The organism is Bifidobacterium catenulatum PV20-2, from assembly GCF_000800455.1.
Lineage (GTDB): Bacteria > Actinomycetota > Actinomycetes > Actinomycetales > Bifidobacteriaceae > Bifidobacterium > Bifidobacterium kashiwanohense_A.
Window position 1 is genome coordinate 690,527 of sequence record NZ_CP007456.1, and the last position, 115,343, is coordinate 805,869.

Below are 115,343 nucleotides of genomic sequence, written 5' to 3' on the forward strand. Positions count from 1 at the left end.
GGGCTGTACGCACCCATGCCACCGGTGTTCGGACCCTTATCGTCATCATATGCGCGCTTATGATCCTGCGAAATCGGCATCGGCCAGAAATCAGTGCCGTTCACAAAGCTCATCAGCGAGAACTCCTGACCCTCCAGGAAGTCCTCGATAACAACCTTTGCACCGGCGTTGCCGAAACGATGATCGACGAAAATGTCTTCAAGAGCGGCGATGGCGGTTTCCTCGTCCATAGCAACGGTCACGCCCTTGCCGGCGGCCAAACCGTCAGCCTTGATCACAATCGGAGCGCCATGCTCACGAACATAAGTCGTGGAACGCTCCAAATCGCCGAACGTCTGATACTTTGCGGTCGGAATGCCGTGACGCTCCATCAGCTGTTTGGCAAAATCCTTGGACCCCTCGATCTGTGCGGCGGCCTTGCTCGGACCGAATGCCTTGATGCCAGCCTGAGCGAAATCGTCAACGATACCCTCGATAAGCGGCACTTCCGGACCGACGAACACCCAGTCATAGCCGTTGTTCTTTACGAAATCAATCAGTGCGGCATGATTGGACGGGTTGATCTGCGTGATGCGGATGCCGTCAAGCTCCATACCTGGATTGCCCGGAGCCACTGTGACTTCGCTGACGCTGCCGCCACGCATAAGCGCATGAGCGATGGCATGCTCGCGTGCACCGGAACCAATGACCAGAACCTTCATGTTTCCTCCTGTTATGTCCCCTCTGGGAAAATCCTATGTTCAGGAAAGTCTTTGGAAATAAAAGAGGGTGGCCGTTATGGCTCACCCCCGTATATGTATTTACTGCAGTTCGACGTCGCTATCGGTCTTCTTGACGATATTGCCGAGCACATAACCGGCTTCGCCATTGGACTTGAGCAATTCCATGGTCTTATCAGCATCTTCGGCGTTGACTGCCAGCACCATGCCAATACCCATATTGAAGATGTTGAACATTTCCATATGATCGATTTCGCCGGCCTTTTCGAGCACGTCGAAAATCGGCAGCACCGGCCAAGAGCCGAGATTGATGTGTGCAGCCAAGCCGTCCGGAATCATACGCGGAATGTTTTCGATGAAGCCGCCGCCGGTGATATGGGCGACGCCCTTGACCACGCCGGCCTTGAACAGCGGGGACAGAGCCTTCACATAGATCTTCGTCGGGGTAAGGAGCACATCGCCGAGCTTTTCGCCATCGAGTTCGTCAAGCACGGTGTCGACCGTGTAGCCGGCCTTCTCGAACAGGGCCTTGCGCACCAGAGAGAAGCCATTGGAATGCACGCCGGTGGACGGCAGACCAATGAGCACATCACCTTCAGCGATGGTGGAGCCGTCCACGATTGCGGACTTCTCGGCAACACCGACCGCGAAACCAGCCAGATCATACTCGTCTTCGTCATACATGCCCGGCATTTCAGCGGTTTCGCCACCGATCAGACCGGAACCAGCCTGTACACAGCCGTCGGCAACGCCAGCCACAACCTGCTCGAGCAGTGCTGGATCGTTCTTGCCGCAGGCGATGTAATCCAGGAAGAACAACGGTTCCGCACCCTGAGCGGCAATATCGTTGACGCACATGGCCACGCAGTCAATGCCGATGGTGTTGTGCTCGTTGGCCATCTTGGCGACGACCAGCTTGGTGCCGACGCCATCGGTGCCGGAAATCAGCACCGGCTCCTTGTATCCGAGGGAAGCCAGATCGAACAGGCCGCCGAAGCCGCCGATACCGCCGACTACGCCCGGACGGTTGGTGCGCGCCACATGGGACTTGATGCGCTTGACGACTTCGTAACCGGCCTCAACGCTCACGCCGGCTTCTTCATATGCTTTTGGCATATCAAACCTTTCTAGGGTTCAGTGTTCTTCTTGGGGTGAAGTAGTGGTGTATTCGTTGCCTTCGTACTTGCTCTTGTACAGGGCGAATTCAGGCAGTCGGACGCGGTCCTCCGGAGTCAACGACTTCAGGAAATCAGCTTCATAGTCATCCAAAGCGGTCGGATAATCGCCATTGAAATAGGCCACGCACAGACCGCCGTACGGTGCGTCCGCACCCAGGCCAATGGATTCGACCAATCCGTCGAGTGACAGGAACGCCAAGGAATCGGCACCGATGTATTCGCGGATTTCCTCCACGGACTTCTTCGCAGCGATGAGCTCCTTGGTGGTGGAGATGTCGATGCCGTAGAAGCACGGATACTTCAGCGGCGGCGAGCTGATGCGCATATGCACTTCGGCGGCACCGGCTTCCTTAAGCAGCTGCACGATGCGCTTGGACGTGGTGCCGCGCACGATGGAATCGTCAATGACGATCACGCGCTTGCCTTTGACCACGCCGCGCACGGCGGACAGCTTCATGCGCACGCCCTGCTCACGCAGTTCCTGTGTCGGCTGGATGAAGGTTCGGGCCACATACTGGTTCTTGATCAGGCCCATCTCGTTCGGCAGGCCTGCCGCTTCCGCATAGCCCGAAGCCGCGGACAGCGAGGAGTTCGGAACGCCAATGACCATATCGGCCTCGACCGGCGATTCCTGAGCCAGACGTGCACCCATACGCTTACGGGCGGAATGTACATTCACGCCGTAAATATCGGAATCCGGGCGTGCGAAGTAGATGAATTCCATCGAGCAGATGGCTAGTTGGGTCTGGTTCGTGTACTGCACGATCTTGTATCCGTGATCATCCACGACCACGATTTCGCCCGGGCGGATGTTGCGCACCAGTTCGGCGCCGACAATGTCGAGCGCGCAGGTTTCGGAAGCGAGCACATATGCGCCGTTCTTCATCTTGCCAAGGGAGAGCGGACGGAAGCCGTTCGGATCGAGCGCGCCGATCATGGCATCTTCGGTCATGATCAGATAGGCGAAACCGCCATGAACGGTATTGAGCGCTTCCTTGAGCTTGTCCATGAAAGTGCGCTTCGAGGAACGACGGATGAGGTGCATAAGCACTTCAGTATCGGAATTGGAGTGGAAGATCGCGCCTTCGTCCTCCAGCTTGCGGCGCAGGGACGGGCAGTTGGTGAGGTTGCCGTTGTGGCACAGGGCCATATCTCCATCATGGAAACGGAAGATGAACGGCTGAATGTTGTCGGTGCCGCCAGAGCCGGCAGTGGCGTAGCGCACATGGCCAATCGCCCTGCCTCCCTTCAGACGTTCGATTTCTCGCTCGTCGCTGAACACCTGGGTCAACAGACCCGTTCCGCGATGACCGATGAGATGACCATTATCGTTAGAGACAATGCCGGCACCCTCCTGACCGCGATGCTGCAACGCGTGCAAGCCGAAGTAGGTGAGTCGGGCGGCGTCCGGGTGGCCCCAAACGCCGAAAATACCGCATTCCTCGTGGATGTCTTCGAGTTCAGCTGACAAGCCAAAGCTCCTTCCAAAACCATGGAGACAAGGGGTTCGCTACCGTTCAACCCTACCAACCGGAGGCTACAATCGGTGGTTTTCGGGGAGTCTTTAGGTGGCACTTGGCATGTCGGATATGTCGAACAATTGTTCGAACTCTCTGATATGCTGAATGCAGGAAAATACAGTGCGGTGCATCGGCGATGCTTTGTCGGTGCTTTGCGAGGCGAAGTGCTCGTTGACGTTTCAAGATGGAGCCAAATCATGGAAGGAGTCTGAAGATGGCCGAACGTACCTATATCGCTATCGATCTGAAATCCTTCTATGCGTCTTCGGAATGTGCGGAACTTGGATTCGACCCACTTTCCACGAATCTGGTGGTGGCTGATCAATCTCGTACCGACAAAACCATCTGTCTTGCGGTGTCGCCATCGCTCAAAGCGTATGGATTGCCTGGCAGGGCAAGGCTTTTTGAGGTCAAGGCGAAGCTTAAAGAAGTCAATGCGGCACGGCGGGCGGCAGCGCCGGGCGGTACGCTGAGAGGTGAATCGTATGATGCGAATGAGCTCGCAGCAGATCCGAATCTGGCTGCTGGCGTGTATATAGCCAAGCCGCGAATGTCGCATTATCTCAACGTCAGTGCGAAGATCTACGGCATATACCTAAGGTATGTGTCCGAAGCTGATATTCATGTCTATTCGGTGGACGAAGTGTTCATGGATGTTACCGGCTATCTTCGTGCCTATGGCAAAAGCGCGCATGATATGGCCCGTGAAATGATTCAGCAGATTCTCCGGGAGACGGGTATCACCGCAACGGCCGGCATCGGTACGAATATGTATTTGACGAAAGTGGCTATGGACGTGGTCGCCAAGCATATTCCCGCGGATAAGGATGGCGTGCGTATCGCGCAATTGGATGAGATGTCGTATCGCCGGCTGTTATGGGCGCACAGGCCGTTGACTGATTTCTGGCGTGTGGGACGAGGGTATGCGAAGAAGCTCGAAGCCCAAGGTCTAATGACAATGGGCGATGTGGCTAGGTGTTCCATTGGTCGTGCCGACGAATATTACAACGAGGGTCTGCTGTACAAGATGTTCGGTGTGAACGCCGAACTGCTTATCGACCATGCGTGGGGTTGGGAGCCATGCACTATCGCCGACATCAAAGCGTATAAGCCAGCTGGTCATAGTATGAGTTCGGGGCAGGTGCTTACGGGCGCGGTCGGTTTTGACTCGGCGCGGCTGATTGTGAGAGAAATGGCGGACACCTTGTCTTTGGACTTGGTTGCCAAAGGTGTGAAGGCCGGTCATATGGGGTTGATGGTCGGTTACGATACCGCCAGTCTTGATCCAAAGCGGCTAGGGGAGTGTGGCACTCCGGAATTGAAGGCGATAGCTGAGCGAGCCATTGCCGAATATAGCGGTCCCGTAACTCTTGATAGGTATGGTCGGCGTGTACCCAAGCCGGCGATAGGGTCGATTGGTCTGGGCAACCATACGTCATCCACCACGCGCATCTGTGATGCGGTTGACGAATTGTTCTGCAGAATCGTCGATCATCGGCTGTTGGTACGTCGATTGAATGTGGTTGCTTCTGATTTGCAAACGGTCGAACAGCTGGCTGAGCGGGATGCTGCGGCGAATTACGTTCAGCCCGATCTGTTTTCGGATATGCAGGAAGTCTCAAATGGAAGCGATAGCAACGATTGCAGTGATAACGTCGATAACAACGCGCGGTCTTCCTACACTGACGATATGCAGGTTGCCGATGAGATTTCCGAACAGCATGTGCAGCAGACGATTCTTGACATCAAACGCAAGTTCGGCAAAAACGCCGTCATCAAAGGGATGGACATGTTCGCTGATGCCACAGGTCAACAGCGCAACCGACAGATTGGAGGTCATGCAGCATGAGTTTGCAGCAAACCGATCGTTACGATGACATCATCAACTTGCCTCATCATCGCTCGCGCACGCGCCCGCACATGAGCATGCACAACCGTGCCGCGCAATTCATGCCTTTCGCCGCTCTCACCGGCTACGATGACATCATCAAACAAACCGCCACCCATTCCAACGAAGCAGTAGAACGCGCCAACACCCCCGTCAATCTCGCCGAAGGCTACCTCTCTGCCTAGCAGACCACCAGTTGCTGTGATTCGTCGGTTGGCTGGCAAAAAATATCAGTCGGAAAGCCCGAACTGTATAGACAATCAAGTATCGTAACATCTCTTTCCCAGTCAGGGGAAGAATTACCCCACTAATGGTCGGCTTAGAGTCTTGATTCCTGCGTTTGCTTTCCGTTCCGACTTACGCTGATACCGGAATGCTGACAACAACACGAAGCCCACCATCTTTTCTGGCATGAAGCTGTATCCGCCCATCATGCAGTGATACGATTTCCTTGGCGATAGATAATCCCAGACCGTGGTTTTCGATTGTTTGCGCCGTTCCCACCGAAAAGCCGTGCTCCATGATTCTGCTATTTCTGCCTTTGTTGAACGGTGTGAACAGGTCATCAAGATTCATGTTTTGCAGACTCTCTCCAGTGTTTTCAATCTCAAGCGTCATCATATGACCATCTGATTCAAGGGTTTTCCTGACTGACACCCATATCGTCCCGCCATCCACATTATGCTGTATGGCATTGAGCATCAGATTCTTCACAAGTTGGGTAAACAGCAGTGGATCACCATGTATTCGAGCAGCTTCCAACTGTTTATGCACAGTTATATCCTCTGGAATTCCTCCGTCAAGATTCTTTTCAAGGACTCCCTCAACAACGGTGTCTACGGCAATTTCGGATGTCCCTTCTTGTTCCAACTGTTGCACTTTAGCCAGATTTAAAAGACTACCGACCAAGGCGATACACGATTTGTTGGACGCTAGAGCCTTCTCGACGAAGGGAAGAGTCTTTGCGTCCAACAATCCGTTATGCATAGGTATCTCCAGTGCGGCGGAGGTCGCTGCCAGTGGATTTTTGAGTTCATGCGATGCGTTAGCTATGAAGCGTTTTTCTCTCGCGATGGCCGCATTGACATCATCGATCGCGTCATTGTATGCGCTGGCTATTACAGATGCGGCATCGTTTTCTTCGGAAATATGTATGGGATGCCGAGACAAGTCAGAATCTGAAGTTCGTATCTGTTGCGCGACCGTATCAATCCTGCGTTGCGAACGAGTGCATATGCTCCAAGCAACTATGGCCGATAGGGCTCCGAATATCAGAATCGGCACCACGCTGGTGAGAAGCAGCAGATTACGAGCTGTGTCGTTGCCGCGGGAAGCTGTGACAGCGAATCCATTCGCGTGAGAGTCTTTCCCAGTCAAGACATACGCCTCACCTGAAGGTGGTCCGGCGGAATCCTGCTGTTGGTACTGTTCATCAGCGACATGCTCTGGTGTGAAGCGCCCTATGGTTATCGTATCGATTTGCTGGTCGACAATAATGAACGTTGCCACGGAAACGACTACCGTCAATGCAACGAATACGGACATGATGATTACGATGAGTCTTCTCCGCGTAGACCATCGGAAACGTACATTTCCTTTCATCTTCTTCATGGAATCCGATACCCCTGCCCTGGAATAGTCTCAATGAAATCAGGAATCCCGATTTTCGTTCTCAACGCATAAATGGTGGTCTTAACGATTCCCCGAGTATGAGCATGGTCATCATGCCATATTCCCGTGTACAGACTTTCCGTGCTCACTACACCCCCATTCGCTTCTATCAATACTTTCAGCACAGCAAGCTCCCTAGCACCGAACCTCAGGCGGCGTCCATCGACCGTGACGATACCCGTATGAAGATCCGCCTTGAATGCTCCGCGATGGAATACCGAATCGCTACTTAGACTTCTTCTGCGTCGTACCGCATTGACTCTTGCCAACAAAACGGCATAGTCAAAAGGCTTTGTCAGGTAATCATCGGCACCGAGGTTCAAGCCCTGAACAATATCCTCTATCTGTGAGGATGCAGTAAGCATCAAAACATATGTGGAATCGTGTCTCTCGCTAAGCATTCGAGCTATATCATCACCATGTATTCCCGGAAGATCTCGGTCCAGAATGACCATATCGTATCCGCCATTATTTAATTCTTCGACGGCATCGCGTCCGTCATACACAGCTTTGGTCTGTAAGCCTTCCATGCTTAATCCCATGTTGATGACATCAGCTAGATTCGCGTTGTCTTCCACAATCAGAATGCGCACAGCTACCACCCTTCTTACTGTGACTCACACCTTAGCAGTCATAGCCAGCAAAGTCAGGAATAGGTCAGATTCCGTCAGCTTCAAGGCAAAAACACATTGCGACACAAGCAACTCCCTATATTGCTGAAAAGGTGGAGCATTCCTCCGCCAAAAATAGAAAAGGAAAAAGAATGAATATCAACAGAAAAATCGCAACAGGCGCGCTCAGCATCATAGTCGCATGCACCGGAGTGGCTGGGCTCACGGCTTCTGCTATGGCTACCGTAGGCAATGGATCATATGCTCGCGCAGCTAGAAATCTCACATGGGCCGATGCATATAACACCGCAGGCAATGGGGGTTATGCTCGTGCCGAAGTCGGACGTGTTATCAACGGAAAACGGGTGGTTTACTACAACGGGTGGAAACACGGATACGCCTACGCATCTGCCTCAAATGGTTCCAGCTGGTATGCACGTGGACTGCTGAAGTAATGGCAGTTTCATAAGTTTTTTGAGAGGAGGCACTTTCACGAATCAACTCGTTGCACAAGTGCCCCTATATCAAAGGAAAGAACACGTATTATGCCTAACTCACCACGAATCATTCTGGCGTCTGTAGTCATTTGTTTTTTGCTGCCATTGAGTGCTTGCTCAACAAATGCAGCAAACCATGATGCATCTTCGTCTTCTTCTGAAAACTCTGAAACAGCCACATCGTACGAATCGCAGTTGAAGCAGGCATTGCAATCAGCTACCAGTGACTTCGAAAAACAGGTACTCAAGAAAGCAATCAAAACAGGGAAAATCAGCGATTCAGATTACCGTGAAGCCAACGAAAAATATCAGCAATGCATGATTTCCAAAGGAGATCCGATAACGTTCAGCACGGATCAGTCCACCGGTCTGATGCAGGAAAGCATGAATGTTGATGATCAGAATTACGATTCCGACAAGGTGAATTCGGATAGTATCGCCTGCGCCGAGGGAACGAATCTGTTGATTCGCGATCTTTACGAACGAATGGCCACCAATCCCTCGAATTCCGATGAAATCGAGCTGATCGTAAGCTGCTTGAAACGTAAGAAACTAGTACCAGAATCGTTTACCAAACAGGATTATTTGACGGAATCCGCCAAGCCAGACGGCAGTTCGAAGCTAGATACCAGTTCGGAATTATTCTCTCAATGCTTGGCAAACCCGAATAAGTGAGATAATGCGTACTTCCATATTTTCTACGTTCATCAAAGCGTGCAAAACCCGCAGTGTGGGATTCATAGTCATGTGCATGGTCGCATGTCTCTGCGCCGGTGCCGGACTTGCCTTTGGCCTTACTCATTCCAGCACGCCAACGTCACTTAAGCCATCGTCAAATACTGGCAATCTCCCTCTAAGCACCGAGCATTTTGATGATGAACGCACCATAACGGTAAAGGTTTCCTCATCACAGGCGCAAAACATATCGTTCGGGAAAACCGGACAGATCACACAGGTCGTATGTCCAACAGACGGCATAATCACTTCAGGATCGCGGGAATACGATATGGATGGAACTCCATTGGTGACTCTGTATACGGAAACGCCGCTATATCGGGATCTTTCCTTCGGGGATAAAGGCTCCGATGTCGAAGCTCTGCAAAATGAATTGATACGGCTTGGGTATGGAACGTCACAAACAGGAATCTTCGATTGGAACACATGGGACGCCTGGCGTCGACTCTATGCTGAATATGGTGGAGTCGTTCAGGAGAAGACATTCGATAGAACACTTGTGATTTGGATTCCCGCTGAAAGCTTGGCCACCACAGGCTGCATCGCCAAGTTAGGGTCGACCGTATCCGACGATTCCGTCACGGCAGCATTCACAACCGTTGAAGGAATTCTGTCTATTAAGGCGACAGCCCTGCCGACAGATCGCCTGGCTGGTGAACGTGTTGTCGAAATCAAGGGTCGGGAATATCCCATAGATGATGATGGCAATATAACCGATCAGGAAGCTCTCCAAGCAATGAACTATTGGGACGGATATACGGGAAACCGCAAGGATGGTGAACAAACCACTGATGTCTCCGTGAGCTATCGTCTCAAACAGGCGATTGACGTGTACTCAGTTCCCGCAGAATCGCTTGTCGGACTTACACAGTCAGACGGTTGCGTTGTCATCGGCAAGGGAACTGTCAGGAAAATTCACGTCGTCGGCAGTTCCTTGGGGCGTACGTTGATTACATTGACCGGCAAGCCTCCGTCTAGCATCCAAGCGAATCCAAGAAAGACAAGCTGTGATGCGCATTGAACTAGACCATATCGGACACCGTTACAGCGATGGGCCATGGCTGTTTCATGATTTGAATGCGACTCTTATTCCCGGTCATGTCTATGCGCTTACCGGCCCTAGCGGATCGGGAAAATCGACATTGCTGGGCATCCTCGCAGGCTGGATACGACCAGCAAACGGTAACGTTATCGCACAGAACGTGATATCGATGCGATGGGTGTTTCAAAATCCATATGGCACGCCGCAACGTACTGTATTGGATCACGTTGTACTTCCTCTGCTCGCCAGAGGACTCACCCGCGCGCAGGCCGAGCGCGAAGCAATCCCCCTACTGCGCCGTTTTGGATTGGAAGGCTTGCGCAATCATCGGTTTTCTGAACTCTCCGGTGGTGAGGCTCAGCGTCTTATGCTTGCCCGTGCTGTTATATCACATCCCTCATTGATGCTGGTTGATGAGCCTACTGCGCAACTTGATATCCGCACCGCCGCAACAGTTAGCGACGCATTAGCCCGTATCGCGCAATTCGACACCATTGTCGTCGTTGCCACTCATGATTCCCGAACTCGTGATGCATGCACCGACATCATCAATCTGGAGTTTTTCCAATGAAACTATCTTCCATTTGTTCCGAAGCGTGGCGCAATATACTCAATGGTTCCTCACATTGCGTTCTTGCGATTCTAGTGCTTACCTTTCTTACGGTCGGATCTTCGTCTTTCGAAATCCTGACATCGGCGAATATTCTCCGCCAAGCCAGCCAATACAAGGCCTCAGGTGGGAATATCATGGTTCTCAGTGCCGAAGGAGGCGTGGACGGTCAGGCCTGCGAGCGTCTGTCCGAACTCAATGACGTGCAGGCGTCCGGAGCAATCAGGGAAAGCGATCAGCTGATCGCATCAGCGCTTCCCGACACCAAGATTCCTGGTTATACTGTCACGGCTGGTTTCGCACAAGTACTTCATGCGAGGGAACATACCGAATCACAGGGCGTTCTTATTTCAGACGAACTTGCGAAGACGTTGGGGCTTCAAGCGGGCAATGAACTTGCTTTGAAGGATGGCAGGCACGCTCGTATTCGAGGAACTTATGCGTATCCTGATGACGGTCGCACTCCAGGGTATTCGTATGCGATTCTCTCACCTACTGCTTCCGCTGGAACATTTGATTCATGCTGGGTCAGTGTTTGGCCGCAAACGGACTCTACACAGAGTGCAATTTGGTCGGTTCTCACACCATCGGCAAAATCCGACAAGAATAGTTCAATAACATTGGGACAACTTAATTCATCTTTGGGAACAATATTTGACGGGCAATCCCTATATCGCGCTCGCACATCTAAAATGCTCCCAGCAATGGCGGTATGTGTGGGATTCGCTTTGGGCTACGCGATAATACGTATACGGCGTCTGGGAATTGCGTCTGCCTTACATTGTGGGGTATCCAAAGTCGCCCTATTGCTGCAGATATGTATCGAATCTCTTCTTATCATCTTGATAGCTGCTGTGATTACCATTTCCCTGGCTGATATGGCAGTCATACAGTACATCGATGCAATAGATAGACAGCAGGTGTTGCTTGCCGCCTTATGCCCATCCATCACCGGATTCGCGTCATACTTTTTGGGGACGTTAGCGTGCACACTTGTGATCAAAGAACGTCACCTGTTCATTTTCTTCAAGGAAAGATAGACAATAGATAAATCAGAGCAAGAAACGGCATAACGTGCTCATAAATAACGAACCTTGCTTCTCTGAAAGAGCGGGATGGTCGTCTTAGAGTCTGGAAAACTCCAGTCACTGGAAAAATCAGTACGTCAGAAGATGGCTTAACGTCTGGATTCTTCCACACGTTGGGAGATATGGTTCTCCGGCGGGTCTTTTAGCGTACCGGTTCCTCCAGTGAGTGGAGGGATATTCCCGCTGATGAGCGGTTTAGAGTCTGGAAAACTCCAGTCACTGGAAGATATAGCCCTCTGACATGCCTTTTAAAGTCCTGATTTCTCCAGTGACTGGAGGGATCATCCCGCTGGCAGGTCTTTTAGAGTCTAGAAAACTCCAGTCAATGGAAGGATTGCCCCGCTGGCGGGTCTTTCGGAGTACCGATTCCTCCAGTGGGTGGAAGGATTGTTTCCGTTGATGTATGGAAAGGGGATGTCTGGCTCATTCGGAAGAAAATCCGAACAAGCCAAACATCCCCTTTACGTCAGAACGCTTTTATGGATGCGGTCGCGAATCAGGCGGTGAAGTATTCCACGCCGGCTGCGAACAGCGGCTGATCCTTTTCGCCCGGAACGTTCTTGAACGTGCCGTTGCTGTAGCGTTCCGAATGGCCCATCTTGCCGAACACGCGACCGTCCGGGCTGGTGATGCCTTCAATGGCCAGTAGCGAACCGTTCGGGTTCACGTCCAGATCCATGCCAGGCACGCCGGCTTCGTCTACATACTGCGTGGCGATCTGGCCGTTGGCCTTGAGCTGCGCAAGCACGTCATCGGAAGCCACGAAACGGCCTTCACCATGGGAAATGGCGATGGTGTGCATGTCTCCAACGGAAGTCTTGGAAAGCCACGGAGACAGGTTCGAAGCAACACGGGTACGCACTAAGCGGCTCTGGTGGCGGCCGATGGTGTTGAATGTCAGCGTCGGGCATTCCGCGGTCATCGGCACAATATCGCCGTACGGCACCAAGCCAAGCTTGATCAGGGCCTGGAAACCATTGCAGATGCCGAGCATCAGGCCATCACGGTTGTTCAACAGGTCACGTACCGCTTCGGTAACGGCAGGAGCGCGGAAGAACGCGGTGATGAACTTGGCGGAACCATCAGGCTCGTCGCCACCGGAGAAGCCGCCCGGAATCATGATGATCTGACTCTTCTTGATCTCCTCAACCAACGCTTGGGTGGATTCGGCAACGGCAGCCGGAGTGAGATTGTTCACGATCAACGTGCTTACGTCGGCGCCTGCACGCTCGAATGCGGCTGCGGAATCATATTCGCAGTTGTTGCCTGGGAATACAGGAATGATCACATGAGGCTTGGCGACGCCGGTACCGGTGTAGACGGTCTTCTTCGGAGCTTCGAAGGAAACCGCTTCAACGGTCTTGCCCTTCTCGTCACCCTTGGAACGGTATGGGAACACCGATTCGATGCCACCCTCCCAAGCGTCCTGCAATTCAGTCAAATCCAGCGTCTCGCCAGCAGCAACGAAATTGTAAGCTTCGGTGGTCTTACCAATCTCACCGATCTCAACCAGATTCGACACTGACGGAAGCTTGGCACCATCAGCCAATTCCACAATGAAGGAGCCGTAAGCAGGAGCAAACAGATCATTCACGGAAATCGTAGAATCAAGAGCCACGCCAATCTGGTTGCCGACAGTCATCTTGAAAATAGCCTCGGCGGTAGCGCCATAACCCGGAGTGGACACAGCCAGAGCATCACCGAAATCAGTCAGCTCCTCAACCACAGAGAACGTCTCAAGCAGCGCATCCTTGTCAGGAGTCAAACCGTCAGCGAGATAACGCGGAGCGATACGAACCACGCGATGGCCGGCACCCTTGAATTCCGGCGAAGTGGCACGCTTCATATTGCCCACGGCCACGGCGAAGGAAATCAGCGTCGGCGGCACATCAAGCTGCTCGAACGTGCCGGACATGGAATCCTTACCGCCGATCGCGCCGGCGCCCAGATCCACTTGGGCCATCAGAGCGCCCAACACTGCGGCCATCGGCTTGCCCCAACGGGTCGGCTCATCGCGAAGCTTCTCGAAATATTCCTGGAAGCTCAGATATGCCTTTTCATGCTCGAAGCCCGCGGCAACCAGCTTCGACAGCGATTCAACCACAGACAGGTAAGCGCCCGTGAACTGGTTCTTCTCCATAATGAACGGGTTGAAGCCCCAAGCCATCGCGGAAGCGGTAGTGGTTTCGCCGAACACAGGCAGCTTGGCGACCATGGCCATGTTCGGAGTCAGCTGCTTACGCCCTCCGAACGGCATGAGCACAGTGCCTGCGCCGATAGTGGAATCGAAACGCTCGGAAAGACCCTTGTTGGAAGCCACATTCAGATCGGTGAGCATGGCATGCATGCGGTCAGACAAGGAACCGGAAGCCCACGGGGTGATGTAGGCCTGCTGAGCTTCGACGTGAGCAACTTGATGCTTCGGAGCACCGTTGGAAGCGAGGAATTCACGAGACAGATCAACGATCACGTCGCCGTTCCACACCATAGTCATGCGCGGATCTTCGGTTACGGTCGCGATGACTTCAGCCTCGAGATTCTCTTCCTTGGCATAGCCGAGGAACTCGTCGACGTCTTCGGCTGTAACGTCCACGGCCATACGTTCCTGCGATTCGGAAATCGCCAGTTCCGTGCCGTCCAAGCCCTCGTACTTTTTCGAAACCTTGTTGAGATCGACATACAGGCCGTCAGCCAGCTCGCCGACCGCCACGGACACGCCGCCAGCACCGAAATCGTTGCAACGCTTGATCAGACGGCATGCGTCACCGCGACGGAACAGACGCTGCAACTTACGCTCGACAGGAGCGTTACCCTTCTGCACCTCGGCACCGTCAAGCTCCAGAGATTCAACATTGTGAGCCTTGGACGAGCCGGTGGCACCACCAATGCCGTCACGGCCGGTACGGCCGCCGAGCAGAATGATCTTGTCGCCCGGAGCGGGGGTTTCGCGGCGCACATGATCTGCCGGAGTTGCGGCCACAACCGCACCGACCTCCATACGCTTGGCCACATAGCCCGGGTGATAGATCTCGTCGACCTGACCGGTGGCAAGACCAATCTGGTTGCCGTATGAAGAATAGCCGGCGGCTGCGGTAGTGACCAGCTTGCGCTGGGGGAGTTTGCCCTCGAGGGTTTCGGAAACAGGAACGGTCGGATCGGCGGCACCGGTCACACGCATGGCCTGATACACGTAGGAACGGCCGGAAAGCGGGTCGCGGATGCAGCCACCGATGCAGGTTGCCGCACCGCCGAACGGTTCGATTTCCGTCGGATGGTTGTGGGTTTCGTTCTTGAACAGGAACAGCCAATCCTCATCATGGCCATTCACATCAACCTTTACCTTGACGGTGCAGGCGTTGATTTCTTCGGATTCATCAAGATTCTTCAGAATGCCGTTCTTCTTGAGCCACTTCGCGCCGATGGTGCCCATATCCATAAGGCATACAGGCTTTTCGTCGCGGCCAAGCTCGTGACGCATCTCAAGATACTTATCGAACGCGGCCTGCACGGTCGCGTCATCGATCTGCACATCATCAAGTTGCGTGCCGAACGTGGTGTGACGGCAATGATCGGACCAATATGTGTCGATCACCTTGATTTCCGTGATCGTCGGATCACGCTGTTCCTCGGTGAAGTAAGCACGGCAGAACTGCAGATCAGCCAAATCCATGGCTAGGCCACGATCGACGATGAACTGCTCGAGATCGGCGTCGCTCATGGTGCGGAAACCTTCGATGACTTCCACCTTGCCCGGTACCGGCACCTGCGTCTTCAACGTGGTCTTGGTTTCCAACGAAGCTTCGCGCGCCTCGACCGGGTTGATCACATAATGCTTGATGGCGGCGGTATCGGCGTCGTTCAGCTCGCCTTCAAGTGCATACACCTTGGCGGAACGAACAGTCGGGCGCTCTCCCTGGGAGATCAGCTGAATGCATTCGCTGGCGGAATCCGCACGCTGGTCGAACTGGCCGGGCAGATACTCAACGGCGAACACTGCATCGGAACCGAAATCAGGCAGGTCGGCGTAAACGTTGTCCACCTGCGGTTCGCTGAATACGGTCGGCGTGGCCTGAGCGAACAGCTCTTCGCTGATGCCTTCCACGTCGTATCGGTTGACGAGACGGACGTTCTTCAGAGCCTTGATACCGAGAATGGTCCTGAGCTCGTTGGCGAGCTGCTGGGCCTCGACGTCAAAACCCGACTTTTTTTCCACGTATACGCGAAAAACCATGGTCAACTCCTTGAAAGAGGGGTTTGATAATCGTATTTGAAAATCAAAAAAGTTGGATCTGAATATAAGAAAATATGAAGATTTGAAACAATGAAGCCCGCATCCGGTTTCCACCTCAGATGCGGGCTCGCGAATGCATTACTCTGCGACTTCAATGCCTTCGGACTTGGCGAGTTCGGCCAAACGGCTTTCGATTTCTTCGTAGGCCGGGATGATGTCGCCCAGGTTGCGGCGGAACAGATCCTTGTCGAGATGCTCCACCTTGCCGGAATGATCACGCTGATCCCACAGACGGCAGGAATCCGGGGTGATTTCGTCGGCGAGCAGCAGAGTGCCGTCGGAAGTACGACCCATTTCGATCTTGAAGTCCACAAGCTTGACATCGATCTTGGCGAAGATCTCGATCAGGGCCTCATTGATACGGCGGGCGAGCGGAGCAATCTCAGCCAGATCCTCACGTGTGCACACGCCCAACGCAACCAGATCGTCATCGTTCACGAACGGATCGTGCAGATCGTCGTTCTTCAGGAAGTACTCCAGCACCGGCTCCTTGAGCTCGATGCCCTCTTCCACGCCCAGACGGGAGCAGAAGTGGCCGGCGGCGGTGTTACGCAGCACGATCTCGAGCGGGAACATGGTGACCTTCTTGACCAGCTGGGAGGTTTCGCCTACGCGAGCCACCAGATGGCTGTCGATACCGCGCTTCTTGAGCAGATCGAAGATCAGCGTGGTGATGAGGTTATTCAGCCTGCCCTTGCCGGCGAAGTCTTCCTTCTTCTCGCCGTCACCTGCGGTAGCGGAGTTCTTGTATTCGACCCAGAGCACCTCCGGATCGTCAGTTGCGTACAGTTGCTTGGCTTTGCCCTCGTAGAGCTTTTCCAACTTCTCCATTACTCGCCTTTCCTGGTGTTTGGGAGGTAGATAATTTGGTGAACTTGACGGTTAACAAGATACCAACGGGAGGCTACATTCGGCGCGTTTTCGGCCGAGTTGCGAAAGCCTCCCGTGCAACTTCCGCACAAAGATTCGATTGTGAAATCACATTGAGATCGAAATAGGATCAGATGACTGCAATATCAAGTGATTGTGCGACCTGCGCGGCTTTGTTGCGTGCGTCGCCTGCGTCGCTTCCAACAGCCAAGGCGACTGCCATGCGTCGATGGCCGTGCACTTCCGGCTTGGCGAAGATACGTAGGTCGGTGCCCGGTTCAGCCAATGCCGCACCGACATTGCGGAACTCAGCTTCGCCGTCGCCTTCCACCACAATCGCATGGCTGGCTGCAACCGAACCTTCCGGAATCGACAGCGCAACATGATCTTGCGTGATCGGAAGTCCAAGAATCGCACGCGCATGCAGGGCGAACTCGCTTAACCGTTGCGACGCCATCGTGACCATGCCAGTGTCATGCGGACGTGGGGAGACCTCATTGAACAGCACGGAACCGTCGGTCAGTACGAACAGCTCCACGCCGAACACGCCCCAACCCTTCTCGCCGGAAGCCTTGGCCTTCGCCACCAGACCTTCCACTGCGTTGCGCGCGATGCGTTGCGCCTGCACAAGCACATCCTGTGTGAAGGAAGCAGGCTGCCAGGATTCGCGATAGTCGCCGCTTTCCTGACGCTGTCCGATTGGAGCGCAGGTCACGATACCGGCGCTGGAGCTGATGGTCAGCACCGTCAGCTCGTAGTCAAGCGGAGCCAACGCTTCTACAATCACTCGGGAAACGTCACCTTCGTCGTGCGCGCGACGACCTTCCTGTGCCTCAACCCAAGCTGCGTCAATCGCTTCGGCGGAACGAACCACGGACTGGCCATGACCGGAAGAACTCATAATCGGCTTGACCACGCACGGGTAGCCAACCGTTTCTGCCCCAGCGCGAAGCTCTTCCAGCGAGCCTGCGAAGCGGTACGGGGTGGTAGGCAGTCCCAATTCCTCATGCGCAAGCACGCGCAAACGTTCACGATCCATGCAAATGGATGCGATTTCGGCGCTGGGTACCACTTGGGCGCCACGTTCGGCCGCGGCGGCCAGTTCGCTGGTGGCGATCGCTTCGACTTCCGGCACAATGATGTCTGGCTTAATTTCGTCGAACAATGCTCGCAACTGTTCGGCATTGGCCATGTCGAGCACACGGTATTCGTGTGCCACCTGTTGTGCCGGAGCGCCCTCATAGGAATCGGCCGCACATACCCATGCGCCAAGCCTCATGAGTTCAATAGCGACTTCCTTGCCTAGCTCGCCGGAGCCAAGGAATAGAACACGAGTCGGATGCTTACCAAGCGGAGTGCCTAAGGCATGATTCTTTGCAGTCATGTCTTCCATTGTGCCATTGGCGTAGGATGGAGTGCATGTCTGAGACGGAACAGGAAGAAACGCAACGCCCCCTGACCATCGCCATGGTGGTCGACACGTCGGGAAATCGAGGCAATGGCACTTCGAATTCGGCATTGCAATGGGCGGAGGAATTGAAACGGCAAGGCCATACGGTCAGGCTCGTAGGCGTTGGTGCGCCTGAATACCCGGCGCGAGTCAACCATGTGCCTCTGGTCAGTTGGGTGGCGAAGAAGCAGCAGATGCAGTTCGCCGAACCGAGCGACACGCTGTTCAGAACCGCGTTTCAAGGAGTGGACGTGGTGCATATCTACACTCCGTTCCGTTTTGGCCAGCATGCTTGCAAAGTCGCCAAACAGATGGGAATCGCGGTTACTGCGGGCTATCATGTGCAGCCGGAGAACATCACATATTCGGCGGGTCCTCTGAAATATATTCCGGGTATCGACTCGTTTATCTACTGGCTGTTCAATCTGTGGCTGTATCGCAAAATTGACCATGTGCATGTGCCCACCGAACTTGGCGCAAGTCTGCTGCGTTCCCACGGATACAAAGCGAAACTGCACGTGATTTCCAACGGATACGAAGCGCGATTCACTCCGAAAACGCAGCATGATGCAGGGAAATCCGCGCCGATTCCGTTCCATATCGTCTCTTCCGGACGATTGACGAACGAAAAGAATCATGTCGCGTTGATTCAGGCAATCGCACGTTGCAGGCATGCGCAAGATATCGAATTGACGATTGCCGGCACTGGTCCTCTGAAAAAGAAATTGCAGCGACTTGCGTCACGCTTGCTTTCCAGACCGGCGTCGATTGGATTTCATAAGAACGCAGAAATGCCGGCTTTGCTGCGTTCTGGCGATCTGCTGGTGCATCCTTCGATTGCCGATCTTGAGTCGGTGAGTGTGATCGAGGGTATGGCTGCCGGCTTGGTTCCGGTGATCGCCTCATCGCCGTTGAGTGCGGCAGGCCAGTTTGCGTTGCGGGATGAGTCGCTGTTCCCCGTTGACGATGTGGAAGCGTTGGTGAGACGCATCGATTGGTGGATCGACCACCCCGACGAATTGTCGAAATGGGGCGAAATCTATGCCGAACACACCAAGGAACATTATTCAGTGGAGGCGTCCGTGCATAAGTTCATTGCGATGGAACGCGAGGCGATCTCCGACAATATCGGCAAATAAAGCAATGCGTAATATGCGGCGTAAATAAAACCACGAACGTGATTAATGGCTGTTATGTAAACAAAAAAAGGCGTGGGATGCAAATCCTGCGCCTTTTATTGTTCGTTTTTTAATAATTATTCTATGCCTATTCCCATCGGCGATGCGCTATAGCAGTGCGATCAGCTGCTCAACCTGCTCGTCGGTGGTGGCCCAACTGGTGCAGATGCGCATCACCGTGTGCGTGTCATCGGCCTTTTCCATGAAGCCGAGGCGCACGCTGCGCTGCAAACGTTCGGAAGTTTCGTTGTCGAGCGTGATGAAGATCTGGTTGGTCGGCGCGTTGAAAGTGAGCGTATAGCCGCGTTTCACGAGCACATCGCGAATGCGGTCGGCAGCATCGTTGGCGCGGCGGGCGATTCTGCAGTACAAGTTGTCGGTGAACAGCGTGTCGAATTGCACGCCCAGCAACCATCCCTTGGCGAGCAAAGCTCCATGCTGCTTGACGAGCGTCACGAAGTTCTTCGGCATGTTGCCGTGCGTGAACACCACTGCTTCGCCGAACATGGCACCCACCTTGGTGCCGCCGATGTAGAACACGTCTGCGATGCGCGCGATGTCTTCAAGCGTCACGTCGTTGCCGGTTGCGGTCAGCGCGTAGCCGAGTCGTGCGCCGTCGATGAACAATGGCATGTCGTACGTCGTGCAGATCTTGCGGATCGCTTCGAGTTCGTCGAGCGTGTAGAGTGTGCCATATTCAGTGGACTGTGAAATGTACACGCATCCGGGGAATACCATATGCGTGTAGTTGCCGTCCGCATAGAACGTGGCGCAATATTCATCGAGCTCGTTCGCATCGATCTTGCCGTCATGGTGGGGGAGCGTCAGCACTTTGTGGCCGGTGAATTCGATGGCGCCCGCCTCATGCACGTTCACGTGGCCGGTGTTTGCCGCGACCACGCCGGCGTACTGCGGTGTGATGGAGTCGATAATGGTCTGATTGGTTTGCGTGCCACCTACCAGGAAGAAGATCTGAGCATCGGGGCGGGAGCATGCTTCGCGAATCTTGGTTTTCGCGCTTTCGCAGATGCTGTCATTGCCGTAACCCGGATATTGGTTCTGCGCGATCTGTTCGATGCGTTCGATGATTTCCGGTGTTGCCGTACAGGAATAGTCGTTTTCAAAAGACAGCATGATGCGCTCCTTGTATCTGACTTATGCTGATGACTTGCGACCGGCTGTTTGCTGTTATTCAAGCCGTCCGGATAGCAAAAAACCTCGGAATTTCTTCCGAGGTCTCTACCGGGGTGGCTAACGCGGCTCGAACGCGCGACCTTCTGAACCACAATCAGATGCTCTACCAACTGAGCTATAGCCACCATGTTTTCGCTTCATGCAGAAGCGCAACAGGTGAAAACTATACACGATTTTCCAGCTATGTCTACATCGGCGTGTTGCGTGTGCCTACCGTCGGCTTGCGCTGTGGACTGTTCATTATGTGAACGGCATATTACATAAAGCCGGAACCCACGCGTACCTTGTAGTCGCTGCATGCGTAAGGGTGTGCTGTAATGGCGGTGTGGGCCGTCTCGGAGTGTTTTCGGCGTATGCGGATCATCGGCCGAAAAGCTGTGAAGTGTGAAGGAAGAGAGATTCATGCAGAAGGTCAAAGCGTTTGGTGATTGGCTCACCAAGTGGTTCACCGCGATTGTGATTGTGTGGGCCGTGTTCAACTATTTCGTGCCGCAGGCAAGCTTGTGGGGCAAATCCTATACCGGTTATTTCCTGGGTATCGTGCTGTTCGGCATGGGTCTTACCTTGACCCTTGACGATTTCAAGCGCATTCTCACCCAGCCTCTGATGGTCATCGTCGGTACCGTGGCCCACTTCGTCATCATGCCGTTGGTGGCTGTGCTGCTGTGCTGGATTTTCCGTCTTGATGGTGCGCTCGCCGTCGGTGTGATTCTGGTCGGCTGCTGCCCGTCCGGAACCTCGTCCAACGTGATGAGCTATCTGAGCCGTGGCGATGTGGCGCTGGACGTGTCCATCGGCATTTTGTCCACGCTGTGCGCGCCGTTCATGATTCCGCTGTTGATGCAGTGGCTGGCTTCCCAGTATGTGTCGGTTCCGGTGGAATCCCTGTTCCTCAATGCGGTCAAGGTGGTGCTGTTCCCGATCGCTCTTGGCGTGATCTGCCATGCTATTTTCGGCGAGAAGATCGAGAAGATTACGGTCGCTCTGCCGATCGTGTCCCAGGTGGCCATCCTGCTTATCATCGGCGTGGTCGTCGCAGCCAATGGTCCGAAGCTGTTCGTGGCTTCCTCGCTGCTTGCCATCCCGGTGGTCATTCTGCACAACCTGTGCGGATACGCGTTGGGCTTCGGTTTCTCCAAACTTATGTACAAGGTATATCCGAAGGGCTTCCGTTATGCACAGCAGAAAGCCATCACCTTCGAGGTCGGCATGCAGGATTCCGCTTTGGGAGCGACTTTGGCGCTGACGTCGTTCGCTTCCAATCCGTTGGCCGCGGTGCCGTCCACGTTCTTCAGCGTTTGGCACAACATTTCCGGTTCCGTGCTGTCCAGCTGGTGGCGTGAGCATGATGACAGGCATCAGATCCATCCTGATTCCGACAATGGCGAGAAGGGCTCGGCTGCGAAGGCCCGCGAAGACGCTGCCGAAACAGCTAACAGCTGACATTCGTCAGTAGATTCCGTCGTCATATTGCGCATTCCCTGAATCTTTCAAAATGATTCAGGGAATGTTTTGTTTTGAGTGGTGCAAACGTGTCATTGTGATGTTTTGTTGCTTTATGTTGATGTAGGCAAAATGATTGAAATTATTGGGATTTAAGGGCGTCTTCACCCGTGTTTTTTGTTCGTTTTGGGGTATACTGTAATTGAAGGCCGGAGTTGTGGATCAGTCGAGAATTCGTCAGGTCGCAACGAAGCGCCTATGGCCGAGAGGTTCATGCGCAACGCCTTTAAGATATAACTGAACAATAGCGATTCGAGACGGCGGCAATGGGGCAGTACGGCGTAGGCGCCGGGCCGCAAATGCAAAACAGACAACGAGACTGAAGAGTGCGCGTAAGGTAGCGAGTAGCAAAGAAGTGGGAACCTCCTTCCCGAGTGGATGGCCCCGGATTCGAAAGGATCCGGGGCCATTCCTTTTGCGATTTGCGACACGGCATGTTGGAATGTCTTGGGAATCCGTATACTGATAATTCGTGTGTGCCAACGGCATGCCTTATGTGACAGGCGTGCGGGTTGGGATATCCCAGAACTCGATTGCATCACGCGCAGCAATGCGACGGTGAGAGAGGGATGGGCCATCGGGCCGGTGGACTGTGGCTATCTTCACGATTCAGATGCGTGGAGTGTGGGTGCAGTGCGGCGGTCACACAAAAGCAAGAGAAACCACTGAATCGGAGAATTCAAGTTGCCTACTATTGAACAGCTCGTCCGTAAGGGACGTCAGGCAAAGCCGAAGAAGTCCAAGACTTTGGCACTGAAGGGAAGCCCGCTGCGCCGCGGCGTGTGCACCCGTGTTTACACCACCACCCCGAAGAAGCCGAACTCGGCACTGCGTAAGGTCGCTCGTGTGCGCCTGAGCTCCGGTGTGGAAGTCACCGCTTACATCCCGGGCGAAGGCCACAACCTGCAGGAGCACTCCATTGTGCTCGTGCGCGGCGGCCGTGTCAAGGATCTGCCGGGTGTTCGTTACCACATCGTTCGTGGCGCCCTCGATACCCAGGGTGTGAAGGATCGCAAGCAGGGTCGTTCCCTGTACGGAGCAAAGAAGGCGAAGTAAGAGATATGTCACGTAAAGGACCTTCCAAGAAGCATCAGCTGCTGCCGGATCCGATTTACGGTTCCACTGTTGTGGCACAGCTCATCAACAAGATTCTGCTCGACGGTAAGAAGTCGATCGCCGAAGACATCGTCTACTCCGCTCTCGATATGGTCAAGGAAAAGACCGATCAGGAACCGGTGGCAGTGCTTAAGCGCGCTCTCGACAACATCCGTCCGTCCCTCGAGGTTCGCTCCCGCCGCGTCGGTGGCGCTACCTACCAGGTTCCGGTCGAAGTGAAGCCGGCTCGTGCGAACACCCTGTCCCTGCGCTGGCTGACCGACTTCTCCCGCGCCCGTCGTGAGAAGACCATGGCTGAGCGTCTGGCCAACGAAATCCTCGATGCCTCCAATGGCCTTGGTGCTTCTGTCAAGCGTCGCGAGGATACTCATAAGATGGCAGAGGCCAACAAGGCCTTCGCTCATTACCGCTGGTAATTAGTCGAGAACGAGAGTTAAGGAACACTCATGGCACTAGACGTGCTCAATGATCTCAACCAGATCCGTAACATCGGCATCATGGCTCACATCGATGCCGGTAAGACCACTACCACCGAACGTATCCTGTACTACACCGGCAAGAACTACAAGATCGGCGAGACCCATGACGGCGCCTCGACGATGGACTTCATGGCTCAGGAGCAGGAACGCGGCATCACCATCCAGTCCGCTGCAACCACCTGCTTCTGGAACCGTCAGACCCATGACGAGAAGCAGAAGTTCCAGATCAACATCATCGATACCCCGGGCCACGTGGACTTCACGGCCGAGGTGGAGCGCTCCCTGCGCGTGCTCGATGGTGCCGTTGCCGTGTTCGACGGCAAGGAAGGTGTGGAGCCGCAGTCCGAGACCGTGTGGCGTCAGGCTGACAAGTACGGCGTTCCGCGTATCTGCTTCATCAACAAGATGGATAAGCTCGGCGCTGACTTCTACTACTCCGTCGACACCATCAAAACCAAGCTGGGCGCGACCCCGCTTGTCGTGCAGCTGCCGATCGGCGCTGAGAACGACTTCGCTGGCGTTGTCGATCTGATTCGTATGAAGGCTTACGTCTGGAACGACGTTTCCGGCGACATGGGCGCTCACTACGACACTACCGACATCCCGGCCGACTTGCAGGACAAGGCCGAGCAGTATCGTGCAGAGCTGCTCGACCAGGTCGCAGAGTCCGACGAAGAGCTGCTTGAGAAGTATCTCGAGTCCGGCGAACTGACTGAGGACGAGATCCGTAGCGGCATCCGTAAGCTCACCATTAACCGTGAAGCCTACCCGGTGCTCTGCGGCTCCGCCTTCAAGGACAAGGGTGTTCAGCCGATGCTGGACGCCGTCGTCGACTACCTGCCGAGCCCGGAGGACGTTCCGTCCATCGTCGGTTTCGATCCTAAGGACGAATCCATCGAGATCGATCGCAAGCCGACCACCGATGATCCGTTCTCTGCCCTGGTCTTCAAGATCTCTACTCACCCGTTCTACGGCAAGCTCGTGTTCGTGCGCGTCTACTCCGGCGCCGTCACCCCGGGCGACACCGTGCTTGACTCCACCAAGGGCAAGAAGGAACGCGTCGGCAAGATCTTCCAGATGCACGCCGACAAGGAGAACCCGGTCGATGCCGCCGAAGCCGGCAACATCTACACCTTCGTGGGCCTGAAGAACATCACCACCGGTGACACCCTGTGCGACGAAAAGGCGCCTATCTCCCTCGAATCCATGACCTTCCCGGATCCGGTGATCGAGGTGGCCGTGGAGCCGAAGACCAAGGCCGATCAGGAGAAGATGAGCATCGCTCTGGCGAAGCTGTCCGACGAAGATCCGACCTTCCAGGTGAAGACCGACGAAGAGTCCGGCCAGACCCTGATCTCCGGCATGGGCGAGCTGCAGCTCGACATCATCGTCGACCGTATGCGTCGTGAATTCAAGGTGGAGTGCAACGTGGGTAACCCGCAGGTTGCATACCGTGAGACGATCCGCAAGGCCGTCATGAACCAGGAATACACGCACAAGAAGCAGACCGGTGGTTCCGGCCAGTTCGCAAAGGTCTTGATGAACTTCGAGCCGCTCAACACCGAAGAGGGCGAGACCTACGAGTTCGTCAACGAGGTCACCGGCGGCCACATCACCAAGGAATTCATTCCTTCCATCGATGCTGGTGTGCAGGAAGCCATGGAATCCGGCGTGCTCGCCGGCTTCCCGGTGGTTGGCGTCAAGGCTACCGTCACCGACGGCCAGGTCCACGACGTCGATTCCTCCGAAATGGCCTTCAAGATCGCAGGTTCCATGTGCTTCAAGGAAGCTGCTCCGAAGGCCAAGCCGGTCATCCTCGAGCCGATCATGGCCGTGGAAGTGCGTACTCCGGAAGAGTACATGGGCGACGTGATGGGCGATATCAACGCCCGTCGTGGTTCCATCCAGTCCATGACCGACTCCACCGGTGTCAAGGTCATCGACGCCAAGGTTCCGCTGTCCGAAATGTTCGGCTACATCGGCGACCTTCGCTCCAAGACCCAGGGCCGCGCAATGTTCACCATGCAGATGGACTCCTACGCTGAGGTTCCGAAGAACGTCTCCGAGGAGATCATCAAGGCCCAGCGCGGCGAGTGACACGCGCTGCCGCTTAAGTGGAAACTGTCTCCAGTCAGCGCTAGTATTCTGTAGCGCTGACTGGGTTCGGGCTCCAAAGTGGCACAAACCCGTCAAACCCAGTAAAATGTAGCAAGTGCCTTGAAGTGAGTTCAAGGCTTACTACGAGACGTCCAGGAGGACAAAACACATGGCAAAGGAAAAGTACGAGCGTACTAAGCCGCACGTTAACATCGGTACCATCGGCCACGTCGATCACGGTAAGACTACCCTGACCGCAGCCATCTCCAAGGTCCTGCACGAAGAGTACCCGGACATCAACCCGGCTTACGACTTCAACCAGATCGACGCCGCTCCGGAAGAGCAGCAGCGTGGTATCACCATCAACATTGCCCACATCGAGTACCAGACCGCTGAGCGTCACTACGCTCACGTCGACTGCCCGGGCCACGCCGACTTCGTGAAGAACATGATCACCGGCGCTGCCCAGATGGATGGCGCTATCCTCGTTGTGGCCGCCACCGACGGCCCGATGGCTCAGACCCGCGAGCACGTGCTGCTCGCTCGTCAGGTGGGCGTGCCGCGTATCCTCGTCGCTCTGAACAAGTGCGATATGGTCGACGACGAAGAGCTCATCGAGCTCGTTGAGGAAGAGGTCCGTGACCTCCTCGACGAAAACGGCTTCGATCGCGATTGCCCGGTCATCCACACCTCCGCTTACGGCGCGCTGCACGACGACGCTCCGGATCACGAGAAGTGGGTTGAGTCCGTCAAGGAACTCATGAAGGCTGTCGACGAGTACATCCCGACCCCGACTCACGATCTGGACAAGCCGTTCCTGATGCCGATCGAAGATGTGTTCACCATCTCCGGCCGTGGCACCGTGGTTACCGGCCGTGTCGAGCGTGGTAAGCTCCCGGTCAACTCCAACGTCGAGATCGTTGGTATCCGTCCGACCCAGACCACCACCGTCACCTCCATCGAGACCTTCCACAAGCAGATGGACGAGTGCGAGGCTGGTGACAACACCGGTCTGCTGCTCCGCGGCATCAACCGTGACCAGGTCGAGCGTGGCCAGGTTCTGGCTGCTCCGGGCTCCGTGACTCCGCACACCAAGTTCGAGGGCGAAGTCTACGTGCTGACCAAGGACGAAGGCGGCCGTCACTCGCCGTTCTTCTCCAACTACCGTCCGCAGTTCTACTTCCGTACCACCGACGTCACCGGCGTTATCACCCTGCCGGAAGGCGTTGAGATGGTGCAGCCGGGCGATCACGCTACCTTCGGCGTTGAGCTGATCCAGCCGATCGCTATGGAAGAGGGCCTGACCTTCGCAGTGCGCGAAGGCGGCCACACCGTCGGCTCGGGCCGTGTCACCAAGATCATCGAGTAGTTTCTGCTTGATATCAAGGCACGCTTGAACTAGCGTTTTTTAGGAAAACCTCCCGAGGCATGTTCGCCGAGGGAGGTTTTCCTATATATGGAAGGCTTACCGACAAAGTATGCACACCGTGGCATAATGAGCAAGGCTCTTTTTAAGCTTTCCCTGTTAGACGAAGAAATAGGTGAGTTAATTTGGCACAGACTACCAATGACATCAAGAACGGTTCCGTCCTGAACCTCGATGGCCAGCTGTGGGCCGTCATCAAGTTCCAGCACGTCAAGCCGGGCAAGGGCCCTGCTTTCGTGCGCACCACCATCAAGAACGTCCTCTCGGGCAAGATCGTCGACAAGACCTTCAATGCCGGCATGAAGATGGAATTCGAAACCGTCGACAACCGCAACCTCCAGTACTCCTACGAGGACGGCGACAACTTCGTGTTCATGGATATGACCACCTACGATCAGATCTACATTCCGAAGACTCTCGTCGGCGATCAGGCCAAGTTCCTGCTGGAAGGAACCGACTGCGTCGTGTCCTTCCACGACGGCACCCCGCTGTCCGTCGAACTGCCGGCTTCCGTGATCCTGACCGTTACCCATACCGAACCGGGTCTGCAGGGCAACCGTTCCAACGCCGGTACCAAGCCGGCCACCGTTGAAACTGGTGCCGAGATTCAGGTTCCGCTGTTCATCGGCGAAGGCGAGAAGGTCAAGGTGAACACCACCGACGGCTCCTACCTCGGCCGCGAGAACTGAGAGTAAGGACGAAAGAAGTTTCATGGCACGTTCCACCGCTCGTAAGAGGGCTCTGAATACGTTGTATGAAGCGGATGAGAAGGGACAGGACATCCTGTCCCTTCTTGCTGAGCGCATTGAGCAGCCCGGCGCCCAGACTCCGCTGCCTGAATACGCCATCGAAATCGTTCGTGGCGTTGCGGAACATATCGCAGCCATCGATTCCACGCTTGACGAGCATTCCACCGGTTGGAAGGTCAAGCGTATGGGCGTTGTCGATCGCAATATTCTGCGTATCGCGGCGTGGGAGATCATGTTCAATGATGATGTTCCGAATATGGTGGCCATCGACGAGGCGCTTGGCCTTGCCAAGACGTTGTGTGATGACGAATCACCGGCATTCATCCACGGTCTGCTCAGCGCTGTCAGCGCTGATGCGGATGCCGTTCAAGTGGATGAGCAACCGACCGAACCTTCAGCTGAATAAAGCTGAAAGTTAAGCGATTCGGCCGGGTCGCGAGTCCTAACCGGCCGCTATCCTTGGTACGAATACCTTGACTATAAGGGGGTTTTGGTGAACCAGTATGATTCCGAAGCCGTGATGTTTGACCCTCAAGATGCCGTTCTCGTTCTCGAAGACGGACAGGTGTATGTGGGTGAGCCTTACGGCGCGATCGGCACGACCAGCGGGGAGATCGTTTTCGCGACCGGCATGACCGGTTATCAGGAGACGCTTACGGACCCCAGCTACGATCGTCAGATCGTGGTACAGACGTTCCCTCATATTGGGAACACGGGAATCAATGGGGAGGATCCGGAATCCACGCGAATCTGGGTTGCCGGCTATGTCGTGCGCGATCCCAGCCCGAACGTGAGTAATTGGCGTGCCAACGGCAGCCTTGATGATGATCTGGAAGCCAACAAGATTGTTGGCATCAGCCGTATCGACACCCGCAAGCTGGTGCGTCACCTGCGTTCCGCCGGTGTGATGCGTGCTGCGATTTTCTCCGGTGACGCCCTGCTTGACGACAATGGCAAGCTGCGTACCATCGAATCCATGCTCGACGAGGTCAAATCCACTCCGCAGATGAAGGGGATGAGCCTCTACGACGAGGTCAGCACCAAGGAAGCCTACACCATCGAACCGTGTGGTGAATTCGCGGGCAAGGAACCGCTGTTCACCATCGCCGCGGTCGATCTTGGCATCAAGGCCATGACTCCGCATCGTATGGCTGAACGCGGTTGCCGTGTGCATGTGGTGCCTTCCAGCATCACGTTCGACGAGCTTGAAGCTCTCCATCCTGATGGTGTTTTCTTCTCCAATGGTCCGGGAGATCCGGAACAGGCCGCCCCTGAAGTGAACTTGCTTCGTCAGGTGCTTGATGCAGGTTATCCGTTCTTCGGCATCTGCTTCGGCAACCAGCTGCTCGGACGTGCGCTTGGCTTCGGTACGTACAAGCTGAAGTTCGGCCACCGTGGCATCAACCAGCCGGTCAAAGACATGACCACCGGCAAAATCGAAATCACCGCGCACAACCACGGTTTCGCCGTCGACGCGCCGATCGGCGAAACCGTTGACGCACCGTTCGAAAACGGCAAGTACGGCAAGGTGTTCGTCAGCCACATCGATCTGAACGACAATGTGGTTGAAGGCCTGCAGTGCGTCGATATTCCGGCATTCTCCGTGCAGTACCATCCGGAGGCCGCAGCCGGCCCGCACGATGCCGCATACCTGTTCGATCGTTTCGTGGATCTCATGCGTTCCGCCAAGGAGGGAACCCACAATGCCTAAGCGCACAGACATCAAGTCCGTGATGGTCATCGGCTCCGGTCCGATTGTGATCGGCCAGGCCGCAGAATTCGATTACTCGGGCACCCAGGCCTGCCGCGTGCTTCGCGAGGAAGGCATTCGAGTCATTCTCGTCAACTCCAACCCGGCCACCATCATGACCGATCCGGAAATGGCGGATGCCACCTATATCGAGCCGATCTCTACGCCGATCCTCGAGCAGATCATCGCCAAGGAACGTCCTGACGCCCTGCTGCCGACCCTAGGTGGTCAGACCGCACTGAACGCAGCCATGGCACTGGGCGAGGCCGGCGTGCTCAAGAAGTACAACGTCGAGCTGATTGGCGCTTCCCTTGAAGCCATCGACCGTGGTGAGGATCGTGAACTCTTCAAGAAGGTCGTTGAGGAGGCTGGCGCCGAATCCGCACGTTCTGATATTGCCCATTCCCTCGAAGAGGTCGATAAGATCGCTGAGAAGTTCGGCTATCCGCTGGTTGTGCGACCGAGCTTCACCATGGGTGGTCTTGGTTCCGGCATCGCGCACGACGAAGAGGAACTGCACCGCATCGCAGGCGCAGGCATCCATTATTCCCCGACCGACGAGGTGCTGATCGAAGAAGGCATCGAAGGCTGGAAGGAATATGAACTCGAGCTGATGCGCGACAGGAAAGACAACGTCGTGGTCGTCTGCCCGATTGAGAACGTGGATCCTGTCGGTGTGCACACCGGCGATTCCATTACCGTGGCGCCTGTGTTCACTCTGACCGATCGCGAGTATCAGAAGCTTCGTGATATCGGCATCGCCATCATTCGTGGCGTGGGCGTCGATACTGGCGGCTGCAACATCCAGTTCGCCATCAACCCGAACACTGGACGCATCATCGTCATCGAAATGAACCCGCGTGTGTCCCGTTCCTCCGCTCTGGCGTCCAAGGCAACCGGCTTCCCGATCGCGAAGATCGCCACCAAGCTGGCTCTTGGCTACACGCTCGATGAAATCCAGAACGATATCACGCAGTCCACTCCGGCCAGCTTCGAGCCGACCATCGACTACGTGGTCACCAAGGTTCCGCGTTTCGCCTTCGAAAAGTTCCCGGGTGCCGATCCGACGCTGACCACCTCCATGAAGTCCGTGGGCGAGGCCATGGCTCTGGCAGGCAACTTCCAGGAATCCCTCGGCAAGGCCATGCGCTCCATCGACAAGCGCCACATGGGCTTCAGTTGGGATGGCGACAAACCTTCCGCACAGGAAGTCAATGAGCTGCTGGACGCCATCAAGGTGCCGACCGAGCATCGCTATCTGCAGATTCAGCGCGCCCTGTGGGGAGGCGCCACCGAACAGCAGATCTTCGATGCCACCAAGATCGACCCATGGTTCATTCGCCAGTTCGAACTCATCAATGAGACAGCTCTTGAAATCAAGGGAGCGGAGAAGCTTAGCCGCAAGCTGTTGAAGAAGGCGAAGCTGGCTGGTCTTTCCGATCTGCAGATCGCCCACCTGCGTCGCTTGGGAGACGAAGGCGAAAACACGATCCGCGAGCTTCGTTGGTCGTATGATCTTCGCCCGGTCTTCAAGACGGTCGATACTTGCGCTGCCGAGTTCGACGCGGTGACTCCGTACTACTACTCCTGCTATGCGGACGAAAGCGAACTGCGCCCGCGTGAGCGCGAAGCCGTGATTATTCTCGGCTCCGGTCCGAATCGTATCGGTCAGGGCATCGAGTTCGACTATACCTGCGTGCATGCCGTGCAGGAACTGGGCAAGGACTATGACACCATCATGGTCAACTGCAACCCGGAAACTGTGTCAACCGATTACGACATGTCCGATCGCCTGTACTTCGAACCGCTCACCTTCGAAGACGTGCTCGAAATCTACGAGGCCGAAAAGAAGATGGGCCCTGTCAAGGGCGTTATCGTTCAGCTTGGTGGCCAGACCCCGTTGTCTCTGGCAGCTCGCCTGAAGGCTGCTGGCGTGCCGATTCTCGGCACCACGCCTGAATCCATCGATCTGGCTGAAAACCGTGAGCTCTTCGGCGAAGTGCTGAAGAAGGCCGAGATGAACGCGCCTCGCTACGGTACCGCTCTGAGCCTTGATGAAGCCCGTGAAGCGGCACACAACATCGGTTACCCAGTGCTGGTGCGCCCGAGCTACGTGCTTGGTGGTCGTGGCATGGAAATCGTGTACGACGATGCCCAGTTACGCAAGTACGTGGATCGCGCATTGAAGGAAGCCCAGGCCGATACCGTGGTTTCTGGCCGTCTGCCTTCTCCGCTGCTGATTGACAAGTTCCTGCAGGACGCCGTGGAAATCGACGTTGATGCCCTGTTCGACGGCGAGGAGCTGTATATCGGCGGCATTATGGAGCATGTTGAGGAAGCCGGTGTGCACTCCGGCGACGCCGCATGCACCTTGCCTCCGAGCACCCTTTCCGATGATCAGATTCGTCGCCTGCGCGAGGGCACCTATGCCATCGCCAAGGGCTGTGGCGTGCAAGGCCTGATCAACGTGCAGTACGCTTTCATGGCCAACACGCTGTACGTCATCGAGGCGAATCCGCGTGCCTCCCGTACCGTACCGTTCGCTTCCAAGGCGACCGGCGTGGCACTGGCCAAGGCAGCGGCCCGCATCATGGCTGGCGAAACCATTCAGCAGCAGCGTGACAACGACTTGCTGTTGCCTCACGGCGATGGCGGTGATATTCGCCGCGGTCAGCAGGTTGCCGTTAAGGAATCCGTGCTTCCGTTCAAGCGTTTCCGCACGCCGCTCGGCAAGACCGTCGACGTGTTGCTTGGGCCGGAGATGCGTTCCACCGGCGAGGTCATGGGCTTTGACCGTGACTTCCCGCATGCGTTCGCCAAGAGCCAGCTGGCCGCTTATGACGGTGGCTTGCCGACAAGCGGCAACGTGTTCATTTCCGTGAACGACACCGACAAGCGTCAGCTGCCGTTGTTCGCCGCACGCTTGGTGGAGCTTGGCTTCAACATTTGGGCCACCGAGGGTACCGCATCCGTGTTGCGTCGCTATGGCATCGACTCCAAGATCGTTGATAAGATCAGCGTTCGTATGGATTCCGATCCGGATGATCCAATCACCACCTACCATGCGGAAGGCAGCGTCGGCAAGAATGTCGTACAGTTGATCGAAGAAGGTGCCATCGATCTGATTCTCAACACGCCGAACTCCCGTGGCTCCCGTTCCGACGGCTATGCCATCCGTTCGGCGGCCATTGCTGCGGATCTGCCTCAGTTCACCACCATGACGGAATTCTCCGCCGTGTTGATGGCCATCGAGGCTGTGCGCAATAATGATTATCAGATCATGAGCATTCAGGATCATTCCCAGCAGCTGTTCGAGTTGGAAAGCCGTGAGTAATGGTAAGTAGCCTCAGTAGTGAAGAGATGAGTGCCCAGCGTTCGGATTTCGGTCTGCGTCTGAGCAATTCCATGGCCAAATATGGTCCGCTGTGTGTGGGCATCGACCCGCATCGGCAACTCCTTACCGACTGGGGCTACAATGTGGACGCCTTAGGCGCGGAACTGTACTCCATGCGCATGTTGCAGGCAGCCAATGGGAGAGCGGCGGCCGTCAAATTCCAGTTCTCCATGTTCGAGCGTTACGGTTCGAAAGGCATCGTGGCGCTCGAACGGGTACTGTATGCGGCCCGTCAGATGGGAATCATCACCATTGTCGACTGCCTGCACGGCGGTCTGCCGACTACAGTGTCCGCATTCGCCGACGCCTATTTCAAGCCGGGATCTCCTCTGCTGGCTGATGCCATCACCTTGTTGCCGTACTACGGCGCACGTTCTTTGGGTGGCGTGATCAACGACGCGCTCAACAACGGTCGAGGCGTGTTCATCGCATCGTTGACTTCGAATCAAGAGGGTGCCAGCCTGCAGACGGCCATTCGTCAGGCGGGCGAATACAAGGGCAGAACCGTGGCCTACGGCATCGCCAGCACAGCGCAGAAATTCAACAAGGGCAATGACGGTATGGGTTCCGTAGGCTTGATCATCGGTGCCACCATCGGTCAGTGGATCAATGATTCCGGTGTCGATCCAGCCAAGTTCACTGGTCCTATTCTGTCTCCGGGCTACGGATGGCAGGGTGCTGAAACCCGCGACCTCAAGACGGTATTCAAAGGCACCAAGGGCAATGTGCTTGTCACTGTATCTCGTTTTATCGCCGCACACGGCCCGGATATTGCCGCTCTGAGCGCGGCCACGGAATCCGTGGCGCTCGATATTCGTCAGGCGCTTATTGAAGCGCAGAACGAAATCGATGATGAGGTTTTGGACGACGACGAAGAGGAGTAATCGCGCGTTCTCAAATCCGGTGCTGAGATTCCATATTCCATGTTCTGCTGATTGTTATGAAAAATGAGGATGTAATGACTGACTCTCGTCATGGACGTTTGATTGTGCTTTGTGGTCCCGCCGGTGTTGGCAAGGGCACCGTTTTGGGACGCGTGCGTGAGCAGCATCCGCAGATTTGGCTGTCGGTATCCGCAACGACCCGTAAACCACGTCCAGGCGAAGTGGATGGCGTCAATTATTTCTTCATGACCGAACAGGAGTTTCTCGCCAAAGAAGATGCCGGTGAGTTTTTGGAAACCGCTGACGTCTTCGGTCTTGCCCACTACGGCACGCCCGTGAAACCAGTCGTGGAACATCTAGAACAGAATATTCCCGTCATTCTAGAAATCGACATCCAAGGTGCCCGTAGCGTCAAGCAGCGCGCGGGGGAGCTGGGTCTTGATGTGGTGACCGTGTTCATTGCGCCGCCGTCATTCGAGGAATTGGAGCGTCGTCTTGTCGGGCGTGGTACCGAAACCCCGGAACAGCAGGCGAAACGTTTGGAAACCGCGAAAATCGAGCTTGCCGCTGAACCTGAATTCGACAAAGTCATCGTCAATAATGTTGTCGATGATGCTGCAAATGAACTGTGGAATCTTATTGCAGCGGAATTCAATCTGTAATCATAATAAGTAAAGACTGCAACATGCGTTCGAATATATCGGGCGCATGTTTTTTTTTTAAAAAAAAATGAGGATTGCGCAGTAAGTAAACTACGCAATCCTCATTATGTATTATTTGAGATTCGTTGAAACTCAGGCGAGACCGGAAAGCTTGTTGATCAGCTCCGGATCGCGCGTGGCACCCTTATCTGCGGAACGGGCGAAGGCCGCGTAGGCCTTCAGCGCCTGGGAGACCTTGCGGTCGCGGTGCGCCACATAGCCGTCGCCGGCTTCGAGTTCGGTGCGGCGCTGGGCCAGCTCTTCGTCGGAAAGCTCGACGTTCACCGTACGGTTCGGGATATCAATGTTAATGATGTCGCCGTTCTTGATCAAGGCGATCGGGCCCTTGTTCGCCGCCTCGGGAGCGATATGGCCGATGGCCAGACCGGAGGAGCCGCCGGAGTAGCGGCCGTCGGTCAGCATGGCGACCTGCTTGCCGATACCCTTGCCCTTGACGAACGACGTTGGGTACAGCATTTCCTGCATGCCAGGGCCGCCCTTCGGGCCCTCGTAACGGATAACCAGCGCCATACCGGGCTTCAGGGTGTCGTTGAGGATGACCTCGATGGCCTGTTCCTGGGATTCGACGACCAGTGCCGGTCCACGGAAGGTCCAAATCTCCTTCGGCACACCGGCGGTCTTCACCACGCAGCCGTCAGGGGCGAGGTTACCGCGCAGCACGGCCAGACCGCCTTCGGTGACGGCTGGATGGTCGATGTCGTGGATTGCGCCGTTCACACGGTCGCGGTCGAGGGAATCGAACAGAGTGGTGTGCGTCCACGGATCAGGAGATACGATGTGGCCCGGAGCGGCCAGATACATCTGCTTGGCCTGCTCGGTGCAGGTATCACGCATGATGTCCCAGTCGTTGAGCTTGTCCTCAAGCGTCTTGTAATCGATGGAATGCACGTCGCGGTGCAGCTTGCCGGCACGGTCGAGTTCGCCGAGGATGCCGGTGATGCCACCTGCGCGATGCACGTCGGAGATCTCCCATTCGCCGGACGGCGAAGCCTTGCAGATGCAGGGCACGGTGTGGGAGATGCGCTCGATGTCGTCAAGCGTGAAGTCCACGTCGGCGGACTGCGCCATGGCGAGGATGTGTAGCACTGTGTTGGTGGAGCCGCCCATGGCCACATCCATGGTCATGGCGTTCTCGAACGCTTCCTTGGTGGCGATGGAACGCGGGAGCACGCTCTCGTCATCGTCGTCGTAATACTGCTTGGCGATTTTGACGATCTGCTCGGCGGCGCGCTTGAACAAATCCTTGCGGTAGGAGTGCGAAGCCAGAATGGTGCCATTGCCTGGCAGGGCCAGGCCGATGGCCTCGGTCAAGCAGTTCATCGAATTCGCGGTGAACATGCCGGCGCAGGAACCACAGGTCGGGCAGACGGTCTTCTCATAGGCGAGCAGATCCTCTTCGTTCAGATTGTCGTCGGCGGAGGCATACATCACGTCGATCAGATCGGTGTTCTTCTTCACGGTTCCGTCGGGAAGCACCGTGGTGCCGGCCTCCATCGGACCGCCGGACACGAATACGGTCGGGATGTTCAGACGCAGAGCGGCCATCAGCATGCCCGGCACGACCTTGTCGCAGTTCGGGATGCAGATCAGGGCGTCGGCACAGTGCGCGTTCACCTGATATTCCACAGTGTCGGCGATGATGTCACGGCTCGGCAGGGAGTACAGCATGCCGGTGTGTCCCATGGCGATGCCGTCGTCAACGGCCATCGTGTTGAACTCACGCGGGATGCCGCCGGCCTCCTTGATGGCCTCGGAGATCAGTCGACCAACCTTGTTCAGGTGCACGTGGCCGGGCAGGAACTCATCGAAGGAATTGGCAATGGCGATAATCGGTTTGCCGAAATCCTTACCGTCCACGCCAGCGGCACGGTAGAGGGCGCGTGCGCCCGCGAATACTCGTCCATTCATCAGTTTTGCAGATCGCATTTCCATGTTCTCTATTGTGGTGGTTAAGCGGGACACGGTTTTGTCAAGAGTCACTATGTGGAATTCCCAGAAGCGTTACATTCGCGAGCATTGCCGAAGATGCTTGCGCTTGCCGAAAACATGAGAGAAAGGGCTTGAATCAGGTCCAGTGGCGGCCCTATACTTAAGACTTTGGAAAAGAAGCTTTTGGCTTATCTGATGATTGGGAGATAATCAATATGGCATTCGGCACTCAGCCAACCCCGACCGGTCTTGCGGAACCGCCGATCGATGATTTGATGGAGCATGCTGACTCCAAGTACGCACTGGCTATTTTCGCAGCCAAGCGTGCCCGTCAGATCAATTCCTATTTCACCCAGCTTAACGAGGGCCTGCTGCAGAACGTCGGCCCGCTGGTGGAGTATCAGAATCAGGAGAAGCCGCTATCCATCGCCTTCCGTGAAATCAACGACGGTCTGCTTGAGGAGACCCTCGGCGAAGACGATCTGACCGAAGGCAACTGACGCGACGGCTCTTGAAACAAGAGCCGAATCTTGAATTTTCATTCGCCCCGATACCTGAACGGTGCGCTTTGAATAGTCCACAATGAAACTATTGATTGCGTATGCGAAGGACGGGGCGTTTTTCATAGCAACCAGAAGGGACGAACGTGTGGGGCGTTCGTGAAAGGAGCAGCCAGATGGCTGAATTGAAATTGATTTCCGCTGAGTCGGTAACGGAGGGGCATCCAGACAAGGTCTGCGATCAAATTTCCGACGCGATTCTGGATGATATGCTTGCCCAGGATCCGCAGTCTCATGTGGCTGTGGAGACGTGCGCCACCGTCGGCCAGTTCTTCGTTTTCGGAGAGGTGACGAGCGAAGGGTATTCCGACATTCAGGACATCGTGCGTTCCGTGGTGCGTAATATCGGCTATATCAGTTCCCGTATCGGCCTTGATGCCGATTCCTGCGGCGTGACCGTGTCGTTGACCGAGCAGAGCTCCGAAATCAATCAGGGTGTGGCCCGTTTGAGCGGCGAGGCGGAATCACAGGCATCTCGCGAGCAGCGCTACGAAGCACAAGGTGCCGGCGATCAGGGCGTGATGTTCGGCTATGCATGCGATGAGACTGATGCGCTGATGCCATTGCCGATTTACTTGGCGCATCGTTTGGCATATCGTCTTACGCAAGTGCGCAAGAATGGCGAAGTGCCGCACCTGCGTCCGGATGGCAAGACTCAGGTGACCGTCGAATACGATGAGAACGATACTCCCGTTCGTCTCGACACGGTGTTGGTTTCCACGCAGCATGATCCTCAAGTCGATCAGGCGTGGCTTAAGGAGCAGCTGACGGAACATGTGATTCGTCCGGTGCTCGACGATGTGCTTGCCGATCGTGTGGCGCATGATGAATATCGCGTGCTCGTTAATCCGACCGGTTCGTTCGTGCTTGGCGGCCCTGCCGCGGATGCCGGTCTGACCGGTCGCAAGATCATCGTCGACACGTATGGTGGTGCGGCGCATCATGGCGGCGGCGCGTTCTCCGGCAAGGATCCGAGCAAGGTGGATCGTTCTGCGGCCTATGCGGCACGTTGGGTGGCCAAGAACATTGTGGCCGCTGGCCTCGCGCATAAGGTTGAAGTGCAGGTGGCGTATGCCATTGGCGTGGCTGACCCGGTGTCCATCAATGTGGAAACGTATGGCACTGAAATTGGTGTGACCCGCGAGCAGATTCAGCAGGCTGTGCGTAAGGTGTTCGACCTTCGACCGGCCGCCATTATCGACGAGCTCGATCTGAAGCGTCCGATCTATTCCAAGACCGCTGCTTACGGTCATTTCGGACGCAACGATGCTGATTTCACTTGGGAGACCACCAATAAAGTCGACGAGCTGAAAGCTGCCATCGAGGGCTGAGTTACCCTTGAATCATGAGTACTGAGGATGCCGAACAGCTGGCGCTTGACGGGCTTGCCCCGCGCAAACGGCGCAAACGTGCGCCTACGCCCAAAACGCCGGCTGCCGAGCATCCCATCGCCCAAGTGGTGCTTGACATTCAAGCCACCCATTTGGGGCAAACCTTCGACTATTACGTCGAGGAGAAATATTCCGAAGATGCACAACCCGGCGTAATGGTGCGTGTGCGTTTCGGAGGGCAACGAGTCAACGGCATCGTATGGAACAGAACCGATACCAGCGAAACCCCGGAATCGTCGCTGAGATTCATTGAACGAGTGGTCTCCGATCGTGTGCTGGTGCCCGCGTCCATGCGAAATGACGTTACGCTTATCGCAGATGCGTTCGGTGGAACACGAGCCAACATCCTACGTTTGGCGGTGCCTGCGAGAGTGGCGCGAGTTGAACAGGAGCAGCGCCTCGGCAATCGAACGAATATCGAAAAAAACAGGCACGGGGAATCACTTGCCAAGGCCGAACGGGAATCATACGAACAACTGCAACGGCAATACGGCAATATCAATCTGCTTCACGAAGCGTTGGAATCGCAACGTTTCCAATCGTTCGTGTTCGATCCGCTTCCGGGTGCCGATCATTGGCGGCAGTGCGCGGCATGGATGGTGGTTTTGGCGCTGCTACAGGGCAAACCGGCGGTGCTAGTGCTGCCGACCATGCGTGAGATCGAGGATATGGCCGAGACCCTGCAGGCTATTGGCTTGCGTCCTTTCATACCGACGCAATCCTCCAGTGGAGCATATGACGGCGATTTCGCCATTCTGAACGCGCAGATGGTGCCGGCGGAACGGTATCGTGCCTATCTGGCCATCAGCGAAGGGCAGGTTCGGTGCGTGATTGGCACGCGTGCGGCGATGTATGCTCCGGTGGACGGCAATGCGTTGTTCTTCATACTCGACGACGTGTGCTATCAGGATGCCGATGGCATGATGCCATACGCCAACGCTCGTGGAGTGTTGCGGTTACGTGCGAAATCGCATAACGGCGTGTTCGTTGCGATGGCCAATGCGCGCAGCGTGCAAAGCCAGTGGGAGACCGATGCGGCGCACATCGGAGCCACTCAAGTCAGCGGTTTCAGCACGCCTATTCATGCGTTTCCTGCGGTGACCAAGGAGGCAAGTCCTTGGATTCGTTGGCTCAACCGCGATGAATTGGCGAGACTTGCGGATGCAACCATTGGTGCGCGCGTGCCGCACACTGCGGTGCGAGTGTTGTCGAAAGCGTTGGAAAGCGGCCCGGTGCTGTTGAGCATTCCGCAAGACGGCATCAGCGAGGCATTGAGCTGTGCGAAATGCCACCGCCAGGCGAGATGTTCGTATTGCACCGGGCCTTTGGAACGATTGTTGGACGGATCCGTGCGATGCCGCTGGTGTGGCTCCGCCACAGTGCAATGGGCGTGCCCTGCATGTCGGGGCGAGCGTATGCGAGTGGTTCGTGTCGGGGCCGCGGGAACCGCACAGGAACTGAGCCGGCTATTTCGTGGCGTTCCCATCGTGCTTTCAACGCCAAGCCAACCGCGCGGCATTGTTTCCGATATTGGATTTACGCCACAGCTGGTTATCGCCACTCCCGGTGCCGAACCCCGTGTGCGTGGGCGGAATCCTTCGGAGTGCGAATACCGTGCCGTGGCCATTCTTGACGCATGGACCAGCCTGTACGCGTTCGGTATCGACGCGGGCATAGACACGTTAACATCGTGGATGCGTGCGGTTTCGCTATGCGCGCCGCGAATCAGGGGAGGCCAAGCGCTGCTGATCGGAGAAACCGATCCTACGCTTGCCCAATCGTTGATGCTTTGGAATTCAACGCTGTTGGCGCAAACCGAACTACAGGAACGTGAGCAGACGGCATTGCCCCCAGTGTTCGCCGCTGCCTGCGTGTGGGGTCGCCGTGACGCGGTGAAAGCCACGTTGGAACGGATTGGTGCATTGGGAGGGGGAGATATGTCTACCATCGAAACCGCCGAAGGCGTGCTGCCGTCCGTACTGGGACCGGTGCCCATTCCACAGCCGCGAACCATTGATTCGCGTGAGTTGGAAGGCACTGCGGATCGTGTCAAGGCCGTGGTGCGTGTGCCGCAAAGCCGACGTGGCGAATTGGCGTTGCGTTTGCGTTCCGCCAGCGCCCGCCATGTGGCCGCTCGTGAGCCCGGCGAGCTGCGTTTCCAGCTTGATCCGAAGGAGCGAATCTGACGCACGTCCCCTCGCCGTGAAAAACTAGATAGGTTGAAGTTCGGCATAAGACCGTATGACAGTGAATGGAGGATCATATGAAGGGCTGGCCAGGAGAGCCTGACATGGAGTACGACGTGCTCATGGCAGACGGCGAAGCCGCGGCGAATGCGGGCAAACCGATTACCGATGTGATTTTCGATTTCGGCAATGTGCTCATCTACTGGGATCCGGTTGCCGTGATGACGCCACGGTATAGCGACGAGCTTATTGAGCAGTTCCTTGACAACGATATTTCCGGCTTTTATGACGTCAATGACGAGTTGGACTATGGCATGTCGAACGATGATGGTGTCGCCTTGATGCGTGAACGGTACGGAGACAAGTGGGCCGACATGCTGCAGTATTATCTCGACAATTTCGTTGACTCGCTGACCGGCGTGGTGCCGGGCGCCCGCGTGCTCATCAACGATTTGAAAGCTGCCGGCGTGCGTGTGTGGGGATTGAGCAACTGGCAGAAGGACCTGTTCCCGATCGCGCTTGATAATTTCGATATTCTGCGCAGTCTCAACGATCGTGTGGTTTCGGGGTACGTTTCCTTGCGCAAGCCCAACAAGGATATTTACGAGTTCGCGTTGCAGCAGTTCGGCATTGACGCTTCCGGCGCGGTATTCGTGGATGATAAGGCCATGAATATCGTAGGCGCGAACAATGCTGGCATTCGCGGCGTTCGATTCAAGGATTCGCGTGCGTTGCGTGCGTTGCTCATCGATGCAGGTGTGAAGATTCCTGCAGTGCGCCAGGCATAGTGTTGGTGCGTTGCATTCCCTTGTCGCACACGCTGCTGATATGCGTGCTGTTGATATGGCGGAATGATTCCACGATGATAACGATGTGAATGAGGATTTGATAAGGAGGACTTTCCATGCTGAAAGTGCTGTTTGCCGGTACTCCGGATGTTGCTGTGCCGTCGTTGGAGCTGCTGGCTGAAGACACCGAACATTTTGAAGTGGTCGCAGTACTCACCCGACCGGATGCGCCTACCGGTCGTGGACGCAAGTTGGTGCCGAATCCCGTGAAACAGGCCGCGCTTGAGCTTGGCCTGCCGGTGATCGAATCCGATCCGAGCGAGGAAACCTTCATTTCCGAACTGGCAGCCACCGGAGCTCAGGCTGCCGCAGTGGTGGCGTACGGCAAAATCCTGAAGCAAGATGTGCTCGACGCGTTGCCGATGGGCTGGTATAACCTGCATTTCTCGCTGCTTCCGCAGTGGCGCGGCGCGGCTCCTGTGCAGCGTTCCATTTGGGCCGGCGAAAAAGTGACTGGTGCCACGGTGTTCCGCATTGTGCGCGCCATGGATGCCGGTCCGATTCTGGCGCAATCCACCGTGGAAATCGGAGCGCACGAAACCGCCGGCGAGCTTCTGAACCGTCTTGCCGAAGATGGATCACGCCTGCTTGCCGCATCGTTGCAGGCCATGGCCGACGATCAGATCATTCCGGTGGAACAGCCTGCCGGCGCATATGAGATAGCTCAGAAGATCACCGTTGAAGACGCACATATTCGTTTCGACATTCCCGTGTTCGCGGTGGACCGTCAGATTCGTGCCTGCACACCCAATCCGGGCGCATGGTGCGAACTGCATGCCAACGCTGAAGCCGAACCGACCATACTGCACGTGCTTCGAGCACAGAGCGCCGATATGAGCAATCCCAACACGCCCGCTTCGCTTGAGCCGGGGCAGATTGCGGCCGGAAAGAAGAACGTATGGGTGGGCACTTCCTCAGATCCACTGGAATTGCTTGAAGTCAAAGCCCAAGGCAAAAAGGCCATGCGTGCCGCCGACTGGGCGAGAGGTGCTCATCTCGACGGAGCCTACTGCAAGTAAAATCGAAAACAGGTAGATCATATAAAGTTGCCGTGTGAACATCATGATTTCACACGGCAACTTTTGCTATATCAAGCTTGTGATACTGCGGTTCAAATCATCAGAAGAGTCAAATCTCGAAAATCAACGAAGAAAATCAAGAATCCGCGTCAAATCGCGTTCGCTCACACGATGTGGAGCATCCGCCTGAACCGCAGGCTTGGCGCAGAACGCCACACCGAGCCCGGCGGCATGAATCATCGGCAGATCATTGGCCCCATCACCAACCGCAACGGTCTGATCCATACTGATGCCCATGTGTGAAGCCCAATCATGCAGCGACTGCAACTTCACATCTTTCGTAACAATATCGCCAAGCACACGGCCGGTCAGACGGCCATTCGCGGCTTCCAAACGGTTCGCAATCCAAAAATCAAGATGCGCGTCGGCGGCAAGACAATCCACGACTTCATGAAAGCCGCCGGAAACCACGCCGACTTTCCAATCATGCGCATGCAAGGCATCAATCAAATCAAGTGCACCGTGCGTAAAATGCACACGACGATATACATCATCGAATACCGAAGTCGGCAAATCCTTCAGCAATGCGACGCGAGCCTGCAATGCCTCACGAAAATCAAGTTCGCCATTCATCGCACGCGCGGTAATCGACGCAATCTGTTCACCAATTCCAGCAGCGGCGCCCAACTCGTCGATGACTTCCTCATCAATCAGCGTGGAATCCATATCCATGACCAGCAGACCCGGATGAGAAAGGGTGGGCGTGGGTGCGATGTTCGGCGATTCTTGTTCAAGCATGGTTTTGATTGTCGGAAATCATGCGGACAATGAGTATTCTTAATGGGTGAATGTATGGGGCGGTTGCATTCCGGCTTGGGTTTGTCGGAATGTTCCCGCGTGTTGGAAGTGGGGTTTGCATGGATCAGCGTGACGATACGTTGGCATCATTGGGCGAGGCCAACGATCAGTTGATGGCCAAGAACCATGCGCTGGCCAAGGCGTTGAACCGCGCCACTCAGGAGCTCACCAAAGCCAAGGCGCAACTGAACCAGTTGGCCGGGCCTCCCATGACCTTTGCCACCATGGTGCGTGTGTATTCCGCTCGAACGGACGAACAGGGTGTGCAGCATGCCAGCGCCGAGGTGGTTTCCGGTACGCGACGCATGATCGTGCCGGTTGCTGCGAATGTGCAGGCGTCCAGACTTGAGGCGGGGCGCACCGTGCTGCTCAACGAAAACATGGTGGTGGTTTTGCAAGCTGACACCGATACGTTGGGTGCGGTGCGTACGGTGAAGCAGGTTATTGATGATGGACGATTGCTGGTAGCCGACAATGGCGGCAATGTTACATTGGTCCGCCGTTCGGGCACGTTGGCGAAGGCTGTGATCAATGTGGCCGATCGTGTTACGGTCGATTCGTCCGTGCGATTCGCGCTTGCGCTGGTTCCCCCGCAGAATGACGCTGATCTGGTGCTTGAGGAAGTGCCGGATGTCACGTTTGCCGACATTGGCGGTTTGGACGAACAGATCGAACGTATTCGCGATGCTGTGCAAATGCCGTTCCTGCATCGTGAACTGTTTGAACGGTATGATTTGAAGCCACCGAAAGGTGTGTTGCTGTATGGGCCTCCAGGCAATGGCAAAACCCTGATCGCCAAAGCCGTAGCCAATGCGCTTGCCGAAGGTGCGGCCGGCGGCAGGGGCGTGTTCCTGTCGGTGAAGGGGCCGGAACTGCTCAATAAGTTCGTAGGTGAGTCGGAACGGTTGATCCGCATGATTTTCAAGCGTGCGCGCGAACGTGCCGCGGAAGGCAAGCCGGTGATTGTGTTCATCGACGAGATGGATTCGTTGCTGCGCACTCGTGGATCCGGAGTGTCATCGGATGTGGAAACCACCATTGTTCCGCAATTTTTGGCAGAACTTGACGGCGTGGAAACGCTTGACAATGTTATGGTGATCGGCGCGTCGAACCGTATCGACATGATTGATCCAGCCGTGCTTCGCCCTGGACGTTTGGACGTGAAGATTCGTGTGGAACGCCCGAAGGCGGCACAGGCGGCGCAAATCATCCGCCATTATCTGACCGATGACCTGCCGCTGGTGCCGGGATTGGATGCGAAGGCCCTAATTGGTGTGCTGGTCAACGACATTTATGCAAACGACGAACATCGGCATCTGTGTGATGTGAGTGATGAGCATGGCCAATGGCATCCGGTATATCTGGCAGATGTGGTGTCTGGAGCGGTGTTGAAGAACATTGTGGATCGTGCCAAAACCCACGCCGTGAAGATTTCCATCGAGGATGGCCAGCCCGCGGCGATTGGCGTCGACTTGCTGGCCAAAGCGGTCGACGAGGAATTCATGGAAACCCAAGATGCGGTGCTGGATGCCGATCCGGAGCAGTGGAGCCGCATCAACGGTTTGGATGCCGGACATGTGACCAGCATCCGTCCGGTGGCGTAATGCTGTTAGACAATGTGAAAGCAGACGAAAGGAAGCCATATCGATGAGCGTTCGTCGAATCATGGGCACGGAAACCGAATATGCGGTATCGGCGCCGAAACTTGGGCATTACAATCCCGTGCAATTGTCGTTCGACGTGGTTGGTGCCGCGGCAAACAAACGAACCAAACATATCCGCTGGGATTATCGGCAGGAAGACCCCGTCAACGACGCGCGAGGCACCAGACTGGAACGCGCCGCGGCACATCCCGACCTACTTACCGACGCGCCGCAACTCAACATCACCAACGTGATCGCAGCCAATGGCGGACGTGTGTATGTGGATCATGCGCATCCGGAATACTCGTCTCCCGAAACCGATGATCCTTTTGACGCCGTGCTCTATGATCATGCCGGAGACCGTATCATGCGCGCCTGCGCACGCAAAGCCAGCGAACAGACCGGCACTGCAATCGTGCTACATCGCAATAACGTCGACGGCAAAGGCGCAAGCTGGGGCACGCACGAAAACTACATGATGCTGCGTTCGGTGCCATTCGACCAGGTTGCGAAACTCATGACGGCCCATTTTGTGGCAAGGCAGATCTTCACGGGATCAGGTCGCGTCGGCATCGGCGAGCGGAGCGAAACCACCGGCTACCAGCTCAGCCAACGTGCCGACTACTTCCATATGAAAGTCGGTTTGCAGACCACGTTCGACAGGCCGATCATCAACACGCGGGACGAATCGCATAGCACCGACGAATATCGCAGACTGCATGTGATTGTCGGCGACGCAAACCGTATGGATGTGCCGCAAGCGCTGAAGCTCGGCACCACCAGCATGCTGCTCTGGCTGCTTGAACATGCCGAAGAGGCGGGATTGAACATGGCTGAGGCCTTGGGGATGACCACTCTCGCCGATCCGGTGCACGCCATGCATGAGGCGTCGCACGATCTTACATTGGGTGCCGCGTTGCCGCTGGAATACGGCGGCGAAACCACGGCATGGCAGATCGAAATCACATTACGTTCCCTGGTATATGCCGCCGCAGCCGTGGTGTATGGGACCGACACGTCTGGCGAACCGGCGTGGCCGGACCGTTCCACCCGCAACATCATGGCGATGTGGGGACAGGCGCTCGCCGATGTGGCGGCCATTCGCCATGCCGACGATGACACACGACTTGCGATGCATGGGGAAGCTTCCCGCGTCGAATGGCTGTTGAAATGGCAGTTGTTGGAGAAGCTGCGGCGCAAGATCGGCTCTGGCTGGGATGATGCGCGCATCGCGGCCGTCGACTTGAAATGGGCTGCGATCGATCCCGCCGATTCGATTTTCGATCGGCTGCGTGCCCAAATGGAACGTCTGGTCACGGACGAGCAGTTGGAACAGGCTTCGGTTGAAGCGCCATCGGCTACTCGTGCGTGGTTGCGTGCTGAGATTATTCGTCGTTTCCCTGAGCAGGTCGTGGCCGCATCGTGGTCTCATCTTACCGTGCGTCATCGAACGATTGGTGATAATACCGTGGAGAATCCGATGGTCTCATTGGATATGTCAGACCCTCTGAAATACGGCAAATCTCAATGTTCTGGCTATTGTGAACGTGTCCAAGATGCGGCGTCGATTTTGGAAATGTTACGGTGAAATACTATCTGTGCGGGTAACATTGCCATCAATTGGTCGCGAAGAACGACCATTGGCAACAGGTAACATCATCCCGGTATTTTGAGGAGAGGACGTGCCGGGACTGTACAGAGGAAACGAAAAGGCATATCTATGGAACTGAGGCAAATCGCCCTCGAAGTCGCTCGCATCCTGCAGGACGCAGGCAAGCATGCGTTGAACGACCAGACGAATCCGCACGACATGAGAAAACTGGAAGCATCCGAAGACTGCTTCCACTTCACTTCAAACACCGACGAGCGCCTGCAGCAGTTCATCAGCAACCGTCTGACCTATGTCGACGTGTTCGATGGCTTCTGGCAGCTGAGGCCGGAACAGTGCTATCCCGGCCAACGATACTGGTGTGTGGGCGGCATCGACGGCGTGATCAATTTCGCACGCAACATGCCGGAATGGACCATCACCGTGACATTATTCGAATTCAACGACCAGTGCTCCGCACAGCCGATCCTTTCGGTCGTGCACGCTCCGGCGCTGGGATTGACGTATCTTGCGGTGCGTGGATCCGGCGCGATCCGTATTCGCAAGACCCCATTGGGAGACAAACGCGAGAAAATCATTCCTTCCACCACGTCGTCCCTCGATGGTTCGGTGGTGAGTTTCGGCATGTCCCCGGTATCGTCCGAATCGCAGCGCGCGCTCGATGTGGTGGCGAAGATCGCCGGGCGACCTGCCGATATTAAACGTGTCGGCCCGGCGTCCCTTGATTTGTGCAAGGTGGCCGACGGTACGTACGACGCGTATTTCGAACCGCACTTGCATGAGTGGGACGTACCTGCCGTGTCTGCCGGTGCCGTGGTGATTTGGGAGGCACAAGGCCATCTGACCCAATGGAATGGCGAAGGCGTTCACTGGCGCCAGGAGAACGATGTGATGGCCACCAACGGCCTGATCACCAACGATCTGAGCCAGTATTTGGCATAGTGTTGCATGCTGCGCCACACCTGATATAAGGTGTGGCGCAGCGTTTTTTGCAGGTTTGCAACCGGAAGTTACAGGGAGGAACGTCATGCCTCAGGAATTTGAACAGGCTCAATCCGCATCCGCAGGCCAAGAGGTGGGTGACATTGTCAAATCCGCCGGCATGCAAGTCGACGGAACCACTGATGCGTTGGATGCAGTGCTTGACGATATCGAATCGGTGCTCGAGTCCAATGCCGAGGAATATGTCGGTAGTTTCGTGCAAAAAGGCGGCGAGTGATGCCACAGCTGCGAGACAGCGGCAATCATTCCTCGTCTCCGCTTGATGCTGGAACGTTGCGTGAGGTTCATTCTTTCGCTCGTATTTTCGGCATTGAAACCGAATACGGCGTCAGTGTGACCGGCGCGGATGCGCCATGCGACGCCAGCCAGACGGCAATGATGATGTTCCAACCGATCATTGCCTCCGAGCGGTCGACCAATACGTATATTGAAAACGGTTCGCGACTGTATCTTGATGTCGGATCGCATCCCGAATACGCCACGTCCGAGGCCTGCGATCCCATGGATGCTCTGGCCGTGGATGCGGCTGGCGAACTGGTGATGCGCGACCTTGCGCAGGATGCCCAGCAGAGGCTTCGTTCCACTCATGGGGCGCATGCCACAGTGCATGTGTTCAAAAACAACGTGGATTCCGCGGGGCATTCTTTCGGCTGCCATGAAAACTACTTGGTACGCCGTTTTGTGCCGTTGGAAGTCATTGAACACGAATTGCTGCCGTTCCTTATCACACGTCAGGTGTTTACTGGCGCAGGCCGGGTGACGGAATCGGGTTTCCAGATCACGCAGCGTGCCGATTTTTTGGATGAGGCCGTTTCGTCTGCGACCACACGATCGCGCCCAATGGTCAACACTAGGGACGAGCCGCACGCCGATCCGGACGCTTTCCGGAGACTACATGTGATCATCGGCGATTCGAATCGTTCCCAATGGGCCACGATGATGAAGCTTGCCACCGCGCATCTGGTGTTGTGCGTCATCGAACAGGCGGGGCGTGAAGGGCGTGAGTCGGGATTCTCGCGTTTCGCATTCGCGGATGCCAGCGCCGCTAATCGTGCGGTCAGCCGCGATATGAGCGGTGTGACTGCTTCGTTCGACATGGCCGACGGATCGACGTTGCAGGGTGGTGCCGTAGCCATGCAGGAACGTTATCTGCAGGCCGTGGAACAGTTCGTGGATAAGCATCCGGAAGTGGCTTCGTCGTTGCCTCGCACCGATGTGCACGATGTGATTCGTCAGTGGCGCAATGTGTTGGAAATATTCCGTTCCGGCAATGTGGATGCCTTGAGCGACAAGGTGGACTGGGTGTGCAAGCGTCGCCTGTTCGAAGCGCTGCGTACCCGTTCCGGTGGGAATGTTGCACAGCGAAAACTGGAGCAACTGGATTTGGATTACCATGACGTGGCCAATGGTGCGTTATATGACTCGTTGCTTCGTCGTGGGACTTTGCACTCATTGATTGGCGATCGGCAGGCTCAGGAGGCCCGCACCATGCCTCCAGCAGATACGCGTGCCGCATTGCGTGGCAGGTTTGTCAGCGCGGCCAAGGCGTATGGGGCGCAGTATTCCTGCGATTGGACCAGATTGTCGTTGCAGACGCCGCAGAGGATGGACATGGTCTTGCTCGATCCATTTCAATGTGAAGGGAACGAGGATTTCCAAGCCATGCTTGATGCTTTGGCATAAAGTGAAGGCAGATGGTCTGCACGCATCTACGAGAGTGGGACACGGTCGAGGTTCATGGACCGTGTCCCACTCTCGTAGATGCGTTCCGCTATTTCGTTACGTGATTCTAAAGCGGTTAGTGTCGTTTGAGACTGGTCTCAGTCAGGCTTCGCCGCGGTATTTCGCCATCATCTGCGATTGCAGCTGCTGCGCGCTTGGCGGCGTCCATGTAATGGCGTCCGCACCCGCTTCGATGGTGGCGAGAATGCGTTCTTCGGAACCACCTCCTGATGCGAGAATCGGGATTTCCGGATGATGCATGCGGATGCTTGCCACAACCTGAGCGGTGCGTGCGCCTGCCGCCACATTGATGATGGCTGCGCCGGCAAGGATCTTGCATTCGGTGGTCTCATCGTCTTCCGTGACTGTGGCGATGACTGGAATGTCAACCATCAGCATGGTGGTTTCGATGGTTTCCGCAGGAGCGGGCGCATTGATGACAACGCCTGCCGCGCCTTGCATTTCGGCCACCATGGCCAATTCGGCCACACGTGGACCTGTGGTGGTGCCACCGCCCACGCCTACGAACAACGGCATTTGGGCTACGGTGAGCAGCGCTTGTGTGATGACCGGCTCGCCGGTGAACGGGTAGACGGCGAGAATGGCGTTGGCATTGGTGTTGCGAATGATCACGGCATCGGTGGTATAGGCGAACGATTTGAGCGTATGGCCTTTGACTGTGATGCCGCCGCAATGCTGCGATATGACTGCGGGCACTCGTGCATTGGGGGAGGAGAGGCGACCTTCGATACGCGCGGTTCCATAACGGGTGCGCGACACGTGAGGTGTCACGGAATGCTGTTCCACCGCCACGGCCTCACTGGGAGTGAACAGGGATCGTTTGCCGATACGAATTGGTTTGGGGCCGTTTGCCTCGGGAGTATTCTCCTGTTCGTCGCTCATTCCTGTACCTCCGTGTCTGTGTGATTCAGCATAAGGAATTCATGGATGGCTTTGCGTCGTTCCGCATACTCTTCGCCGAGGAGTCTGGTGTCAGTGTTGTCGATGATACGTTGCAGAAGTTCGCTGAGAGTGGAAAGCTCCTCTTCGTTCAGGCAGTCAAGCATATGCGTTGCCATGCCTGATGATTTTGGAAGCTGCTGCAGCGGTGCCACGCCCCGACGGGCCGCTTCGACGTTGCGTACCCGTGTCGCGGCGCGAAGTGCGGTCTGTGCGCGCGTCGCCTTGAGCTTGGTGTGCAGTATCAGGATGTTGAGTTCGTGAAGTTGGTTGATGACTTCTTTGCGCTGGTCGGTCATGAGATTCCCCATCTATATGGACACGATGTCTAATATGCATAGTCTAGCGCAGGGTCAACCTGAGAAACGGTTGCATGCGGGAATCAGAAAAAACAGATGCCCCGACCATCGTGGTCGGGGCATCTGATCGTCCATCATCACAATAATTACTTGGTGACAGCCTTCTTCAGCAGGGAGCCGGCGGAAATGCGAACGCCGTAGGTTGCCGGGATCTCGATGGTCTCGCCGGTGCGTGGGTTGCGTCCGGTGCGTGCGGCGCGCTTGACGCGCTCAGCGGAGAACAGGCCGGTCAGCTTCAGGCCTTCGCCGGACTGCATTGCCTCGACGAACACGTCCTGGAAAGCGTTCACAGCTGCCTCAGCCTGTGCCTTGGTCAGGTTAGACTTCTGAGCGATCTTCGAGACGAGATCAGACTTGTTGTATGCCATAAAGCATCCTTCTTGGATCAGGGGACATTCTGATTACGAACATCCACGTTCCTTATGATATTAGCGCACTATTATGAGGAAAACGGCATTTTATAAGGGCTTTAGGCGCTTTTTTTGAAAATAGGGGGAAATCAAAGCGTACGGGGGCGTTTGTCAGATTAAATTGTGCTTGTCGAGCCATTTCATAGCCAGTGCGCCGACTGGAATTCGCAGCCAGTAGAAGGCGATTCGGTAGACGAGAGTAGCGGAAACGGCAATGGTGGAGGGGATGCCCACGGCGGTGAACGCTACCGACAGCGCGGCTTCCACGGCACCTAGGCCACCAGGTGTGGGAACCGCGGAACCCAAGGTGTTGGCAAGCAGGAAGATGAACGTGGTCTCTATGGGATTCGTGTGATATCCAAATGCCATCAACGCGGCCCAGAAGCCCAGTCCGGTCGCAAGATTGAGGACCAATGCGCCCGCTATGCCGAAAGCCAGTTCCTTCGGGCGTGCGAGAACATCGACTAGATTGCGTGCGTAGGCCTTTGCCATCGGAAGATATTTCTCGGTCACCAAATGACGTACCGGCGGAATCGTCATGGCCGCCGACACGACCAGCGCGACGAGGGCGATCACCATGATCAGCGTATTCGTCGGAATCATGCCGGACAAGGTGTTGCGCCCCGTGAACAGACCGATCGTCAGCAGCAGCACGATGGTGGTGCCTCCCTGCACGGCCCAGACCGCGCTCATAACCGCCGTCGCGGCGGTGCTGCGATAGCCGCTTTTACGCAGGAACTGAAGGTTGACGAACGCGGGACCGACGCCGGCCGGCATGGAAACGGCGGTGAAACCGGATGCCATCTGAGAGCAATACAAGCCGATCGTATTGCGTTTGTCGGAATCCATGAACACGCCCAAGGTAATGGCGGAACCAAGCCATGCAATAAAGCCGAGAGCAACGCAAACCAGGGCCATAGCGAGATTCGCGTCTCTGACCGCTTCGATCATCTCGGCCGGCTGGATCTGTGTGAACACCACATATACGGCAATCACCAGCAAGGCGATGGCGAAGAAGGAACGGAAGCTGAATCGTGATAGTGTGACTTTTTCCATCGAATCCGCAACATCCTGCGGGGCAAGCGCGGAAATCCGTGTACGCAGATCGGCAAGCGTCTTCTTATCCCAACCTGGCAGCGCGCGTGTCGCGGCGGGAACGGCGGCTTTTTGCACGAAAGGCGCCAGATTGATTAGCTGCTCGTCTCCCCAGGTTCTGCGAGCACAGGCGACCGCACGGTCGACGCCGTTCAACGTCGCAAGCAATACGAGAAGCTGCACCTTGTCGAGGGCGAAGTTTGGCGATGCGCTGCCGTAATCGCCATTCTGCCATCCGGCAATCACCGGTTGATTGTTCTCCATACGAGACAAGGTGTCGGGTGTGATGCGCCGATGCGTGAAACCATGATGATGCGCTGCTGTGAGATATTCCATGAATGCTTCCATATCATGGTCGGACATGGTGTTTTGGTTGCATTCCAATGGCATGTGGTTGCGGCGGAACACTAGAATGGAGGATTCTCCATAATCGGCCACACCGTACACGTTCGGAGTTTCCAAGCCGGCATTGGACAGGCCAAGAATCATGGCATAGTGATGGTGCATGGCATCAACAGAGGAACGATCGCGGCGCATGGAAACACCGGTCAGGCGAAGCCACTGCCACACCTGATTGAGGTAGCCGGCCGCATGTACTTGATTGTCGAGCACGGAAACGGTGTACTGCGTGCCTTCATAATCGACGACATCGTAAATACGGGAATTTTCGATCAGATCATCATCCAACGTGGCCTTCAATACCCCTGAATCGGCGTATGGGGCGACTCTGCGTGTAAGCAGTGACACATCAATGCCGATGGAACGCAACGATTGCTCGATCTGAGTGCCCCAAGCGCCATTGTTCTGCGTGCCGATGGCGAAACGAATCAGCATGCCTATAACGCGGCCTATGGCATAGGATGCAATGGCACCGGCCAGCGAATTCCATGAAAGCACAACCATCAGCATCGCCACGGCGTACAGGACGTTCCACCCCCATTTGGTGCATGAGCGGATACGACGCGGACCTGAAACGGTGAGGAACGACGCCATGGCGGCGTAAAAATCGGGAAGTAGTCCGGTACCTACGGATGTGCTGTTGGATTGCAGCGGAATGATCAGCATGGCATTGCCGGAATTGCTGATCAGCGCGGATACGCCCCATACCGCGAAGAATCCGAAGATGAGAGATACCACGGAAACCACGCTTTGCAGCCACTCTTTGGATGCGAGCAGCTGAATGAGCACACTGACGGTGATGCATACGATGGCAAGTTGCTGCAGCAGGGAGGAAGGCACATCCATCAGCCAGCTGACCACACGGCCCGCGGAGCGAACGTCGGATTCCACGCCGGATGCAGTGCCGTGCAGATACACGGAGAACAGGATTACGCCTATGCCGAGCACCAGCGCGAAGAACGCATGCGTCAAATCGGCGAAATCGCGGCTGCGCTTCGGCGGCACATCGTCGATATGCGGCTTGGGCTTATTAGCTTCGGGGGAGTGAGACACTGTTGACTTGCTCCATACGTATGAGATTGGCTTCAGGTGGGTCACATTGCCCCACTGCATTCGATAATACGCCTTGAGGGTGGCTACGAAATACGTGGCCACCCTCAAGATGCATGGTTTTTAGCGCTTATTCGACAGTCGCGGTTCAGCGGTCGAAATCCACCAGCTTGCCGGCGACACCGGTATATGTTGCCGGGGTCAGCGCCTTCAAGCGGGCCGCTGTGGCATCGTCGAATGCCTGCTGGTCGATGAACTGTTCGACGGCCTCCTTGGAGATTTCATGGCCGCGCATGAGTTCCTTGACCTTCTCGTACGGCTTGTCCATGCCCGGCAGACCTGCCAGTTCGCAGGCGCGCATGGCGGTCTGAATCGGCTCGCCAAGCACCTCCCAGTTGGAATCCAGTTCGGCTTCGATGGCGATGTCGTTCGGATGGATGGAATTCAGACCGCCCATCAGGTTGTTGAGTGCCAGCACGGAATAACCCAGTGCGGAACCGATATTGCGCTGTGTAGTGGAATCGGTCAGATCGCGCTGCCAACGGGACTCGACGAGCGTTGCGGACAAGGTGTCAAGCAGCGAGCAGGAGATCTCCAGATTCGCCTCAGCGTTTTCGAAACGGATCGGATTAACCTTGTGCGGCATGGTGGAGGATCCGGTGGCGCCCTTGACGGGAACTTGGGCGAACACGCCACGGGAGATGTACATCCATACATCCACGCACAGATTGTGCAGAATACGGTTCGTATGGCTGATAGTACCGTACAGCTCGGCCTGCCAGTCATGCGATTCGATCTGCGTGGTCAACGGATTCCAAGTCAGACCCATGCGGTTGGCGACGAACTCACGGGAGACAGCAACCCAATCCACATCCGGGCATGCGGCCAGATGCGCGCCGAACGTGCCGGTAGCGCCATTGATCTTGCCGAGATATTCCTGAGCCTTGACCTTGTTCAGCTGGCGGTTCAGACGGTACACGTACACCGCAAGCTCCTTGCCCAGCGTAGTTGGGGTAGCCGGCTGGCCATGGGTCAGCGACAGCATGGCCTTGTCGCGGTATTCCTCGGCCTTCTGAGCCAGATGGTCGAGGATGGCCTGCGCGCCCGGCAGCCACACGTTCTCGATGCCGTTCTTCACGCAACGGGCAATGGACAGGTTGTTGATGTCTTCGGATGTGCAGGCGAAATGCACCAGGGTCTTGAGTCCGGTCAGCTGGGTTTCATGACCGAGCACGTCGGCGGCCTTGTCAAGCTGATCGTCGATGTAATATTCCACGGCCTTCACATCATGATGGGTTTTGGCCTCATGAGCGGCATGCTGAGCGATGCCTTCGGCACCGAAATCCTCAGGGATGGAGCGCAGGAACGCCTGCTCCTCATCGGTAAGCGGCTTGACGCCCGGGACGATGGTTTGGTTGCCGTTGCCTTCAAAACCGTTGGCAAGCAGAATCATCCATTCGACTTCCACACGCATGCGCTCGCGGTTCAATGCCGGTTCGCTCAAATATTCGACAAGCGGAGCGGTCTGCCCATGGTAGCGGCCGTCAAGAGGAGTCAATGCGATTGCAGGGGAGATATCAGTAAGCTTCATAGGTAACAGCATACGTTCAGCCGTAAACGAGATCCGGATATCTGTCCGTTCGACGGATGTCGCCTATCGTGCGTTATCGGTTCTGCTCGGCTGCGGCATGGCCACTGTGTGCTTTTATTTGCTCATACGACCTTCGAAATACATGACCTCTTGCAGGTCGCCGTCGAGAATCTCATCGAAATGTCGTTCGTGGGTTTTCACGGCGGATGATCCCATATCGGTTGCGTTCTGATATGCGGCTTGATGATATTTCAGCCAATGCGTGATCTCCTTGTTGTCGGGAGCGTTTGTGACGGGAGTTCCCTCGAACGTTGATTTCGGATTGTTGTCGGACTTGCTTGCGGTGCCGCGTACGGTCAGCCAATGTTCGGAATTGGGATTGGGCGCTCCGTCGAGGGCGGCCACAAGCTCGTCGTCCATCTCTACGCTGGTCACCCACGTTTTGTTTGGAATCGGATGGTTGGCTACGGGCGATCCGGCGGTGACCACATGTTTGATGTCATAATCGTCCTTCAGATCCGATGCGATGGTGGCGGCGACGATTCCTCCCTGCGAATGCCCGATCAGTGCGACAGGCTCATCGGAGTTGATGCCGGCCTGCTTCATGGCTTCCTGCACCATGCGTGCGCTGTCCGCCTCCATACGCTGCTTGCTGTCGGAACTCATAAGCTCAACGTTCTGCGGCCATCCGAACGGGGAATTCCGCTTGCCGTCGGTGCCGGGAATGGTGACGAGCCATGAGTCGGTGCCATCGGTTCTACGGTATTTGGAGATGGCGATGGTACCGTACTCAAGCCCGCTGTCGAGATCGGCTTTGCCGAGACGTTCCTCTCCGAGACGCCGAAGATCTTCCAACGCTTCGCCCACGCTATGCGACTCTCGAACCACTTCGGTTTTCGGCCGTACTCGGGTGACGGTGAGGTTGTTGCCCTGAATCAGGTTGTAGCCACGCGAGGATGCTTTGGAAATGGTGCCGGCCGCATGGTTGACTTCGTCGGTATGCAACAGGCCTGTGACTTTGCCGTATCTGCTGAGCGCGGCGCCGGCCGCGCCCATAATGCCTTCCTGCGCCCAATCCAACGAATCCAACAGGTAGATGGGGTTGGATTTGCCTTCGTTGATGGAACCCATCACGTATCCCAAGGCGGACATGGCCATGCCGGCAAGTATCGACTCCTTCGGGAATGATGTGATCGTCAATTGCAGAAGTTCGTTCAAGACCCTTCTACCGGCGTCATCGACTTGGGAATATAGGGATTGCGCACGAATGATCAATGCCGATAATTCAGACAATCGTGCCGCCATCGCTCCCAGTGCGTTCGCATGGGAGTCGCAACGTTCGATGAGTTGATCGTATGGCAATTCGATATGGTCTGCGGCATTGCAGTAGGAGTTTGATCCGGACAGCAGGGCGATGGTCGATGACGCATAGGGATAGGTGGAAAGCTGAAAACTCAACGCCCGGAACGAGTCATGGGTGCGATTCAGTTCGTCGGCCGCATGGCTGAGCGCTTTCGCAGCACGCAGATATGTTTCGGTTTCTTCCGTGGAATATTTGTATCCGCCGCTGACCTTGGCGGTCACTTGCCAGCTCATGCCGCACCTACCGACCATAGGATGCGTGAGGTGTCATTGAGCGCGTCTCGCAGCGCCAAGGATTGCTTGCGTAACTCATCGAGCCGCGCACGATAGGCTTCGGCCGCGGTTCCCGTCCAACCAGGCAGTGAACTGGAAGCGAGCGCGGCGTCAAGATCGTCGAGGCGTCGTGACGTGGAGGTGAGCTTGGCGTTGATCAGCGCTTGGGTGACGCGTATGCCGGTACGGCAATGGCAGGGCATGCCCGGCATTGAAGCCAGGGTGTTGATGGGGTTGTACCCCAGTGAGGGAACAAACGGGTATGTGATTGAAGTGTTCATAGCTGTATTGGAACACATCGGGCGGCTGCCGTGGCGTGGAGAGCGAGGCCTGTGGTCGGAGGACGGCAAAAAAACAAGTTGCCGGCGTGTCGCTGTTGGAAAATCAACGAAAGTATGCCGGCATGCCTGTGGATAACTTGCTTGAAGCAAGTTCCCTTACCAAGGTTTTGCAGGTGAGGACGTTCCGTCGGAATCCTGTTTGGCGGCAGAACCGGAATCATTGGAATCGGATTGGGTGGATTGCGCGTTCTGTGCCAGAAGCTCCTCGACTTTCTGACGCTGCTCGTCGGTCAATGTGCTTCCGTTGCCTTGATTGCCGTCGGTGACGGACTGCCCGCCTTCGATGGTGGTGCCGGTATCGGATTTTCCTGAATCCTGCATTGACTGGATCTTCTTGCGTATGGATTCGGTCAGTTTTGCCGAGATGGCGGCGTTATGTTCGATGGACGAACGTACGTTCGGCAACAACAACACGCCTGCCGCTCCGGCTTCACGGAATTGGGCGTCGGTCTGCTGCTGTTGGGTCTGTAATTTGTCGAAATCGGCGTCCTGCTGTTGGATGGCTTTGATATTCGCGTTCAAGCTGTTCGTGGCTTGATTGTAGTTGCTTACGGAGGCGAGATTCACTATGGCAAGCGCGCTCACGGCGATTGAAATGGCCGCGATGACGGCGATGATGATGCGAACGGGCAAGGATGCGCGTGCTTTGACGGTCGTGCTCACAGCAGCCTCCTGGATTGCGTGATCCATGCTCCGGCTTCGAAAGCCAGCAGCAGCGCCACGGCAATGGCGAACGGCCAGACCACGGCGACGGTTCTCGTGCGTTGTTTGGTGGTTTGCGTGACACGCCATTGGTCGGATGCCTCTTTGGAGGCTCCGCCGCTCATAGTTGTTGTCGCGTTGAGTTGGATGGCGGTTCCACTGAGTTCGTCGGCGATGGTGCTCATCTCGTCGGCGTTCATGCGTGATACGCCAGGTTCGCCGGTTTCCGGATCGGTGACCCACTGTCCGTTGCCTTCGTTCACACCATCGCCGGCCATGGGGATGTTACCCCCTTGTTCGCTGCCGACGGCAATGGTGAACGCGTCGGAAAGGTAGCGGCGTAACGATGAGAACGTACGACGTGTTTTCGAAGATGTCTGTTCGCCGTCCGAAATCAGGTACAGTACAATCGCATCATCCGGATGCTGCTCATGAATCGACTTGCATGTCAACAGCAACTGGTCAATCGGCACATCCAAAGTCGAACCAGTCGAAACGGAAGTCGATTCCGGTGCGAGCGTGTCCGCCCAATTGTCGATCGCTTTCGAATCAGGTGTCAATGGAACATCCAATGTTCCCGAAGCCCCGAATCGCAATGCCGCGAAACTGGAATTCGGGTACATGGCGGTGATGTCCTTCACGGCCTGCTTGGAAACATCCAAACGGCTGAGTTGCTCGTCGGAACCGTATTGCGCGTCCTTGACCGCCATGGAACCGGTCACGTCGACCGCCACCACCACATCGGTGGCGTTGATCGCGCGGCTATTCGTGGATGAGACGATACTTGGGGTCAATGCCATAACGGACACGAGCATGCAGGCAAGGGAACGTCTTACGCAAGCCCAGACGGTTTCGTCGCTTTGACCCCGTCTGCGGATATGCAGCACAATCTGCGCGACCGCGCAAGCCAGCATGGCCACGGCGACCGCCAAGCCGACGGGCCAACCCAAAGCTGGGGAGAGCGTCAGATGATTCATCGCTTCAACCTCCAAGCCAATATCAGCCAGAACACCATGACCACAGCCAGCGCCAATGTCCACCATCCAGGCGCGTCCGACATGGCGGCCTTGCTGCTTGACGCGCTTTCCTGGCTGCGACGTGATTCGATTTGTTTGACCAGTTCGGCAACGGAAGCGCCGTTCGATTGCGTGAGAAACACACCGTCATGTGATTCGATTTCGGATTTGAACTGACGGGTAGTCTGCTCCGATTCGCTTTGCTGTGGTCCGGAAAAAAGCCCGTCAACCGTGATTTCCGCCTGTTTGGTCAGGTCGAGTGCTTCCTGAAGCGTGTATGTCGGATCTCCTGAAACGACATTATCGGTGGCGAGCACAATGGAAGCGGCACGTTGACGGGATGAGGTGTCCGCATTGGCGCTGCCGTAGGCGAAACCGGGCAGCATGGCCGCACAGCTCACCACGCCGTCGCCGATCAGGGAAGTGGCGTCCTTGCGATTCTGAGTGCCTTCCAACCAGTCGGAGATCGCCTGATAGTCGCTGTCTTTCATCTTGTCGATATCATCTTGCGATTCAACACCCTTCAGTATCGTACTGGCCTTTTCGAGCTGTTCGGATGCCAGCTCATAATCGTCGGTCAACGGAAACACGGTACGTGACGTGGAATTGAAAATACTCAATCCGATGCGTTCACCCTTGAAACTATCAACCAATCTGCGGTAGGTGTCGATCACTTCTCGGTCGTAAGGCAACGTCGATCCAGACACGTCCAGGCACAGTACGATATCGCGGCTGCTTGCGCGTTCCTCTCCTTCATCAACGGTGCTGGGGCGTGCCACCAGCGCTACCGTCAATACCAACGCGGCCACCAGCAGAACAACGGCCATACGTGACAGCGTGCGCCACTGCCGGAACAACTTCGACGCGGTTTCGGTGTTGAGATCGTCATCCAAGCTGAACGTTCGTGCGAATTCGGTATCGGCATGCTTGCGTTTCGCGTCGACCAGCACCATGACGGCGACGACGGCCAATGCCACAATCAGACCTGCGAAACCGGCCCACGGCCAGTGCCATGACAATTCCATTCATCGCCACCTTTCCACAAGATTGGCAACCCACTCTCCGGCTTGTTCGACGGTAGCCTCCCTGGCAGTGTGATTGCGTTCGGCATCAGCGAATTCCGGCGGATACAACGCTTCGATGGTTTGCCTGAGCAAGGTGAGACCATGCTGATTGCCTGTCGTGCGTGGAGTCGCTTCAATATCGGTGAGTGTTTGGCTGCGCACATCGCTGCCGGTGGCTGCGGATGCAAAATCCCTGGCGATGGACGCAAGCAGAGCGAACGCGTTCTCCCTCGTAAGATCGCCTTTGGCGTGACGGGCAACCACATCATCGATGCGTTCGTGCCATACCGACGTGCCCGTGGCCGCATCATGACGTCCGTGATTGACTGTCTTCGTGGGCTTACGGTTCGGACGTGACAGCCACACCACGAGAATGATGAGTGCCATGGCGATGGCGAGGCACACTGCGATGACAATGCCCAGACCCGTTTCGATATGAATCGGATCCATCGTGTCGAAACCGTTGTCGGACAAGGTGATGATCATGCCTTGCCTCCCAGGGTGAGTGCGGACGGTGCTTTCAGCTGATTGCGCGTGGAGCGGGCCAGGGAAACGGATACCATCCGAACGAATTCGCGGAACATGCGTTCGCTTGAATCGGCGCGGATTACGGTGGAACCGCAACGATTCAACTCATGCCGGACGGATGCGGACAGATATTCGCGGTGCGTGCGAACCTCCTGCGCTGTTTTGCCAGTACGTAGGAACGCGGGGACGCGACGATCGCTGCCCGCGTCGAACACTGTGTGTGCGTGTGTGTCATCGAATGGATTGATGGTGGCCACGTCGATAAGCACCATCGGGTGGGTTCTCGCGATCCTGCGAATGGATTCCATATGACGTTCCTCAAGTGCGTGCTCGTCAGTGGCGAGTATGACCAGCGCATCCCTATCGCGAATGCGGCGGGCATACTCCAGCAAGGCGTCGATATTGCGGGGCTTGCTCCAATCACGTTGCAATGCATTGTCCAGCGTCTGCTCGAATTGCGCGAGCCCGCCATTAAAAGGCACGCGAGTGATCGAAGCTGCGTCGCCGAACACGATGGACACTTCGTCCCCTCGGCGCAGGCTGAGCGCGGCGAACATGCACAAGGCGTTGGCTGCGACTTGGTGCGCCTGCTCACCGGAAACGCAGGTGCCGGTCATCTCCTGCCCGACATCGAGCAAAAGCCAAGCTCGCGAGGTGGATGGGCGTTCCCGTTGCACCACCATTGGGCGGCCGACACGGGCACTGGTCTTCCAGTCAATCCATTTCGCCTCGTCTCCGGGCTCGTAGACGCGGATATCCATGACATCGTCGGCGCCGAAACGTTTGTCCGACGCATGCGCTCCCTCAAGAGTGCCAAGCGCTTTACGGACGGTCGGCAGACTCAACGTGGTTCCGAGAGCCTCGATCTTGCTGCGGATCGGATCTTCGGAACGAATTGCGTCGATCATGGAACGGGAACCGCCTGAACAATGGAGTCCACCACCTGGTCGCTGGTGATGCCGTCGGCAAGAGCTTCGAACGTCAGCAGGATGCGATGGCGCAGCACCTCATGGGCGAAGGTTTTGACATCTTCCGGAACCACATAGTCGCGTCCCTGCATCAGCGCGTTGGCCTGTCCGATACGGATCAGCGCGATGGATGCGCGCGGCGAGGCTCCGAGACGCACCAGTGTGGACAGTCCCTGCACCGGCTTGGTACCTGCCCCTCGTGATGTGGCCGCGATATCGACCGCATATTTCATGATCGCGTCGGAAACATGCACGCGGCGGGCGGCTGATCGCAGGAATTCGACATCGCTGATGGATACGACATCTCCGGTGAGTACTCGTGAATCGAAGGTGTCGGAACCGCGACGGGTAAGCATGGAGAGCATGCGTTGCTCTTCCTGAGCGGTCGGATAGGTCATGACCGCCTTCATCATGAAACGATCCATCTGCGCTTCGGGAAGGTTGAACGTGCCTTCCTCCTCGATGGGGTTCTGCGTGGCGATGACCATGAAAGGCTTTGGTAGCGCAATGCGCTGGCCTCCGATGGTGGTGGCTCCTTCAGCCATGGCTTCAAGCATGGCCGACTGTGTTTTCGCGTTCGAACGGTTGATTTCGTCGAGCAGCACGAAATTGGCGTGGATGGGTCCGATCTGCGTGGAGAACTTCTGTGTTGCGAAATCGAAGACCTGGGTGCCCACCAGATCTGACGGCATCAGGTCTGGGGTGCACTGCACCCTTTTGAACGATCCGGACACAGAGGTCGCCAGCGTTTGCGCTGCCGTGGTCTTGGCCAGACCAGGCACGGATTCGATGAGAATATGGCCGCCTGCCACCAGCGTGGTGATCAGCGATTCACGAAGATTGTCCTGCCCTACCAAGGTCTGTTCGAAGCGTGCGCGGATTCGTGCGCCGATTTGCTTCGCGCGGTTGATGTCTTCCGCAGACAACGTGCTTGGTGTGCTGACGGCCGGCATGGGAATGGGGACCGGGGCCGGTGCCGGATTTTTTGGAGGGAATAAAGCCATGATTGCTACTGTAACGGGTTAAGCTGACGGAAGGGACCAATTTACAGGCTTTTCACCTGCAGCGATGAGCGCTTGATTGGCGCGTGAGAACGGCTTGGACCCGAAGAATCCATATCGTGCTGACATGGGGCTTGGGTGGGGTGACGAGATGATGAACGCATTGGTGAGCAGAGGCTCCAACGTTTGCGCCTTGCGTCCCCACAGAATGGCCACTAAGGGTTTGGCACTGCCGTCGGGATTGCGGCGGTTGTTGAGTGCCCTGATCGCAGCGTCAGTGACAATCTCCCATCCCTTGTCTTGGTGGCTGCCGGGCTTGCCTGCTTCGACGGTCAGACACCTGTTCAGCAGCATGACGCCCTGGTTCGTCCAAGGCGTCAGATCGCCATTCGCGGGCATGGGGATGCCGAGATCATCCGTCAGTTCCTTGTATATGTTGGTCAGGCTGCGAGGTATCGGTTTGACATCTGGTGCCACGCAGAAGCTCAGTCCCACCGGATGCCCGGGGGTGGGGTAAGGGTCCTGTCCCACGATAAGCACCTTGATGCTGTCGAACGGAATGGTGAACGCGCGTAGAATATTCGCGCTGGCCGGAAGGTATCGGCGTCCGGCTGCGATTTCCCCTCGGAGAAAATCGCCCATGTGGTGCACCTGTGGCTCGACTTCGGCGAGGGCGTTCGCCCATCCGGGCTCCACGAGGTCTTTCAATGGTTTGATGTGCGCTTGTGTCATGAACCTTACTGTACGACGTGTTGCGGTCCTGACGATTGTCATGGTCTGGTTTTCACGGGATGGTTTCACGAGCGTGCGGAATAGGGTAGGAATGCAGTTCGATTGCGCTCTGACTGAGGTGGTCGGTACACTTGGCAGATAAGTGTGTGAGAAACGAGGTTTGCAATATGGCTAAGCAGGACAAGGAGACCTATGATTCCTACGAGAAGGATGTGTACGACAATCCTCCGTCGGGGCCTATGGGCGTTCACCGTGGTGCGCGTTCTGCAGCGTCCCGTGCCATGCCGTACGTCATTGTCATCATTGTGGCGCTGCTTGCGGGCCTGCTGTTCTGGGGCGTTTACTCGGGTGAGATCAACAATCTGAAGATGCCGTGGTCGTCGCAGGAGAGTCCGACCACTTCAAGTGCCGAAAAGAGCAAGAGCGGCGAGAGCAAGTCCAAGTCCCAATCCGACTCCGCTTCCGGCAATAAGACGGACGCATCCAATGCCGATTCGCCGACCGACTCGCAGCAAAATGATCAGAACGCCGACCAGAATGCCGGCCAGAATGCCGAGCAGACGGATAACGCCACTGCGCAGCAGGTCGTGAACACGGGTACCGAGGTGCGTGTGGTGAACGCGACGAACATCACCGGTTATGCGCAGAGCAAGGTCGATGTGCTGGCCCAAGCCGGGTACACCAGCGTTTCCGCCAGTAATCCGACGGGAAATATTCCCTCGCAGACCGTGGTTTGGTATCAGAACGAAACCGATAAGGCCACCGCCGAGAATGTCGCCCAGACCTTGGGGATTTCGAATGTGCAGCAGAGCGATGGGCTTGTCACACCGATCGTCGTGGTGTTGTTGGACTGAAAAACGCCGTGGGCAAACATGTGAAGCCTTGTTCTCCTCGTGGGGGCAAGGCTTTTTCCTTGAAATTCCAATGATTATGGCGTTTTTTATGAGGTTTGGTTTCTTGCTCACAGCGCAACCGTCGACATTGAGTTTGGCACTCTCGGCTTGAGAGTGCTAATCTGCCAATTAGCACTCGAGGAGTGAGAGTGATAACTGGCAGCTGACGGCTGGTGCGTTCTTCGCTTCGAAAGTGGGAATAATACCGTGTAGCCATATGTGGAGGAACAATGGCAAAGATCATTGCATACGACGACGAAGCTCGTCAGGGAATGCTCGCGGGCCTCGACAAGCTCGCTGACACCGTTAAGGTCACCCTCGGTCCGAAGGGCCGCAACGTGGTTCTCGACAAGACCTACGGCGCTCCGACCATCACCAACGATGGCGTTTCCATCGCTAAGGAAATCGACTTGGACGACCCGTACGAGCGTATCGGCGCCGAACTGGTCAAGGAAGTCGCCAAGAAGACCGACGATGTTGCTGGAGACGGCACCACCACCGCAACCGTGCTTGCACAGTCCCTGGTGCACGAAGGTCTGAAGAACGTCACCGCCGGTTCCAACCCGATCGCTCTGCGTCGTGGTATCGAGAAGGCTTCCGAGGCTATCGTCAAGGAGCTCATCGCAGCTGCCAAGGACGTTGAGACCAAGGATCAGATCGCTGCCACCGCAACGATTTCCGCAGCCGATCCGGAAGTCGGCGAGAAGATCGCTGAAGCGTTGGACAAGGTTGGCCAGGATGGTGTTGTGACCGTTGAAGACAACAACCGTTTCGGCCTGGATCTGGACTTCACCGAAGGCATGCGTTTCGACAAGGGCTACATCGCTCCGTACTTCGTGACCAACGCCGAAGATCAGACCGCAGTGCTCGAAGAACCGTACATCCTGCTGACCTCCGGCAAGCTGAGCTCCCAGCAGGACGTCGTACACATCGCCGAACTGGTCATGAAGACCGGCAAGCCGCTGCTGATCATCGCTGAGGACGTCGACGGCGAGGCTCTGCCGACCCTGATCCTGAACAACATCCGCGGCACTTTCAAGTCCTGCGCCGTCAAGGCTCCGGGCTTCGGTGACCGTCGCAAGGCTATGCTGCAGGATATGGCCATTCTGACCGGCGCACAGGTCGTGTCCGACGAACTGGGTCTCAAGCTTGACTCCGTCGACATGTCCGTGCTCGGCACTGCCAAGAAGGTCATCGTCTCCAAGGATGAGACCACCATTGTGGCCGGCGGCGGCTCCAAGGAAGACGTGGCTGCCCGCGTGGCTCAGATTCGTGCCGAAATCGCCAGCACCGATTCCGATTACGATCGTGAGAAGCTGCAGGAGCGTCTGGCCAAGCTGGCTGGCGGCGTTGCCGTCATCAAGGTTGGCGCTGCCACCGAAGTCGAGGCCAAGGAACGCAAGCACCGCATCGAAGATGCCGTGCGCAATGCCAAGGCCGCCATCGAAGAAGGCCTGCTGCCGGGCGGTGGTGTCGCTCTGGTTCAGGCTGCTGCCAAGGCCGAGAACAATGTCAAGCTCGAAGGCGACGAGGCAACCGGTGCGGCGATTGTGTTCCGCGCCATCGAAGCTCCGATTAAGCAGATCGCCGAGAACGCTGGTCTGTCTGGCGATGTGGTGATCGACAAGGTTCGTTCCCTGCCTGACGGCCAGGGCCTGAACGCTGCAACCAACGAGTACGAGGACCTGCTGGCTGCCGGTGTCACTGACCCGGTCAAGGTCACCCGTTCCGCTCTGCAGAACGCAGCTTCCATCGCTGGTCTGTTCCTGACCACCGAGGCTGTTGTGGCCAACAAGCCGGAACCGCCGGCAGCTGCTCCGGCCGCTGGCGCTGACATGGGCTACTGATCCAAAGGTTCGGTAAAGCCTAACGGCATAAGCGAAAAGCTATAAGCGGAGCCCGCTTCCCAAGGTGGAGACGGGTTCCGCTTTTCTTTGTGCCTGCTACTGCTTTGACCGCATCGGAAACATCTGTCGCTACTGTGCGAACAGACGCGACGCCTGCATTTCGGTTTCCGAATAAAGCATGGACGCTTGCGAAAGCGCATGCTGAATCGATTCAAGCGACTGTTCCATCTGCTGCTGGGCTGCCCGCCATTGTTCCGCCACCGCATTGAATTGCGTGGCGGCTCCACCGCGCCAAACGCCTTGCAGATTGTTGAGATTGGCGTACATGCCTTGCACCGATTGGCGAATCGCTTGGATGGAGGCGTTCACTGCCGCGCTTGAGGATTGAATCTGTTCGCTGTCCACCTGATACTGTGCCATGATGATCCTTTCGTTGCTGCGTTTTGTATGGTTGTTTTTGCCGTTCTTCACGCTTGACGCATCCGAACGGTAATGTGGACTGTATGGCAAGAGTGAACGCGATGAACGAAAAAACCAGGGTTGTGGTCGGAGGATGGCCGAATTCGTGCCCTACCGGCGTGTCGCACCAGGGGCAAAACTTCAAAAATCGTTGGAGCGAAGCGCTTTGTGCGCTTCTTGCCATGATACTGTGCTGTATTGCGATGATGTGGATAACTCCCGTCGGCAATGCGGATGAAGGTACCGGCACCGGAATCACGGCCACTGAAAACATCACCGACACCGGGAATCTGCTCGGATCGAACGTCGCTGAAATTACGGACGCCATCAGCAAAACGAAGCAGGAAACCGGGGTTACCGTGCGTCTGCTGTATCTGGCGAGCTTCAATAGCGACGAAAAACCTGCGAAATGGGCGAGCGCATTGTTGGAATCGCTTGACCCGAAGCCGAATACGGTGTTGTTGGCGGTCGCTTCGAATGACGGCAATCTGGTGGTTGCCGTGTCATCGAATTCCGACGAATGGCTGAAAAAGAAGTCGACCGTCGACGCGCTTTCCGATGCCGCGCAGAAACCGCTGATGGAAAGCACCCCGAATTGGTCGAAGTCCGCGACCGATATGATGGATCAGATCGTAGTGCAGAAGAAAACCTCGACGTCGTCGCAGACGGTGCTGTTGGGCGTTGGCGGCATGATCGCCGTATTGGTACTGCTGATTGTGATTATGGTGGTGTTCCATATTCTGCGTAAACGTGGCGTCATCAAGCGTAAGGTTCGTAAACATGCGGGGAAGCATGCCGGGGTTGCCGTGCGTTCCGAGCCGGTGAAGGCGTGGAGCGTTAATGACGAGCCGTCCGCTGATGCGCCTGATAAGGAACCGATGCCAAAGGAAGATTCAGAATCCGTTCAGGAAACATCCAGTGAAAAGAGTGATGCTTAAGGCATGAGCAAGCCTATTGAAGCATCCATTGTCGTTGTTGATGACGAACCGTCCATCCGCGAACTGCTGGTGGCGTCCCTGCATTTCGCCGGTTTTGAAGTGAATACTGCGGCTTCGGGATCCGAGGCCATCGAGGTTATCGAAAAAATACAGCCTGATTTGATCGTGCTTGACGTGATGCTCCCGGATATTGACGGCTTTACGGTGACTCGTCGCATCCGTCAGGAGGGCATCACCACGCCGGTGCTGTATCTGACGGCTCGTGACGATACGCAAGATAAAGTCATGGGTCTGACCGTGGGTGGCGATGATTACGTGACCAAGCCGTTCAGCCTTGAGGAGGTTGTCGCGAGAATCCGAGCTATCCTGCGCCGTACCCAAGAGCAGGTTGAAGACGATCCGATCATTCGCGTCGCCGATCTGGAAATCAACGAGGACTCGCATGACGTGTCCCGCGCCGGCCAGCCGATCGACTTAAGCCCCACCGAATACAAGCTGCTCCGTTATCTGATGGATAACGAGGGGCGTGTGCTTTCGAAGGCGCAGATTCTGGATCACGTGTGGCAGTACGATTGGGGTGGAGACGCTGCGATCGTTGAATCGTATATTTCCTACCTGCGTAAGAAGGTCGACGGCATTACGGTTGAAGATGAGAACGGCGAGAAGCGCAAGGTGACTCCACTCATCGAAACGAAGCGTGGCATCGGCTACATGATTCGCGCGCCGAAGAACTAAACGGTTTCTACGATGAATCAGGATATCCGTCAGCCGTCAGCTGACCCGCAGAACACGCAGAAGAACGCCGCCCAGCCGCGTCCACAACGTGTGCCCTTGCATCGGCGGATCAGCAGGAAGGTGCAAGCCATTCCACTGAGTACCAAGCTGGTCGCCTGCATCATTGTGCTGCTCACCATTGGCACCATTGGTATTTCCTTTTCCATTCGCACGCTTGTAGGCAATTATCTGCTGCAGAAAACCGACAACCAGTTGGTGAATCAGGCGCAGATGATCTTCAATAGCATGGATTCGCTGGACAGCACCACAAGCGAGGATGGCAGGAGCTTGGTGAACACGTACTATGTCGAGGTACGTGACAGCGAATACAAGCGTACAGGAGCGGGATCGGTGCCCATGCTTCGGGAGGGCGTGGTATCTGAACCGAGCCTGCCCCCCGACGGCAGTATCGATGGGATTACGCTAGGAGCGCCGTTCACCACGCAGGCGGTGGTGCATGTCACCACCAGTCGGGTGCCGGATCATACCATCATGCAGGCCGCGCAGTCGCCATGGCGTGTGGTGGCGTTGCCTTGGAGCGAGAAAAGCAAAACCGGTGAAGTCAAAAACAGTGGCGTCGTGTTCATCGGATTGTCGCTCAGCGACCAGATTGACACCGCGAACACGTTGACGCGGTTCTGCGCCATGGTCGGCATCGCAGTGGTGCTGATCGGAGTCATACTTGGCACCATCGTCGTGCAAAGCACGCTTGCTCCGCTGAAACGCATCGAAAAGACCGCGGCGAAGATCGCGGCAGGGGATTTGAGCCAGCGCGTTCCCGACTTGCCGGAGAACACGGAGGTCGGTTCGCTGTCCATATCGTTGAACACCATGCTGACGCGCATTGAGGAAAGCTTCCACGCGCAGGAGGAAACGACTGAGAAGATGAAGCGGTTCGTTTCCGACGCCAGTCATGAATTGCGTACCCCTCTTGCTGCGATTCATGGATACGCGGAACTCTACAAAATGCAGCGTGACATGCCGGGGGCGTTGGAACGTGCCGACGAGTCCATCGCGCATATCGAGGCGTCCAGTGCGCGTATGACGGTGTTGGTGGAGGATCTGCTTTCTTTGGCGCGTCTTGACGAAGGTCGTGGCATCGATATCACCCAGCAGGTGAAGCTCACTTCTGTGGTGAAGGACGCTGCCGACGATTTGCATGCGCTTGATCCGGATCGTGGCATCACCTGCGGCCAGGTGGTGCTGCAGCCGGGGCAAGATATGAACAATCCTGCGAGGTTGACGTTCCAGCCGGGGCAGATGCCGGATATTACGCTGACGGGCGATGCTTCAAGGTTGCGCCAGGTGGTGACCAATATCGTTGGCAATATCCACCGCTATACGCCGGCCGATTCGTCGGTGGAGGTTTCGATGGGCGTGCTGCCGGCTTCCATCAGCCCGGAGTCGCTGTCTCGCATGCCGTCGAACGAGCAATCGTTGCGTCACTTGGTCGAAGCCATCGAAGTCGGACAGTCGATGCAGGTGGGTATGAACTATGCGATCGTTCGCTTCAGCGATCACGGTCCCGGTGTTCCGGCCGAGGCGCGTTCAAAGATTTTCGAACGTTTCTATACGGCTGACCCGTCTCGAGCTCGGCAGAAGGGCGGCACCGGCCTTGGCATGGCGATCGCGCAATCCGTGGTCAAGGCGCATCACGGTTTCATCTGCGCTTCCGGCAGTGAGGGAACCGGCCTGACATTGACGGTGGTGCTTCCGGTGGCTCCGGTGGAGCCGCGTCCGTTGGCACAGGCCAGTGACGAACGCAAAGGTGACAAGTGGGGTCGCAGGCCGAAAAAGCAGTGATGTAAACGCCTGAAAGGGCCTGATTTGACGGTTATTGGCGCAAGAGATGGTATATATCCCACCTCTTGCGCTAAACTGTATCTTTGATTTGTTATCGGTGGGCGGTTTTCTTTCGCTTACCTGAAGGTATGTGGATTACGTAAGAGTGAGGTGACAATGCCTAGCGGACGCGTTCGTTGGTTCGATGCGAACAAAGGCTATGGTTTTATTCAGAACGAGCAGGGTGCCGATGTGTTCCTGCCTGCAGCTGCCCTGCCGGAGGGTGTGAAGACATTGCGTAAGGGCGCGAAGGTCGAGTATTCCGTGGTGGAAGGTCGTCGTGGCCCGCAGGCGATGGGCCTTACGCTCGTCGCGTCCGCCCCGTCTCTGGTCAAGGCGACGCGACCGAAGCCGGATGATATGGCCGCCATCGTGGAGGATCTCATCAAGCTGCTGGATTCCGCTGGAAACCAGTTGCGCCGCCATCATTATCCGTCGCCGGCCGAAAGCAAGAAACTGGCCACGCTGATGCGTGCCGTGGCCGACAACTTCGACGTACAGGAATAATTCATGTCCGATACCACAATGGATCCCAGGGCGATCGCTCAAGCGGTGGCCATCGAAGTCGCCGATGAGGATAGCCAGGTCGGCGATTTCGTCGAAGCCATCGTTTTGGGAGACAATGTCACTGATTTTCGTTTCGAAACTCGCGTGCGCGGGTATGAGGGATGGCAGTGGTCGGTGACGTTGTATCACGATGTCGAGTTGGATCATTGGACGGTCAATGAGTCGTCGTTAGTGCCTACCGACAAGGCGTTGCGTCCACCGGAATGGATTCCTTGGAAGGATCGTCTCGAACCGACCGACTTGGCGGTGACCGATTCGATCGGTACCGATCCCGACGATCCGCGTATGGAGGAGGGGTTCCGTAAGACGGGACCTGCTGAGCAAGGCGAAAACGTTTCTTCCAATGCGGAGTCTGCCGAAACGACGGATGCCGGCGATAATGCCGGGACGGACGCTGATGGGATTGCTGGCGCGCAAGACGAGAGCGCTGCAGCATCGGTGACTTCCGAAGAGGATATCGACGAGGCGGTTGAGGAATTCGACCTGTCCCGCCGACACGTGCTTACGCCTTTGGGACGTTCCCAGACCGCGAAACGTTGGTATGAGGGGCCACGTGGACCGAAGTCGTTGTCTACCAAAACGTCGGATGGCAATCCGTGCTCGACGTGCGGATTCTTCATTCCCTTGAAAGGTGAGCTGAACCTCCTGTTCGGCGTGTGCGCCAACAAGTGGAGTCCTGATGACGGTCGCGTCGTATCCATCGACCATGGCTGTGGCGAGCATTCCGAGATCGAGCCTCCGGAACCGTCGCATCTGTGGGTGCAGTCGAAGCCGGCTTTTGATGACCTTCATATCGACATCATCGCGCAGGCTCCGCGTGACGAGCGCGGCTCCGTCGAACTGATCGAACGGTTGTCAGTGGACGAAGGCGACAATCCGAACGATGAAGAGGAAGCCTCCGAAGCCGATATCGAAGCCAATACCGTGGATGACGACGCGAATCAGGAGGAAGTGCTCGAACATACGGCTCCGCAGGACGAGCCTGAAGTGGAAGCCACCGTTGAACTAGGTGATGACGAGGATTCGGAAGTCGAAGAGGCGTCTGAAAACGATACGGAAGCCGAATAATCCGGTTTTACTGCAGATATGAGAGAAGCCCGCATCCCCAACTTGGGGAAGCGGGCTTCTCTCATATCTGCAAACGTTGCGAATGTTTAGTGCACGACGGTGACGGTGCAATCGGCGAAATTGACGATCTGCTTGGAGACGGAACCGAGGAAATGCGCATCCAATCCAGACAGTCCGCGGGAACCGACCACCAAATGGCGTGCGTAACGGGAAGCTGCGATCAGTCCCTTCGCCGCGGAGATATGGAAGGCGTGCGATTCGATCTGGAAATCGTCGGGAATGCCGGCCGTGGGAATCTCTACCGAATCGAGCAGCTCGTCAAGAATGCGTTCCGCACGCTCCTGGCCTACGGCGATTGGCGCGATGGCGTTCTCATATCCTTCGATGACACCGAGATCTTTCAGCTGCCAGCAGAACATCACCTGCAGGGGAGCGTGATGCAGCGCAGCCAGATCGATGGCGAACCGCAGGGCGTGTCGTGATGTTTCCGATCCGTCGACGCCGACCACAATCGGACGCTGGCTTCTTGGCAGCGGGGAACCCGGCAGGTCGTATGTCACGGTGTTCTCCGAGGGTGTAAGCGCATTGGCGATGGCATCCTGCACGCTGGATTCCTCGTTGTCGAGAATGCGCACCACGGTGACCGGAACTTCCGCAGCTTCGGCGAGCGAAGCTGAAAGAGATCCGAGGAACCAGCGCGCCACGCGGCCAAGGGAACGGCGTCCTACCACAATCTGCTGCGCGTCCCTGCCTATCTCCAGCAATGCGGATGTTCCTGTGGCCTTGACCGATGTGAGTTTGACATGATCCTCATTGATGGTCATGCCTTGCGAAGCCTCGGAAACCCAGTCACGAAGCTTCTGGGCGATATCGTGACGGACTTCGGCCCATTGTTCTTCGTCTTCCGGCTCTGATCCCATATCCCAGGAATGGGACCAGGCGAACACCGCATTGACCTGCTGGCCTGTAAGTGATGCCTCGTTCAGTGCCCAGCGTAATGCGGCGAAGGATTCGTCGGAACCGTCAACGCCGACGACGATGTCATGGAGACGGGTGTCTGCGATCGATTCGGAGCCGGTCGCATTTAGGGTGGTGTCGCTCATCTTGGTGACCTCCTTGGTCGTTGCTATATGTCAAGCATATCCGTTTGGTTGCGTCGAAAGCGCAATTTACGCGCGGATGAAACAAACGTCACCGCGAATCGGTAGAGTGTTGAAGGACTAACAAGAGTGGAAGGACAAGCATGTTCGAACGGTTTACCGACCGTGCGCGGCGCGTGATCGTGCTGGCGCAGGAAGAAGCTCGTACCCTCCAGCACAACTACATCGGTACCGAGCATCTGCTGCTTGGCCTGATTCGCGAGGGTGACGGCGTCGCAGCCAAGGCGCTGGCCTCAAAGGGTGTGACCTTGGATGACACCCGCAAACAGGTCGAAGAGATGATCGGCAAGGGGAATGCCACGCCGAACGGCCACATTCCCTTCACCCCGCATGCCAGGCAGGTGTTGGAGCTGTCGCTGCGTGAGGCGTTGCAGCTGGGGCACAGCTATATCGGCACTGAGCATATCCTGCTCGGTCTGATTCATGAAGGCGAAGGCGTAGGCACTCAAGTGCTGATCAAGATGGATGTCAATCTTGGCGAACTGCGCAGCGCCACCATCGACTTGATCCGTGGCAATTCCGGTGATGGTAAGGGTGATGGCAAGGGCGATTTGGCCAACGCCGGTGGCGTGCAGGATCGTCGCAACCAGACCGGTTCCGCGATTCTTGACCAGTTTGGTCGCAATTTGACTGCTGAAGCTGCCTCCGGCAAGCTTGATCCGGTGATTGGTCGCTCGAGTGAGATCGAGCGTGTGATGGTGGTGCTGAGCCGCCGCACCAAGAACAATCCGGTGCTGATCGGCGAGCCGGGTGTCGGCAAAACCGCCGTGGTCGAAGGCTTGGCGCAGAAGATCAACGCCGGTGACGTTCCGGAGACGTTGAAGGGCAAACAGGTCTATTCGTTGGATCTGGGCTCCATGGTGGCTGGTTCACGCTACCGTGGCGATTTCGAGGAACGCCTGAAGAAGGTGCTCAAGGAGATCAAGACCCGCGGTGACATCGTGCTGTTCATCGATGAGATCCACACCATTGTGGGCGCTGGCTCCGCAGACGGTGCTCTTGGCGCTTCCGACATGCTGAAGCCCATGCTGGCCCGTGGCGAGCTGCAGACCATTGGCGCCACCACCACCGACGAGTACCGCAAGTACATCGAGAAGGATGCGGCTCTCGAACGTCGTTTCCAGCCGATCCAGGTGCATGAGCCGAGCATTGCCGAGACCATTGAGATCCTTAAGGGCTTGCGTTCCCGTTACGAGAACCACCACCATGTGACGATCACCGACGGCGCGTTGCAGGCCGCGGCCGAGCTGTCGAGTCGTTACATTCAGGATCGTCACCTGCCCGACAAGGCCATCGATCTGATCGATGAGGCTGGCGCGCGCCTGCGCATCCGTCGACTGACCGCTCCGCCGGAACTCAAGGAACTCGACACGAAGATCGCCAAGCTTGCCGAAGAGAAGGACCAGTCCATCAAGGATCAGGACTTCGAAAAGGCCGCTGAGCTGCGTGATAAGCAGGAGAAGCTGGAAGCCGAGCGCAAGCAGAAGGAATCCTCATGGCGTGAAGGCGAATCCGACGTGAAGATGGTCGTGGATGAGGATGTCATCGCCGAAGTGATTTCCCAGACCACCGGCATTCCGGTGTTCAAGCTCACCCAGGCCGAGTCCAAGAAGCTCATGACCATGGAAAGCGAGCTGCACAAGCGCATCATCGGCCAGGATGAGGCCGTGTCCGCATTGAGCCGTTCCATCCGCCGCGCACGTGTTGGCTTGAAGGATCCGAAGCGTCCGTCCGGTTCGTTCATCTTCGCCGGCCCTACCGGTGTTGGCAAGACCGAGCTGGCCAAGACGCTCGCCGAATTCCTGTTCGACGACGAGGACGCGCTGATTCGTGTCGACATGTCCGAATTCTCCGAGAAGTATGCGGCTTCGCGCCTGTTTGGTGCTCCTCCGGGATACGTCGGCTACGAAGAGGGCGGCGAACTCACCGAGAAAGTGCGTCGCAAGCCGTTCTCCGTGGTGCTGTTCGATGAGATCGAAAAGGCCCATCCGGATATCTTCAACACGCTGCTGCAGGTGTTGGATGATGGTCACCTGACCGATGGGCAGGGCCGCAAGGTGGACTTCAAGAACACCATCATTATTCTGACCACCAATCTTGGTACTCGTGACATCGCCAAGGCCGCCAACACAGGCTTCAACTTGGGCGCCAACACAGAGTCGAGCTACCAGCGCATGAAGGATCAGGTCTCCGCGGAGCTGAAGCAGCAGTTCCGTCCGGAATTCCTGAACCGTCTGGACGACATCATCGTGTTCAAGCAGCTCACCGAGCCGCAGGTGCGTCAGATCGTCGATCTTGATGTCAAGCAGCTCAATGATCGCTTGTTCGATCGCCACATGTCGCTCGAGCTTACCGACGCTGCCAAGGATCTGCTCGCGCAGAAGGGTTTCGACCCGCTGCTGGGCGCGCGTCCGTTGCGTCGTGTGATTCAGCGCGACGTCGAAGACGCCATTTCGGAGAAGATCCTGATGGGCGAACTTGAGGATGGCCAGCGCGTGAAGGTAGATGCGGAAGGCGAAGGCATTCTGGGCGAGTTCACCTTCACCGGTGAGGCGTTTGACGCTGGTGAGGGTGCTGAGGCTGATGCTGGTTCGGCTGGCGCTGAGCCTGGTGACTCCACTGAGTCCGCTGGTTCCGCGGCGCCGGAGACTCCGGCTGCCCCGGACGCGCCGGGCTCCCTGAGCGAGTGAGCTTAGGCGTCTGAGCGTTGCTTAACGGATGAAGGGTCGAACTGAGGTTCGGCCCTTTTTCGTTGGCGGCTGGTGACGTGGCGTGTGGTTGTGAGCATGTTGACGGAACGCCCTTTGAGAACGTCGCTTGGCAGGCGATGCGGCGCGTAATACCGTAGGGGTAGGAAACATGAGAATGGTAAACCATAACGGTAGTACGGTGAAACGAACGGGCAGTGGAATATACGGACGAACGGTAGGTGAGTGATGACGGCATACATGGATCATAAGGGTCTGACGAACGAGACGGTTGCGGTGCACGAGCCCGCGAAATCGCGGACAACGTGCTCGACCGCATCGCGGATGCGGAAGCGGCGGCCGGGCGCGAGGTGGCGTCGGTGCGGATGGTGATGGTTCGGCTGACGCTGTTGATTCGGCGCAAGCCGCCTCACTATAAGAGCGAAACAAAAATCAGGCCATATTAATCCGCCCATTCCTGTCCGAAAACGGTATGAGCGGTCCATGCATCAACGCCCGCAGTACCCACACCTACATTCGACGCGACAACCATGGCCCCTCCACGCTGTCGCTCCTATTCCATCCATCCTCGAGGACGCTCCTCCCTGTCGCACCCAAAAACGTCACATTAGAACGTCACGTCAGACTCAGGCCGCACACTTACGGGAGTTCCGGATCGTTAACGGAACGCGCTACTATGACCCCCGGTGAGCCATGCAGGCGATCAACGGCCTAACCATCCCTATGTGCCGAGTTCGTTGCATCTACACGCACTTCGACCCACCAAACCCTCGCAGCCGAAACCGGGAGACAGAAATGCACCTCACTGAAGCAAACATGATCTCGTGCCGCTCGGAGTACTTCCTCTACTCCGCCACACCGAAGATGCGCAACTGCATGTACTATCCCCATCGCATTGGGCTTGGTGCTTTTACGCCCGGGTACAGATTGAGCCGGGCCCCGATGAACAACTTCCTCATCGCCTACATCAGCGAAGGATCATTCCACATCCGTTTCGCGGACGTCGCTGCCGTTGCACATGAAGGCCAATTCCTTATCGTCGATTGCTATGAACCACATCATTTCTCCGTTGATGAACCCTGCCGAGATATCTGGCTCCACTATGACGGGCCTGCGGCGAGAAACATGTACGAATACATCGTGGGACGCTCCGGTAACGTCATCGACGGTGGAAGAAGCGGACACGGTCTCCACGAGATGCATGCCATTTTCGACATGCTCAAAGCGGGAAGAGCGGCAGGGGAGGCCGAACTATCCCATCACATCGACGGCGTGTTGGCTTCGCTTGCGTCCGCAGGCAAGTCGGGCGGCCCGCACGGAGACGCCCTGAACGTCATCGACCGGGCGCTGCCGTATATCACGGCGCACCTAAATGACGACCTCTCACTGGATTCACTCGCGACAGTGTTCTGTATCGACAAATACTATTTCTCCAAACGCTTCAAGGAACGCACCGGGACCACGCCACATCAGTACATACTCAATGCAAGGCTCGAGCGAAGCAAGTTCCTGCTGCACACCACGGCGCTGCCGGTGGGCGCCATCAGCGCCGACTGCGGCTTCCACAGCCAAAGCATGTTCTGCGCCGCCTTCAAACGCGCGAATGGCAAATCCCCATCGCAATATCGTGCAGAACTGTCCCAGCCGTTCCAATCCTGAAAATCCAGCAAAGCCAAGATTTCATAAATTTTGAAACCGGGATGCCACGAAAACAACAAGCGCGAGAGCATACCATATTGTCAGCGGCCACCGTGGACCGCGAGATAGAAGCCCGACGGCGACGTCGGCGGAACCGGAACAGGGAGAACGATCTCATGACCTCCACACACGAAACCAGAATCAACGACATTCACATGCCTTCCTCCATGGCACACGTCGTATGTCTCGGAGACAGCATTACCCACGGGGACACCGGACTGGGGTACCACGTGTCGCACCCATGGCCGGAAACGGTTGGCACCCTGCTGAACATTGACGTTCAAGGGTTTGGCCATGATGGCGCAAGCACCGTGGACTACCGCACATACCCGGAATGGGAAATGGCGAAGCTGCACCTTCCCGACGCGGATTTGATCGTGGTGGGGCTTGGCACCAACGACGTCGACTTGGAGAATGCACGCACGGAGGAAACGGTGAAACCCGTAGTCTCCCGTTTCGAGGACCTCATGGACGAAGCACTCGGCCTATCCGAGCAGCATCCGGCAGTAGCAGTGCTTTCCGTGCTGCAATTCGCAGTTGAGGAACCAATTTTCCGCGAACGCTTCACGTTGGAAGACATTGTGGAAATCAATCACGGCATCGATCTGCTCAATGAAGCATACCGCCGCATGTGCCGGGTGAACGGCTGGCATTTCATCGATTACGCTCGCAACATCAATCAGAGGCGCGAACTTTTTGGCAATTCCATCCACCCCAACCAGCAGGGCTACAACCGCATGGCCGCATTGCTGGCCCCCCGCTTCGCCGCACTGCTTGGCGCATAACGCCAATCCTACTCCACCCCACCTGATTCTCAGCGCCTGCAATCTGCAACGTCGCACCGCGAGCGCACCGGTTGAACACTCCTCACCTTACGAAGGGATACCTATGTCTCATTCAGCATCCTCAACGGACATGAAGCCAAAGCAAACACTTAGACAGCGGATGGCCTACACCTTCAGTGGTTTTGGCCAAGCCGCCTTCTACAACATGATGAGCACCTATTTCGTGGTATACGTCACTTCCGCCCTTTTCGCCGGAGTGGACAAAAACATCGCGGCCAAGCTCGTTGGCATTATCACCGGAGCCATCGTGATCATCCGCATCGGAGAGATCTTCGTCGACCCACTGCTCGGCAACCTTATCGATAACACCAACACCCGAATCGGCAGGTTTCGCCCTTGGCAATTTATCGGAGGCCTCGTCAGCGCGATCCTTCTGTTCATGGTGTTCACCGGATTGTTCGGTTTCGTCAACGTGAATCAGACATGGTTCATCGTTCTGTTCATTGCGGTGTTCATCATCCTTGACGTGTTCTATTCCCTGCGTGACATCTCGTTCTGGGGCATGATTCCTGCGCTGTCCGAAGATTCGCAGGAGAGGGCACTGTACACTTCCCTCGGCTCGTTCGGAGCCTCCCTCGGCTTTAACGGGCTGACGGTCATCGTGGTGCCCGTGGTCACCTATTTCAGCATGCTGTTCACCGGCAGAAACGAACAGAACCAGAGCGGCTGGACCGCCCTTGCGCTCATTGTCGCCATGCTCGCCATCATTTCGGCCATGTCCGGCGCGTTTGGCACCCGGGAACGCCAGAGTGCGCTGCGCACCAAGGCTCAAAATAACGGCAGCCCTCTTCAGGCCTTCGCGGCGCTGGCGAAGAACGATCAATTGCTGTGGGTCGCCCTGTCCTACTTGTTCTATGCCGTGGCAAACGTCGCGACGGCAGGCGTGTTGTTCTACCTGTTCAAATTCGTACTCGACAAGCCAGCGGCATTCTCCATTGCAGGAATCATCCCCGTCATCACTGGTCTGTTGATCACCCCGCTGTACCCTGTGATCAACAAATTCATTCCGCGCCGTTATCTGTTCATCACCGGCATGGGCCTAATGATCGCGGCGTATCTGGTGTTTATCCTCGCCTCCACGAATCTGACCGCCGTCATCATCGCACTCGTACTATTCTATCTGCCGTCAACTCTGATACAGACCACGGCCATCCTCACCATGACTGACACTGTGGAATATGGTCAGTTGAAAACCGGCAAGCGCAACGAGGCAGTCATCCTCTCCGTCAGGCCCATGCTTGACAAAATCGCGGGTGCCTTCTCCAACGGCATCGTCGGATTAGTCGCGGTGTCCGCCGGTATGATCAACACCGCCACCGCGGCCGACATGACCGCGCACGATATTCAGACTTTCAAGACGTTCGCCTTCTACACACCTCTCGCGTTCATCGTCATCAGTCTGCTCGTGTTCCTATTCACCGTGAAGATTGACGAAAAGGAACATGCGCGAATCGTCAACCTCCTCGAGTGCAAGCTCGGAAGCAAGGACAACGCTTGACGATGTCATGGGCGTTCCACGCCTACAAGCCGCGCCCCGATCACCGATCCGGGAAACCTGGATTCGATTAATCGCGGGCGCGGCTTTTTCGTACGCGTAAAATCGCGCACGGCAGCAGCGTGGCGAACGACGAAATCGCTGCGACCTGTTCCGGAATGCCGTGGATTAGGTTCGCGGTGGTGCCGGATGCCATTGGCACGTCCTTGCCGTTCAGCGTGAACGAAATCTTGGCGTCGCGCGTCATGATCCATGGGCTGAGCGGGCAGAAGGTGTCGAAGCTCTTGGCGCGTGTACACATGGGGTCGAGGCCTTGCAGGTCGCGCAGTGTCACATCGTTGACGCAGGTGAAACCGAGTACGTAATCCATGGCGTTTTCGACGGTGACGTTCTTCGTTATGCTGCTGATGACCACGGCCACTTCCGGCTCGAAGTTCATGTCGTTGGAGTCCCGCGGGGTAGATGATCGGGTCGTCGGAGCCGATGACGGAGGTGGACGGCTTGGAGAAGATCACCATGTCTTCTGGCGCGTACTTGATGTCGGAGTGACCGGCGTCGTGCATGAACCGGGCGTGGGCTTCGTAGTTTTTCGCGAGGCCGTACACTTTGGACGGGATGACCGAGGGCAGCAGGCGGATGCCTTAGATCGTCGATCTTGATGTCAAGCAGCTCAATGATCGCTTGTTCGATCGCCACATGTCGCTCGAGCTTACCGACGCTGCCAAGGATCTGCTCGCGCAGAAGGGCTTCGACCCTCTGCTGGGCGCGCGTCCGCTGCGTCGCGTGATTCAGCGCGACGTCAAAGACGCCATTTCTGAGAAGATCCTGATGGGTGAACTTGAGGATGGCCAGCGCGTGAAGGTCGATGCGGAAGGCGAAGGCATTCTGGGCGAGTTCACCTTCACCGGTGAGGCGTTTGAAGAGCCGAACACGGAGCCAGCTGATACCGATACTGCTGAAACTGAAACTGCACCGGCTGAAGCTGAGGCACCTGCCGAATCGACGGAATCCGCAGAATCTGCTAAATAAGCAATCGGTGCGCAGGCAACGCAACACACGGAAGGCCTTGAAATCATACGTAATGATTTCAAGGCCCTTTCTATACCAAAAGTAGTTCGAAACTTGACGAATTACAGCGTCAGTAGATCGAGATCGGTAGTGATCGACGTGTTGCGGGTGAACAGCGTACGACCTTCGCGCACCGAACGAAGTACGTCGCAACGCTCGTATACGGCGTCGAACACGCTGGAAGCGTCAAGCACAATGAAATTCGCGGGCTTACCTGCTTCAAGACCATACGAATCGCGCATGCCGAGCGTGGTCGCACCATTGACCGTCAGGAACTTCAACGCATCATCGATTTCTTCGAAACTCATCATCTGCGCCAAATGCAGCACATAATCGAGAATCAGCATCATATTGCCGTTACCGACCGGATACCACGGATCCTGCATGGAATCCTGACCAAGTGACACGTTCACTCCGGCCTCGGTGAGTTCCTTGACTCGTGTGATGCCGCGACGCTTCGGGAATGTGTCTTGACGTCCCTGCAGATACAGGTTCTCCGTAGGCGCGCAGGCGAAATTGATATGCGCGGCCTTCAACAGCTTGGTCAGATGGAAGAAATAGGCATTGTCGGCCGATCCCAAGGAACAAGTGTGGCTTGCCGTGGTCTTCGAACCAATACCAGCGCGATAGGCGAGTGCAGACAGCAATTCAAGATAACGTGAGTTTGGATCGTCGGTTTCGTCGCAATGTACGTCGATGAGTTTGTTGTACTTCGACGCCAGTTCAACCACGGTGTGCATGGAACGTTCGCCGAACTCACGGCACTGCTCGAAATGTGGAATGCCACCGACACAATCAGCGCCCATTTTCAAGCCTTCCTCAACCAAATCCGCTCCGGATTCACCATGAGGACCCTCATACGAGTACATGCCTTCCTGTGGGAAGGAGACGATTTGTAACGTGACGGTATCCTTAAGTTCCTCCTTCAATTCAAGCAAGGCCTTCAAGGAAGTGAGGTTTGGATCTGTGACATCGGCGTGGGAACGGATGAATTGCACGCCGTGACGCATTTCCTTTGCTATGCCGATTCTCGCCCGTTCCTTGACCTCGTCAACGGTAAGATCGGATTTGGTCTCGCTCCAGCGCTGAATGCCTTCGAACAGAGTGCCGGATTCGTTCACCGCGCCGGGCTTGCGTGCGGTAAATACGTAATCAAGATGCAGATGGGTGTCACAGAACGGCGGACATGCCAGTTTGCCTTCCAGATCGATGGTTTCGATGGATGATATATCCATACCCTGTGTGGCGAGTTTGGATACAAGCCTTTGTCCGATTTTCTTGAATCGTCCATCTTCAACAAGAATATCCTGCAATGGCGTGGTTTCGGCAGCAGTGCTTCCCGGCATGCCGGTGGCGATATGCACATTGGTGAATAGTGTGGTGGTCATGATGTTCCTTTGTTGTATTTTGCGATACGTATAAGCATAAAATAGTGCGAGGCAAGTGGGGATAGTCCACAATGGGGTTCGTAGATTGTCGTATCGCGTTTTATCCATCGTGGCAATGTCGTTGCTGGGGAAATGTTTTCATGATGAGCCTTTCCGACGCTGTTACGTTGTTGTCATATCAATTGCATTTGATGCTGTTAGTATCGGCATTCGCCGTTGCCCTTACGTAAAAGGGATATGATGTCAACGTCACTGAGATTGGACAAAATGTCATGTTGATAACAGTGTGGGATGTATTTTGTGCACCTATCTTCCAGCAATGTAATCCGCAGATCGCCGCTGGTGCGGCAGGGATGAGAAATGCCGTTAGATGGGCCTATACGCAGGAACGTTATGATGTGACTGAGTTTCTTGTCGGTGGGGAGATACTGATTATCGAAGGCAGCGCACTTGCTGAACACGCTGATGACGAAGGGTTAATCGCCTATGTGGATGCCCTGCACAGGGCTAAGGTAAGCGCTTTGGCGATGGAATTGGTGGATTTCTTCAACGAGGTTCCTCGAGCGTTGGCGCAACGAGCCGATGAACTTGGTTTGCCGGTGATTGGTTTGCGCAGACGCATGCCGTTTGTTGCCCTATGCCAAGAAATCAACACTGCTATTACCCGTGAACAGCTTACAGCTCATTTGCAGGTTGACAATTTATCTACATCCTTGGCCTCGCGTTTTTCATTGGCGAACACCGTTTCGGATGTTGCCCGGGCGCTCGCTGATACGTTGGGCGAGCATGTGACGATTATTGCGGCGGATGGCTCGTTAGCTGCTTCCGAAGGACTCGATGGCGTAACTGAGCGGAGTAAAGATATAGCTTTTCGTGTTCCTTCGGCTGACGGCATGCCTGTTGCCACTGTGATCGTTACACAGTATATGACGATTATGGAACCGCAGGCGCGTTCCTGCATAACTTCATTACTGACTCAGACGTTGCCGGCATTTGTCACTTCCGATATTGGTGAGAAACTTCAGGTGCGCCTGCTGTGTGGCATGACCTCTTCCGACATGGGTCCTTCGGCTGAGGAGATTCTGCAGACGCAGGATATGATTCGCGCCTTAGGGCTTCTTACGGATATGCGGGCGTTGCCATTCGCCGTTCGTGTGGAACATTGGGACCATGGTGCACAGGTGCTGTCGAAATGCATCGCGCGTGTGAAAAGCATGATGATTCCCAGACGTATGCGTCTTATCCTCGCGCTTGATGGTGAACTGCTCGTCGGCGCTATTCTCAGCGATGATGCTTCTTGGTTTGCGTCCATGTCTGAGTTCGGCCATGATGTGCTGCGGACTTTTGCTGAGACGGGCGGTGACGCGGTCCAGATTGTCGAAGGCCTGACCGCGTCGGATGCGGTCAATCTGCTCACGGCGTTGTCTGCGGTGCGCTTCGCGGCAGAATCGCTTGGCCATACGCGCAGCCATGCATATGCTCGCAAGAAGTCAAGTTCGCATGGCCAAGGCGCAGTTGTCCCCGTGAGCGCCAGCGCATATCGGCGTTTGTTGTCTGTAGCGACGGCGCAGGATGCCGTGCACACATTCGTCAGTCAAGTCGCCGGTTCCCTCATTGACGCGGACGATATGCTGATTGACACATTGTGCGTATTAATGGATTGCATGGGCAGCAAAACCATGGCCTGCGAATGGCTCGGCATACAACGGCAAACGTTGTATAACCGTCTGGAACGTGTAGAGCGGCTTACCGGCATTTCGCAGCATGACACCGTTTCCTGGAGTGCCATGTTGGTCGGAGTCAAACTCATTCATGAATTACGGGCCTTGGACTGACATGCACTTGTCGATTTGTCCATTCCCGTGCGCAAGTCGGTTAACATGACGGTCACCAGAGCGCAAATCCCATCATGCATAGTCATCGCCATGGTCGATGTTTCGATGAAAAGAAAGGTGACCGTAATGACAGTACAAACGATTACGCTGACAACGATTAATGGCCACAAGAGCAATGCAAACAATCGAGATGACAATGTCGAGGATGAGTTGCAAGTCATTCCAGAGAAAAGCAAGACTACGAGCCTATGGGGACAGTTCTGGGTTTGGTTCGGTGCCAATGTGGCTCCTATCAATTGGCTGCTTGGCGCTTTGGGCGTGCAGATGGGACTAGGACTGTGGGAGACCTTCGGCGTGATTGTCTTTGGCAATGTGATTGGCATGTCCGTATTCGGTGTGATGGTACTGCTTGGTCAGCGCACGGGATTGACCGGCATGCTGCTCGGTCGTCGTGTGTTCGGGCGCGTAGGCAACTACCTACCCAGTATTATTCAGTCGATTGTGGTGATCGGCTGGTGTGCGGTGAACACCTGGGTGGTACTTGATTTGGTCACCGCCCTGTTGATGAAAATTGGTCTGGTTTCCTCGATTGAAGGGCATTTCGCGCTGAAGGCAGCCATTGGCGGTGTGGTGATGATCATTCAGGTCATTATTTCACTGTTCGGCTATAAGGCCATCTCTACATTTGAAAAGTGGACTGTTCCGCCGACTGTGGCCATTCTGCTGATGATGACCATCGCCGCATGGGGATTCATGGGTATCGATTGGAATTTTGCAGGCTCGCTACCAGCTGGAGGAACCGACCATTTTGCGGCAATCTCCTCAATTATGACCGCCATCGGCATCGGCTGGGGCTTCACTTGGCTCACCTACGCTTGTGATTACTCACGTTTCGTGTCCAAAAGCGTGCCGAAGAAGAAGCTGTTTGGTGCCTCCGCCATTGGCCAGTTCATTCCCGTGTGCTGGCTTGGTCTGCTCGGCGCGACTCTTGCTACCAAGTCTGGTAGCATCGATCCCGGCCAGCTGATTGTCGACAACTTTGGTGCTCTTGCCATTCCGGTGCTGCTGCTAGTGCTGCACGGTCCGATTGCCACGAACATCCTCAACCTCTACAGCTGCACACAATCAGTGCTCGCCCTTGATGTGAAGGTTAATCGTCGTGCTCTCAACATCGTGATCGGCGTGTTCGCATGGTTCGGTGTACTGCTGTTCCTGAGCATGTCCGATATTGGTAACACACTGGATGGCTGGCTGTCGTCTGTGGCCGGCTGGACCGCAGTGTGGGGCGGTATCATGATGGTACATTTCTTCGTCATTGAGCGTAAGCGCGACGACTTCTCTTCGGTACTGAACCAGAAGGGGCATGAGGGCATGACGTTGGTACGTTGGCAGGCGCTGATCGCGTTCTTCGCCGGCTTGGCCATGTGCTGGGCCATGAGCTATGGCAGCCTGTTCCAGGGGCCTATCGCCGTTGCCATGGGCAACATTGATTTGAGCTGGCTTGGAGGTATGGTCACTTCGGCCCTTGTCTACTACGTTTTGGCCAAAATGACCTGTGTGGATCGCGAACTCGCGGAATAGGACAAGCCTGAGGTTTCTCTCAGGATTTGGTGCCGGTAAAATCTACAGGGGTTTACCGGCACTGCTCATTGCTCCCCTATAGCAGAAGGTGATTTCCATTGATTATCCGCAATGTACATATAGATAATGCTGACTCTGCCAGTGATATACGCGTCGAAGACCAGCGATTCACCGCCATTGAGTCTTCCGAATCGCATTGCATAAAGGAACGGTCAGGGGAGGAAGTCATTGATGGGCATGGTGGCTTAATGATTCCTCCCTTTGTCGACCCTCATATTCATCTTGATGCTGCTTTGACTGCCGGACAACCGGAATGGAATGAAACAGGAACTCTGTTCGATGGAATTCGCATTTGGTCGGACCGCAAGAAAACGCTCAGTGTTGATGATGTCAAGGACCGTGCTTTGCGCACCCTGAAACTGATGGCTGGGCACGGTATCCAATACGTGCGCACCCATGTCGATGTGACGGATCCCGATTTGACCGCTTTACATGCCATGCTTGAATTGCGCGAACAGGTGAGCGATTTCATGGATGTGCAAATCGTGGCTTTCCCCCAAGAGGGCATTCTCTCTTTCCCGAATGGCAAACGTTTGATGGAACGTGCTGTTGATGAAGGTGTGGATGTGGTGGGCGGAATTCCGCATTTTGAATTTAACCGTGACTACGGCGTCGAATCGTTACGTTTTCTTTCGGATCTCGCCATGAAGCATGATCGGCTGGTTGACGTGCATTGCGATGAAATTGACGATCCTTCATCCCGCAATCTGGAGGTTCTTGCTACATTGGCTTATGAATCCGGCATGGGTAGACGTTTCACCGCGAGCCATACCACTGCCATGGGGTCCTATAACGATGCGTATACGTACAAGTTGTTCCGTCTGTTGCGGATGTCTGGCATGAATTTTGTGAGTAATCCGCTGGTGAACATGCATCTGGGAGGACGGTTCGATACCTATCCCAAGCGTCGTGGGCTTACTCGAATCAAGGAACTTACCGAAGCCGGGATAAATGTGGCATTCGGCGAGGACGATATTCGCGATCCCTGGAGCCCGTTGGGCGCCGGCAATATGCTTGACGTGGTGCATATGGGGGCGTATGCGGCGCAGCTCATGGGTTATACGCAAATTCAGGAGTCGTATCGTTATGTAACCTACAATGGCGCCAAAGCATTGTGCGTCGATAATGATTACGGTATCCAAGTGGGAAAGAAGGCGAGCTGCATCATCCTCAATGCGCCTGATTTCTATCAGGCGTTGAACAATCATGTGGAGGTGATGGCCAGCATTCGACGGGGAAAAGTTGTTGCTTTGACTCAGCCGGCCGTTACGACATTGATGGTCTGAATATCAGTGCGCCTACTTCTGCGTTGTTCTCATGTTTTATCGTGGCCTCCAATCTAGATGAGGCATGGATTCAGGAATCAGAGTTCCTTCAATGAGCATGAGACTGACTGGATGATAATGATGTAAGAAACGGATGCGGGGTCGTGTGCAGGATTGCACACGACCCCGCATCCATATGTCGCTATCGACTGAAGATTGGCGGCATCGCGGCGGCGGCCATTACTTGATGGCGTTCAGCCACTGCTCCTTGGTGGCCTTCTCGGACTCAAGCTTGGCCTTTTTCTTCGGATCGGATTCGGCTGCGATCTTCGCGTCAAGCTCGGCGAGCTGTGCGTTGAGCTGCTCCTCGAAGGAGGACTTGCGGGCGTCGGCTTCCGGATCAGACTGCTTCCACGCGGCATCCTCGACAGCCTTGATTTGCTTGTCGACGGCGTCGAGGCGACCCTCGATGCGGCGTACTTCGTCGCGTGGCACATAGCCGATCTGATCCCACTCCTCCTGAATGGCGGCGAGAGCCTGACGAGCCTGCTTGGCGCTTTCCTCATCCTTGACGGGAACAAGCGCCTCGGCCTTGACCAGCAGAGCTTCCTTCTTGGCGAGATTCTCTTTCTCAGAGGAGCTGATCTGATCACGATCTGCCTGACGCGCGTTGAAGAATGCGTCTGCGGCGGCGCGGAAACGCTCCCACATGGCGTCATCATCACGACGACCGGCACGACCGGCCTTCTTCCAACGATCCATCAGCTCGGTGAACTTGCGGGAAGTCTCAACCCAAGCGGTGGAATCCTGAAGCGCCTCGGCCTCCGCGATGATGGCTTCCTTGGCTGCCTTGGCGGAATTGCGTTCTTCGTCACGGCTCTGCACCCACTTGCGGCGAGCGAAATTAAACTTGGTGCGGGCCGCGGAGAAGCGGGACCACAGGGCATCTGCGTCTTCCTTGTCGATGCGGATGTTGTTGCGCTGGTGTTCCTGCCACTGCTGGAAGAGTGAACGGAACTTGTCGGCAGTGGAACGCCAGTTGGTGTTTTCGTCAAGGGAATCAGCCAATGCCTCGGCCTTCTCCACAATGGCGGTACGCTCCTTAAGAGCCTTGGCGATGGCGGCCTTGCGTGCCTCGGTCAACGCGGTTTTCTTGGCCGCGCCTTCCTCCTTCAGCGCCTCGAACTGGGCCTTGAGAGCGGCCAGATCGCCCACCACTGCCGGCTGTTCGGTTTCCGTGGACAACGCCTTGATGGTTTCGTCGATTTCGCGGGACTTCACATTATTGGACTTGAGCTTGTTGGCGAACAGGTCCAGCTTGGCCTTCAGATCAAGGTAACGGCGGGCATACAAGGCCAGCGCCTCTTCCTTGGAGGCGTCAGAAAACTGGCCGACCTCACGTTCTCCTTCACCGTCCTTGACGAACACGGTGCCATCATCAGCGACACGGCCGAACGCTTCGGCGGCCTTCACATCAGTATCGGAGAATCCGGTGGACGCTGCAGCCGGGGCGGTGTGCTGCGGAGCCTTCTTGGCGAAGGCCGCAGGGCTCGGAGCGTGCGGCTTCATTGAAGCAGGGCTCGGAACGGCCGGTTTGCTGGCCTTGACTGCGGGCGTCGTCGCCTGCTCGGTGGTTTCATTAATGTTCTCGGACGCGGTGACATTCTCGTCGGCCATGGCCAGCTCCTTTAAGTAAGCTTCATGTAGTGCAGGGGATGCGGATCATACGAACGTGCTTCCAAAGCCTGAAAAACGCGATGCATTTTCCGCAACCTCATTTATTATAGGGAATCGTGGCAAAAGGCGCATCTATTTCAGGATTTCCAGAGTGGCTCCCCTCTGAACGTGTTGTGGAGCAGCGTGTTATCGACACGCTCCGTGAAGTTTTCGAGCTCAATGGCTTCATAGGCATTGAAACTCGTGCGGTTGAGCAGGGTTCGAGCCTGCTCAAAAAAGGCGAAACCAGCAAGGAGATTTACTTGCTGAGCCGTCTTCAGGAGGTCGGTCATGAGTCCGACACTCCGATTGAAGATCGTCTTGGTCTGCATTTTGATTTGACTGTTCCGCTGAGCCGTTATGTCGTTGAGCATTCGGGTGATTTGGCGTTTCCGTTTAAGCGTTGGCAGATTCAGAAGGTCTGGCGTGGCGAACGTCCTCAGGAAGGTCGTTTCCGCGAGTTCGTGCAGGCCGATATCGATGTGATCGGCAATGGTGATCTACCGGACCATTATGAGGTTGAGTTGCCGCTGGTCATGGTATCGGCTTTGGAACGTCTGCGCGAGTTCGGTCTGCCGAAGGCCACCGTGCATGCGAACAACCGCAAGCTCTCCGAAGGTTTCTACCGTGGTTTGGGTCTGAACGACATCGAAGGCGTGCTTCGTGAGATCGACAAGCTCGACAAAATCGGTGCCGACGAAGTGGCCAAGCTGCTGGTGGAAGGTTGCGGAGCCGACGAGAATCAGGCTCGTGCGTGCCTTGAACTCGCGGAGCTTACCGCCGCCGATGGTGCGGAGCTGTCCAGCAAGTTTGACGCGTTGTGTGAGAAGCACGGCATCGCCAATGATTCCGAGGCGTATGCGCTCGCACGTCAGGGTCTTGACACGTTGGCGATGATTGTTGACGAGGCCGCTCGTATTCGCCCGGGCTCCGTGATTGCGGATCTGAAGATCGCCCGCGGCTTGGATTATTACACCGGTTCCGTGTATGAGACGTTCCTTGACGGTGCAGCCTCGCTCGGATCTATCTGCTCCGGAGGTCGTTACGACAACCTCGCATCGCAAGGCAGCAAGAAGTACCCGGGTGTGGGCCTGTCCATCGGCCTGTCCCGCTTGGTTTCGTACATGTTGCACACCGCCGGTGCTCACGCGAATCGTGTGTCCCCGGCTTCTGTGCTCGTGGCCGTGTGGAACGAGGAGGACCGTTCCGCGTCCAACCTGATCGCCAACCAGCTGCGCGCCCGTGGCATCGCCGCTGACGTGGCTCCGACCGCGGCCAAGCTCGGCAAGCAGATCAAGTATGCCGACAAGCTCGGCATTCCGTACGTGTGGTTCCCCGCAGACGAGTCCACGCAAGACGCTTCGGACGAAGTCAAGAACATTATCACAGGCGACCAGCAGCCGGCCGACGCACAGTCTTGGGAGCCGGATACTGTGTATGCCCAGCAAACCGTTACCGTAGAAGCCTGAAATCGCAAGACTTCAATCAAGAGAATAAGGAATAGGGGAAGCATGAGCCAGACGGCTTATAGAACACATCATGCAACCGAAGTGACCGAGGAACTCGTCGGTCAGAAGGTGACGCTCTCCGGTTGGGTTGATCGTCGTCGCGACCACGGCGGCGTGGCCTTCATCGATCTTCGCGACAACACCGGTTTGGTGCAGGTTGTCATTTATGACGAGGACATGGCCCGTCCGCTGCGTTCCGAGTTTGTGATTCAGGTTGTAGGCGAGGTTCGCCTGCGTCCGGACGGCAATGAGAACGATCATCTGGCCACCGGCAAGATCGAGGTCGTTGCCGAAAGCATCGAGGTGCTTGCCAAGTCCGATGCGCTGCCGTTCCAGGTGTCCACCGCTTTGGAAAACGAGTCCGAGAACAAGCTGCCGGGTGAGGAAGTTCGTCTCAAGTACCGTTATCTCGATCTGCGTCGTCCGTCCATGCAGCGCAATCTGAAGCTGCGTTCCCAGATGTCGAAGGCCGCACGCCACGCTCTGGAGGAGATGGGCTTCGAAGAGATCGAAACTCCGACCATGATCAAGTCCACGCCGGAGGGTGCCCGCGATTTCGTGGTGCCGGCCCGTTTGGTGCCGGGTTCCTGGTATGCTCTGCCGCAGTCCCCGCAGTTGCTCAAGCAGCTGCTCATGGTTTCTGGCGTGGAACGCTACTACCAGCTGGCACGTTGCTACCGTGATGAGGACTTCCGTGCCGACCGCCAGCCGGAGTTCACCCAGCTTGATATGGAAATGGCATTCGTGGATCAGGAAGATGTGATGGCCATGGCCGAAAAGGTCATCGCCGCCATCTGGAAGTCCGCAGGTTATGAAATCCAGCTGCCGATTCAGCGCATCACTTGGCAGGAAGCCATGGATAAGTACGGTTCCGACAAGCCGGATCTGCGTTTCGGCAATCCGCTGATCGAGCTGACTGACTACTTCAAGAACACTCCGTTCCGCGTGTTCCAGGCTCCGTACGTTGGTGCGGTGCTCTTCAAGGGTGGTGCAGCCACGCCTCGCCGCCAGTTCGACGCTTGGCAGGATTGGGCCAAGCAGCGCGGCGCCAAGGGCCTCGCCTACGTGGTGTTCGCTGAGAACGGCGAGCTCAAGGGACCTGTTGCTAAGAACCTGTCTGAAGAGGAGCGCGCTGGCCTGAAGGAAGCCGTTGGCGCAGAAGACGGCGATGCCGTGTTCTTCGCTGCAGGCCGTCGCACCTCCGCTCAGGAGCTGCTGGGTGCCGTGCGTGTGGAACTCGCCGATCGTGCCGGTCTGCTTAAGCCCGACGATTTCGCTTTCACTTGGGTTGTGGACTTCCCGCTGTTCAAGCCCACCGACGATCCGGATGATGACGATGTGGCAGTCGGCCACTCCAAGTGGACTTCCATGCACCACCCGTTCACCATGCCGTCCAAGGATTGGATCGACACCTTCGACAAGGATCCGGAACACGCCATGTCTGATTCCTACGACATCGTGTGCAACGGTAACGAAATGGGCGGCGGTTCCGTGCGTATCCACCGTGATGACATTCAGGATCGTGTGCTTGATGTGCTCGGCATCACCCCTGAAGAGGCTGCTGACAAGTTCGGCTTCCTGCTTGAAGCCTTCAAGTACGGCGCTCCGCCGCACGCTGGCATCGCTCTCGGTTGGGATCGTACCGCCGCTATCCTGGCTGGCGCCGACTCCATCCGCGACGTCATCGCCTTCCCGAAGGCTGGCGGCGGTCGTGATCCGCTGACCGGCGCCCCGGCTCCGATTTCCGACGAACAGCGTGCGGAAACCGGCGTTGATTATGATCCGGAAGAAGACGAAGACTGATAGTGTTTTCGCTTTGAGATAACAGGCTGTCTTTGCATGATAGACCGTGCAAAGACAGCCTGTTTTTATTGTTTACGTTGTCTATTTTCTCTTGCTGCCGGTATGGTGGAGCAAAGATGAGTATCTGAAATATTATGAGAAAGAACTGAATCTGTAGTATGAATTTGAAGCAATCGTTGGAAAAACATGATTTTCATGGTGTCTGGATGCGACTTCTCGCGTTGGCGATGATACTGATTGTGGCAGTGAGTGCACTCATCGCATCCCCAGTCAGCGCTAACGCCACCGAAGTCGGAGATCCCTCCGCAGTCAAGGGCAAAACCTACGCGGTTGGTACTGATACTACGTTCGCACCGTTCGAATATCGGGAGAACGGCAAGATGACCGGTATCGATATGGAACTGATCCGTGCCATCGCCCAAGAAGAAGGATTCGAAGTCACCATCCAATCATTGGGTTTCAATGCGGCATTGCAGGCTTTGAGCTCCAATCAGGTGGATGTGGTGATCGCAGGCATGTCAATCACCGACGAACGCAAGGCGACCTACGATTTTTCCAATCCTTACTTCCAGTCCGGCATTCAAATGGCCATCGCTGAAAACAACGATAGTATTGACAGCTACAAGGATCTTGACGGTAAAACCGTTGTTGCGAAAACCGGTTCGGAAGGCGAATCCTATGCCAAGCAGCATGCGAGCGAGTATGGCTACACCGTGATTTCTGTGGACCAGTCGTCAACCATGTACGAGATGGTCAAATCCGGCAATGCGGACGCGGTATTTGACGACTATCCGGTGCTTGCCTACGGTGTTTCCCAAAATAACGGTTTGAAGATCGTGACACCGAAGGTGCCGCACGGCGAATATGGTATGGCCGTGAATAAAGGCAAGAATGCCGATCTGCTGGCCGCCATCGACGATGGTTTGAACAAGCTCATCGCTTCGGGCGAATATGAGACGATCGTCGCGCAGTATTTGGGCGAATCCGGCGCGAAGGAACAGGTCGAGGCGATTTCCGGCAAGGTCACCGATAATGGTGCCGATGATGCGGCTCAGAAGAAGGTCGGTTTCTTTGGGCTTGTCAAACAGTCGATGCCGGCTTTGCTGACCGGTCTGAAGAACACGTTGCTGATTACCTTGCTGTCGTTTGTGATCGCGCTGGTTCTGGGTGTCGCTTTTGGTTTGATGAAGGTGTCTGAAAACAAGATTCTGGAAGGCATAGCCAAGGTTTACATTGCAGTGTTTCGTGGTACGCCGATTCTGGTATGGGCGTTCTTCTTCTATTTTGGTGTGCCGCAGCTGATCGGACACAGTGTGAACATTTGGGTTGCGGGCGCGTTGACGCTGTCGCTCAATTCCGGCGCATATCTGGCGGAAATCGTGCGTGGCGCCGTGCAGTCCGTTGATTCTGGTCAGATGGAGGGCGCACGTTCGCTTGGCCTCAACTATCATCAGGCCATGGCGCGCGTGGTCATGCCGCAGGCCACTGCGATCGCCATGCCGTCGATCATCAACCAGCTGGTCATTATGATCAAGGATTCCTCGCTGCTGCTGGCCATCGGCTTCGGTGAATTGCTGTACCAGGCGCAGCAATTGTATGCGGCGAACTTCCGCGTTACCGAAACGTTGCTGATCGTCGGTGTGATGTACTTCGTGGCCATCACCATCCTCACATGGCTGGCCAATATCGTTGACAGGAAGGTGAATCGATGAGCGAGAACGGCAATCACGGTAACAATGATGGTGAAGTGATCATCGACGTCAAGAATCTGCATAAAAACTATGGCCATACGGAAGTCATCAAAGGCGTCGATCTTACGGTACGCAAGGGCGAGGTAATTTGTATCATCGGACCGTCCGGTGCCGGTAAATCCACCATATTGCGTTGCCTGAATGGACTCGAACAGGCCTCCAGCGGCCAGATTGTGGTCAACGGCCATGATTTGGGCGATCCGCACGTGAACATCGACCAGGTGCGTGAGCAGGTTGGCATGGTGTTCCAGCATTTCAACCTGTTCAACAACATGAGCGTGATCGACAACATCACTCTCGCGCCGAAACTGGTGCACAAGAAAACCGACGAGCAGGCACGAGAACATGCGATGGCATTGCTGAAAACCGTGGGATTGGCGGAAAAGGCCGATGTTATGCCGAAATCGTTGTCAGGCGGTCAAAAGCAGCGTGTGGCCATCGCGCGCTCCTTGGCCATGCGCCCGAAAGTCATGCTGTTCGATGAGGCCACATCGGCGCTCGACCCGGAAATGGTCGGAGATGTGCTCGAAGTCATTCGTGAACTGGCCGAAGAGGGAATGACCATGGTGCTGGTGACCCATGAGATGGGTTTTGCCCGAGAAGTGGCCACCCGTGTGATCTTTACGGATGCGGGCGTGATTGAAGAGGAAGGCACTCCGGATGAGATCTTCAACCATCCGAAGAGCGAACGTCTGAAGACATTCCTTTCCAAAGTGCTCTGACGGTTTTGACAGGGTGGCATGCGGATTACGGTGGTAACGTGATGGTCCCGCCATCGTAAAAGGTTCGCATACGAACCTGCATGTAAAAGACAGGCGAATGTAGGATGAAATTCATCTTGCGTTCGCCTGTTTTGCTCTTTCTCGTTGCCTGGCGTTCCTACGTTGGAATACATGAGTATTGGTGATATGTGTCGCCGCGTTATGGACGGTTTCAAATCCAAGGTTTCCGAACGAGTGGTGTTCGGTGCGGTGGCTGTATTGTTCGTAATAGTCGTGCTGGCTATCGAATTACCGCGATTGTGGTAGCTGCCATCATGGTGCGTGAGATACCAGTATTGCGGTCGATAGCGCGTTATGATGCATTTTGAGACAACGTCGTCTCACATTTCGAGCACGTCAGGGGGTGGTAACAGCCGCAGAAACATGGTTTCCATATACTATCCGTATGACAGATATCAAAGAAACGCAAGAGACGCGCCCGATCATGCCGGGTACGGAAGACAGCGACCGACCGTTGGTCGAATTGACCCACGTTGAAAAGCACTACGGTGACCTGCATGTGCTCAAGGACATCAACCTCACCGTCAAGAAGGGCGAGGTGCTGGTCATCGTCGGTCCATCCGGTTCCGGCAAGTCCACGATGTGCCGCACCATCAACCGTTTGGAAACCATTGATTCCGGTGATATTCGCATTGATGGAAAGCCATTGCCCCAGGAAGGCAAGGAGCTCGCCAGCCTGCGTGCCGAGGTCGGCATGGTGTTCCAGTCGTTCAACCTGTTCGCCAACAAGACAATTCTTGAGAATGTGACGCTCGCGCCGATCAAGGTGCGCCACATGGATAAGAAGGCGGCCGAGGATCTCGCCATGGATCTGCTCTCCCGAGTGGGCGTGGCTTCGCAGGCTTCCAAGATGCCGTCGCAGCTTTCCGGCGGTCAGCAGCAGCGTGTCGCCATCGCCCGAGCGCTTGCCATGCAGCCGAAGGTCATGTTGTTCGATGAGCCGACGTCCGCACTTGATCCGGAAATGGTCAATGAAGTGCTTGACGTCATGGTGGAGCTGGCTCACGAAGGCATGACCATGCTGTGCGTGACCCACGAAATGGGCTTCGCGCGCAAGGTGGCCGACAAGGTCGTGTTCATGTCCGACGGCCAGATTCTTGAGCAGAGCACGCCTGAGGACTTCTTTGAAAATCCGAAGACCGATCGTGCCAAGGACTTCCTGTCGAAGATTCTCACCCACTGAAATGACTGACGGGAATAAGACAGAAGAAGGATTTTCGATATGAAACTTTCTATGAGGGCGAAGCGTATGCTACGCAGGGTTATAGCGACCTTCTGCGCATGCGCATGCGTGTTCGCAGTGTCCGCCTGTGGCGCGGACGACGCCGATGGCAAGATTCGCGTCGGTATCAAGTTCGACCAGCCTGGTTTGGGATTCAAGAAGTCCGGCACCTATGTCGGCTTCGATGTGGATGTGGCCAAGTACATTGCGAAGAAACTCGGCTATTCCGAAGACCAGATCGTATGGAAGGAGGCACCGTCGAAGCAGCGTGAGGCCATGCTGCAGAATGGCGATGTCGATTTCATCGTTGCAACGTATTCCATCACTGACGAACGTAAGAAGGTTGTCTCCTTCGCTGGACCGTACTTCGTTGCGGGTCAGGATCTGCTCGTGCGTAAGGATGAAACCTCCATCAATGGTCCGGAGGATCTTAATGGCAAGCGTCTGTGCTCCGTAACCGGTTCCACTTCCGCGGTTACCGTCAAGGAGAAGTTCGCCAACGAAGTGCAGCTCATGGAGCAGCCGGGTTACGCGGAATGCGCTACCGCACTGTTCTCGGGCATCGTTGATGCGGTGACCACCGACGATATTATTCTGGCGGGTCTTGCCTCCGCTTCGCGTGGCCGTCTGCGTGTGGTCGGCAAGCCGTTCACCCAGGAGTATTACGGCGTCGGCATCAAGAAGGGCGATACGAAGCTGGCCACCCGGATCAACAACGCCATCGCCGATATGATTCAGGATGGTTCCTGGCAGCGTGCCATTTCCGACAACACGAAGGGCACTGCATACACGCCGAACGCGAAGTACAATCCGCCGGAGCCGACTGAGGGAGAGAAGTGATGGAAGCGTTCATCTCATTGTTCAGCCAGTACAATGTGCCGGCTGCGTTCCTGGTGAACATCGAACTGACCTTGTGGTCGGCGTTGTTCTCCACGATTCTTGGTGTCATTCTCGTGATGATGCGCATCTCTCCAGTCGCATCGCTGCGCATAGTGTCGGGCGCTTATGTCGAATTGTTCAAGAACCTGCCGTTGACCATCATCATGGTGTTCATGGTGCTGGGCGCCTATGCGCAGCTGAAGCTCAGCTTCTCCGACACGTTCGCCACGAACTTCTTCTGGCTGGCCGTCACCGGCTTGAGCCTGTATACGGCGGCGTTCGTATGCGAATCGCTGCGATCCGGCATCAACACGGTGCCTCTCGGTCAGGCTGAAGCCTGCCGCGCATTGGGATTGAACTTCATGCAGTCCGCCACACAGGTCATTCTGCCGCAGGCATTCCGCGGCTCCGTGGCACCGTTGGGAAATACGCTCATCGCATTGCTGAAGAACTCCACGGTTGCGGCCGCGGCATCCGTCGCCACCGAAACCTCGTCGTTGATGAGCGAAATGATCGAATACCGTTCCGACGTGATTATTCCGATCTTCCTTATCTTCGCGTTCGGTTATGTGATTCTGATCATTCCGATCGGTATGCTGACCACGTATCTGTCCAACAAGCTCGCGGTGAGGAGGTGACGCACCATGGCAAGCAATGAAAGCGCGGTGCTGTTCGACCAGCCCGGTCCTAAGAGCCGCAAAACCATTCGTATCGTCAATTGGATCGCAGGCATCGCCTTCGCGATCGTGGTTGTATTGATTCTCATGAGGCTTCACAATCCGCCGGATGGCGAGAACCAGCTGAGCTGGGAACTGTGGAAGCCGGCTCTTGATGCCGAAGCGTGGACCGATTTCTACCTTCCGGGATTGTGGGCTACTATTCGCGCCTCCGTGCTGGCAGTGATTGGCGCGGTCCTGTTCGGTTTGTTGTTCGGCATCGGCCGTCTGCTTCCGAACATCGTGATTCGTGCGATTTCCGGTGCCGTCGTTGAGTTCGCACGCGCGGTCCCTGTGCTGTTGCTCATGATCTTCTTCTGGCGTTGGTTCGCTTTTGCCGGCATGGCAAGCCCGGCATATTGGGCTGTTGTGCTCGCATTGGTGATCTACAACGGTTCCGTGGTGGCTGAGCTTGTTCGTTCCGGCGTCGGCAACCTGCCGAACGGTCAGCGTGAGGCGTCGCTCGCCTTGGGCCTGACTCGCACGCAGTCGCTGATGGAAGTCGAAGTGCCGCAGGCCATCTACGCCATGCTTCCTGCCGCTGTGACGCAGTTGGTGGTGGTGCTGAAGGATACCGCCCTCGGCTCGATCATCATGTATACCGATCTGTTGCAGGAATCGCGCCGACTTGGCTCGATGTACTTCAATATTCTGCAGACGCTGGTTGTTGCCGCCGTCATCTACTTCATCGCATGCTGGCTGCTGAGCCGACTTGCGGAATGGTTGCCGGAACGCATGCAGAAGCACACCGCGGCACCTGCCGAACCGGAACCGGTCGCGCCGATTGCCATTATGGATCCGTCGAATGTGAACCAGATCGCCGTGGCCAAGGAAAGCATGCCGCTTGGCGGTGCCCAGCGCCTGTACCATGTGCATCATCGTGGTTCCAACGCGTCGATCCGCCATTGGCGTCAGACCCGCTACGTTCAGGGATTCGACGAGACGCATCCGGAAAGCCAAGTCGAGTTCGACAAGAATGGCAGGCCGATCAAAGAGACGTCCAAGCAGGACAAGCTGAAATTCGACAAGCCGAAATCCGACAAATCGAAGGGCGATAAGCCCAAGCAGTGACGTCATTTGATCTGCGAAGACCGATAGGGCGCTGATTTCTTGCAAAGAGCGAGGAATCAGCGCCTTATTGCGTGAAAGAAGTCAGGCAAAACGTCAGAAAAGCAGGATGCGGCGTGGGTGTGGCGATGCCACGTTTCAATCGCCGCATAGCTTATTATCGGGGGACAGGCGAGGAGGCTTGACATGTCAGATAAAGATAAAGACACGAAGATGTCGTCCATTGCGAAGACGTTGAACAAGGTCGAGGACAGGCTCGAGAAGGGGAAGAACTGCAGTTCCGTTGCCGAAGGGCTCGCGAACGTCGCCAAGGCAAGCGAATTGCTCAGCTCCGTATGGACGTTGCCTCCCGGCCAGCTGCTACGATTCCATCACGATACGAGGGTTGCCGAAATCGACGGCGATTCCACGCCGGGCTTTGACGGCAACAAAGACGATGCGGAACGGTTCATTGCGATCAGTTCTTCCGAAATCGCACGATATCAGCGACTGATGTACGCCAATGGAGTGAAAGGGTCTCGCCGTCGTCTGCTGATTATTCTGCAGGGCATGGATGCTTCCGGCAAGGGTGGCATCGTACGTCACGTATTCAGCCAAGGTGATCCGATGGGCATGCATTATCACGGTTTCGGTGCTCCCAAAGGCGAGGAAAAAGACCACGATTATTTGTGGCGTATCAAACGCGAACTGCCGCAGAATGGTTGGATCTCCATTTTCGATAGATCGCAATATGAAGATATCGTCATGCCGCGCATTTATAAAACATATCCAGAAGAAGTATGGCAGGCGCGATATGACGAAATCAACCGATTCGAATCGCAATTGGTTGCGGACGGATGTTCCATCATCAAAATATTCCTTGTGGTGAGCAAAGAAGAGCAGAAGGAGCATTTTCTTAGCAGGCTGGAAGATCCGACCAAATATTGGAAGTTCGACCCGAGTGACCTTGAAGCGCGTGCCCGTTGGGATGACTACATGGCAGCATGGCAGGACGTGTTCGTGCGTACGAGCACCGAGCAGGCACCCTGGTACTTGGTGCCTGCCGACAATCGTTGGTATTCAAGGGCGGTCGTGTCTGAACTCCTTCGCAACACGTTGAAGAACATGAATATGATCTGGCCGCCCTTGGAAGTCGATGCCGATGAAATGCGGCGTCAGTTGGAAATGCTGTAGTCGAAGAACACGACTTCGCCGCTCGACTGTGTGGTGTCCAAATCGACGGTTCCGGTAATGGCCCAATCATGGTCGCCATCGGAATCGTCGATGATCTGACGCACTTTCCAGCTGTGTTCGCTGTTCTCCTTGGAATCATCCAGAATGAACAGTTCGCCGCTACGGGCTTTCGCATCCGTGTTGACGTATTCGTGCTCATCGTAGAAGTCGTCGAGCGCATCCTCCCATTCGTGCACGCCATAGCCCCAGTCTTTGTCGAGCGCGCCGAGCTCGTCGGGCTTGTCGAGATCCATAAGCTGCACACGGCGGAACATGGCATTGCGTACGAGCACGGTGAGGCCTCGACGATCCTCCACCACGGCCTGCTTTGTACCTGGTGCGGCCAGGTTCGCGGCTGCTGCGGAAGCGTCGGTGCCGGCTCCCGCGTTCTCCCATTCGTCGACCAGCGAGGAGTCGATGGACCGAACTACCACGCGCAGCCAGGAGATGATGTCCCGCAACTGTTCATTGCGCTTCTCCAAAGGAACGGTACGTGCCAGCGCGCGATATGCGTCAGACAGATAGCGCAGCAGCGTGCCTTCGGAGCGGGCGATATTGTAGCGCGCTATGTAACCGGTGAAATCGGAGGCCGTTTCGACCATGTCCCGGATCACCGATTTCGGGCTCAGCCAATAATCATTCGCCCAAGGCACATCATGGCGGTACTCGTCGAACGCCGTCTGAAGCATGTCTTCCAGCGGTTTCGGATAGGTGATTTCCTGCAAGCGGTCCATGCGCTCGTCATAGTCAAGTCCATCTTCCTTCATCCGGATCATCGCCGCATCGCGGGCTTGACGTTCCTGTGCACGCAACACCTGCTTTGGATCCTCCAACGTGGCTTCCACCATGGAAATCACGTCAAGCGCGTAACTTTCCGATTCCGGATCAAGCAGTTCCAACGCAGCCAGCAGGAACGGGCTCAACGGCTGGTCAAGCGCGAAATCATCCGGCATGTCGACGGTCATGAAATAGTCCTTGCCACCATCATCGCGGTCTTCCGTTTCGATCACATTCGTGTCGAACAAGGTCTGGAAGATCTCGTCGGCACGATCATGAAGACGCTCCTTCTGTTCTGGAGTCTGCGCAGAATCGTCGATCAGGCGATTGATGCGGTAGCGTGCGTCGCCGCCCTGCGCCACTTCGTTCAACACCATGGAATGCGTGACCTTCATATGTGGCACCAAAGTTTCAGGGTCCGCGTCGATCAGCTTATCGAATGTGTTCTCATTCCACGTGACGAAGCCCTCAGGTGCTTTCTTGCGTTTGACTTTCTTGAGCTTCTTGGGGTCGTTGCCTGCCTTGGCGAGGGCCTTGGCGTTCTCGATTTCGAATTCTGGTCCTTCGGCGATAACCAGCCCTTCCGTGTCGAAGCCCATACGTCCCGCACGCCCTGCGATCTGATGGAATTCGCGGGCACGCAGTTTGCGCATTTTCGTGCCGTCGAACTTGGTCAATGCGGTCAACACCACGGAATGGATGGGCACGTTGATGCCGACGCCCAACGTGTCGGTGCCGCAGATTACCGGCAACAAACCGTGCTGGGCGAGCTGCTCGACCAAACGACGATAGCGGGGGAGCATGCCCGCATGGTGAATGCCGACTCCGGTGCGCAACAGACGTTGCAAAATCTTGCCGAATGCGGTGGTGAACTTCGTGCCTTTGATCGCCTCTGCAATGGCGGCACGTTGTTCCTTGCTGGACACACCCGTGCTTGCCAGGGCGTTCGCCGTCTCCAATGCGGCGTCTTGGGAGAAATGCACCACATAAATCGGTGTTTCGCCTCTGCCGAACGCCAGTTCGACGGTTTTCTCCAACGGGTCAAGCGTGTACTCGTACGTCAACGGTACCGGACGCGGCGCATCGGCGATGATGTCGACGTCCGTGTCCGTCATGTCCTCCAATTTGTCGGCGATCGCATCGACGTTGCCCAATGTGGCACTCATCAGCAAAAACTGCGTGTTCGGCAATGTCAGCAGCGGAACCTGCCAAGCCCAGCCACGCTCCGAATCGCCATAATAATGGAATTCATCCATTGCCACACAGCCGACATCGGCATGACGGCCTTCACGCAATGCCTGGTTCGCGAGAATCTCCGCAGTGCAGCAGATGATCGGCGCATCGGCGTTGATGTGCGTGTCTCCGGTGATCATTCCGACGTTCTCGCGACCGAACACCTCCACCAAATCAAAGAACTTCTCAGACACCAACGCCTTAATCGGAGCCGTGTAATACGAGCGACGGCCCGTGCACAGCGCCGCAAAATGCATACCCAACGCCACCAGTGATTTGCCGGAGCCGGTGGGCGTGTTCAAAATGACATGATCGCCCGCGAGCAGGTCCATGATGGCCTCTTCCTGATGGGGCCACGGCTCAACACCTTTGACGTCCGCTACCCACTCGAAAAAGCGTTCATAGATCTCGTCCGTGTCGATGTTGCGCTCGCCATCGCTCCAATTCGGCGCCAACGCGCCCAAAGAACCGTAATTCGTATCGTCAGCCATGATTGCCAGTCTAGCGGCTGGCATGAACTCAAATGTCGAACGTGTGTTCGAATTATTGCGTATGTTGCGGTACAGTAGAAATTATGACTGAGGATTTGTTTGGCGCGATGGACGCTCCCGAAGATATGACACGCCCGCTGGCCGTGCGCATGCGTCCGTCGAGCGTGGACGAAGTGGTGGGCCAATCGCGGGTGCTAGGACAGGGCTCTCCTCTGCGCAGACTCGCCAATCCGGCGTCCAAAGGCTCGCTGACCGCGCCGAGCTCCATTATTCTGTTTGGACCTCCCGGAGTCGGCAAAACCACGCTCGCCTATATTGTGGCCAAACAGTCCGGTCGAGTCTTCGAAGAGCTTTCCGCAGTCACCTCCGGCGTCAAGGACGTGCGAGATGTACTCAGACGCGCCCATGATCGTCTTGTTGCGGAGGGCAAGGAAACGGTACTGTTCATCGACGAGGTGCACCGATTCTCCAAATCGCAGCAGGATGCATTGCTGCCAAGCGTGGAAAACCGTGATGTCACCTTCATTGCGGCCACCACGGAAAATCCAAGCTTTTCCGTCATCAAACCGTTGTTAAGCCGATCCGTGGTCGTCAAACTCGAATCGCTGGAACCCGACGACCTGAAAACGCTCATCAACAGGGCCATCGAAAGCGAGCGTGGACTTAAAAACGAAGTCAAAATCAACGACGAAGCCGTTGACGAAATCGTGCGTATGGCCGGAGGCGACGCGCGAAAAACACTGACGATCCTTGAAGCCGCCGCGGGGGCGCTTACCGGAGACAAAGCACGCAAAAAAGGTGCGAAACGGCCAATCATCACTCCCGACGTAGTGTCGCAGGTCATGGACGTGGCCACCGTGCGCTACGACAAAGACGGCGACGACCATTACGATGTGATTTCCGCATTCATCAAATCCATGCGTGGATCCGACCCGGACGCCACCATGCACTACCTGGCACGCATGCTGCGCGCCGGTGAGGATCCGCGGTTCATCGCCAGACGCATTATGATCGCAGCTTCCGAGGAAGTTGGCATGGCGGCTCCGCAAATACTGCAGGTAACCGTAGCGGCGGCGCAGGCCGTAGCCATGATCGGCATGCCCGAAGCGCGTATTATTCTCGCGGAAGCGGCGCTCGCCGTTGCCACCGCGCCCAAATCGAACGCCGGCTACAACGCTATCAACAGCGCGCTCGCCGATGTGGACGCGGGATTGATCGGCCAAGTGCCATTGCATTTGAGAAATGCGCCGACCGCCCTGATGAAAAGTTGGGGCAATCATGAGGGATATCGGTACGCTCATGATTGGCCGGGAGCCGTAGCTCCGCAGCAATACATGCCGGACGAGCTGGTAGGGCGGGAATACTACCATCCGAACGATCGCGGCTACGAGCATGAGATCAAACCGAGATTGGAGAAAATTCGGAAGATTCTGCATGAGAAGGGCGATGGTCAAACCGGCAACTCTGATCGAGCCTAGTGTGGTGTCAGTTCTCATTCTTCGTTGCCGTTGGACTAGGGGTCCGCTAAAATTCTTCGTTGGGGTTGATGCCTGCTTGCTATGAGCAAGGCCCATGCGTCAATCGCGGCGTCGCACATGGCCGCAGGAAAAAGTGCGCGGAAAGTGATTATGCAAGAACGGAATACAACGCTCGAAACCACCAGCCATATCAGTCGAAACAGTAGTGAAAACGTCAGGAAAATGCCGGACGAACGCATTCCTGGCAAGCTCATTGGAGCCATCGTGGCGGTCGGCTCCCTCGCCTTCATCGGCATTCTCACCGAAACCGTGATGACGGTGCTTTTCCCGCAACTCATGCGGGAATTCAACGTCGACACCGCAACCGTGCAATGGATCACCACCATCTACCTGCTGGTGGTCGCGGCCACCATGCCGTTGTCGTCATACCTCAACCGTCGTTTCAAGCACCGCACGTTGTTCCTTGCCGCGGTGGCGCTTGCCGTGCTCGGCTCGCTCATTATGATCGTCGGTCATGCGTTCCCGGTCATTCTCATTGCCCGTGTGATTCAAGGCATGGGTTCCGGTGTGGCCACGCCGTTGATGATCAACATCATTCTTGAACAGTCGCCAAAGAGCAAAGTCGGTCGTTTGATGGGCGTCGGTTCGCTGGTCATCACTGTCGCTCCGGCAATTGGTCCGACCGTTGGTGGCGCGGTGTCGAGCATTCTGCCATGGCGTGCGATTTTCGTGATCGTCATTCCGATTATTCTGCTGATCTCGTTGCCGGTCGGTTTAAAATGCGTCGAACAGCATCGTCCGACGGAAGAGGCGCGTCTCAATTCGTTGCAGTTCGTGTCGATTGTGCTTGCGTTGTGCGGATTGGTGATGTTCCTGAATCAAGCTGGAGTGGCCGTCAGCGCCGCGGTTTCCGGCGTCAGCGCCACGGTGTCGGCAGTGTTTGCCGTGGTGAGTCTGATCGTTGGATTGGGGTCATTGCTGTTTTTCGGCTGGTCGTCGAAGCGTTCGTTCTCGCCGCTGATCCGTTTGGGCTGGCTGCGTGACCCGATGGTGTTGCTGCATTTGATCGCCTACATGCTGCTGCCGATCGTCGGCATCGGTTTCGGTTATGTGATCACCAATGTGGCGCAGCTTTCGTTGGGAACCAGCGCGTTCCTGTCCGGCGCGTTGGTGTTGCCGGGTGCGTTGATCGGCGCGTTTTTTGCACCGGTTGGAGGCATGCTGTACGACCGTTTCGGGCCGGTGCGTCCGATTCTCGGCGCGTTTTTCGCCGCGATTTGCGGGCCGATTCTGCTGCTGGTATTTTCCATGCGACTGACACCCGTCACGCTTGCCGGTTTCTACTTCATTTTCGGACTTGGTTATTCGCTTGGTTTTTCCAATATCATGACCAATGCGTTACGCAATATCGCGCCTCAGTTCATGCCGGACGGCAATGCGGTGTTCAATACCTGCCTGCAGTTTGGTGGTGCCGCCGGTACAGCGCTCTTTTCCACGATTCTGTCGGTGGCTCAGGCCGGTTCGGGCGAAGAGGGCAGTGATGCGTTCCGTCATGCCACAGCCGTCGGCGGAAGTTGGACGTTCGCCATGATGATTGCCATTGTCTCCGTAGCCATCTGCTGCCTGATTGCGGCATTCCGTATCGGCGCAAAACGTAAATAACGGGTTGTAAAAAGCATGTTGGGGTGCGTGAAGACTCCACTGTCAGCGCAATTTCGTTCCCAGTCGCTTCGAAGCGGTAGGCTGTGAAGCTATAGAGAACACAGGAAAAGGAGACAAGGTGAGCAACTTCAGTGCACCTCTGCCCGTCATGGCCGGCGAAGATATGCCGGCAGGGCCCGCCGATCCGATTTTCAACCGTCTACTGAAAGACCGCATCATCTGGATGGGCGAAGAAGTCAAAGATGAGATGGCCAATCGCATTTGCGCGCAGATGCTGATGTTGGCTGCCGAAGATCCGAAGAGGGATATTTGGCTGTACATCAATTCTCCGGGAGGATCCATCACCGCAGGTATGGCCATTTACGACACCATGCAGCTCATCGAGCCTGACGTGGCGACCGTTGGCCTGGGTATGTGCGCATCCATGGGCCAGTTCCTGCTGAGCTCCGGCACTAAGGGCAAGAGGTTCCTGACATCCCACGCCCGCGTGCTCATGCACCAGCCTTCCGGTGGCATCGGTGGTACCGCAACCGACGTGCGTATCAACGCCGAGCTGATCATGGACATGAAGAAGACCATGAGCGAACTGACGGCTGAGCAGACCGGCCACACGGTTGAGGAAATCTACCGCGACAACGAGTACGACCACTGGTTCACTGCGCAGGAAGCGTTGGAATATGGCTTTGTGGACAAGCTCGTCTCCACGCACGACACGATGAACGCCACCAAGGGAGAGTGAACATGGCAAGCGAAGAATCCCAGTTCGTAGCCCGAGCAGAGCGACTTGCGGGTCCGGCCGGAGTGGTCGGATTCCAGGCGGCGGCTGCTCGCGAAGCAGCTTTCGCGCCGCAGAACCGCTACGTTTTGCCGCAGTTCGAAGAAAAGACCCCGTACGGTTTCAAAAGGCAGGATCCGTACACCCGTCTGTTTGAAGACCGCATCATCTTCATGGGCGTGCAGGTCGATGACACTTCCGCCGATGACATCATGGCCCAGCTGTTGGTGCTCGAAAGCCAGGATCCGAACCGCGATGTGATGATGTACATCAATTCCCCGGGCGGATCCATGACGGCCATGACCGCCATCTATGACACCATGCAGTACATCAAGCCGGACGTGCAGACCGTGTGCCTCGGTCAGGCCGCTTCTGCGGCCGCCATCCTGTTGGCAGCCGGTGCCAAGGGCAAGCGTCTGATGCTGCCAAATGCCCGCGTGCTCATCCATCAGCCAGCCATCGACCAGGGTTTTGGCAAGGCCACGGAAATTGAAATCCAGGCCAAGGAAATGCTGCGTATGCGCGAATGGCTTGAAAATACACTGGCCAAACATACCGGTCGTGATGTGGAGAAGATTCGCAAGGATATCGAGGTCGACACCTTCCTGACCGCTCCGGAGGCCAAGGAATACGGCATCGTCGACGAGGTGCTGGAACACCGCGGCTGAACGGTTGTTGTGGCAATCTTGGCCGAAGGTCGAGTCGCGCATCTTCACAAATCAATACCCCTGCCAGGCGTCGGCAGGGGTATTGTGTTTTTCAATGACGATCGCATGGCGTCAGTTGTTCAATGGCAGGTACGAAAAACAAAGGGGTGCGAATGGGACGAGTGGTCAGCTACAACGACGAAGTGTCACGATGCACGTTCTGCGGTAAAACGGAAAATCAGGTACGCAAGCTCGTTACCGGGTCGGGCGCGGCCATTTGCGACGAATGCATCGAGCTATGCGTCGACATCATTTCCGAAGAACGTGTCAAGGATGCCCAGCTGAATACGTTGCAGTTGCCGAAACCGGCCCAGATCAGCGCCTATCTCGACAACTATGTGGTTGGGCAGGAGTCAGCCAAACGTACGCTTTCCGTGGCTGTATACAACCATTACAAGCGCGTCAACATGGAAATGCGCGAATCCACGGAATTAAGCGATCGTGCAACCCGCGAAAACGACGATCCGTTGGCTGGCGTGCAGGTGGCCAAATCGAATATTCTGCTGCTGGGACCTACCGGTGTGGGCAAGACGTATCTTGCGCAGACGCTGGCGAAAGTCATGAACGTGCCGTTCGTGATCGCTGACGCCACCACGCTCACCGAAGCCGGTTATGTGGGTGACGATGTGGAAACCGTGCTGCAACGCCTTATCCAGGCCGCTGACGGCGATGTGGCGCGTGCGCAGCAGGGCATCATCTATATTGACGAAATCGACAAGATAGCGCGCAAAAGCGGCGAGAACACGTCTATTACGCGCGATGTGTCAGGTGAGGGCGTGCAGCAGGCCCTGCTGAAGATTTTGGAAGGCACTGTGGCTTCCGTGCCTGTGGAAGGTTCACGCAAACATCGGGAAATGGAGACGGTGCAGATCGACACCCGAGACATTCTGTTCATTTGCGGTGGTGCTTTCGTTGGACTCGCCGATATTGTGGCACAGCGCCTAGGTGCTCGCGAAAGCGGATTTGGTGCGGCCTGGCATGATCATGAGGTGCCGAATCGTGAGCTGCTTGCCCAGGCCTCGGCCGACGATCTTGCCGATTTCGGTTTATTGCCTGAATTCATCGGCAGATTGCCGGTGGTGAGCGTGCTTGAGGAGCTTACGGAGGATGATTTGGCGCGCATCCTGGTCGAACCGGAAAATGCGCTGGTCAAGCAGTATCAGAAGCTGTTTGCGATCGATGGGGTGACGTTGACGTTCACCGAGGATGCGGTGCGGCAGATTGCGGCCACGTCGATTCGCAGGGGTACGGGAGCGCGCGGCTTGCGGTCGATTATTGAGAAGATCTTGGAAGATACGATGTTCCAGCTGCCGAGTATGACCGGCGTGTCGGAAGTGGTGGTGGATGAGGCTTCCGTCAATGGCTCCGGCACTCCGAAACTGCTGAAGGTTTCGACGGAGGAGATTCCCCGCAGGCGCGCCGCGTAGCGTTTGCGGCGTGTCGCATACACATTCGTAAGATTTCAGATTTCGTAGGGTTTTACGCAATTGCAATCCATATCTGAAATCCGCGGAAACAAGTGCGACACGCCGAGATTTTGCTGCGCGGCCATTTGGGTGTATCTTATTCGAGTTGCCGAAAACAAGCAACGTTGCGCGAGTAGCCCAGCGGATTAGAGCAGCTGACTACGGATCAGCAGGTCGCAGGTTCGAATCCTGTCTCGCGCACTGGCCACCGGTCATCAGGTGGCATAAATAAATGAGATGACGTTGCGCGAGTAGCCCAGCGGATTAGAGCAGCTGACTACGGATCAGCAGGTCGCAGGTTCGAATCCTGTCTCGCGCACATGAACCTCCCTCGCGAAATGCGGGGGAGGCTTTCTTTTTCTGAGAGTAACGGCGGCGCTGCCGTGAATGGTGTTCGAATCAATGAGATCGGCGCAAACCCACCAGCATGCCTATGTGAAGCGGCTGTTGCCGAGATATGTTCGGTTTCTCTCCGGGCGAACGGTGTGGTACAAGAAAAGCTGCCATAACGAATAAAACCGTGAATCCCAGTGGAAAAAGACGGTTTGGAAATATAAACGCCGACACCTCTCGGTACACTGGAACCACTATTGAAGCGTCTGCGCATGCCAATACCGCAGACGCTTTTCTTAAGTGAGTGGCGGGCCGTGGATACTCGCGGCAACAGACGGGAGAGCAATGACCGAACGTAAGCAGGGACTCTGGGCGAAAATACGATATATCGCCGCTTCCGATCGCATATCGGGTTTGATTATGCTCGGTTTTGCACTCGCCGGTCTGCTGCTTGCGAACCTGCCATTCACGGCACATGCGTTTGAAGAGCTGGAGAGCTTCCGCATCGCCATTCCCCACACCAATATCGACATGGGATTGGGCCACTGGGTGCAAGACGGCCTTCTGACGGTGTTCTTCCTGACCGTTGGACTGGAATTGAAACAGGAACTTACTACCGGCTCACTGGCGAATCCCAAGGCGGCTGCGGTGCCGATGCTGTGCGCGGTCGGTGGCATGATGGCCCCGCCGGTGTTATTCTTGTTGACGCTGTTCCTGTTCTCCGGTTTCGGTTCCGATCCGCTGGTCATCGCTTCCGGAACGAATTTCACATTTGGTGAGATGTCCCATGGTTGGGCGGTTCCTACAGCCACGGATATCGCGTTCTCGCTGGCCGTGCTTGCCTTGTTCGCCAAGGCGTTGCCAGGCTCCATTCGCGCATTCCTGATGACATTGGCTACGGTGGACGATCTGCTTGCCATCATTCTGATCGCAGTGTTCTTCTCCTCGGTGAACGCATGGTACTGGTTCGTCGGCATCGCCGTGTGCGCGATCTTGTGGTATTTCCTCGTGCGTATGCGCAAAGTGCCATGGTTTGCCGTGGCCATCGTCGGTATTCTGGCTTGGGTGATGATGTTCGAAGCCGGTGTGCATCCTACCTTGGCTGGCGTGCTGGTAGGTCTGCTTACTCCCGCGCATGAATGCTACGGCGAAAAGACTCCACGCGCCGAACGCTATGCGGACAAGCTGCAACCGTTCTCAGCGCTGCTGGCCTTGCCGGTTTTCGCATTGTTCGCTACTGGCGTGCATTTTGAGTCGTTGACTTTGGCGCTGTTCGTTTCGCCGGTCGTTGTTGCCGTCATGGTGGCGTTGGTGATTGGCAAACCTTTGGGTATCATGGTCACGGCCTGGCTTTCCACGCATGTGGCTGGATTGAAGATGGCCAAGGGGCTGCGCGTGCGCGACATGTTCCCCGCAGCCTGTGCGTGCGGCATTGGCTTCACCGTGTCGTTCCTGATTTCCTCGCTCGCATATAAGGATGCCGAATTATCTGCGGAGGCACGCTTTGGCGTGCTTGTTGGCTCCATGGTCGCGGCGGTGATTTCTGGTATTCTGTTGAGCCGTCAATCGAAGAAGTTCGAACTGGCCGCTGCCGCATCGTCGAAACATAAGCATCATACTGCCGACGAGGACGCTGCCGGGGAAGTGGAATCCGTACTTGAAGACGGCACCGTTGTGGTCAGCCAGATGATCAACACACATCCAAAGGTCAAATAACGACGTTCCGGCGTATGGCATTCCGCGCCATATGCCAGACACAACAAAGCCGACGCTTATCACATATCGGTGAGCGTCGGCTTTGTTGTATGAGGAAACGATAGGCCGCTGGGAACGGCCACACTAGCGCTTGACTGCTACGAGCAGACCCGTACCGGTCGGAGTGAGCGCGGTGATGAAACGTTCATCGGATTCCACGGTTTCCAGCAGGGTACGCATGGCAATGGATTTAGCGTCGCGGTTGGCGGGATTCAATACGCCACCTGCGGAAGTCGCAGCGTCGAAAGCGAGCACATCCGTGAATACGATCACACCATGCTTCTTCAGCAGGCGGGGAGCCTGCTCAAAAGAGGCAGCATAATTTTCGGAATCGCCGGCAACAACGATCAAATCGTATGTTTCGGCGTTCAAACGCGGCAGAAACACGTTGACAGGAGCATTCACTGCGCGAAGCGTGGTCTGCGTTTCGTCGGAAAGATGATTGAACAACGTGCGAATCAGCGCAATGCCTTGGGAAGAGGAATCGACCGCGGTAAGCTGCCCCCTGTTATCCAAACCATTGACAAGCTGCAATGTTTCCACTACGGAACCGGTGCCGACGGCAATCACTGACGACGCATTCACCATATGCACCAGCATGCGCAACAACTCCGCCTGTGCTGCGGAACCCTGCGGAATGCCCGCTTCTTCGGCGTGGGTACGAATGGCGTTCAGGTTGGTTGACTGGCGTGAGAACGCATGATCTTCAACGTATTCCCAAGACTTGGCGAGATTGGTGTACGACGTTCTATCCATGGGTTCAGCGTTCCTTGACTTGGGCGATTAGTTGCCAGATTTCCTCGCCTACGTCGATGCCACGTGGGCATTCGCGGGTGCAGGCGCGAACCGACTGACATGCTGCGATACCGTCCGCGGAATCAATGGCATCCATACGAGCATTCGTCTGACCATCTCGCGAATCATTGATGAAACGAGACGCGGTGATCAACGCCGCTGGACCGATGAACGCCTCGCCTCCGGCGTACACTGGGCAGCTTCCTTCGCAAGTGCCACAGGCAATGCAATTGGTGAGCAGCTCATATTTGGCAAGCTGCTGAGGATTCTGCAGATATTCAAAAGCGTTGATTTTGCCGTCTTTGGTGGTGGCTAATTCGTTATTGGCCTGCAAATACGGCTTAAGCTTCCTGATCTGATCGAGCATCTGATCGATATCGGCAACCAGGTCACGCTGTACGGGGAAACCCGGCAGGGGAGCGAGCTCGATCACGCCAAGATCGCCTGAAGAAACGGAAACGGCGTCATCTGCAAGCGACGCATCTGCGTCTCCGGTATGGCGGAATCCCTCATCGTCCACTAATACGGTATTCGGCTGCTTGGCCCAATCCCTGACGGAAGCGGTACATAATAGCGTCGGCGTGCCATTGATGGACACCGCGTCGGAGCCGCACATGCCATGACCGCAGGAATAGCGGAATGCCAAAGTCGGATCGACGGTTCGCTTGATCTTCAACAGGCAATCAAGCACCGTGTCTTCCGGACGCACATGCAACGTGTAATCCTGCACCCACTGCTTGCCGCGGGGACGGCGACGCGCCGACGCGCCGGAATCTCCGAACGGAGAGCTTTTCCGGGCGAACGGGGAGCCCCCGCGTTCGCGGTCGCGGGCACGTTCGGGGCGCGGGGTGAACCTATTGACCCGCAACGTCACCGTGTTCATGCCGTTTTCCATACCGCTCATCTACTCGCCTTTCCAATAAAAACCGACAACAAGTTTGCCATACACCGTGCCCAGAGGGATCAGTACTCACGGGCTTTTGGCGGCATGTTCACAATATGTACCGGCTGCCAGGAGATCTGTCCGGAAGCATCCACCATGGAATGGGCGAGGAACTGCTCATCATCACGTTCCGGGAAGTCAAGACGTTTCAATGATCCGCGGGACTCATGGCGAGCGTCGGACGCCGCAAGCACGGCCGAACCAAGCTCAAGCAGATGTCGCACCTCCCAAATGGCGGTGATCTCCTGATTGAACGTGGCGGAATCGGAATGCGCATGCAAAACCTGGGCGCGGGCTTCCAGATCGCTACGCAATATGGCCTGCGCCTGCTCGATGCTGTTCGCGTCGCAGCGCACGGCGACCGCTTTTTCCATAACGGATCCTAAGTCGGCCATAAGCTGATACGGATTATCCGAAGCGTGCTCGTCGTCTTCGGGAAGCTGCGTCAGAAGATCCTTCAATTCAGAGGAACGTGCATCGGCGGCCTGCCGCACGTCGTCTGTTCCATCTTCGGCCTCTTCAACGGCTTCGGCCATCGGATCATTCACCGGAGCGGCGGCGATGCGTTCCGCAAGCGCCTTGCCGGAACGAGTGCCGAACAGGCAGGCATCCAGCAGGGAGTTGCCGCCAAGACGGTTCGCGCCGTGCACGGATACACACGAGCATTCGCCGGCTGCGAACAGGCCGTCAACGATGGCGCGTTCGCCGTCAGTCCAACGATATACCTCGCCGTTGGTGGTGATCGGAATGCCGCCCATGGTGTAGTGTGCGGTCGGTTTGACCGGCACATAATCCTTGGTCGGATCAAGATCGGCGTACTTTTCGATGGTTTCCACCACCTGAGGCAGCACTTCATGCATATGGTCGGCATCAATGCCGGTCATATCGAGCCACACGCAATCCTTCGGGCCATCTGGATCCTTCGGATCCGCCACGCCACGTCCGGCGTCGATTTCAGCGGTGATGGAGCGGCTGACCACGTCTCGCGCAGCCAGATCGGCGTGCCCGGGAGCGTACTTTTCCATGAAGGCCTCGCCATCGGCATTACGGAGCACGCCACCTTCCGCGCGGGCCGCTTCCGACAGCAGAATGCCGGTATGCGCCAAGCCGGTCGGGTGGAATTGTACGAATTCGCTGTCTTCCAGCTGCAGTCCGGCATGCAGTGTGAGAGCCATGCCGTCGCCGGTCAGATCCCACGAATTGGATGTGGTGTGGAACAGGCGGCCTGCGCCTCCGGTGGCCAGAAGCACGTTGCGCGCATGAATGGCGTGCACTTGACCCTTATGGGTGTCGAATGCCACTACGCCTTCGGCTTTGGTGCCATCTTCGCTGATCACCAGATCGGTTACATACCATTCTTCCGCGAATTCGACGCCTTCCGCCACGCACTGTTGCCACAGCGAGAAGAGGATCTGATGGCCGATGCGGTCTGCGGCGTATGCGGCTCGGCGAACCGGTTCCTTGCCGAAATCCTTGGTGTGCCCGCCGAAACGACGCTGTGCGATGTGCCCGTCTTCGGTGCGGGAAAACGCCACGCCGGCATGTTCCAGCTCGATTACCGTTGCCGGAGCCTCTTGCGCGAACAGTTCGGCCGCATCCTGATCGACCAGCCAATCGCCGCCTTTGACGGTGTCGTAGTAGTGCCAATGCCAATCGTCATGTTCGACATTGCCGAGGCTGGCCGCGATGCCGCCTTCTGCGGAACCGGTGTGCGAGCGCAACGGCTGGAGCTTGGAAATCACCAGAATATTCGGTTCGATGCCGGCTTCCTTCAGCTCTTGCATCTGCTCGCTTCGCAACATTCCTAACGCTGCGGAAAGACCTGCCGCTCCTGCGCCGACGATTACTGCATCATACATATCTTCAACATGCTTCGGACTCATACCAACGATTTTCGCACAAGGTGTGACCTCGCTGAGGTTCATTGAATGGCGGGTATGTTGTCATATGAGTGTTTTCGCATGTTCTTGCGTGTTTGTTTGTCGATGGCTGTGACGATTGGCGGTGTCAGTTGCGTTGTTGCGCGGTGTCTGCGTTGACGATGGTGATGTTACCGTGTTGCGTGTTGATGAGTCCGTTGAGTTCCAGTACACCGAGTTCCAATACGATTCGTGAGATCGGATATTCTTCGGGATTGGTCTCTGCCAGTATGGCGAGCAGTCCGTCAGTGGAGACATGGCCATATTTCGCGTCGCATTGTCGTATGGCTTTCAATATGGTTCTGGTGGTGTCGTCTGATTCCGGCAGGACGTCGTCGGCTGGTTCTTCCGTCTGTTCGTCGTCTATGACGACTGGTTGCGGGCGGTGCGAGGCATGGCAGAATTCATCGATGTCGGTCAGTGAGCAGATGATGTTTGCTCGTCCTTCTTGAATGAGCCGGTTGCAGCCCGTGTTGTGTGGCATGGTCACGTCTCCTGGCACCGCGAATACGCGGCGGTTGAGTTCGTCGGCCCATCCCGCGGTGTTGAGCGCACCTGAACGTGCGCGCGCCTGGGCGACGATGAGGCTGGACGACAAGGCCGCTATCAGACGGTTTCTAATGAGGAATCGTCTGGCTTCCGGAGCGGTTCCTGGGCACAGTTCCGAGATCAGTGCGCCGGAGTGGCTGATGATGGTTTCAAAAAGGCGTCCGTTGCTTTTCGGCCCGATATGGTTGAGTCCTCCGGCAAATACCGCGACGGTGCGGCCCGCGAGGGGAGCCCCGATTTCGTCCATGGCTTGGATGGCACCCCAGTGGGCTGCCGCATCGGTGCCCAAGGCGCCCCCGGATACTATGAGGTGCCCGGCACGGGCTGCCTGTTTGGCAAGCTCGTGTGCACTTTGCCTTCCGTATTCGCTCACTCCGCGTGACCCGACGATGCCGATCGGTTCCGGACATGATACCAATGCTTGCGGGTTGCCTTGCCCCCAGAGACATAATGGGGCGGCCCAGTCCGTATACATGGTGAGGTCGGCGAGCTGCGAAGGCCAGCAGGGATGGTGTGGTGCGACGATCCACTGTGTGCCTCCTACTGTGAACCAGTCCTTGAGCTCATCGGGATCGGTGCTGGGCAGTGTGGTCAAACGATGCTGCCAGGAGACCATTGCACCATGGAATGAGGCCATGCCTCGGGAGTTGATGCTGCGTCCCCAACGCGTGATGCCGTTGATGAATGCCGCATCCAGGGTTTTGCAAGCGGCTGTGGTCACGTTTTCATGATTGCCTGGACCGCTGTCGGCGAGTAGTTGCAAGGTGTGCGTGGCTGATCCGATGCCTTTGATCAGCGCGTACATCATCGCGTCGGCGCTGTCCAGACAGTAGGTGAGCACCGCACGTGCCAGGGTCTCGTCGTCAATGGCGGTTGTGTTGCCGTTCGTATTTGTATTTTCATTCATGTCAACTTCGTTCTCATGGAGATTCCCTGCATCATCTCTTCCTGCCCCGGAGAGGTTTTGCCTGATAGGTCGGCCAGAGTCCATGCGAGCCGCATGGCACGGTCCGCCCCTCTGAGGCTGAGCCG

94 protein-coding genes, 3 tRNA genes and 3 pseudogenes (2 of these 100 running past the window's edge) are annotated in these 115,343 nt (G+C 56.2%); 63 read left to right on the top strand and 37 right to left on the bottom strand.

Annotated elements, in window-relative coordinates; translation table 11 throughout:
• The 3 genes from purD to purF all read right to left on the bottom strand — a co-directional run.
• Positions 1-701, bottom strand: the 5' portion of a protein-coding gene (gene purD, locus AH68_RS02915; RefSeq protein WP_039197499.1) for a phosphoribosylamine--glycine ligase. Its footprint begins 562 nt before the window's first position; only the first 701 of its 1,263 coding nucleotides appear in the window; the start codon lies at positions 699-701; the stop codon falls past the left edge of the window.
• Positions 702-800: 99 nt separating this feature from the next.
• Positions 801-1,835 (bottom strand): phosphoribosylformylglycinamidine cyclo-ligase, encoded by a 1,035-nt coding sequence (purM, locus tag AH68_RS02920; RefSeq protein ID WP_039197501.1) that lies wholly within the window; start codon positions 1,833-1,835, stop codon positions 801-803.
• Positions 1,836-1,853: 18 nt separating this feature from the next.
• Complete coding sequence (gene purF, locus AH68_RS02925; RefSeq protein ID WP_039197503.1) at positions 1,854-3,368, bottom strand: amidophosphoribosyltransferase; 1,515 nt, start codon at positions 3,366-3,368, stop codon at positions 1,854-1,856.
• Positions 3,369-3,631: 263 nt separating this feature from the next.
• On the opposite strand from purF, the gene AH68_RS02930 reads away from it, so the two are divergent.
• Both AH68_RS02930 and AH68_RS02935 read left to right on the top strand, forming a co-directional pair.
• Positions 3,632-5,266, top strand: coding sequence for a Y-family DNA polymerase (locus tag AH68_RS02930; protein WP_039197505.1), 1,635 nt, complete (start codon positions 3,632-3,634; stop codon positions 5,264-5,266).
• Complete coding sequence (locus AH68_RS02935) at positions 5,263-5,490, top strand: hypothetical protein (protein WP_039197507.1); 228 nt, start codon at positions 5,263-5,265, stop codon at positions 5,488-5,490. The genes AH68_RS02930 and AH68_RS02935 overlap by 4 nt, the downstream gene beginning before the upstream one ends.
• A gap of 172 nt (positions 5,491-5,662) precedes the next feature.
• Here AH68_RS02935 and AH68_RS02940 read toward each other — a convergent pair whose 3' ends face one another.
• Entirely contained in the window at positions 5,663-6,916 is a 1,254-nt protein-coding gene (locus AH68_RS02940) for a sensor histidine kinase (RefSeq protein WP_052189130.1), read from the bottom strand.
• Entirely contained in the window at positions 6,913-7,569 is a 657-nt protein-coding gene (locus AH68_RS02945) for a response regulator transcription factor (RefSeq protein WP_039197509.1), read from the bottom strand. Before AH68_RS02945 ends, AH68_RS02940 begins: the two co-directional genes overlap by 4 nt.
• Before the next feature lie 170 nt (positions 7,570-7,739).
• On the opposite strand from AH68_RS02945, the gene AH68_RS02950 reads away from it, so the two are divergent.
• The 5 genes from AH68_RS02950 to AH68_RS02970 all read left to right on the top strand — a co-directional run bounded on the left by AH68_RS02950 (position 7,740) and on the right by AH68_RS02970 (position 11,511).
• On the top strand, positions 7,740-8,042 hold the full coding sequence (locus AH68_RS02950; RefSeq protein ID WP_039197511.1) for a hypothetical protein: 303 nt from the start codon (positions 7,740-7,742) through the stop codon (positions 8,040-8,042).
• Between the two features lie 90 nt (positions 8,043-8,132).
• Positions 8,133-8,759: a hypothetical protein gene (locus AH68_RS02955; protein WP_236682436.1), complete on the top strand. Its 627-nt coding sequence runs from the start codon at positions 8,133-8,135 to the stop codon at positions 8,757-8,759.
• A gap of 76 nt (positions 8,760-8,835) precedes the next feature.
• A complete protein-coding gene (locus AH68_RS10815; protein WP_236682437.1) occupies positions 8,836-9,840 on the top strand; it encodes a peptidoglycan-binding domain-containing protein in 1,005 nt (334 codons plus the stop codon).
• A complete protein-coding gene (locus AH68_RS02965) occupies positions 9,830-10,432 on the top strand; it encodes an ABC transporter ATP-binding protein (protein WP_034255067.1) in 603 nt (200 codons plus the stop codon). The genes AH68_RS10815 and AH68_RS02965 overlap by 11 nt, the downstream gene beginning before the upstream one ends.
• The gene (locus AH68_RS02970) at positions 10,429-11,511 is read left to right on the top strand and encodes an ABC transporter permease family protein (RefSeq protein WP_039197514.1); all 1,083 of its coding nucleotides are present in this window, start codon (positions 10,429-10,431) and stop codon (positions 11,509-11,511) included. Before AH68_RS02965 ends, AH68_RS02970 begins: the two co-directional genes overlap by 4 nt.
• Positions 11,512-12,055: 544 nt before the next feature.
• Here AH68_RS02970 and AH68_RS02975 read toward each other — a convergent pair.
• The 3 genes from AH68_RS02975 to purT form a co-directional block, all read right to left on the bottom strand.
• Positions 12,056-15,790 (bottom strand): phosphoribosylformylglycinamidine synthase, encoded by a 3,735-nt coding sequence (locus AH68_RS02975; RefSeq protein WP_039197516.1) that lies wholly within the window; start codon positions 15,788-15,790, stop codon positions 12,056-12,058.
• A 138-nt stretch (positions 15,791-15,928) separates the two neighbouring features.
• On the bottom strand, positions 15,929-16,681 hold the full coding sequence (gene purC, locus AH68_RS02980) for a phosphoribosylaminoimidazolesuccinocarboxamide synthase (protein WP_039197518.1): 753 nt from the start codon (positions 16,679-16,681) through the stop codon (positions 15,929-15,931).
• A 169-nt stretch (positions 16,682-16,850) separates the two neighbouring features.
• On the bottom strand, positions 16,851-18,104 hold the full coding sequence (purT, locus tag AH68_RS02985) for a formate-dependent phosphoribosylglycinamide formyltransferase (RefSeq protein ID WP_039197520.1): 1,254 nt from the start codon (positions 18,102-18,104) through the stop codon (positions 16,851-16,853).
• A gap of 26 nt (positions 18,105-18,130) precedes the next feature.
• Between purT and AH68_RS02990 the strand changes: the two genes are divergently transcribed.
• Positions 18,131-19,309 (top strand): glycosyltransferase, encoded by a 1,179-nt coding sequence (locus AH68_RS02990; RefSeq protein WP_144245682.1) that lies wholly within the window; start codon positions 18,131-18,133, stop codon positions 19,307-19,309.
• A gap of 147 nt (positions 19,310-19,456) precedes the next feature.
• Here AH68_RS02990 and AH68_RS02995 read toward each other — a convergent pair whose 3' ends face one another.
• Together AH68_RS02995 and AH68_RS03000 are read right to left on the bottom strand one after the other, a co-directional pair.
• A complete protein-coding gene (locus tag AH68_RS02995; RefSeq protein ID WP_039197524.1) occupies positions 19,457-20,482 on the bottom strand; it encodes a threonine aldolase family protein in 1,026 nt (341 codons plus the stop codon).
• Positions 20,483-20,594: 112 nt separating this feature from the next.
• Positions 20,595-20,667, bottom strand: a tRNA-His gene (locus tag AH68_RS03000).
• 277 nt (positions 20,668-20,944) lie between these two features.
• Here AH68_RS03000 and AH68_RS03005 point away from each other — a divergent pair.
• The 11 genes and pseudogenes from AH68_RS03005 to gmk all read left to right on the top strand — a co-directional run bounded on the left by AH68_RS03005 (position 20,945) and on the right by gmk (position 34,602).
• Positions 20,945-21,985: a bile acid:sodium symporter family protein gene (locus AH68_RS03005; RefSeq protein WP_039197526.1), complete on the top strand. Its 1,041-nt coding sequence runs from the start codon at positions 20,945-20,947 to the stop codon at positions 21,983-21,985.
• Between the two features lie 744 nt (positions 21,986-22,729).
• Positions 22,730-23,101 carry a 30S ribosomal protein S12 gene (gene rpsL / locus AH68_RS03010; protein WP_003808601.1) on the top strand — a complete coding sequence of 124 codons (372 nt, stop codon included), beginning with the start codon at positions 22,730-22,732 and terminating at the stop codon, positions 23,099-23,101.
• 5 nt (positions 23,102-23,106) lie between these two features.
• Positions 23,107-23,577, top strand: a complete 471-nt coding sequence (gene rpsG, locus AH68_RS03015) for a 30S ribosomal protein S7 (RefSeq protein WP_003836460.1) — start codon at positions 23,107-23,109, stop codon at positions 23,575-23,577.
• A 30-nt stretch (positions 23,578-23,607) separates the two neighbouring features.
• The gene (fusA, locus tag AH68_RS03020) at positions 23,608-25,737 is read left to right on the top strand and encodes an elongation factor G (RefSeq protein ID WP_004219516.1); all 2,130 of its coding nucleotides are present in this window, start codon (positions 23,608-23,610) and stop codon (positions 25,735-25,737) included.
• Positions 25,738-25,906: 169 nt separating this feature from the next.
• Positions 25,907-27,106: an elongation factor Tu gene (tuf, locus tag AH68_RS03025; protein WP_003836467.1), complete on the top strand. Its 1,200-nt coding sequence runs from the start codon at positions 25,907-25,909 to the stop codon at positions 27,104-27,106.
• Positions 27,107-27,288: 182 nt separating this feature from the next.
• A complete protein-coding gene (efp, locus tag AH68_RS03030; RefSeq protein ID WP_003836469.1) occupies positions 27,289-27,852 on the top strand; it encodes an elongation factor P in 564 nt (187 codons plus the stop codon).
• 22 nt (positions 27,853-27,874) lie between these two features.
• A pseudogene (nusB, locus tag AH68_RS03035) lies at positions 27,875-28,315 on the top strand (transcription antitermination factor NusB); the annotation flags it as partial.
• 117 nt (positions 28,316-28,432) lie between these two features.
• Positions 28,433-29,623: a glutamine-hydrolyzing carbamoyl-phosphate synthase small subunit gene (gene carA / locus AH68_RS03040; RefSeq protein ID WP_039199724.1), complete on the top strand. Its 1,191-nt coding sequence runs from the start codon at positions 28,433-28,435 to the stop codon at positions 29,621-29,623.
• On the top strand, positions 29,616-32,996 hold the full coding sequence (gene carB / locus AH68_RS03045; RefSeq protein ID WP_039197540.1) for a carbamoyl-phosphate synthase large subunit: 3,381 nt from the start codon (positions 29,616-29,618) through the stop codon (positions 32,994-32,996). The genes carA and carB overlap by 8 nt, the downstream gene beginning before the upstream one ends.
• Complete coding sequence (pyrF, locus tag AH68_RS03050; protein WP_039197542.1) at positions 32,996-33,940, top strand: orotidine-5'-phosphate decarboxylase; 945 nt, start codon at positions 32,996-32,998, stop codon at positions 33,938-33,940. The genes carB and pyrF overlap by 1 nt, the downstream gene beginning before the upstream one ends.
• Positions 33,941-34,014: 74 nt before the next feature.
• Complete coding sequence (gene gmk / locus AH68_RS03055; RefSeq protein ID WP_039197543.1) at positions 34,015-34,602, top strand: guanylate kinase; 588 nt, start codon at positions 34,015-34,017, stop codon at positions 34,600-34,602.
• A gap of 132 nt (positions 34,603-34,734) precedes the next feature.
• On the opposite strand, the gene ilvD is transcribed toward gmk, so the two are convergent.
• Positions 34,735-36,594, bottom strand: coding sequence for a dihydroxy-acid dehydratase (gene ilvD / locus AH68_RS03060; protein ID WP_039197545.1), 1,860 nt, complete (start codon positions 36,592-36,594; stop codon positions 34,735-34,737).
• A 212-nt stretch (positions 36,595-36,806) separates the two neighbouring features.
• Between ilvD and rpoZ the strand changes: the two genes are divergently transcribed.
• From rpoZ to fmt, 5 genes are all read left to right on the top strand, one after another.
• Entirely contained in the window at positions 36,807-37,091 is a 285-nt protein-coding gene (rpoZ, locus tag AH68_RS03065) for a DNA-directed RNA polymerase subunit omega (protein ID WP_003836480.1), read from the top strand.
• A 176-nt stretch (positions 37,092-37,267) separates the two neighbouring features.
• A complete protein-coding gene (gene metK / locus AH68_RS03070; RefSeq protein WP_039197548.1) occupies positions 37,268-38,482 on the top strand; it encodes a methionine adenosyltransferase in 1,215 nt (404 codons plus the stop codon).
• Between the two features lie 14 nt (positions 38,483-38,496).
• Complete coding sequence (locus tag AH68_RS03075) at positions 38,497-40,728, top strand: primosomal protein N' (RefSeq protein WP_039197550.1); 2,232 nt, start codon at positions 38,497-38,499, stop codon at positions 40,726-40,728.
• A 77-nt stretch (positions 40,729-40,805) separates the two neighbouring features.
• On the top strand, positions 40,806-41,516 hold the full coding sequence (locus AH68_RS03080; RefSeq protein ID WP_039197554.1) for an HAD family hydrolase: 711 nt from the start codon (positions 40,806-40,808) through the stop codon (positions 41,514-41,516).
• A 116-nt stretch (positions 41,517-41,632) separates the two neighbouring features.
• Positions 41,633-42,595 (top strand): methionyl-tRNA formyltransferase, encoded by a 963-nt coding sequence (fmt, locus tag AH68_RS03085; RefSeq protein ID WP_039197557.1) that lies wholly within the window; start codon positions 41,633-41,635, stop codon positions 42,593-42,595.
• A 123-nt stretch (positions 42,596-42,718) separates the two neighbouring features.
• Here the strand turns inward: fmt and serB are convergent, their stop codons facing one another.
• Entirely contained in the window at positions 42,719-43,393 is a 675-nt protein-coding gene (serB, locus tag AH68_RS03090) for a phosphoserine phosphatase SerB (RefSeq protein WP_039197559.1), read from the bottom strand.
• Positions 43,394-43,482: 89 nt separating this feature from the next.
• On the opposite strand from serB, the gene arc reads away from it, so the two are divergent.
• From arc to pafA, 5 genes are all read left to right on the top strand, one after another.
• Positions 43,483-45,057, top strand: coding sequence for a proteasome ATPase (gene arc, locus AH68_RS03095; RefSeq protein WP_039199726.1), 1,575 nt, complete (start codon positions 43,483-43,485; stop codon positions 45,055-45,057).
• Positions 45,058-45,100: 43 nt separating this feature from the next.
• The gene (gene dop / locus AH68_RS03100) at positions 45,101-46,684 is read left to right on the top strand and encodes a depupylase/deamidase Dop (protein ID WP_039197562.1); all 1,584 of its coding nucleotides are present in this window, start codon (positions 45,101-45,103) and stop codon (positions 46,682-46,684) included.
• 132 nt (positions 46,685-46,816) lie between these two features.
• Positions 46,817-47,647, top strand: a complete 831-nt coding sequence (locus tag AH68_RS03105) for an inositol monophosphatase family protein (RefSeq protein WP_039197564.1) — start codon at positions 46,817-46,819, stop codon at positions 47,645-47,647.
• Positions 47,648-47,732: 85 nt separating this feature from the next.
• Entirely contained in the window at positions 47,733-47,924 is a 192-nt protein-coding gene (locus AH68_RS03110; RefSeq protein WP_039197566.1) for a ubiquitin-like protein Pup, read from the top strand.
• Positions 47,924-49,390 (top strand): Pup--protein ligase, encoded by a 1,467-nt coding sequence (pafA, locus tag AH68_RS03115; RefSeq protein ID WP_039197568.1) that lies wholly within the window; start codon positions 47,924-47,926, stop codon positions 49,388-49,390. The genes AH68_RS03110 and pafA overlap by 1 nt, the downstream gene beginning before the upstream one ends.
• Positions 49,391-49,531: 141 nt before the next feature.
• On the opposite strand, the gene AH68_RS03120 is transcribed toward pafA, so the two are convergent.
• From AH68_RS03120 to AH68_RS03185, 14 genes are all read right to left on the bottom strand, one after another.
• On the bottom strand, positions 49,532-50,332 hold the full coding sequence (locus AH68_RS03120) for a dioxygenase (RefSeq protein ID WP_039197570.1): 801 nt from the start codon (positions 50,330-50,332) through the stop codon (positions 49,532-49,534).
• A complete protein-coding gene (locus tag AH68_RS03125) occupies positions 50,329-50,688 on the bottom strand; it encodes a hypothetical protein (protein WP_039197572.1) in 360 nt (119 codons plus the stop codon). Before AH68_RS03125 ends, AH68_RS03120 begins: the two co-directional genes overlap by 4 nt.
• A gap of 146 nt (positions 50,689-50,834) precedes the next feature.
• The gene (locus AH68_RS03130; protein WP_003808664.1) at positions 50,835-51,116 is read right to left on the bottom strand and encodes an HU family DNA-binding protein; all 282 of its coding nucleotides are present in this window, start codon (positions 51,114-51,116) and stop codon (positions 50,835-50,837) included.
• Between the two features lie 153 nt (positions 51,117-51,269).
• A complete protein-coding gene (locus AH68_RS03135; protein WP_236682439.1) occupies positions 51,270-53,765 on the bottom strand; it encodes a lysylphosphatidylglycerol synthase transmembrane domain-containing protein in 2,496 nt (831 codons plus the stop codon).
• 85 nt (positions 53,766-53,850) lie between these two features.
• Complete coding sequence (purB, locus tag AH68_RS03140; RefSeq protein WP_039197580.1) at positions 53,851-55,293, bottom strand: adenylosuccinate lyase; 1,443 nt, start codon at positions 55,291-55,293, stop codon at positions 53,851-53,853.
• A 114-nt stretch (positions 55,294-55,407) separates the two neighbouring features.
• Positions 55,408-56,889 (bottom strand): esterase/lipase family protein, encoded by a 1,482-nt coding sequence (locus AH68_RS03145; protein ID WP_039197581.1) that lies wholly within the window; start codon positions 56,887-56,889, stop codon positions 55,408-55,410.
• On the bottom strand, positions 56,886-57,209 hold the full coding sequence (locus AH68_RS03150; protein ID WP_039197584.1) for a WXG100 family type VII secretion target: 324 nt from the start codon (positions 57,207-57,209) through the stop codon (positions 56,886-56,888). Before AH68_RS03150 ends, AH68_RS03145 begins: the two co-directional genes overlap by 4 nt.
• A gap of 156 nt (positions 57,210-57,365) precedes the next feature.
• A complete protein-coding gene (locus tag AH68_RS03155) occupies positions 57,366-57,932 on the bottom strand; it encodes a DUF6466 family protein (RefSeq protein ID WP_236682440.1) in 567 nt (188 codons plus the stop codon).
• Positions 57,929-58,948: a vWA domain-containing protein gene (locus AH68_RS03160; protein ID WP_039197589.1), complete on the bottom strand. Its 1,020-nt coding sequence runs from the start codon at positions 58,946-58,948 to the stop codon at positions 57,929-57,931. The genes AH68_RS03155 and AH68_RS03160 overlap by 4 nt, the downstream gene beginning before the upstream one ends.
• Positions 58,945-60,012 carry a vWA domain-containing protein gene (locus tag AH68_RS03165; RefSeq protein ID WP_039197591.1) on the bottom strand — a complete coding sequence of 356 codons (1,068 nt, stop codon included), beginning with the start codon at positions 60,010-60,012 and terminating at the stop codon, positions 58,945-58,947. The genes AH68_RS03160 and AH68_RS03165 overlap by 4 nt, the downstream gene beginning before the upstream one ends.
• Positions 60,013-60,537, bottom strand: coding sequence for a hypothetical protein (locus AH68_RS03170; RefSeq protein WP_039197593.1), 525 nt, complete (start codon positions 60,535-60,537; stop codon positions 60,013-60,015).
• On the bottom strand, positions 60,534-61,487 hold the full coding sequence (locus AH68_RS03175) for a DUF58 domain-containing protein (protein ID WP_039197596.1): 954 nt from the start codon (positions 61,485-61,487) through the stop codon (positions 60,534-60,536). The genes AH68_RS03170 and AH68_RS03175 overlap by 4 nt, the downstream gene beginning before the upstream one ends.
• Positions 61,484-62,551 (bottom strand): AAA family ATPase, encoded by a 1,068-nt coding sequence (locus tag AH68_RS03180; protein ID WP_039197598.1) that lies wholly within the window; start codon positions 62,549-62,551, stop codon positions 61,484-61,486. The genes AH68_RS03175 and AH68_RS03180 overlap by 4 nt, the downstream gene beginning before the upstream one ends.
• A gap of 18 nt (positions 62,552-62,569) precedes the next feature.
• On the bottom strand, positions 62,570-63,280 hold the full coding sequence (locus AH68_RS03185; RefSeq protein ID WP_039197599.1) for a uracil-DNA glycosylase: 711 nt from the start codon (positions 63,278-63,280) through the stop codon (positions 62,570-62,572).
• Positions 63,281-63,447: 167 nt separating this feature from the next.
• On the opposite strand from AH68_RS03185, the gene AH68_RS03190 reads away from it, so the two are divergent.
• On the top strand, positions 63,448-64,134 hold the full coding sequence (locus AH68_RS03190; RefSeq protein WP_039197602.1) for a LytR C-terminal domain-containing protein: 687 nt from the start codon (positions 63,448-63,450) through the stop codon (positions 64,132-64,134).
• A 269-nt stretch (positions 64,135-64,403) separates the two neighbouring features.
• Positions 64,404-66,020, top strand: coding sequence for a chaperonin GroEL (gene groL, locus AH68_RS03195; RefSeq protein ID WP_039197604.1), 1,617 nt, complete (start codon positions 64,404-64,406; stop codon positions 66,018-66,020).
• 129 nt (positions 66,021-66,149) lie between these two features.
• On the opposite strand, the gene AH68_RS03200 is transcribed toward groL, so the two are convergent.
• Complete coding sequence (locus AH68_RS03200; RefSeq protein WP_039199731.1) at positions 66,150-66,440, bottom strand: WXG100 family type VII secretion target; 291 nt, start codon at positions 66,438-66,440, stop codon at positions 66,150-66,152.
• 83 nt (positions 66,441-66,523) lie between these two features.
• On the opposite strand from AH68_RS03200, the gene AH68_RS03205 reads away from it, so the two are divergent.
• From AH68_RS03205 to AH68_RS03225, 5 genes are all read left to right on the top strand, one after another.
• Positions 66,524-67,417, top strand: coding sequence for a TPM domain-containing protein (locus tag AH68_RS03205; protein WP_039197606.1), 894 nt, complete (start codon positions 66,524-66,526; stop codon positions 67,415-67,417).
• 3 nt (positions 67,418-67,420) lie between these two features.
• Positions 67,421-68,152 (top strand): response regulator transcription factor, encoded by a 732-nt coding sequence (locus tag AH68_RS03210; protein ID WP_039197608.1) that lies wholly within the window; start codon positions 67,421-67,423, stop codon positions 68,150-68,152.
• A 12-nt stretch (positions 68,153-68,164) separates the two neighbouring features.
• Entirely contained in the window at positions 68,165-69,994 is a 1,830-nt protein-coding gene (locus tag AH68_RS03215; protein ID WP_039197609.1) for a HAMP domain-containing sensor histidine kinase, read from the top strand.
• Positions 69,995-70,150: 156 nt separating this feature from the next.
• Positions 70,151-70,540 (top strand): cold-shock protein, encoded by a 390-nt coding sequence (locus AH68_RS03220; RefSeq protein ID WP_003836539.1) that lies wholly within the window; start codon positions 70,151-70,153, stop codon positions 70,538-70,540.
• Between the two features lie 3 nt (positions 70,541-70,543).
• Complete coding sequence (locus AH68_RS03225; RefSeq protein ID WP_039197613.1) at positions 70,544-71,668, top strand: DUF3027 domain-containing protein; 1,125 nt, start codon at positions 70,544-70,546, stop codon at positions 71,666-71,668.
• Positions 71,669-71,754: 86 nt separating this feature from the next.
• Here AH68_RS03225 and AH68_RS03230 read toward each other — a convergent pair whose 3' ends face one another.
• Positions 71,755-72,771 (bottom strand): universal stress protein, encoded by a 1,017-nt coding sequence (locus AH68_RS03230; RefSeq protein ID WP_039197614.1) that lies wholly within the window; start codon positions 72,769-72,771, stop codon positions 71,755-71,757.
• A 140-nt stretch (positions 72,772-72,911) separates the two neighbouring features.
• On the opposite strand from AH68_RS03230, the gene AH68_RS03235 reads away from it, so the two are divergent.
• From AH68_RS03235 to AH68_RS03250, 5 genes are all read left to right on the top strand, one after another.
• The gene (locus tag AH68_RS03235; RefSeq protein WP_039197617.1) at positions 72,912-75,518 is read left to right on the top strand and encodes an ATP-dependent Clp protease ATP-binding subunit; all 2,607 of its coding nucleotides are present in this window, start codon (positions 72,912-72,914) and stop codon (positions 75,516-75,518) included.
• A gap of 323 nt (positions 75,519-75,841) precedes the next feature.
• Positions 75,842-75,982, top strand: coding sequence for a hypothetical protein (locus AH68_RS10715; RefSeq protein WP_158332977.1), 141 nt, complete (start codon positions 75,842-75,844; stop codon positions 75,980-75,982).
• Between the two features lie 349 nt (positions 75,983-76,331).
• Positions 76,332-77,195 (top strand): AraC family transcriptional regulator, encoded by an 864-nt coding sequence (locus AH68_RS03240; protein ID WP_158332978.1) that lies wholly within the window; start codon positions 76,332-76,334, stop codon positions 77,193-77,195.
• A gap of 155 nt (positions 77,196-77,350) precedes the next feature.
• Positions 77,351-78,019 (top strand): SGNH/GDSL hydrolase family protein, encoded by a 669-nt coding sequence (locus tag AH68_RS10050; RefSeq protein WP_052189131.1) that lies wholly within the window; start codon positions 77,351-77,353, stop codon positions 78,017-78,019.
• Positions 78,020-78,122: 103 nt separating this feature from the next.
• Positions 78,123-79,577, top strand: coding sequence for a glycoside-pentoside-hexuronide (GPH):cation symporter (locus AH68_RS03250; RefSeq protein WP_039197621.1), 1,455 nt, complete (start codon positions 78,123-78,125; stop codon positions 79,575-79,577).
• A 109-nt stretch (positions 79,578-79,686) separates the two neighbouring features.
• Here AH68_RS03250 and AH68_RS03255 read toward each other — a convergent pair.
• Positions 79,687-80,215, bottom strand: a pseudogene (locus AH68_RS03255) (fumarylacetoacetate hydrolase family protein); the annotation flags it as partial.
• 4 nt (positions 80,216-80,219) lie between these two features.
• On the opposite strand from AH68_RS03255, the pseudogene AH68_RS03260 reads away from it, so the two are divergent.
• Positions 80,220-80,603, top strand: a pseudogene (locus tag AH68_RS03260) (ATP-dependent Clp protease ATP-binding subunit ClpC); the annotation flags it as partial.
• Positions 80,604-80,704: 101 nt separating this feature from the next.
• On the opposite strand, the gene AH68_RS03265 reads toward AH68_RS03260, so the two are convergent.
• The gene (locus AH68_RS03265; protein WP_039197625.1) at positions 80,705-82,030 is read right to left on the bottom strand and encodes an amidohydrolase family protein; all 1,326 of its coding nucleotides are present in this window, start codon (positions 82,028-82,030) and stop codon (positions 80,705-80,707) included.
• Positions 82,031-82,383: 353 nt separating this feature from the next.
• Between AH68_RS03265 and AH68_RS03270 the strand changes: the two genes are divergently transcribed.
• The 3 genes from AH68_RS03270 (at position 82,384) to codA (ending at position 86,792) form a co-directional block, all read left to right on the top strand.
• Positions 82,384-83,865, top strand: coding sequence for a PucR family transcriptional regulator (locus AH68_RS03270; protein WP_236682441.1), 1,482 nt, complete (start codon positions 82,384-82,386; stop codon positions 83,863-83,865).
• 126 nt (positions 83,866-83,991) lie between these two features.
• Positions 83,992-85,446 (top strand): purine-cytosine permease family protein, encoded by a 1,455-nt coding sequence (locus tag AH68_RS03275; protein WP_081995860.1) that lies wholly within the window; start codon positions 83,992-83,994, stop codon positions 85,444-85,446.
• Between the two features lie 98 nt (positions 85,447-85,544).
• Positions 85,545-86,792, top strand: coding sequence for a cytosine deaminase (gene codA / locus AH68_RS03280; RefSeq protein WP_039197629.1), 1,248 nt, complete (start codon positions 85,545-85,547; stop codon positions 86,790-86,792).
• Positions 86,793-87,011: 219 nt separating this feature from the next.
• Here codA and AH68_RS03285 read toward each other — a convergent pair whose 3' ends face one another.
• Positions 87,012-88,448 carry a DUF349 domain-containing protein gene (locus tag AH68_RS03285; RefSeq protein WP_039197631.1) on the bottom strand — a complete coding sequence of 479 codons (1,437 nt, stop codon included), beginning with the start codon at positions 88,446-88,448 and terminating at the stop codon, positions 87,012-87,014.
• Between the two features lie 116 nt (positions 88,449-88,564).
• On the opposite strand from AH68_RS03285, the gene hisS reads away from it, so the two are divergent.
• The 10 genes from hisS to AH68_RS03330 all read left to right on the top strand — a co-directional run bounded on the left by hisS (position 88,565) and on the right by AH68_RS03330 (position 99,389).
• A complete protein-coding gene (gene hisS, locus AH68_RS03290) occupies positions 88,565-89,956 on the top strand; it encodes a histidine--tRNA ligase (RefSeq protein ID WP_039197633.1) in 1,392 nt (463 codons plus the stop codon).
• Positions 89,957-89,998: 42 nt separating this feature from the next.
• Complete coding sequence (aspS, locus tag AH68_RS03295; protein WP_039197634.1) at positions 89,999-91,798, top strand: aspartate--tRNA ligase; 1,800 nt, start codon at positions 89,999-90,001, stop codon at positions 91,796-91,798.
• Positions 91,799-91,956: 158 nt separating this feature from the next.
• Positions 91,957-93,510 carry an ABC transporter substrate-binding protein/permease gene (locus AH68_RS03300; RefSeq protein ID WP_039197636.1) on the top strand — a complete coding sequence of 518 codons (1,554 nt, stop codon included), beginning with the start codon at positions 91,957-91,959 and terminating at the stop codon, positions 93,508-93,510.
• Complete coding sequence (locus AH68_RS03305; protein WP_039197638.1) at positions 93,507-94,271, top strand: amino acid ABC transporter ATP-binding protein; 765 nt, start codon at positions 93,507-93,509, stop codon at positions 94,269-94,271. The genes AH68_RS03300 and AH68_RS03305 overlap by 4 nt, the downstream gene beginning before the upstream one ends.
• Positions 94,272-94,442: 171 nt before the next feature.
• Positions 94,443-94,577 (top strand): hypothetical protein, encoded by a 135-nt coding sequence (locus AH68_RS11155; protein ID WP_259319671.1) that lies wholly within the window; start codon positions 94,443-94,445, stop codon positions 94,575-94,577.
• A 178-nt stretch (positions 94,578-94,755) separates the two neighbouring features.
• On the top strand, positions 94,756-95,514 hold the full coding sequence (locus tag AH68_RS03310; RefSeq protein WP_171025331.1) for an amino acid ABC transporter ATP-binding protein: 759 nt from the start codon (positions 94,756-94,758) through the stop codon (positions 95,512-95,514).
• A gap of 39 nt (positions 95,515-95,553) precedes the next feature.
• Positions 95,554-96,393: a glutamate ABC transporter substrate-binding protein gene (locus AH68_RS03315; RefSeq protein ID WP_173405839.1), complete on the top strand. Its 840-nt coding sequence runs from the start codon at positions 95,554-95,556 to the stop codon at positions 96,391-96,393.
• On the top strand, positions 96,393-97,070 hold the full coding sequence (locus AH68_RS03320; protein ID WP_039197641.1) for an amino acid ABC transporter permease: 678 nt from the start codon (positions 96,393-96,395) through the stop codon (positions 97,068-97,070). The genes AH68_RS03315 and AH68_RS03320 overlap by 1 nt, the downstream gene beginning before the upstream one ends.
• A 6-nt stretch (positions 97,071-97,076) precedes the next feature.
• On the top strand, positions 97,077-98,219 hold the full coding sequence (locus AH68_RS03325) for an amino acid ABC transporter permease (protein ID WP_039197643.1): 1,143 nt from the start codon (positions 97,077-97,079) through the stop codon (positions 98,217-98,219).
• 183 nt (positions 98,220-98,402) lie between these two features.
• Positions 98,403-99,389, top strand: coding sequence for a PPK2 family polyphosphate kinase (locus tag AH68_RS03330; RefSeq protein WP_039197644.1), 987 nt, complete (start codon positions 98,403-98,405; stop codon positions 99,387-99,389).
• Here the strand turns inward: AH68_RS03330 and AH68_RS03335 are convergent.
• Positions 99,371-101,929 carry a DEAD/DEAH box helicase gene (locus tag AH68_RS03335; protein WP_039197646.1) on the bottom strand — a complete coding sequence of 853 codons (2,559 nt, stop codon included), beginning with the start codon at positions 101,927-101,929 and terminating at the stop codon, positions 99,371-99,373. The genes AH68_RS03330 and AH68_RS03335 overlap by 19 nt on opposite strands.
• 83 nt (positions 101,930-102,012) lie before the next feature.
• On the opposite strand from AH68_RS03335, the gene AH68_RS03340 reads away from it, so the two are divergent.
• The 8 genes from AH68_RS03340 (at position 102,013) to nhaA (ending at position 110,066) form a co-directional block, all read left to right on the top strand.
• Positions 102,013-103,407 (top strand): replication-associated recombination protein A, encoded by a 1,395-nt coding sequence (locus AH68_RS03340; protein ID WP_039197648.1) that lies wholly within the window; start codon positions 102,013-102,015, stop codon positions 103,405-103,407.
• A 222-nt stretch (positions 103,408-103,629) separates the two neighbouring features.
• Positions 103,630-105,069, top strand: a complete 1,440-nt coding sequence (locus AH68_RS03345) for an MFS transporter (RefSeq protein WP_039197650.1) — start codon at positions 103,630-103,632, stop codon at positions 105,067-105,069.
• Positions 105,070-105,187: 118 nt separating this feature from the next.
• Positions 105,188-105,808, top strand: coding sequence for an ATP-dependent Clp protease proteolytic subunit (locus AH68_RS03350; protein ID WP_173405840.1), 621 nt, complete (start codon positions 105,188-105,190; stop codon positions 105,806-105,808).
• A gap of 2 nt (positions 105,809-105,810) precedes the next feature.
• Positions 105,811-106,512 (top strand): ATP-dependent Clp protease proteolytic subunit, encoded by a 702-nt coding sequence (locus AH68_RS03355; RefSeq protein WP_039197652.1) that lies wholly within the window; start codon positions 105,811-105,813, stop codon positions 106,510-106,512.
• Positions 106,513-106,664: 152 nt separating this feature from the next.
• Positions 106,665-107,978: an ATP-dependent Clp protease ATP-binding subunit ClpX gene (clpX, locus tag AH68_RS03360; protein WP_039197654.1), complete on the top strand. Its 1,314-nt coding sequence runs from the start codon at positions 106,665-106,667 to the stop codon at positions 107,976-107,978.
• A 166-nt stretch (positions 107,979-108,144) separates the two neighbouring features.
• Positions 108,145-108,218: transfer RNA gene (locus AH68_RS03365), tRNA-Arg, on the top strand.
• A 44-nt stretch (positions 108,219-108,262) separates the two neighbouring features.
• Positions 108,263-108,336: transfer RNA gene (locus AH68_RS03370), tRNA-Arg, on the top strand.
• A gap of 359 nt (positions 108,337-108,695) precedes the next feature.
• Entirely contained in the window at positions 108,696-110,066 is a 1,371-nt protein-coding gene (nhaA, locus tag AH68_RS03375) for a Na+/H+ antiporter NhaA (protein ID WP_039197656.1), read from the top strand.
• Between the two features lie 123 nt (positions 110,067-110,189).
• Here the strand turns inward: nhaA and AH68_RS03380 are convergent, their stop codons facing one another.
• The 5 genes from AH68_RS03380 to AH68_RS03400 form a co-directional block, all read right to left on the bottom strand.
• Entirely contained in the window at positions 110,190-110,861 is a 672-nt protein-coding gene (locus AH68_RS03380; RefSeq protein WP_039197657.1) for an O-methyltransferase, read from the bottom strand.
• 4 nt (positions 110,862-110,865) lie between these two features.
• Positions 110,866-111,804, bottom strand: coding sequence for a succinate dehydrogenase/fumarate reductase iron-sulfur subunit (locus AH68_RS03385; RefSeq protein WP_039197659.1), 939 nt, complete (start codon positions 111,802-111,804; stop codon positions 110,866-110,868).
• A 59-nt stretch (positions 111,805-111,863) separates the two neighbouring features.
• Positions 111,864-113,726 carry an FAD-binding protein gene (locus AH68_RS03390; protein WP_039197662.1) on the bottom strand — a complete coding sequence of 621 codons (1,863 nt, stop codon included), beginning with the start codon at positions 113,724-113,726 and terminating at the stop codon, positions 111,864-111,866.
• A gap of 124 nt (positions 113,727-113,850) precedes the next feature.
• Positions 113,851-115,218 (bottom strand): DNA-processing protein DprA, encoded by a 1,368-nt coding sequence (locus AH68_RS03395; protein ID WP_052189132.1) that lies wholly within the window; start codon positions 115,216-115,218, stop codon positions 113,851-113,853.
• Positions 115,215-115,343, bottom strand: the 3' portion of a protein-coding gene (locus tag AH68_RS03400) for a YifB family Mg chelatase-like AAA ATPase (RefSeq protein WP_039197665.1). It continues 1,401 nt past the right edge of the window; 129 of the gene's 1,530 nt are visible here — the last part of the coding sequence; the start codon falls outside the window, past its right edge; its stop codon occupies positions 115,215-115,217. The genes AH68_RS03395 and AH68_RS03400 overlap by 4 nt, the downstream gene beginning before the upstream one ends.

Bases quoted from the DNA above. Each gene is read 5' to 3' on its own strand.
- AH68_RS03230 (WP_039197614.1), bottom strand. From the start codon at position 72,771: ATGAGCGACACCACCCTAAATGCGACCGGCTCCGAATCGATCGCAGAC.
- AH68_RS03110 (WP_039197566.1), top strand. From the start codon at position 47,733: ATGCCTCAGGAATTTGAACAGGCTCAATCCGCATCCGCAGGCCAAGAG.
- AH68_RS03355 (WP_039197652.1), top strand. From the start codon at position 105,811: ATGGCAAGCGAAGAATCCCAGTTCGTAGCCCGAGCAGAGCGACTTGCG.
- AH68_RS03270 (WP_236682441.1), top strand. From the start codon at position 82,384: ATGAGAAATGCCGTTAGATGGGCCTATACGCAGGAACGTTATGATGTG.
- gmk (WP_039197543.1), top strand. From the start codon at position 34,015: ATGACTGACTCTCGTCATGGACGTTTGATTGTGCTTTGTGGTCCCGCC.
- AH68_RS03125 (WP_039197572.1), bottom strand. From the start codon at position 50,688: ATGACCGACCAGCGCAAAGAAGTCATCAACCAACTTCACGAACTCAAC.
- AH68_RS02935 (WP_039197507.1), top strand. From the start codon at position 5,263: ATGAGTTTGCAGCAAACCGATCGTTACGATGACATCATCAACTTGCCT.
- dop (WP_039197562.1), top strand. From the start codon at position 45,101: ATGAGCGTTCGTCGAATCATGGGCACGGAAACCGAATATGCGGTATCG.
- AH68_RS10050 (WP_052189131.1), top strand. From the start codon at position 77,351: ATGACCTCCACACACGAAACCAGAATCAACGACATTCACATGCCTTCC.
- AH68_RS03320 (WP_039197641.1), top strand. From the start codon at position 96,393: ATGGAAGCGTTCATCTCATTGTTCAGCCAGTACAATGTGCCGGCTGCG.
- AH68_RS03130 (WP_003808664.1), bottom strand. From the start codon at position 51,116: ATGGCATACAACAAGTCTGATCTCGTCTCGAAGATCGCTCAGAAGTCT.
- AH68_RS03315 (WP_173405839.1), top strand. From the start codon at position 95,554: ATGAAACTTTCTATGAGGGCGAAGCGTATGCTACGCAGGGTTATAGCG.
- ilvD (WP_039197545.1), bottom strand. From the start codon at position 36,594: ATGGAAATGCGATCTGCAAAACTGATGAATGGACGAGTATTCGCGGGC.
- AH68_RS11155 (WP_259319671.1), top strand. From the start codon at position 94,443: ATGAGTATTGGTGATATGTGTCGCCGCGTTATGGACGGTTTCAAATCC.
- AH68_RS03265 (WP_039197625.1), bottom strand. From the start codon at position 82,030: ATGACCACCACACTATTCACCAATGTGCATATCGCCACCGGCATGCCG.
- AH68_RS03335 (WP_039197646.1), bottom strand. From the start codon at position 101,929: ATGGCTGACGATACGAATTACGGTTCTTTGGGCGCGTTGGCGCCGAAT.
- serB (WP_039197559.1), bottom strand. From the start codon at position 43,393: ATGCTTGAACAAGAATCGCCGAACATCGCACCCACGCCCACCCTTTCT.
- AH68_RS03220 (WP_003836539.1), top strand. From the start codon at position 70,151: ATGCCTAGCGGACGCGTTCGTTGGTTCGATGCGAACAAAGGCTATGGT.
- AH68_RS03235 (WP_039197617.1), top strand. From the start codon at position 72,912: ATGTTCGAACGGTTTACCGACCGTGCGCGGCGCGTGATCGTGCTGGCG.
- AH68_RS03160 (WP_039197589.1), bottom strand. From the start codon at position 58,948: ATGAATCATCTGACGCTCTCCCCAGCTTTGGGTTGGCCCGTCGGCTTG.
- AH68_RS03285 (WP_039197631.1), bottom strand. From the start codon at position 88,448: ATGGCCGACGAGAATGTCACCGCGTCCGAGAACATTAATGAAACCACC.
- AH68_RS02975 (WP_039197516.1), bottom strand. From the start codon at position 15,790: ATGGTTTTTCGCGTATACGTGGAAAAAAAGTCGGGTTTTGACGTCGAG.
- AH68_RS03120 (WP_039197570.1), bottom strand. From the start codon at position 50,332: ATGAGCGACGAACAGGAGAATACTCCCGAGGCAAACGGCCCCAAACCA.
- arc (WP_039199726.1), top strand. From the start codon at position 43,483: ATGTTCCCGCGTGTTGGAAGTGGGGTTTGCATGGATCAGCGTGACGAT.
- AH68_RS02965 (WP_034255067.1), top strand. From the start codon at position 9,830: ATGCGCATTGAACTAGACCATATCGGACACCGTTACAGCGATGGGCCA.
- metK (WP_039197548.1), top strand. From the start codon at position 37,268: ATGGCTGAATTGAAATTGATTTCCGCTGAGTCGGTAACGGAGGGGCAT.
- AH68_RS03135 (WP_236682439.1), bottom strand. From the start codon at position 53,765: ATGCAGTGGGGCAATGTGACCCACCTGAAGCCAATCTCATACGTATGG.
- AH68_RS03165 (WP_039197591.1), bottom strand. From the start codon at position 60,012: ATGGAATTGTCATGGCACTGGCCGTGGGCCGGTTTCGCAGGTCTGATT.
- AH68_RS03145 (WP_039197581.1), bottom strand. From the start codon at position 56,889: ATGAGCTGGCAAGTGACCGCCAAGGTCAGCGGCGGATACAAATATTCC.
- AH68_RS03005 (WP_039197526.1), top strand. From the start codon at position 20,945: ATGCAGAAGGTCAAAGCGTTTGGTGATTGGCTCACCAAGTGGTTCACC.
- purB (WP_039197580.1), bottom strand. From the start codon at position 55,293: ATGAAGCTTACTGATATCTCCCCTGCAATCGCATTGACTCCTCTTGAC.
- AH68_RS02990 (WP_144245682.1), top strand. From the start codon at position 18,131: ATGGAGTGCATGTCTGAGACGGAACAGGAAGAAACGCAACGCCCCCTG.
- AH68_RS03305 (WP_039197638.1), top strand. From the start codon at position 93,507: ATGAGCGAGAACGGCAATCACGGTAACAATGATGGTGAAGTGATCATC.
- AH68_RS03170 (WP_039197593.1), bottom strand. From the start codon at position 60,537: ATGATCATCACCTTGTCCGACAACGGTTTCGACACGATGGATCCGATT.
- AH68_RS02950 (WP_039197511.1), top strand. From the start codon at position 7,740: ATGAATATCAACAGAAAAATCGCAACAGGCGCGCTCAGCATCATAGTC.
- AH68_RS03275 (WP_081995860.1), top strand. From the start codon at position 83,992: ATGACAGTACAAACGATTACGCTGACAACGATTAATGGCCACAAGAGC.
- AH68_RS03325 (WP_039197643.1), top strand. From the start codon at position 97,077: ATGGCAAGCAATGAAAGCGCGGTGCTGTTCGACCAGCCCGGTCCTAAG.
- carA (WP_039199724.1), top strand. From the start codon at position 28,433: ATGTTTGACCCTCAAGATGCCGTTCTCGTTCTCGAAGACGGACAGGTG.
- pyrF (WP_039197542.1), top strand. From the start codon at position 32,996: ATGGTAAGTAGCCTCAGTAGTGAAGAGATGAGTGCCCAGCGTTCGGAT.
- pafA (WP_039197568.1), top strand. From the start codon at position 47,924: ATGCCACAGCTGCGAGACAGCGGCAATCATTCCTCGTCTCCGCTTGAT.
- tuf (WP_003836467.1), top strand. From the start codon at position 25,907: ATGGCAAAGGAAAAGTACGAGCGTACTAAGCCGCACGTTAACATCGGT.
- AH68_RS03210 (WP_039197608.1), top strand. From the start codon at position 67,421: ATGAGCAAGCCTATTGAAGCATCCATTGTCGTTGTTGATGACGAACCG.
- AH68_RS03205 (WP_039197606.1), top strand. From the start codon at position 66,524: ATGGCAAGAGTGAACGCGATGAACGAAAAAACCAGGGTTGTGGTCGGA.
- AH68_RS10815 (WP_236682437.1), top strand. From the start codon at position 8,836: ATGGTCGCATGTCTCTGCGCCGGTGCCGGACTTGCCTTTGGCCTTACT.
- AH68_RS02970 (WP_039197514.1), top strand. From the start codon at position 10,429: ATGAAACTATCTTCCATTTGTTCCGAAGCGTGGCGCAATATACTCAAT.
- AH68_RS03105 (WP_039197564.1), top strand. From the start codon at position 46,817: ATGGAACTGAGGCAAATCGCCCTCGAAGTCGCTCGCATCCTGCAGGAC.
- AH68_RS03385 (WP_039197659.1), bottom strand. From the start codon at position 111,804: ATGAGCGGTATGGAAAACGGCATGAACACGGTGACGTTGCGGGTCAAT.
- AH68_RS03340 (WP_039197648.1), top strand. From the start codon at position 102,013: ATGACTGAGGATTTGTTTGGCGCGATGGACGCTCCCGAAGATATGACA.
- AH68_RS03240 (WP_158332978.1), top strand. From the start codon at position 76,332: ATGCACCTCACTGAAGCAAACATGATCTCGTGCCGCTCGGAGTACTTC.
- clpX (WP_039197654.1), top strand. From the start codon at position 106,665: ATGGGACGAGTGGTCAGCTACAACGACGAAGTGTCACGATGCACGTTC.
- AH68_RS03175 (WP_039197596.1), bottom strand. From the start codon at position 61,487: ATGATCGACGCAATTCGTTCCGAAGATCCGATCCGCAGCAAGATCGAG.
- groL (WP_039197604.1), top strand. From the start codon at position 64,404: ATGGCAAAGATCATTGCATACGACGACGAAGCTCGTCAGGGAATGCTC.
- AH68_RS03215 (WP_039197609.1), top strand. From the start codon at position 68,165: ATGAATCAGGATATCCGTCAGCCGTCAGCTGACCCGCAGAACACGCAG.
- fmt (WP_039197557.1), top strand. From the start codon at position 41,633: ATGCTGAAAGTGCTGTTTGCCGGTACTCCGGATGTTGCTGTGCCGTCG.
- AH68_RS02955 (WP_236682436.1), top strand. From the start codon at position 8,133: ATGCCTAACTCACCACGAATCATTCTGGCGTCTGTAGTCATTTGTTTT.
- AH68_RS03180 (WP_039197598.1), bottom strand. From the start codon at position 62,551: ATGGCTTTATTCCCTCCAAAAAATCCGGCACCGGCCCCGGTCCCCATT.
- AH68_RS03310 (WP_171025331.1), top strand. From the start codon at position 94,756: ATGCCGGGTACGGAAGACAGCGACCGACCGTTGGTCGAATTGACCCAC.
- carB (WP_039197540.1), top strand. From the start codon at position 29,616: ATGCCTAAGCGCACAGACATCAAGTCCGTGATGGTCATCGGCTCCGGT.
- AH68_RS03390 (WP_039197662.1), bottom strand. From the start codon at position 113,726: ATGAGTCCGAAGCATGTTGAAGATATGTATGATGCAGTAATCGTCGGC.
- AH68_RS03225 (WP_039197613.1), top strand. From the start codon at position 70,544: ATGTCCGATACCACAATGGATCCCAGGGCGATCGCTCAAGCGGTGGCC.
- fusA (WP_004219516.1), top strand. From the start codon at position 23,608: ATGGCACTAGACGTGCTCAATGATCTCAACCAGATCCGTAACATCGGC.
- purM (WP_039197501.1), bottom strand. From the start codon at position 1,835: ATGCCAAAAGCATATGAAGAAGCCGGCGTGAGCGTTGAGGCCGGTTAC.
- AH68_RS02930 (WP_039197505.1), top strand. From the start codon at position 3,632: ATGGCCGAACGTACCTATATCGCTATCGATCTGAAATCCTTCTATGCG.
- AH68_RS03150 (WP_039197584.1), bottom strand. From the start codon at position 57,209: ATGAACACTTCAATCACATACCCGTTTGTTCCCTCACTGGGGTACAAC.
- purT (WP_039197520.1), bottom strand. From the start codon at position 18,104: ATGACTGCAAAGAATCATGCCTTAGGCACTCCGCTTGGTAAGCATCCG.
- AH68_RS03250 (WP_039197621.1), top strand. From the start codon at position 78,123: ATGTCTCATTCAGCATCCTCAACGGACATGAAGCCAAAGCAAACACTT.
- AH68_RS03345 (WP_039197650.1), top strand. From the start codon at position 103,630: ATGCCGGACGAACGCATTCCTGGCAAGCTCATTGGAGCCATCGTGGCG.
- AH68_RS02995 (WP_039197524.1), bottom strand. From the start codon at position 20,482: ATGCTGTCTTTTGAAAACGACTATTCCTGTACGGCAACACCGGAAATC.
- AH68_RS03200 (WP_039199731.1), bottom strand. From the start codon at position 66,440: ATGGCACAGTATCAGGTGGACAGCGAACAGATTCAATCCTCAAGCGCG.
- AH68_RS03185 (WP_039197599.1), bottom strand. From the start codon at position 63,280: ATGACACAAGCGCACATCAAACCATTGAAAGACCTCGTGGAGCCCGGA.
- AH68_RS03300 (WP_039197636.1), top strand. From the start codon at position 91,957: ATGAATTTGAAGCAATCGTTGGAAAAACATGATTTTCATGGTGTCTGG.
- AH68_RS03395 (WP_052189132.1), bottom strand. From the start codon at position 115,218: ATGAATGAAAATACAAATACGAACGGCAACACAACCGCCATTGACGAC.
- AH68_RS03075 (WP_039197550.1), top strand. From the start codon at position 38,497: ATGAGTACTGAGGATGCCGAACAGCTGGCGCTTGACGGGCTTGCCCCG.
- nhaA (WP_039197656.1), top strand. From the start codon at position 108,696: ATGACCGAACGTAAGCAGGGACTCTGGGCGAAAATACGATATATCGCC.
- AH68_RS02940 (WP_052189130.1), bottom strand. From the start codon at position 6,916: ATGAAGAAGATGAAAGGAAATGTACGTTTCCGATGGTCTACGCGGAGA.
- rpsG (WP_003836460.1), top strand. From the start codon at position 23,107: ATGTCACGTAAAGGACCTTCCAAGAAGCATCAGCTGCTGCCGGATCCG.
- purC (WP_039197518.1), bottom strand. From the start codon at position 16,681: ATGGAGAAGTTGGAAAAGCTCTACGAGGGCAAAGCCAAGCAACTGTAC.
- AH68_RS03380 (WP_039197657.1), bottom strand. From the start codon at position 110,861: ATGGATAGAACGTCGTACACCAATCTCGCCAAGTCTTGGGAATACGTT.
- aspS (WP_039197634.1), top strand. From the start codon at position 89,999: ATGAGCCAGACGGCTTATAGAACACATCATGCAACCGAAGTGACCGAG.
- rpoZ (WP_003836480.1), top strand. From the start codon at position 36,807: ATGGCATTCGGCACTCAGCCAACCCCGACCGGTCTTGCGGAACCGCCG.
- AH68_RS03080 (WP_039197554.1), top strand. From the start codon at position 40,806: ATGAAGGGCTGGCCAGGAGAGCCTGACATGGAGTACGACGTGCTCATG.
- AH68_RS03190 (WP_039197602.1), top strand. From the start codon at position 63,448: ATGGCTAAGCAGGACAAGGAGACCTATGATTCCTACGAGAAGGATGTG.
- AH68_RS03330 (WP_039197644.1), top strand. From the start codon at position 98,403: ATGTCAGATAAAGATAAAGACACGAAGATGTCGTCCATTGCGAAGACG.